Below are 112,068 nucleotides of genomic sequence, written 5' to 3'. Positions count from 1 at the left end.
GGCGTCCGATGCGGTGTTGCCGGCTTCCGACGTGGCGTCGGCGGCATCGGCACCCGGCTGCGGGATCACGGCCGATGTCGGCTTTGCCGCCTCGGCCGCGCTGGGCAGCGTGCCGCCCTTTGCGCGAATCCACGCGGCGAACTGTGCCGGCGGTACCGCTTCGACCGCGATCGGCATGTACGCATGACGCGCACCGCACAATTCGCTGCACTGACCGAAATACAGGCCGGGCTTTTCGATGGTGAAGCTGGTTTCGTTCAGCCGGCCGGGCACCGCGTCCAGCTTGATCCAGAAGGCCGGGATCGCCCAGCTGTGGATCACGTCGGTGGCGGTGGTGATGAGCCGGATCGGCACGCCCACCGGCAACACGATGCGATTGTCCACCGCCAGCAGGCGCGGACCGTCCGCGTCGGTGCGGAACCGCTGACCGGGACCGACCTCGTTCTTTTCCTTCAGCATGTTGGCGGTCACCGACACGCCGCCGAAATCGGGATATTCGTACGACCAGAACCACTGGTTCCCGATCGCCTTCAGCGTGACCGCATTGTCGGGCGCAGGCTTGAACTGCCGTGCGAGCAGCCCGATCGACGGCACCGCGATCGCGGCGAGGATCAGCACCGGCGCGGCGGTCCAGATCACCTCGATCACCGTGTTGTGCGACGTCCGCGACGGGGTCGGGTTCGCCTTTTCGCGAAAGCGCACGACGACGTACAGCAGCAGGAACAGGACCAGCAGCGAGATGACGACGATCACCGGCATCAGGATGTCGTTGTGGAACGCCCGGGCCTCACGGCCATTCGGCGTCACCTGTTCTTGCAGCGCGATGGCGCGGTCGACCGGTTGCCCGATCCCGTCGCGCGCGGTCAGGCGCGGCGATCCGTCCGCGTTCAGCGTCGGGTCCTGCACCGCGACGGGCGCGGGCGCATCGGCGGTCGACGCCGGCGCGGCCTGACCGGTCGGCGCGGCTTCCACCGAACCGGGCGGTGGTGCGCCTGCCTGCGGCGCTGTCGCCGGGCCATTTGCCGCACCGGGAGTCACCGCCTGCGGCTGGGCTGCATAGGCCCCGCCTGCAAGTGCGACCGCCGCTGCGACCACGAACATCCTCACCCCAAACCTTCGCATCGTGTCGTGTCACCCTGTTGTGTGGCACGCGGCACGCATTGTTCTTGCCGCGTGCGCGGGCGTATGGAACCCTACAATCGCATGGCTATACGCGGCATGTCGCTCGTCCTCAAGCATGCGACGTGCATGTTTTCGAATGGTTGCGGACCGGGCGGCGGCGGGCCTAAAGGCCGGGACGGTACGGACGATGGGCGAACGCATGACCGACGACGCTATTCTCGACGAATTCCGCAACGCCGACGCGCTGCTCGAAGGGCATTTCATCCTGTCGTCGGGGCGGCATGCATCGCGCTACCTGCAATGCGCGCGCGTGCTGATGGACCCGGCGCGCAGCAGCCGGCTGTGCGAGGAACTGGTCCGGCGTTTCCCCGCCGGGTTGCGTGAATCGATCGACGTCGTGATCTCGCCCGCCATGGGCGGCGTGATCGTCGGCTATGAAATGGGCCGCGCGCTGGGCGTGCCGGCGATGTTCGTCGAACGGCCGACCGGCGTGTTCGAACTGCGCCGTGGGTTTCGCATCGAACCAGGACAGCGGGTTCTCATGATGGAAGACGTCGTCACCACCGGCCTGTCGTCGCGTGAGGCGATCGCGGCGATCCGTGCCGCCGGCGGCGACGTGGTGGCGGCCGCGTCGCTGGTCGACCGGTCGAACGGCAGTGCCGATCTGGGCGTGCCGTTCCATCCGCTGATCCGGCTGGACGTGCCGAGCTATGATGCCGACGAACTGCCGCACGATCTGGCGGCGATCCCGGCGGTGAAGCCGGGAAGCCGGGCCGCATGACCGGGCCGCTGCGCCTGGGCGTCAACATCGACCATGTCGCCACGGTCCGCAACGCGCGCGGCGCGGGCTATCCCGATCCGGTGCGCGCCGCGTTGCTGGCGGCGGAGCATGGCGCGGACGGAATCACCGCGCATCTGCGCGAAGACCGGCGTCACATCACCGACGACGATATCGCGCGGCTGTCGGCGGAACTGACGGTGCCGCTGAACCTTGAGATGGCGGCGACCGACGAGATGCTGGGCATCGCGCTGCGCCACCGTCCGCATGCCGCGTGCATCGTCCCCGAAAAGCGCGAGGAGCGCACGACCGAAGGCGGACTCGACGCCGCCGGACAGCACAACATTCTGGCCCCGATGGTGGGCGAACTGGGCGCGGCGCGTATCCGCGTGTCGTTGTTCATCGAACCCGACGCGGCACAGGTCACTGCAGCGATCCGGCTGGGCGTGCCGGTGGTCGAGTTGCACACGGGGCGGTATGCCGAACTGGACGGTGAGGCACAGGTGGCCGAGTTGCGGCGGATCGCGGATGCCGCCGCGCTGGCGGCCAAGAACGGGATCGAGGTCCATGCCGGCCATGGGCTGACCTTCGACAATGTCGTGGCCGTAGCCGCGATTCCGCAGGTGCGTGAATTGAATATCGGGCATTTCCTGATCGGCGAGGCGATCTTCGGCGGGCTGGGACCGGTGGTGCGGCGGATGCGCGACCTGATGGACGCGGCGCGGTGAAGGGGAGGCGCGGATCGTGATCGTCGGTATGGGGTCCGACCTGTGCAATATCGAGCGGATACAGGCGTCGCTCGACCGGTTCGGCGACCGGTTCGTACAGCGCGTCTTCACCCCGGTCGAACAGGCGAAGGCAGAGCGACGGCCGTTCACGCGCGCAGGTACGTTCGCCAAGCGTTTCGCCGCCAAGGAAGCGTTTTCGAAGGCGGTCGGCACCGGGTTCGCGCAGGGCGTGTTCATGCGCGACATCGGGGTGGTCAACGCCGCGTCGGGTGCGCCGACGCTGGCGCTGACGGGTGGTGCCAAAGCACGGCTTGACGCGATGGTCCCGGACGGCCACGTCGCGCGGGTGCATCTGACGATGACCGACGACCATCCATGGGCGCAGGCGTTCGTCATCATCGAGGCGGTGCCGCACAATGCGACCGATGCGAGCAGGTAAGGACGTTTGATGGCCGAACATTGGGCGCTGGACAGCGGGCAGGACCGCCCGGACCCCGCGCCGCAGCCGACGCCCGGTCCCACCACTTCCAATGCGACGACCACGCGGCGACGCGGCGTCGATTGGTGGGGCGAGGTACGCGGGCTGTTCTGGCTGTTGCTCGTCGTGCTGGGCTTCCACAGCTTCATCGCCAAGCCGTTCTACATTCCGTCCGAATCGATGCTGCCGGGCCTGCGCGTCGGTGATCGGCTGGTCGTCAGCAAATACGCCTATGGCTGGTCGTTCGTATCGCCGACCATTCCCGATCCGCTGGCGATGTTCCGCGATATCGTGCTGCGTCAACCGCAGGAAACGTGGAGCGTGCAGTTGCCGGCGTGGCACGGGCGGATATGGGGATCGCTGCCCGAACGCGGCGACGTGGTGATCGTCAAGCCGCCGGGCAGCAATACCGACCTGATCAAGCGCGTCGTCGGTCTGCCCGGCGACCGGATCGAGGTGGCGGGGGGCGTCGTCTACATCAACGATATCGCGATCCCGCGCCGCGCGATGGGCGACACGATGATCCCGGTCGACGCCAACACGCGCTGCGACCCCGACCAGTATCCCGGCGCGCTGACGCGAACGGCGGAGGGCAGCTTCTGTCGCCTGCCGGTCTTCCGTGAAACGCTGCCGGGCGGACGCCAGTACGACACGATCGATTTCCGATATTCGCAGGGCGACAATTTCGCCGCGATCACGGTGCCCGAGCATCACGTGTTCCTGATGGGCGACAATCGCGACAATTCCGCCGACAGCCGCTTCTCGGAAGCCGAGCGCGGGCTGGGCGGGCCGGTGCCGTGGGAGAATATCGGCGGACGGGCCGAATTCATCACCTTCTCGCTCGACGGGTCCACCACGCTCGATCCGCGTACGTGGTTCAGCGCGTTCCGCGGCGGACGGGCCGGGACGTCGCTGGTGCCGGGGACGGCCGAGCCGACGGACGCGGCGCGGTGAGCGCGGTTACGCTGTACGACTATCACCGGTCGTCGGCGGGATACCGCGTTCGCATCGCGCTGAACCTGAAGCAGGTCGCGTATCGTCGGGTCGATATCGCGTTGCTGGCGGACGAACAGCGGTCGCCCGACCATCTGGCGCGCAATCCGCAGGGGCTGGTGCCCGCGATCGAGGTGGACGGCATGACGCTGACCCAGTCGCTGGCGATCCTCGACTGGCTGGACCATGCATGGCCCGAACCGGCGCTGTTCCCCGCCGACCCGGCGGACCGCGCACGGGTGATGGCGGCGGCGCTGGTGATCGTCGCGGATATTCATCCGATCGACAATCTACGCGTGCTCCGCCGTCTGGAGACCCAGTTCGGCGCGGATGCCGGGGCGAAGGCCGAATGGTATCGCCACTGGATCGCACAGGGGTTCGACGCACTGGAGGCGGTGGCCCCATCCGACGGTCTGTTCGGTGGCGGTTCGCCCGGTGTGGTCGAATGCTGCCTGATCCCGCAATGCTATAACGCACGCCGCTTCGACATGGATATGGCGCGCTGGCCCCGGTTGGCGGCGATCGATGCAGCGATGACGGTGCTGCCCGCCTTCGCTGCCGCGCACCCGGACGCGGTGGCCGCGTGACCCCGCGCGACCGGCAACGCGGTGCGGCTCCCGTCGATAGCGCGGGGGAGGCGGGGTCGCCCGATCTGGCAGGGCTGATCCCGCTGGAGCGCATCCGCCGCCGCTGGCCGCGGATGCTGGGGGCGCTGCTGTCGGGACTGATGGTTGTGGCGCTGGTGTGGGAATTGTTCGACCACGGCTTTGCCGGGTTCGAACTGGCCGCCCCCGATTCGCCATGGTTCTACCTGTTCTTCGCGCTCGCCTATCTGTCGCCGCCGCTGTTCGATTTCATCATTTTCCGCCGATTGTGGCAGTTGCCGTTCGACGGCTTCGGAGCGTTGGTGCGGAAGCGGATCGCGAACGATGTGGTGATCGGATATTCCGGTGACGTGTTCTTCTATGCATGGGCGCGGGCGCGGCTGAAGATGGTCGCGGCACCGTTCGGCGCGGTCAAGGACGTCACGATCCTGTCGGGGATCGCGGGGAATATCGTGACGGTGGCGATGCTTGCGACGGCATTGCCGTTCGCGTTCGGATTGTTCACCGGCGCTCAGCTGCGGATGCTGGCATGGTCGTCGGCGGTGGCGCTCGGCATCTCCGGCGTGCTGCTGCTGTTTTCCAGACGCGTGTTTTCGCTGACCGGACCGACGTTGCGCTGGATTTTCGGCGTCCATTGCGCGCGGCTGGTGCTCGGGTCGCTCGCCTTTGGAATCGCGTCCTATTTCGCGATGCCGGGGGTGTCGATCCGCTGGTGGCTGTTCCTTGCCGCCGGGCGGCTGGTGGTGGCCCGTCTGCCGCTGCTGCCGAACAAAGACCTTCTTTTTGCCAACTTCGCGATTATTTTTATAGGGCATGGCGAAGCCCTGTCCGACCTGGTCGCATTCATCGCGACTCTTACCCTCGTCACCCACGCGGTGTTGATGGCGGCGTTCGGCCTTCCCGCGCTTACGAGGAAAGAATCATGAAACTGTCCCCGATGCTGCTGGGCGCGGCGATGTTCGCGCTGATGACCAGCCCCGCCGCCGCACAGGCGATCGGCGACGACGCCGCCGCGTGCAATGGCAATGACGGCCCCGCGATCCGCGTCAACATCACCGGCCTGAAGGACCGTACCGGCCGGCTGAAGCTGGAGCTGTATCCCGCGAACGACGCGGATTTCCTGAAGGACGATCGCGACCTGCGCAAAGAGGGCAAGTTCTTTCGCCGGATCTGGGCGACGATGCCCGCGTCGGGCGCGGTGCAGCTTTGCATCCGCGCGCCGTCGGCCGGGCGCTATGCATTGCTGTTCACGCATGACCGCGACAACCGGAACAAGTTCAACTTCATGCGCGACGGCGCGGGCTTTCCGGGGCAGGCCAAGCTGGGCCGGGCGCGACCGACGCTGGCACAGGCGATCGTGACCGTGCCGGCGGGCGTGGTGACGACGACGATCCGCGCCCAGTATCTGCGCGGGCTGGGCGGTTTCGCCCCGCTCGGCTGATCCGGTCCGCCGCCGATGCGCGTCGTCGACGTCAACGAATTCTATTCGCCGACCGGCGGCGGGGTTCGCACCTATATCGACCACAAGATGACGATCATGGCCGAACTGGGCCATGAACTGATCATCATCGCGCCGGCGAAACACAATGCGGTCGAGGAACGTCCGGGCGGCGGGCGCATCCACTGGGTCAAGGCGCCGACGCTGATCCTCGATCCGAATTACGGCATCTTCCTGCGCGGCGGGGCGATCCACCAGCTGCTCGACGAACTGCATCCCGACGTGGTCGAGGCGTCCAGCCCGTGGCGACCCGCGACGATCGTCGGGGACTGGCACGGCGATGCGGTAAAGGTGTATTTCGCGCACAACGACAATGTCGGCGCCTATCCGCTACGCTGGTTCGAGGGGATCGCGAGCCGCGAGCGGATCGAGGAAGCGTTCATGTGGTGGACGCGCTACATGGCGCGGTATCTGGCCAATTTCGATGCATTCGTGACCAACGGCCCCGCATTGGAAAAACGCCACGCCGCGCGCGGATTGACGGTGCATGCGTCGATGCCGCTGGGCATTCAGCGCGGGTTCTTTTCGCCCGAGCATCGCGACGTTGCGTTGCGCGCGTCGCTGCTGGAGCAACTGGGCCTGCCCGAACATGGGCATCTGTTGCTGGGGCTGGGGCGGCATCACGCCGAGAAACGCTGGCCGATGGTGTTCGACGCGGTCGAGATGGCGGGCGACCGGATGCCGGTGGGCATGATCCAGATCGGCAGCGGGGTGCATACCGGACGGCTGGAGCGGCGGTTGAAGAACAGCCCGCACATCAAGCTGTTCCGCCCGGTGTACGACCGCGTCCGGCTGTCGCGGATCATGGCCAGTTGCGACGCGCTGATCCACGGATCGGACGCCGAACCATTCGGTCTGGTCGGGCTGGAGGGGCTCGCGTCGGGGCTGCCGCTGATCGTGCCGGACGAAGGCGGATGTGCCGAGATCGCCGAACCGGCCTTCGCCGAAACCTATGCCGCGCGCGATCCGCGATCGGCGGCGGACGCGATCGGGCGGATGTTCGCGCGCGACTATGACGTGGTCAAGGCGGCGGCGAACGCGGCGGCGGTGAACGTGCGGACCGACCGCGATCATGCGACCGACCTGATGCGCTATTACGAGGGGCTGGTGGCGGAGAAGGCGGCGCGGTTTCCGGCGTGGTTCTCGGCGTGAGGCGGTCGCGATAGGCGGTGATGCCCGGAAGAGAGTGCCACGAAGCAGGGTTTTCACGCGAAGGCGCGAAGGCGCGAAGGCGCGAAGACGCGAAGAGAGGGTAAGGTGTTTTCGCGCGGAGGCGCGGAGGCGCGGAGGCGCAGGGAGGGTGCGCGCTTGGTGAGGTTGTGCCCGTGGTAGCCATCCATACCGGGTCGCAGTTGAACGGAAGGCTGCTGACGCGGATGCCCCGTCTGCTAGCGCAATACCTTCGCGCCTCCGCGCCTTCGCGTGAAACCAGCTTCTTTTTTTACGCGAAGGCGCGAAGACGCGAAGAGAGGGGAAGGTATTTTCACGCGGAGGCGCGGAGGCGCGCACGGCAAGGTTGTGCCTGCGTCAGCGATCCGTACCGGGTTGCAGCGGAATGAAAGGCCGCTGACGCGGGTGCCGTTGCCGTTGCCGCCAGCACAACCCCTCCGCGCCTTCGCGCTTCCGGGTGAGAAACCTTCCTTCTACTACAGCCCCGTCTCGATCCCCGCGCCGGCGGGGATGCCGGCGAAGGGCAGGGCGGCTGCGCCGTCGCCGGTCATCGTCAGGCGCAGCGTGCCGGTGTCGAGCAGCCGTCCGTCGACCAGCGTGCGGCGGCGCTGGCCTTCGGGCACCAGACGGATGCGGGTCTCGCGGCCGACCGGTTCGGCGGTCAGCAGCATCGCGGGCGTCGCAGTGGCGGGGCCGGCGGGGCGGGGCGCGCAGTTGCCCGGATCGATCGCGACGCGTCCTTCGGCCATCGCCGCGCCGGGGATGGTCGACAGCCGGGGCAGATCGACCTGCAACACCGCATCGCAGGTGAAGGGCAGCGGCGGCTGCACCGCTTCGAGCAACGAGGCGTCGGCCGATCCGCTGACGCGATCGAGCCGTACGCCGCCGCCCGTTGCCAGCGCCTGTCCGCCCAGATCGGTGTTGTCCCCGGTCGCGGTCCAGTCGACCGCGAAGCCGAGGCTGGTCAGGCTGCGCAGCGGGGCGAACCGCCATGCGACGCGGCTGCCGCCTGCCACGCCGACTTCGCCGTTCCAGATCGTGCCGCCGACGCCGCTGCGCCAGTCGGCGTTGCGCACGATCAGGCTGGCGGGAAGCGTGGCGATCATCGCGACCGCGAACGAGGCTATGCCGAGCGCGGCGAAGCGGATACTACGCCGCCGTGCCTGAAGGATCGAAGGACTCGGCAATGCGATCGCGACGTTCGACGCTGGCGCTGCTGCGCGATGGGCTGGTCCTGTCGTCGGCGGCATGGACGGCCTCCCCCCTGTTGGCGGCGCGTGGGCCGAAGCGCACCACCGCATTGCTGGTTCCGATGACCGGCGACCGGTCGGCGCTGGGGCTTAGCATACGCCATGCGGCGATGCTTGCCGAAACCGATGCGGCGGCGATGGCGGTGCTGGACACGGGCGGGACGCCGGCGGGCGCGGCCAGCGCGGCACTGGCCGCCGTGAAGCGCGGTGCGACGATGCTGCTGGGGCCGCTGTCGGGCGCCGAAGCGCGGGCGGTGACGGCGGCGGTGCAGGGGCGTGTCCCCGTGCTGACGTTGACCAACGACGCCGCCGCGCGGGGGCCGGGTACGTTCGTTCTGGGCATCACGCCGGTACAGGCGACGACGGCGATGCTGGGCTATGCCCGGTCGCGCGGCGTGCGGCGCGTGCTGGCGATCGACGACGGCACGCCATGGTCGACGGCGTCGGTCGCGGCGGCAAAGGCGGCGGAGGGCGAATTGAGCCTGATCGTCGACACCGCCGTGCTGACGGGCGGAGCATTACCGCCGGGCGTCACGCCGCCCGATGCGGTGTTCGTACCGGGCGGAACGGCGGCGGTGCTGGCGGCGGCGCGGACGCTGAAGGACAGCGGGGCGCAGTTGCTGGCGACGGTGCAGGCGCTCGATTATCGGCCCGATGCCCTGGCGACGCTGGACGGCGCGTGGATCGCCAGCCCCGATCCCGACCGGTTCGCGACCTTTGCCGCCGCCTATACCGCGCGCAACGGCGGTCGGCCGGGCGCGATCGCGGCGTTGGGCTATGATGCCGCGACGATCGCGCACGGATTGCGGTTGAGCGACACGCTGACGCGCGAAGGGTTGCTGGGCGAAGCCGGGTTCGATTGCGTGACCGGGCCAGTTCGGTTCCGGTCGGACGGAAGCTGCGCGCGCGACTTCGCGATCCTGGTGCCGCGCGGCGGCGTGTACGAAAAGGTCGCCGAGAGTCGCGGGGCGTGACCCGGCGGGCGGGGGGGCAGGGCGGCTTCACCCTGCTCGAACTGATAATCTCGCTGGGGCTGTTCGCGCTGATCGCGGTGGCCGGAATGGCGCTGGTCGACGGGGTGATCGGCGTCGACGGGCGGACCGAGGCGCGGTTGGACCGCGTCGCCGACCTGCAACGCGCGATGGTGGTGATCGCCAGCGATTTCGATCAGATCGCGCCGGGGCCGATGGCGGGCGACGCCGCCGGTGTGCGGTTCGTCCGCGCTGCGCCGGGGTTCGGCGGAATCGGCATCGCGGTGGCGTATCGGGTCGAGGGTGGGCGGTTGTTGCGGATGGTCGACGGGCGCGCGCAGCTTGTGCTGGCGGATGTCGCGGGCGCGCGGTGGCGGTATTTCGACGGCGGCTGGACCGCGCGCTGGCCGGTGACGCCGGACCGGTCGGCGGAATGGCCGCGCGCGGTGGCGGTCGACGTACAGGTGGCGGGACCGGGTGGCGGCATGCTGCGGCGGATCGTAACGCTGCCCAGCCCGGCGCGGACGTCGTGATGCGCGACGTGCCCGATCGCGAACGCGGCATGATCCTGGTCAACGTGCTGATGTTCGTCGCGATCGCCAGCGGGCTGGTGCTGTTGATGATCAACCGCGAGGAACTGGCGCTCGACCGGTCGATCCGGTCGCGTGAGGCGTCGCGCGCTCTGGCGGTCGTGCGCGGTGGCGAATTGTCGGCGCTGGTCGCGTTGCAGCGCGATGCGACGGTCGCGCCGGAAACCGATTATCCGGGCGAGGCATGGGGCGCGCTGGCGGAGAACGGCATCGCGATCGAAGGCGGCCGGTTCGATCTGGTGGTCGCCGACGCAGAGGGGCGGTTCAACGTCAATTCGGTTCGCGCGGGGCAGGACCCGGTGCCGCAGTTGATCTTTCTGCGGATCGCGAATGCCGCCGGCCTGTCGGACGAACAGGCCGTGGCGGCGATCGCGTTGATCCGTGAACGCGGGCCAGTGCAGGATCTTCGCCCGCTGGCGGCGTTCCTGCCGACGGACAAGGCGCAGATGCTGGCGCGGATGGTGACCGCGCTGCCGGGAACGACGACGATCAACCTGAACGCGGCGACACCCGAATTGCTGGGGGTGCTGTTCGAACCCGCGAAGGTCCAGCGACTGCTGGCAACGCGCAACCGGCAGGGCTATCTTTCGCCCGACGATCTAGCGCGTGAGGACGTGTCGCCACCGGCGGGCACGGGGTTCCGATCGAGCCATTTCTGGGTACGGACCCGTGCGACGATCGGCGGGACGGTGCAGCAGGGGGCGACGTTGATCCAGCGCCGGCCGGTCGAAGGTGGCGATATCATCGCCGTGCCGGTGGAACGCTGGCGCAACGCCGCGATTCCGCCCGAAGTGCCGCGATTCGGATAAACGTCAGGCGGTAGCCGCGATGCCGCAGGCGACGTTATGCCTGCGGCCGTGCGTGCCGGTCAGTTCCAGCGGCTGCGATGGTCGTCGTCGTGACCGCCGCGCAGGAGCGATGCCTGTTCGCGCCACTGGTCGCGATCGATCGTGCCGGGGCGCAGGCGCAAGTCATCCTCCAGCGCGCGTTCGTCGGCTTCGGTCAGCTGCTCGATCGCACGATAGGTCTTGATCCCGCGCTGGCCGAGCGCGTGTTCTAGGTCGGAGTCGATCCCGCGAATCCGCGTCAGATGATCGCTGCCGCCGAACAGGCCGCTGCCGCTGCCGCTGCTCGCCGTCGCACTCGCCGCCGCCGTCGCTGGGATGGCGCGGTCGTGCGACAGGCGGTCGCGTTCGGATTCGAGTTCGGCGATGCGGCTGTCGCGGGTTGCGAGTTCCGCTTCCAGTTCGGTGACCCGACCGTCGCGCGTCTTCAGGTCGTTGCCGACTTCGGTGCGATACGCCTTGTGCGTCGCTTCCTCGTCCCGGAACCGCTGCTTCCATTTCTTGCCGCCCGACGACGAGGCGAGGCCGAACAGCCAGCCGGCGAACAGGAGCAGCGCGAGCACCGCGAATTGGGTCGGCGTCTGGAACAGCATGGCAAGCCCCTATGTGATTACGGGGCAAGAACGAGCGGCATCGGGCGGCGTTCCACCGTCCGGCGGGGTCAGGTGCCCAGCGCGTCGCCGATGCTGCACGCGGCCGGGCCGAGAATGACGACGAACAGCGTCGGCAGGATGAACAGGATCAGCGGGACCGACATGATCGCGGGCAGGCGCGCGGCCTTTTCCTCCGCGCGCATCATCCGTTCGTTGCGGAATTCGGCCGACAGCACGCGCAGCGCGCTGGCCAGCGGGGTGCCGTATTTCTCGGTCTGGATCATGGTGGTGACGACGCCGCGTACCGCGTCCAGCGCGATGCGCATCGCCAGGTTTTCGAATGCCTGCCGCCGTTCGGTCAGGAAGCCCAGTTCGATCGCGGTCAACGAAAACTCCTCGCCCAGTTCGGGATAGGCGCGGCTGAGTTCGCGGGCGACGCGCTGGAACGCGGCATCGACCGTCAGGCCGGCTTCGGCACAGATGACCAGCAGGTCGAGCGCGTCGGGCAGCCCCTTGCGGATCGCCGCCGACCGTTTGGTGATCCGGTTCTTCAGATACAGGTCGGGCGCCTTGTACAGCAGGATCAGCGAACCGGCGACGAGCATGTACTGCTTGAACGACGACCAGTCGGCGAAGGTGTCGGTGCCGTAGACGATGTACAGCATCGGAATCCCGAACAGGATCGGCAACGCCAGCCGGCCGAAAATCACCGCGACTGCCCAGTCCTTTGACCGGATGCCCGCCTGCGCCAGCTTGATCTGTGCGGCCTTGACCTGTTCGTCCTGCAACACTTTCAGCGACGACAGCAGCGCGCGGATGCGGTCGGTCGCCTCGTTCTTCTGCACCAGCTTCGCGCGACGCTTGCTGGTGGATGCGGTGATGCCGGCCTTCAGCTGTTCGCGACGGTCGTTCAGCGCCTTGACCCGCCGCGTCATCGGATCGTGGACCGACGTCGCGGCATAGATCGCGACCATCACCGCCATCGCCGCGACCCCCGACAGGATCGTGGCGATCGTCACCATGTCGAACCCCAAGACGGTCGGACCCTGTGCAGCGATCATCGCATCAAACCTCGAAATTGACCATCTTGGCCATGATGAATGCGCCGATGCTCATCCAGATCATGCCGCATGTCCCGGCGATCATCAGCCGCGGATCGATGAAGAAATTGCGTAGATAGGGTTCGTTGATCGCCCAGATCATGCCGAACACGATGAACGGCAGCGAACCGACGATATAGGCCGATGCCTTGGATTCGGACGACATCGCCTTGATCTTCAGCTTCATCTGCATCCGCTTGCGCAGGACGTCGGCAAGGTTGGCGAGCGTCTCGGCAAGGTTGCCGCCGGTTTCGCGCTGGATCGCGATCGTGATGATGAAGAACTGGAATTCAGGCGTGCCCAGCCGGTCGCCGGTTTCCTGAAGCGCGGCATCCAGCGTGCGGCCGATCCGCATCCGGTCGTTGACCGCGCGGAACTCCTCGCCCACCGGACCCGGCACCTCGGCCCCGACCACGCCCATCGTTTCGGTGATCGGCAGGCCCGATCGCAACCCGCGCACCAGCAATTCGATCGCGTCGGGAAACTTCGCGTTGAACCGCGCGACCCGGCGTTTCATGAAATACCCCACGACGAAATGCGGCAGCCCGGCCCCCGCCGACAACCCGACGAACAGCGCGATCAGGAACGGCACGCCCTTGAGCGCCAGATAGCCCAGGACGAGGATCGCCGTGCCCGCCGATGCCATGGCATATTGGCTGATCGTCCAGCCCATGCCGGTTTTCGACAAGCGGATCTTGAGCTGTTCGACGTTGGGCAGCAGCCGGGCGGCGGCGCGATCGGCGCGCGACGAGCCGCCAGTGCCGATGCGGCGCAACTGCGCCTCCATCGCGACCATCCCCGCCGCCGAACTGTGGCGTTCGCGCAGCGCGGTCAGCCGACGGTTGCGCGCGCGGCCGGTCGCCGGTCCCGAAAAGGCGAACGCCATCAGCATCAGGGTCGCGATCGACCCCATCAGCATCACCATGACCGGCATCATCTCCATCGCGTCGCTGCCCTATTTCCGCGTCTTCGCCGGCAGCCGTGCACGCAGCCCGGCCAGCTTGCCCATCAGCGACGGACTGCCCTGCGCGATCCGGCTTTTCCCGCTTTTGAGGGCGGGAACGTCGTCGCCGTCGGTGCCCGCCATCGCGCATAGCCGCGCGGCCAGATCGACCAGCGGGGCGACGGTCTTGCTGCCCTTGCCCGTCTCCGCCATCGGCTTGCCGAGCTTGGCCGACTGCGCCGCCAGCTTTCCGTCGAACGGGACCACATAATCGATGCGCCGTTCGATCGACCCTTCGAAGTCCTTGCGCGTGATCTCGCTGTTCGTGGCGGGTTGCACCCGGTTGGCGACGATCAGCAGCGTGACGCCGGCCGCGTTCGATTTGAACCACGACAGCAACCGGATCGTGTCGCGTGCGGCCGCCAGCGTCAGTTCGGTGACGAGCACCGCCGTGCGCACGTCGGATACCAGCGGCGGATGCTGGATCAGCATCGCCCGCGGCAGGTCGACGATGGTGCATTCGAACGCGGTGCGCATCTCCTCCTGCAACTGGTAGAAGGCGCTGCCGTCGGTGATGATCGGCGCGTGGATCGGCGCTTCCGCCGACAGCACCGACAGCCGTTCGCCCGCCCGCACCATCGCGCGTTCGATGAACAGCCCGTCGATCCGGCTGGGATTGTCGATCGCGTCGGTCAGCCCGCGTCCCGGTTCGAGGTCGAGCGCAAGCGCCCCCGTGCCGAAATGCACGTCGAGGTCGAGCAGCGCGGTGGTCCGCTTTTCCTTTTCGCTGATGAGCCATGCCAGCGATGCGGCGATGGTCGACGCACCCGCACCGCCGCGCGTGCCGACGATCGCGACCGAGCAATGCGGTTTTTCGACCACCGCGTCGATCGTACGCGGCGCGTTGATCAGCGCCTGCGCCTGCGCGAACGCATCGCGCAGCATGTCGGCGTTGAGCGGCTTGAGCAGGTAGTCGTGGATGCCGCTGGCCACCAGATCACGGTACAGTCGGACGTCGTTGACCTGTCCCGCCGCGATCACCACCGTGCCGGGTTCGCATACTTCGGCAAGCCCGTTGATGTCGTTCAGCGGATCGCCCGATTCGGACAGGTCGACGAACAGGATGTGCGGACTGGCCGATACCGACAGCGTCTGGATCGCGTTGCGCAGCCCGCCTTTCAGTATCTTTTCGGCCGGCCAACCCAGTTCGGTCAGTACCGGGCGCAGCGCATCGGCGGTGTTGTCGTCGCAGACGAAGCCGGCGAACGGATCGCGTTGCGCCGCGCGGGCGGGGTTGAACGGCGCGTTCATTACTTCGCGCTCCCCCCCGTGCCGGCAGCGACGCCACCGACGCCGCCGCCGATCTGTCCGCCGTTCCCGCTGGGTACGGCGCGGCGCATCGCGCCGATCGCCTTTCCGCCGACCATCGTGTCGGTGGTGTCGGGGTTGGACCGGCCGCGCACCAGATCGCCCGGCCGTGCGACCATCGCCGCAAGGTTCGTGTTGATCGCGCATCCATAATCGGACGACGTGTGGGCATCGAAATTCGGTTCGGTGGCGCGCGACGTGTCGAGACAGCCCGGCACCGACGCGGTCATGCGCGACACGACGACCCGGATCGTGCCGGGCGCGATCGCACCGGTGGTCGGCGGCACGGCATCGGCGAGCAGCAGGCCGTAGCGTGCCGCCTCCGCCGCGACGTCGCCGCGAATGTCCATGCCCGCGCCGGTCGGATCGTCGATCCCGACCTCGTCGCCATAACCGACGTTGAGCGTGTCGAGCCAGCCGGCGAGGCGGGAGCGTTCGCCGGGCGCGAGGCCGTCGCCGCCTGTCATCAGGTCGACCGCATAGGCGGATCGTGCGACGACCGGCTGATGCACCGATTCGACGCCGCGATTGCGCGTGCCGCCACAGGCGGAGAGCAGGACCATCGTGCCAAGGGCGAGGGTGCGGAACGGAATCATCGAAAACTCCCTCACTGGTTGCTGAAGCCGGGGGCGGCGGGCTTCGCGCGCGGCGTGGCGGGATCGGGGCGCGTGCCCGTCGGCGCGACCGGTGCGGACATGCCGATCGTCGGCCGGGCGGCGGGCGGGACCGCCATGGTCGGCACCGGGCGCGGCGCGGGCTTTTCGCGGCCCTGCAACTGGCCCAGCAGGACGCGTTCGACGTCGCCGGGGCTGGTATAGGCGTCGGTCGGCAACGCGATGCGCGACTGGCTGTCGACCGGCTTCACCAGATAGGGTGTGATGACGATGACGAGTTCGGTTTCGTTGCGGGTGAAGGCGTTGGAACGGAACAGCGCACCAAGGATGGGCAGGTCGCCGAGGCCCGGCGCCTTGTCGATCGAATTGTCCTGGCTGTTCGACATCAGCCCGCCGATCATCATGCTTTGCCCCGATCCCAGTTCGACCGTCGTTTCCGCGCGGCGGGTCGAGAAAGCGGGAATGGTGGTGCCGTTCAGCTGCACCGCGCCCGCCGCCGAAAGCTGCGACACTTCGGGCCGAACCCGCAACGAGATGCGGCCATCGGACAGGACGGTCGGCGTATAGGCGAGGCTGACGCCATATTGCTTGTATTCGATGGATATCGTGCCGAGCGCCTGGCTGATCGGGATCGGTATCTCCCCACCCGCGAGGAACGATCCGGTCTCGCCCGACAGCGCGGTCAGGTTCGGATTGGCGAGCGTGGTGACCTGTCCGATGCGTTCGCCAAGGTCGAGCGCGCCGAGCAGTTCGAGGCCGAGCAGCTTGCCGGCAAGGTTCAGCGTCGTACCGCTCGTCGCTTTTTGGGGAAAGTTGTACAGCGTGCCGCCGGGGCGACCGCCGTTGGCAAGGAAGTTTGGATCGCCGGGAACACCGGGAATGGTGGTGATAGTCCCTTGCCGTCCCTGTGCCACCCCGAACAGGATGCCGCCGCCCGACACGTCGCGCGAGGTCAGGTTGACGCCGATGTTCTTGACGAAGCTGCGGCTGACTTCCGCGATGCGGACCTGCAGGTTGACCTGTAGCGGGGTCGCCAGCTTCAGCCGGTTGATGACGCCGATCTTGAGCACCGCATCGGCCTGGTTGGCCGCGATCCCGGGGTTGAGCAGCGACAGGACCAGCCGTTCGGCCTGCGCGCTGTCGGACGGCGACAGGACGGTGCCGTTGATGACCGCGATCTGGCCGACCGAGGTGACGCGGATATCGGCGTCGGGGATCGCCGCCTTTAGCATGCGGTCGATCGAGGTCAGGTTCTGTCCGACGCGGACGTTGGTGGCATAGACCACGGCGCCGGCGGCGGTGGTGGCGAAGATCGTCGCTTCGCCGTCCGCCTTGCCGAACAGATGGATCTGGCGCGGATTGCCGACATAAACGTCGGCGACTCCGGGGTTCGACACCCACACGTCGGCGACGTTGGCGGGCAGGGTGATGAGTTCGCCCTGTCCGATCGACAGCAGCACCTCGCCTGACGGACGCAGCGTGCCCGGCGGCAGCGGCGCGACACGGGCGGGGCGCGCGGCGCGCGCATCGGGTGCGGCGGGGCGGGCCGGGGCGGCGGACGCCATCGGGGCGGCGACCAGCGCGACGGACATCGTCGCCGCCAGCGCGCGACGGAGGGGGACGAAGCCGGACATCAGTTGGTTCCTCCGACCGATACGTCGGTCACGGCGTTTCCGCGGGTAATCCGCACGACCGGTCCGCGCCGGTCCGGCGACGGTGCGGAGGGTGCCGGGGTCATGGCCGTCGGGGCGGGTCCACCGCCGCCGCCGTTCGATGCGGCCTTGCCCGGCACCGAGCTGCGCTGGAACCGCGACACGTCGGCACCGGTCGAGAAGGTCGGCGTTCCTTCGATCGGACGCGCGGCAAGGCGCGCCAGCGCGGCCTTTTCCGCTTTGGGATCATTCGAATCGGGCAGTTTCACGTCGCCGCTGGCGATCGCTTCTTCCAGTTCGGACGAATTGTCAGCGATCGAGCGCAGCGACAGCGACAATGCGCCGACGGTCTGCGCGACCGCGATCTTTTCCGCGATGCGCGGCGTCGCCTCGACCGTCACGGTCGAATAGGCCGACACCACGGTCTTGCCCTGATCGTCGGTGTTGTTGTCGGTCCGCTGATCGGTGGCGAGCACGCGCAGGTTGCGCAGCATCGTTTCGGACACGCGCAGCGGCGGGCCATCGCCGCCCCCTGCGACCGTCTGCGTCAGCACCAGGTCGACGCGGTCGCCCGGAAACACGAACCCGGCCACCGCGCTTTGCGCCGATACCGGCACCGTGATCGCACGCATGCCCGGCCCCAGCGCGGCGGCAAGGAAGCCGCGATCGCCTGGCTTCACCAGCGCACCCTGCGTGATCGGCTGTCCGGCGGGGATCGCGAAGCGGACCACCGTTCCGACCAGATTACGTGCTTCGGGCGCGCTTTCGAGGAAATAGGCGTTCTCGACCAGTTCCTTCGGCCATGGCTGGAACCGCAGGGCGGCGGCGTCGATGATCGTGCCGACCGGCAATGCGCGGGTCGCGACCATCACGCGGGGACCGTCCACCGGCGCTTCGACCGGGCCGGCCACGGCGACCGGCGCGGCGGCGCCCATCATCATGCTGCGCGCCATGAACGCGGTGATGCCGGCTACGAACAGCGCGCCGACCAGCAATATCAATTTGCGAGCATCCATGTCGTCGGTGGCCTTTCAATGCGCCGGCCGGTTGATCCGCCGTTAAGCATCGCCTTGAGTCGGTTAAGGTTTAGTTCGCGACCGCCAGCATTCCGGCGATGGCGATCGCCACGCCGTACGGCGTTTCCGGCAGTGCGGCGGTCCGGCGACGCCACCGGTCGATCAGCATGAGCAGCGTCAGCGCGCCGCCCAGCAGCGACATGGCGACCAGCATCGGCAACAGCGCGGCGGGCGGCACCCACAATGCCAGCGCGCCGATCAGCTTGACGTCGCCGCCGCCCATCTGGCCCATGCAATAGACGATCAGGAACAGGACGAAGACCAGCCCGGCGGCGATCAACTGCATCTGGATAGCGCCCCCGCCCAGATCGTTGGCCCACCACCATACCGGCGCGAGCAGCGCGATCGCGACGTTCTTGCCGTTGCCGATCTCGCGGGTGCGCGCGTCCTGAATGCCCGCCGCCAGCAGCAGCGCGAGCAGCGCGAACCCAAGCGCAGGGATCATCGAGGAAATTGCATCCGGCTCCATCGCGCTAACCCCTAGACTTTAAGCGTTGCGAAACCGTAACCGGGGGGATGGCTGCACACGCCCTGTATCGACGCGCAATCCCGTCCGCCGCCACCATCACGCGCTGGCTGGCGCCCGACGGCTGGGTGCATCGCCGGTTCGACTGGCCCGCGCCGACGCATGTCCGTCCACGGGGGACCATGTTGTTCCAGGGCGGACGTGGCGACGTGTTCGAAAAATATCTGGAAGCGTTCGCCCACTGGCACATGCGCGGCTGGACGATCGCATCGTTCGACTGGCGCGGACAGGGTGGATCGGGCCGGTGCACCCCAGCGGGCGATTGCGGACATATCGACCGGTTCGACCAGTATATCGACGATCTGGCGGCGTTCTGGGCCGGATGGGATGCCACCGCCGGGCCGCGCGTGATCGTCGGGCATTCGATGGGCGGGCATCTGGCGCTGCGCGCCGTCGTGGAGCGGCGGATCGATCCGGCGGCATGCATCCTGATCGCGCCGATGCTGGGGTTGCGTTCCCCGATCGGATCGCGTGTCGGGGAAGCGGCGGCGCGCATGATGGCGGCGATCGGCCGACCGACCCGCCCGGCATGGCGCGGCAACGAGCGCCCGTACACCGCCCGGTCGCGCGAATCGCTGCTGACGCACGATCCGGCGCGCTATGCCGACGAAGTGTGGTGGCAGGGTGCCAATCCCGCCAACCGTACCGGCCCGCCGAGCTGGCAATGGATGGTCGAGGCGTTCCGGTCGACGCGCGAACTGCGTACCGATCCCGCGCTGTCGACCACCAGCACGCCGGTGCAGATGCTGGTCGCGGACGCCGACGCGCTGGTCGATCCGCAGGCCGCGCTGACGGTCGCGGGTAAGCTGCCGCACGTCGAACTGCACCGCTACGGCCCCGAATCGGCGCACGAAATCCTGCGCGAGGCCGATCCGGTCCGTGCGCGCGCCATCGCCGCGATCGACGGGTTTCTGGAGGCGCAGGCACCGGCGCGACAGGCGGCACCGGCATGACCCGACGGCGGGTCGCGATCATCGGCGCCGGGATGGCCGGCGCCAGCCTTGCCGCCGAGATCGCCGCGCAGGACGAAGTCGTGCTGATCGAGGCCGAGTCGCAGCCCGGTTTCCATGCGACCGGGCGGTCCGCCGCCTTCTGGTCCGAAACCTATGGCGGGCCGCTGGTCCAGCCGCTGACCAGTGCGTCGGGTCCGTTCCTGCACGCACCGCCCGAATCGTTCGGGGGGCGTAGTTTCCTGCGCACGCGCGGCGAATTGCTGATGGCGCGCGACCCGGCCGTACTCGACGCGCTGGCGGCCGGATTCGCGGACAGCGGCGTGCCGATCGAACGCCGCGATGCGGCGGCGGTTGTCGCGGGGCTGCGCGGGACATGGCACGCACTGTGGTCGCCCGGTTGCGCCGATATCGATGTGGGGGCGCTGCATGCGGCCTATCTGGCGGCGGCGCGCCGGCAGGGTGTGGCGCTGCGCTGCGATTCGCGGCTTGCGGCGGCGACCCGCGTAAACAGCGAATGGCGCCTGACGTTCGACGATGGCACGACGCTGGCGACCGACATCGTCGTGAACGCCGCCGGGGCATGGGCCGACACGGTCGCACGCATTGCCGGCGCCGCGCCCCCGGGCATCCGCCCCTATCGCCGGACGATGGTGCAGTTGCGCGTCGATCCGCCCGCCCCCGCCGACCTGCCGCTGGTGATCGACGCTGCCGGCGGTTTCTATTTCAAGCCCGAGCCGGGCGGGCGGCTGTGGCTGTCGCCGCATGACGAGACGCCCGATCGTCCGCACGACGTCGCACCCGAGGAGATCGACGTAGCGCTGGCGATCCACCGGTTGCAGGCGGCGGTCGACTGGCGCGTGGAGGCGGTCGAGCGCCGCTGGGCAGGGCTGCGCAGCTTCGCGCCCGACCGGTTGCCGGTGTACGGCTATGATCGCGCGGTTCCGGAGTTCTTCTGGTGCGCCGGGCAAGGCGGCTTCGGCATCCAGACGGCACCCGCCGCCGCACGGATGTGCGCGGCGCTGCTGGGACAAGGATCGCCGCCGACAGGGGTCGACCCAGCGATCTATTCGCCGTATCGCTTGTCCGAGTAATCAAGCGACCCCCTTAACGGTAGCGCTAACAAACCCTATCTAACGGCGAACGCCACATCTTCGAGAGGACGCATATGACGATCACCGGCGAATTGTTCCTCGGTTCCAAGCGGGTCGCCCGCGACGAACTGTTCCAGGCCTTCGACCCCGCGACCGGCGAACTGTTCGGTGAATCCTTTTCCAAGGGGACGATCGAGGACGCGACCGAGGCGTGCGACCGCGCCGCCGCCGCGTTCCCCGCCTATGCCGCGCTGCCGCTGGAGAAGCGCGCCGGTTTTCTGGACGCCATCGCCGACGAGATCGAGTCGCTGGGCGACGCGCTGATCGAACGCGGATCGCGCGAAACCGGCCTGCCGGTCGCGCGCCTGACCGGCGAGCGTGGCCGCACCTGTGGCCAGCTTCGCCTGTTCGCCAAGGAAGTGCGCGACGGCGCGTGGCAGCAGTTGCGCATCGACCACGCCGACGCCGCCCGCGCGCCCGTGCCCAAGCCCGACCTGCGGCTGCGTACCATTCCGGTCGGTCCGGTGGTGGTGTTCGGCGCGTCGAACTTCCCGCTCGCTTTCTCGGTCGCCGGCGGCGACACCGCGTCGGCACTGGCTGCCGGTTGCACCGTGGTGGTGAAGGCGCATCAGGCGCATCCGGGCACGTCCGAACTGGTCGCATCGGCGATCATCAAGGCGGCGGAAAAGACCGGCATGCCCGATGGCGTATTCTCGATGGTGTCGGGTGCGGGCCAGACGATCGGCACCGCACTGGTCGCCGATCCCCGCATCCAGGCAGTCGGCTTCACCGGGTCGCGTAGCGGCGGCACCGCGCTGATGAAGGTCGCGCAGGAACGGCCGCAGCCGATCCCGGTCTATGCCGAAATGTCGTCGATCAACCCCGTCGTGCTGATGCCCGAAGCGCTCAAGGCACGCGGCGAGGCGCTGGCGAAACAGTATGTCGCATCGCTCAGCATGGGCGCGGGGCAGTTCTGTACCAATCCCGGCCTTGTGCTCGGCATCGCCGGTCCCGAACTCGACGCGTTTCTCGACATCGCAGGCGACGCGCTGCTCGGCACCCCGGCGCAGGTCATGCTGACCGCCGGCATCCACAAGGCGTTCGAGGAAGGTCGCGCCAAGCTGGCGTCGAGCCCCGCCGTCACGCTGGTCGGCGAAGGTGCCGAACCCGAAGGCCCGACGCGTGGCCGCGCCGCGATCTTCGCGGTATCGGGACAGGACTTCATCGCCGATCCCGCGCACGCCCATGAAGTGTTCGGCATGTCGTCGGTCGTGGTGAAATGCACCGACGCCGACGAACTGGTCGAGGTGCTCGCGAAGCTGGAAGGCCAGCTGACCGCGACGTTGCAGATCGACGAGGGCGATTACGAGGATGCGCGCAAGCTGATCCCGGTGCTGGAACGCACCGTCGGCCGCATCCTGTGCAACGGCTGGCCGACGGGGGTCGAGGTGGGTCATGCGATGGTGCATGGCGGGCCGTTCCCGGCCACGTCGGACGGCCGCACGACGTCGGTCGGCACGCTGGCGCTGCACCGTTTCGTACGGCCGGTGTCGTATCAGGACTTCCCCGAAGCGCTGCTGCCCGACGCGCTGCGCGAAGGAAACCAGAACGGTGTGCTGACCCGCATCGATGGCGCTTGGCACGTCGGCTGATCGTTCCGGTCAGCGGATAAAAGCGGGGCGTCGGGTCGTTGATCCGGCGCCCTTGCCATATGGAAGCATGATGGACGACGACACGATCATCGAAACGCCCGAAGGCCCGAAGCGCTGGGGCGACTGGAAAAAGAAGAATCCGGTGCAGCTTCCGTCGCGCCGGACGAAGGGCAAGAAGCTGCCGAACAAGGTGAAGATGCGGACCGACGAGTAGGGGCGTTTGTTCCGGGGCCAAGGTTACTGCGGGCAGGCGTTCTCGATACGCGCTCGACTTCGCTCGATCGCTACTCGAACCGAACGGAATGGGGGGGTGAGGGTAGGGGGTAGCGCGGAAAGAGGGGCTTACTCGCGCCCTGCCAGCCAGATCGTGTGCCTCGCGCCCTTCGTTCCGCGCGCGCGGACGATCTGTTCGTCCACGGCGAACCCGCACTCGCGCAGCCGCTTCGTGAAGACCGCATCGGCATAGGCGGACCAGATCGCCAGTACGCCGCCCGGCCGCATCCCCCGGCGTGCGGTGTCGAGTCCGCGCGACGAATATAGCCGGTCGTTGCCCGCATGGGTCAGGCCGTCGGGTCCGTTGTCGACGTCGAGCAGGATCGCGTCCCACCCGCCGTCGCGGATCGCCAGCGCGACGTCGCCGATCGCGACCGTCACGCGCGGATCGTCGAGACAGCCGTCGAACAGCCCGGCAAGCGGCCCGCGCGCCCATTCCACGATCTTTGGCACCAGTTCGGCGACCACGATTTCCGCATCGGCAGGCAGGATCTTCAACGCGCGCCGCAGCGTGAAGCCCATGCCCAGCCCGCCGATCAGCACGCGTGCGCGGCTGTGCCCCGTCAGATGCGCGCAGCCCAGATCGGCCAGCGCCTCCTCCGACGCCGACATGCGGCTGCTCATCAATTCGTTGCGGTCGAGCACGATCATGAAATCGTTGCCATGGCTGACCAGACGCAGCTCGACGTCGTCGCCCGGCACCTTTGCGGTATCGATCAGGATGCGGGGGATCATGACACAATCCTGTTGGAAGACTTGGCCACCGCCGCGTCGCTCGCCAGCCGGTCGGCGCGTTCGTTGTCGGGATGGCCGGCATGACCCTTCACCCACACCCATTCGATGCGGTGCGGCTTTGCGGCGGCCAGCAGCGCCTGCCACAATTCGGCGTTCTTGACCGGCTGGCGCGCGGCGGTCCTCCACCCGTTCTTCTGCCAGCCCTTGATCCACTTGGTCAGGCCGTCCATCACATACCGGCTGTCGGTCGACAGGATCACGCGGCACGGGCGCTTGAGCGCGTTCAGCCCCTCGATCGCCGCCATCAATTCCATCCGGTTGTTGGTCGTGGGCGATTCGGCCCCCGACAATTCGCGTTCGCGCCCGTCGGCGGCGCGCAGCACCGCGCCCCAGCCGCCCGGACCGGGATTGCCCTTGCACGCGCCATCGGTCGCGATTTCCACGCGGGGAAGTTCGGCCGGCTCGGTCATGTGAACGCCTGCGGATTCGCCGCATACCATTCGAGCCGGCGACAATAGGCCAACGGGTCCTTGCGCGTGACCAGCGCGTCGGCGGGCGTGTTGATCCAGTCCCATGCCCGGGTCAGCAGGAACCGGATGCACGCGCCCTGCGCCAGCACCGGCAACGCCGCGACCTCCGCCTCCGACAGGACGAATCGATCGCGATATCCCGCCAGCAGCGCCCGGCCGATCGCGGGGTCGAGCGGCATGCCCGCCGCATCGAAGCTCCACGCCGAATGCGTGATCGCGACATCATAGGCGATCAGATCGGTACAGGCGAAATAGAAGTCGATCAGCCCGGTGACGCGGTCGCCGAGCATCAGCACGTTGTCGGGAAACAGATCGGCATGGATCGCGCCGCGGCGAAGGTCGTGCGGCCAGCGGGCGACCACATCGGTCAGCGCGTCGTCGACCTGTTGCCGCAGCCCCGGCTGGATCGTGTCTAGTTCGGGCGCGCAGTCAGCGAACAGGCGCGGCCATGCCGCCACCCCCATCGAATTGTCGCGCACCGGCGCGAAGCCGGTCAGCGTGGCGTGCATCGCGCCCAGCGCCTGACCCGCCGCGCGTGCCTGTGCCGGGGTCGGATGACTGACCGACACGCCCGACAGAAATTCGATCAGACAGGCGGGGCGGCCCTCCAGCGTCTGAATCACGGTGCCCTGCGCATCGGGCAGCGCGCGCGGAACCGGATTGCCCGCGTCGGCCAGCGCGTCGATCATCGCGAAGAAGAACGGCAGATCCGCCAGTTCGACCCGCTTTTCGTACAGCGTCAGGATGAAGCGGCCACGGGTGGTGTCGACCAGATAGTTGGAGTTCTCCACCCCTTCGGCAATGCCCTTGGCCGACACGAGTTCGCCCACGTCATAGCGTTGCAGGAAGCGTGCGAGCGCCTCTGCCGAAACCTGCGTATAGACGGCCATGTCAGGCGGCTTCGAGACCGCGGGGCAGTTTGAACGCGATCGTCTCACGCGTGGTTTCGACCTCGCGCTCGGTCACGTCGAATCGTTCGGCGATGCGATCGACCAGTTCGCGCACCAGTATCTCGGGCGCGGACGCGCCGGCGGTGATGCCCAGCGTGCCGACTCCGTCGAGCCACGCGAAGTCCAGATCGGTCGCGCGCTGGATCAGCCGCGCGCTGGTCCCTTCACGCTCGGCAACCTCGACCAGCCGGACCGAATTGGACGAATTGGGCGCGCCGATGACCAGCATCAGGTCGCATTGCTGCGCGATCGCCTTCACCGCCGCCTGCCGGTTCGACGTGGCGTAGCAGATATCGTCGGCCTTGGGCGCGACGATGGTCGGGAAGCGGGCGATCGCCGCTTCCACGATGGCGCGCGTGTCATCGACCGACAGTGTCGTCTGGGTCAGGAACGCCAGATTGTCGGGGTCGGCCGGCGTCAGCGCCAGCACGTCCTCGACCGTTTCGATCAGGGTCATGCCGCCTTCGGGCACCTGTCCGAACGTGCCGATCACTTCGGGGTGGCCGGCATGGCCGACGAACAGGATGTGGTGGCCCGACGCGACCAGCCGTTCGGCCTGGCGATGCACCTTCGACACCAGTGGGCAGGTGGCGTCGAGATAGTCCAGCCCGCGCGACGTCGCGGCGGCGGGGACCGATTTGGGGACGCCGTGCGCGGAAAAGACGACGGGCACGCCGTCGGGCACCTGATCCAGTTCCTCGACGAACACCGCGCCCTTTGCCCGCAGCGAATCGACCACGAACTTGTTGTGGACGATCTCGTGCCGGACGAAGACGGGTGCGCCGTGTTTCTGGATCGCCAGCTCGACGATCTGGATCGCGCGATCGACGCCCGCGCAAAAGCCGCGCGGGGCGGCGATGAGCAGGTCGATCGCGCGGCGGGGGGCGGAGTCAGCGGACTGTGGCGTGCCGAAGGTCATGGCCGGCTGTTACGCGATTGCTTGCACGCGCGAAAGCCGGTTCCTATGAAGCGGCGACAGGAGGCGCGGCTTCGTCGCACCCGTGCATAAGGTATCGTGTTCCCGTGACCCTCCGCCAAAACGCCGCCATCGCCCTCGTCGCCATGCTCGCTTTGGGCGGTTGTCAGCGCACCGGCGAACTGGACGTGACGCAGGGCGTCGGCATTTCGGCGGTGCGATCCGCCTGCCCGGTGGCAGGCGTGCCGGCGGGGACCGGCGACATCACGCTGTTCGATCCGGCGGGCAGCCGCGAGGCCAGCGCGATCGACGTCACTGCCACGCTGACCAACGTCCGCGCGAACTGTGTCGAGGGCAGCGACGTGCTGACCAGCACGATCAGCTTCGACGTGCAGGCGCGGCGCGTGCGCACCGATGCGGCGCGGCAGGTGACGCTGCCCTATTTTATCACCGTCGTGCGCGGCGGGACGCAGATCGTATCGAAGCGCATCGGTCAGGTGACGCTGGACTTCCCGGCGGGGGCGGCGCGCGCGTCGGCACAGGGGCAGGGGACCGCGATCGTCGATCGTTCGGCCGCGACGCTGCCGCGCGAGACGCGCGAGCAGATCACGCGTCGGCGCAAGGCGGGCGATCAGGACGCCGCCGTCGATCCGCTGTCCGATCCGGCAGTGCGCCAGGCGGTGCTCGCCGCCACGTTCGAGGCGATGGTCGGGTTCCAGCTGACCGACGACCAGTTGAAGTACAACGTCACGCGATAAGGCCTGCGTTCGTCTTGCCAGCGCAGGCTGGCATCGCTTGAAGCGGGGTGGGCGTCCTGCTGCGCGGAATCGGACGGTGCCCCGCTTTGCCCGTTGACTAATCCATGACCCCGAGCCAGAGCTTGACGTGTCGAAGGCTTTGAGCCGACGCCATGCGCGGGAGAGCGCGGACCCGTCCGCCGCCGAAGGAGCAACCGCCCCGGAATCTCTCAGGCAACAGGGACCGCGCAAGGGCTGACCGACACTCTGGAAAGCGTCCGGGCCGAAAACGGCCGGACCACCGAAGGGGTAAGCGATGCCGGCCATCGGTCGGCACGTGAAAGCTCTCAGGTTCCGTGACAGAGGGGGCGACATACGGCCGGCACTTTTGCCGGACGGCGTCGTTTGACCCATCACGAAGGAGCCTCCCCGATGCGCGAGACCGCCCCCGACATTCTTGCCGATCCGGCCCACGAACTGCGCGCCGACGGCACCGATCCGGTCGAGGAACTGCCGCCGCAGGTGCTGCCGCTCGACGCGTGGCATCGCGCGCATGGCGGGCGGATGGTCCCGTTCGCGGGCTATACGATGCCGGTCCAGTATGAAGGCATCATGGCCGAACATCTGTGGACGCGCGAGAGCGCCGGGTTGTTCGACGTCAGCCATATGGGCCAGTTGCTGATCCACGGCACCGATGCGGTGGCCGCGCTGGAGGCGTTGCTGCCGGGCGACCTCGCGATCCTGAAGTCCGCGAAGATGCGCTATTCGCTGCTGCTGGACGACAATGGCGGCATCCTCGACGATCTGATGGTCACGCGGCTGGGCGACTCGCAGCCGTTCGGCGAGGCGGAGGGCGCGGCATTCTATATGGTCGTCAACGGCGCGACCAAATATGACGATATCGGGCATCTGCGCGAACATCTGCCCGATGCGATCACGCTCAACCATCTGGACGATCGGGCGTTGCTGGCGGTGCAGGGGCCGAAGGCGGTCGACGCGCTCGACCGGATCGTGCCCGGCGTCGCCGCGCTGACCTTCATGACCGCCGGTGCGTTCGCATGGCAGGGCCATGCGCTGTGGATCAGCCGTTCGGGCTATACCGGCGAGGACGGGTTCGAGATTTCGCTGCCCGAAGAGGCCGCCGCCGACTTCGCCGATGCGATCACCGCCGAACCTGAGGTAAAGCCGATCGGGCTGGGCGCACGCGATTCGCTGCGGCTGGAGGCGGGATTGCCGCTGTACGGCCATGACCTCAGCCCCGACATCACGCCGGTCGCCGCTGATCTGGGCTTCGCGCTGTCGAAGCGGCGTCGCGAGGAAGGCGGCTTTCCGGGTGCCGAGCGCATCCTTGCCGAACGTCGCGACGGTCCCGCGCTGAAGCGGGTCGGACTGATCGTCGAGGGTCGCCAGCCGGTGCGCGAGGGTGCCGAGGTAATCGACGATGCCGGTACGGTCGTCGGCCATGTCACGTCGGGCGGGTTCGGCCCGAGCGTACAACTGCCGATCGCCATGGCCTATCTTCCGCCCGCGCTGGCACAGGGCGGGGTCGTGACCCTGCTCCAGCGTGGCAAGCGGCATCCGGCGCGTGTGGTGCCGATGCCGTTCGTCCCCCACCGTTACGTCCGCTAAAAACAGGGAGCGTCCCCATGAGCCGCTATTTCACGCAAGAACATGAATGGATCGAGATCGACGGCGACGTCGCCACGGTCGGCATCACCGAATATGCGCAGAGCCAGCTGGGCGACATCGTATTCGTCGACGTGCCGATCGAAGGGCGTGATCTGACCAAGGGCGACGAGGCGGCCGTGGTCGAATCGGTCAAGGCGGCGTCGGACGTGTACACGCCCGCGTCGGGCACCGTGTTCGAGGGCAATGCCGCGCTGTCCGACAATCCCGGTCTGGTCAACGAAGACCCCGAGGGTGACGGATGGTTCTTCAAGCTGACGCTGCGCGACGAGAGCGAGCTGGAAGAGCTGATGGATGAGGACAAATACGCGGCCTACGTCGCCAAGCTTTGACCTTACCTTCAGACTCCGGCTGCCGCCGCCCCGGCGGAACCCGGAATACACGGTAGCGGGCCGGTCCGGCTCACCGATATCGACCGCGTCCATCGTTCCGGCCTTTGCCGGGTCGGTGACGCGGTCGCCATACCCGCCCGGCGACCAACAAGGATCACCATGCGCTATCTGCCTTTGACCCCGACCGACCGCAGCGCGATGCTGGCCACGATCGGTGCCGACACGATCGACGACCTGTTCGTGGACGTGCCCGAATCCGCGCGGCTCGACGGACCGGTCGCCGGGCTGCCGAATCACGCCAGCGAACTGAGCGTCGAGCGGCATCTGTCGGCGCTGGCGGCAAAGAACGTCGCGGCGGGGTCGGTGCCGTTCTTCCTCGGATGCGGTGCCTATCGCCATCACGTGCCCGCCAGCGTCGATCACCTGATCCAGCGCGGCGAGTATCTGACGGCCTATACGCCGTACCAGCCGGAGATCGCGCAGGGCACGTTGCAGATGCTGTTCGAATTCCAGAGCCAGGTCGCGCGGCTGCTGGGATGCGACGTCGCCAACGCATCGATGTACGACGGATCGACCGCGTGCTGGGAAGCGGTGACGATGGCGCGGCGGGTGACGCGCAAGGCGAAGGCGGTGTTTTCGGACGGCGTGCATCCCCATTACGTGTCGGTCGCGCAGACGATGGCGAAGTTCACCGGCGACGTGCTGGCGACATCGGTCCCGACGCTGGACGCGGCGACCGACGACGATGCGATCATCGCGGCGATCGACGGCGATACGTCGTGCGTCGTGGTGCAATATCCCGACATCCTCGGCCGCATCCCCGACCTGAAGCGCATCGCCGACGCGGCGCATGCCGCCAAGGCGCTGTTGATCGCGGTGGTGACCGAGCCGGTGGCGCTGGGCGCGATCGAGGCACCGGGCAATCTGGGCGCGGATATCGTGGTGGGCGAAGGACAGGCGCTGGGCGTCGGGTTGCAGTTCGGAGGGCCGTATGTCGGACTGTTCGCCTGTTCGGAAAAGCTGGTGCGCCAGATGCCGGGCCGGCTGTGCGGCGAGACGGTGGACGCGTCGGGCAAGCGCGGTTTCGTTCTGACGCTGTCGACCCGCGAACAGCATATCCGGCGCGAAAAGGCGACGTCGAACATCTGCACCAATTCGGGGCTGTGTGCGCTCGCCTTCTCGATCCACCTGACTCTGCTGGGGGAAAAGGGGCTGCGGCAACTGGCGGCGGTCAATCATGCCAAGGCATGCGCGGCGGCCGACCGGCTGGCGCAGGTGCCCGGCGTCACGCTGGTCAACGACGTGTTCTTCAACGAATTCACGCTGAAACTGCCGATCGAGGCGCGGCCGGTGGTGCGCGAACTGGCGGAGCGCGGCGTGCTGGCGGGCGTGTCGCTCGGGCGGTTGTATCCGACCGAAGCGGGGCTGGCGAACGGACTGGTCGTGGCGGTGACCGAAACGGTGACCGACGAGGATATCGAAGCGCTGGCGACGGCGCTGACGGAGGTATTGGCATGAGCGTGAACCAGAGCGGCTGGAAGCCCGAAATGGGCGATGCGACGACCAGCGGAGTGATGCCGACCTTCACCGGCAACCGCGCGCTGATGCTGGACGAGGCGCTGATCTTCGAGATCGGATCGGGCGAGACGACCGGCGTCGATATCGATGCCGGACCCGACCTGCCGTCGCGGCTGGGGCGGCATGCCCGCAGCGGCGCGATCGGCCTGCCCGGCCTGTCGGAGCCGGAAACGGTGCGCCACTATACCCGTCTGTCGCGGCAGAATTATGCGATCGACCTGGGGCTGTTCCCGCTGGGCAGTTGCACGATGAAGCATAATCCGCGGCTGAACGAGCGGATGGCGCGGCTTCCGGGGTTCGCCGACCTGCATCCGCTGGCCCCGGTCGACACGACGCAGGGCGCGCTGGAGCTGATCCATCAGCTGGCGCACTGGCTGGTCACGCTGACCAACATGGACTCGGTCGCCATGTCGCCCAAGGCCGGCGCGCACGGCGAATTGTGCGGCATCCTCGCGATCAAGGCGGCGCTGGAGAAGCGTGGCGAGGGGCATCGCAAGATCATCCTCGTCCCCGAAAGTGCGCACGGCACCAACCCCGCCACTGCCGCCTTCGCCGGATTCAAGGTCGAGGATATTCCGGCGACCGCCGAGGGCCGCGTCGATACGCAGGCGCTCAAGGACCGGCTGGGACCCGACGTTGCGGGCGTGATGATCACCAACCCGAATACGTGCGGCCTGTTCGAGCGCGACCTGAAGGAAATTTCCGACGCGGTCCATGCGGCGGGCGGCTATGTCTATTGCGACGGGGCCAATTTCAACGCGATCGTCGGTCGGGTGCGTCCCGGCGACCTTGGCATCGATGCGATGCACATCAACCTGCACAAGACCTTTTCCACCCCGCATGGCGGCGGCGGACCGGGGTCGGGACCGGTGGTGTTCAGCAAGGCGCTGACCCCGTTCGCGCCACTGCCGTTCGTCGAGCGGCAGGACGGAAAGTTCGTGCTGGTCGAGGAAGAGACGGCGGGCGACCATCATGCCGACAGCTTTGGCCGGATGGTGGCGTTCCACGGCCAGATGGGCATGTTCACGCGGGCGCTGTCGTACATCCTGAGCCACGGGGCGGACGGGTTGCGGCAGGTCGCCGAAGACGCGGTGTTGAACGCCAATTACGTGCTGCGCAGCCTCGACACCGTGCTGGATGCGCCGTTCGGCGCCAGCGGGCCGTGCATGCACGAGGCGCTGTTCAGCGACAGCAACCTTGCCGATGGTTTCTCGACGCTGGACATCGCCAAGGGACTGATCGACGAGGGATATCACCCGATGACGGTGTATTTCCCGCTGGTCGTGCACGGCGCGATGCTGGTCGAGCCGACCGAGACCGAGAGCAAGGCGGCGCTCGACCAGTTCATCGGCGCGTTCGCGGCGGTGGCGGAGCGGGCCAAGGCCGGCGATGCCGCGCTGAAGTCCGCGCCGCACTTCGCCCCGCGTCGTCGGCTGGACGAAACGCTGGCCGCGCGCCGGCCGGTGCTGGCGTGGAAGGAACCGGTTGCGCCAGTGGCCGAGGCGGCGGAATAAGGCGAACCCCGCCCGGCGTTCGTGCGCGGGGCGGGGGGTGGGTATGAGCGGATCGAACGGGCTGGTGCCGACGCTGATGCCGATCGGCATCGTGATGCTGGTCGTCGCACTGCGCTGGTGGCGCGGACAGAAGATGCGGCGGTTGCGGCTGGAGACGATGTGGATCCTGCCGCTGTTGTTCACCGCGCTGGCGGGTACGATGTACGTGACTATGCCGCCGGTCGGATGGGGCTGGCTGTTGTGCGTGGTCGCGTTGGGCGTCGGGTTGTTGCTGGGGTGGCAGCGCGGGCGGTTGATGCGGATCGAGGTCGATCCGGTAACGCACCGGCTGAACCATCGTCCGTCGCCCGCCGCATTGCTGTTCATCCTTGCCATCGTGGTGGTGCGGGTGGCCGTGAAACAGGCGATGGCGCATGGCGGCGCGAGCATGCTGCACCTGAACGCCGCGACGCTGACCGACGCGATGATCGCGCTGGCGTGGGGCGTGATCGTGGCGCAGCGGGTCGAGATGTTCGTCCGGGCGAAACGGTTGCTGGCGGCGGCGCGCGGCTGACCGAGGGAACACCCGCCGCGCCCGCCGGTTCGTGAACGGCATGACCGAACCCGACCGGCAGGACGCCGCCGCCATCGACGCCGAAGAGCGCAAGGTTCCGCTGGACGACGAGCAGGAAGCCGTCGTCAACGATCGCCGCGCCGCGTCGGCGCTGATCGTCCACGAAGTCGTGCGGCGACAGGGGATCGAGGAACTCGAACGTCCGGCGGCATCGCTGGTGTGGTCGGGCATCACCGCCGGGATCGTCATCGGCCTGTCGCTGCTGGGCAAGGCGGTGATGGAGACGTCGGTGCCGAGCGGCGCGTGGACGCCGCTGTTGCAGGCGCTGGGCTATTCGATCGGCTTCGTCGTCGTGATCCTTGGCCGGATGCAGTTGTTCACCGAAAGCACGCTGTCGGCGGTGCTGCCGCTGGCGACCGATCTGACCTGGTACAATCTGCGCCGGACGCTGCGGCTATGGGTGCTAGTGCTGGGGGCGAATCTGGTCGGGACGTTCGCCTTTGCCGGGTTCGCGATGCTGGGCGGGTTCGGCGGCGAAACGGCGGCCGAACTGGTCGAGGTCAGCGGGTCGATCCTGCATCACGTCGGGCGCGAAGGGTTTCTGGCGGGCATCCCGTCGGGCATCCTGCTGGCGAGCGTCGTGTGGACCTTGCCGAGTACCGAGGGGCAGAAGATCACGCTGATCGTATTGCTGACCGGGCTGATCGATCTGGGCGGTTTCGCGCATGTCGTGGCGGGCGCGGCGGAGATGTGGATCCTGTTGCTGCACGGGGACATCGGCGCGGGGCAGGCGCTTTCGTTCTTCTTTCCGGTGCTGGCGGGCAATATCGTCGGCGGCAGCGTGCTGTTCGCGCTGCTGGCGCATGCGCAGGTGCGGGGCGAGATCGAGCCGGACTGACCGGTCAAAGGTCACGAAAGTCACACTCGCGCGCAGTTGGTGCGAAATGTGGTGCTGACCGCCGGGGAGGGGGCAGCGAGCTGGACCGGCTGTCCAAAGGTCACGAAAGTCACACTCGCACAGGTTTTGCGCGAACGGCTTTTTTTGAAAGCACCGCGTGATGCAGGATCATCGGTTCGAGCGTCGCGAACGGCACGCGCGTCGATCGGTGGCGTGCGACGGCCATCGGTGGGTCGGCGATGCGAAAGAGCGGCGGGCGCGGTGGTCCCGGGACCGTGTAGGAAAGCTCAGTCTTCCTCGACCGCGCTTCGCACCCGCTGTCGCCCCAGCCGGTGTTCGCGCCACACGATGAACAGCCCACTGGCGATGATGATCGGTGCCCCGACCCACGTCATCGGCGTCGGCAGGACCCCGAACAGCAAGAAACCGTACAGCGTGGCCCAGACGAGGCCCGAATAGTCCATCGGGACCACTGCCGCGACCGGGGCGTGGCGCGATGCGGCGGTCAGCGCGATCTGGCCCATGCCGCCGACGACCCCGATCGCGATCAGGTTGACCCATGTCAGCCAGTCATGGCTGCGCAGATTGAACGCATAGCCGATGGCTATGAACGGCAGGGTCAGGACCGAGAACCAGAAGACGGTGGTCCCCGCCGGTTCGTCGCGCAACTGGCGCAGCGCGATGGCGACCAGCGCGACGAACAGCGCCGCCGTCAGTCCGACGAACGCCCCGAACAGCGGGATGTGGGCGCTGCCGGGCTGGACCACCACCAGCACGCCGACGAACCCGACCAGCACCGCGCCCCAGCGTTGCCATCCCGTCGCCTCGCGCAGCACCAGCGCGCCGAGGATGGTGGCGAAGATCGGCACGGTGAACTGGAACGTCGTCGCCTCCGCCAGCGGCAGCAGCAGCACTGCGCCGAAGGTGAAGACCATGCCGACCAGCCCGACCATCGATCGCGTCAGGTGGCGCGTGAACCGTGTGGTGCGAAGCGAGCGCAGCCCCGGCCCCGCCATGACGAACGCGAGCACGACCGGCAGCGCGCACAACTGTCGATAGAACATGGTTTCGGGCAGCAACGCGCCCCGCGTCTCCGCGAGTTTGACCAGCGCCGACATGGTGGACAGGAAGAATATCGCGAGCAGGCGCAGCGCCAGCCCCCTGAGGACGCGGTCTCCGGGCATGGCAAGGACTTAGGCCCGGATGCTGCGCTGCACAACCGGCTTGGTGACTGGAGACGGAGGCCGGGCGGCGGTGGTCCACCCGGTGTAAGGACCTCGCCCGGCCTGCGCATCGGCGGCGGGATGGTGCGTGGTGGATGACTATACTTGGCCCGCCGTTTCCGGCTATCGCCCGGCGCATGAAGCACGCTCTCAACGTCACGCGCGAACAGGATTTCGCGGCATGGTATCAAGCCGTCATCGCCGAGGCCGATCTGGCCGAGGAGTCCGGGGTGCGCGGGTGCATGGTCATCCGGCCATGGGGCTATGGCATCTGGGAACGTATCCAGCGGCTGCTGGACGACCGGATCAAGGCGACGGGGCACGAGAACTGCTATTTCCCGCTGTTCATCCCCTTGAGCTATTTCGAGAAAGAGGCGGAGCACGTCGACGGGTTCGCCAAGGAGATGGCGGTCGTCACGCATCACCGGCTGATCGCGGACGGCAAGGGCGGGCTGATGCCCGATCCCGAAGCGAAGCTGGAGGAGCCGCTGGTCGTACGGCCGACGAGCGAGACGGTGATCGGCACCGCCTTTGCCCGCTGGGTCCAGTCGTGGCGCGACCTGCCGGTGCTCATCAACCAGTGGGCCAATGTCGTGCGGTGGGAAATGCGGACGCGGATGTTCCTGCGCACCGCCGAATTCCTGTGGCAGGAGGGGCATACCGCCCATGCCACGGCGGGCGAGGCGCGCGAGGAAACGCTGCGCATGCTCGAAGTATATCGCGAATTTGCCGAAACCTGTCTGGGGCTGCACGTGATCGCGGGTGAAAAGCCCGAGAACGAACGGTTTCCGGGCGCGGTCGCGACCTACAGCATCGAAGCGATGATGCAGGACGGCAAGGCGTTGCAGGCGGGTACGTCGCATTTTCTGGGCACCAATTTCGCCAGCGCGCAGAATATCCGTTTCCAGAATTCGGAAGGGCAGTTCGAGTTGGCGAACACGACCAGCTGGGGTGTGTCGACGCGTATGATCGGCGGCGTCATCATGGTCCATGGCGACGATGACGGGCTGCGCGTGCCGCCCGCGATCGCGCCGTGGCAGGTGGTGATCGTGCCGATGCTGCGCGATGCGCCGGAAGACGAGCCGCTGATCGCCTATTGCCGCGAATTGCAGCGCGATCTGGCGAAACAGTCGGCGCTGGGCGAACCGGTGCGCGCGTTGCTCGACCTGAAACCCTCCAAGGCGGCGACCAAGCGCTGGGGATGGGTCAAGAAGGGCGCGCCGCTGATCGTCGAGGTCGGCGGGCGCGACATGGCGGGCGGCAACGTGTCGGTCGTGCGGCGCGACCGGCTGTACCGCGCCGACGGCAAGCTCGACAGCAATGTCGTGGCACGCGGCGACTTCGTCGCGGCGGTCGGAGCGACGCTGGAGGATGTGCAGGCGACGCTGCTGGCGCAATCGACCGAAAAGCTGCGCGCGAACATCGTGCCGGTGGACGACTGGGCAGGGGTTGAGGCGCGCTTCGCGGCGGGCGAGAAGAATCCGGGCTGGGTCGATGTGCGCTGGTCCAAGCCGACCGGCGCGGCGCTCGACAAGGTGGTCGAGCGGCTGAAGGCCCTAAAGCTGACGATCCGCAATGCGCCGAACGGGCAGACGGGGTGTGACGACGGGCCGTGCGTGTTTACCGGGGAACCGGCAGTGGAGCGGGTGTTGGTCGGGCGGGCGTATTGAGGATGTAGCGGCGGGCGCTGGATGCGTTCCGCCGCAAGTGTCACCCCGGCGAAGGCCGGGGTCTCCCGTGGTTGCGGGGGCGCTCTGGCCTTGGGCGATCCCAGCTTTCGCTGGGATGACGTTTGGGGCGGGTGACGTTCGGGCGCGGTGACGTTTCGGGGCGGGGTGACGGGCGCCGGATAGGTACGGGGAACGCATCCGTCCCCCGCCCGGGTCCGTCCCCCGTCCGCGTCAATCCTTCAGATTGCCGGGCACCTGTCCGCCGGACTTGCCGAGTTCGCGCATGACCGCGGCGTGCAGCCACAGGTTCATGTCCGCGCTGCCGTCCTTCGCGCCGGTATAGCCGAGTTCGGTCGCCAGTTCCTTGCGGTTGTCGAGGCTGGAATCGAGGTCGAGCAGCTTCATCAGGTCGACGATCGACGTCTGCCAGTTGAGCGCGGGATTGCCCTTCGACGCGGCGATGGCGGCAATGGCGGCGTTGGGATCGACCGGGCGCGGTGCGGCGGGAACGGGTGCGGCCGGTGCCGGAGCGGCGGGTGCCTGCTGGGTCGGGGCCGGGGCGGGCGCACGCTGCTGGGTCGGTGCCGGGGTCGGTGCGGGCGTGTCCTTCTTGCCCCCGAAATAGTTGTCGCCGAACGGGCCGCCGTCCTTGCCGAAGATCTGCGTCTTGATGCGTTCGAAAATGCCCATGGTTTTCCGTTCCCTGGTAATGGATCGAGGGCGTAACGGACGGCGACGCGTTCCGCTCCGTCGTGCGCGATCGGGCATTGGTCTGCGCGCCGGTCCATCCTATCTGAAGCAGGATGGCATTTCCCAAATCGCCCCCGGGCATTCCCACGCGCGAGCAGGTGCTCGATTTCATCCAGTCGTCCGACACGCCGGCGGGCAAGCGCGAGATCGCGCGTGCGTTCGGGCTGTCGGCGCAGCAGAAGATCGCGCTGAAGGCATTGTTGAAGGACATGGCCGACGAAGGGCTGATCGACAGCGCGCCGGGCCGGGCGTTCCACAAGATGGGCGGGCTGCCCAAGGTGACGGTGCTGCGCGTCGCCGACGTCGACGATGGCGGCAATGTGTGGGCGGTGCCCGAACGGTGGGAGGCGGAGACGCCGCCCCCGCAAGTGCGGGTGCGCGAACGCGGACGGCGCAGCGCGCTGGGCGTGGGCGACCGCATTCTCGCGCGGACCGAGGAGGCGGGCGCCGGCTGGGCCGCCTATCCGATGAAGAAGCTCGACCGCGCGTCGGAACAGATGCTGGGCGTGCTGCGACAGGATGGCGACCAGTTGTGGTTGCAGTCGGTCGACAAGAAGGAACGGCGCGAGATCATCGTGTCCGATGCGGGCGGGGCCGCGCCGGGCGATCTGGTGCTGGCGGAAAAGGCGGGGCGGCCGCCGCGCATTACCGCGCGGGTGACGCAACGGCTAGGCGATCCGTTCGAGGCACGCAGCTTCTCGCTGATCGCAATCCACAAACATGGCATTCCCGACATATTCGGCGACGATGTGATCGACGAGGCGGGCCGGGTCGCCGCGCTGCCGATCGGCGATGGGCGCGAAGACCTGCGCCACCTGCCGATCGTCGCGATCGATCCGATCGATGCGCGCGACCACGACGACGCGGTATGGGCGGCGGCGGACGACGATCCGGCGAATGCGGGCGGGTGGCGTGCGATCGTCGCGATCGCCGACGTGTCCTTCTATGTCCGGCCGGGATCGGCGCTCGACAAATCGGCGCGGCTGCGCGGCAACAGCGTGTATTTCCCCGACCGGGTCGTGCCGATGCTGCCCGAACTGCTGTCGGCGGACGTGTGTTCGCTGAAGGCCGGGCAGGATCGCGCGGCGCTGGCATGTCACCTGACGATCGCGAAGGACGGCAAGCTGAAGGCGTGGCGCTTCACGCGCGCGGTGATCCGGGTGGCGGCGAACATCGCGTACGAACATGCGCAGGCGGCGATCGACGGGACCGGCGAAGGGCAGGTCGCGCCCGAACTGGTCGAAACCGCGCTGAAGCCGCTCTGGGCGTGCTGGGGTGCGCTGGCGAAGGCGCGGGCGGCGCGCGAGCCGCTCGACCTCGACCTGCCCGAGCGGCGGATCGTGCTGGATGAAAAGGGGCGCATCCTGTCGGTCGCGCCGCGCGAACGGCTCGATTCGATGCGGTTGATCGAGGACTACATGATCGCCGCCAACGTCGCCGCCGCCAAGGCGCTGGAGGCGAAGAAGGCGCCGGTCATGTACCGCGTCCATGAACCCCCGACGCGCGAAAAGCTGGTCGCGCTCAAGGATTTCCTCGAAACCTTCGACGTGCCGTTCGCGCTGGGACAGGTGATCCGGCCCGCGACGTTCAACCATGTGCTGGAACGCATCGGCGAGGCGGATTTCAGGCCGCAAGTGATGGAACAGGTGCTGCGCACGCAGACCCAGGCGTTCTACGGCCCGCAGAACCATGGGCATTTCGGCCTGTCGCTGGGCAGTTACGCGCACTTCACCTCCCCGATCCGGCGCTATGCCGATCTGGTCGTCCATCGCTCGCTGGTCGGCAGCTATGGGCTGGGCGAGGGGGCGTTGCCCGCCGACGATGCCGCGAACATGGAACGAGTGGGCGAGGCGATCTCCGGCCTCGAACGCCGGGCGATGGAGGCGGAGCGCGAAACGGTCGATCGCTATGTCGCGGCGTATCTGTCCGAACATGTCGGCACCGTCATGGAAGCGCGGATCACCGGCGTGGCCAGTTTCGGCTTCTTCGCAACGGTCGAGGGTGTCGGCGGCGACGGGCTGGTCCCCGCGCGCGATCTGGGCAGCGAGTATTTCCGGTTCGACGAGGCATCGCAGACGCTGGTCGGCGAACGCAGCGGCGATACATTCGCGTCGGGGCAGCGTCTGCCGCTGCGGCTGGCGGAGGCGAACCCGGTGTCCGGCGCGCTGCGGTTCGAACTGCCCGACGGCAAGGGGTCCGGCGGCGGCAGCGTTCATGATCGCGGCGACCGGAGCAAGCCGGGGCGCGTGCTCAAACGGCGCGGACGGCCCGCCAATATCCGGCATCAGGGCCGCAAGCGCTGATCGGTCCGCGCGGCTGATCGCGGCGTAGTCGGGGGGCGCCCGGGCCGGGCTGGCCGGACGCCAAGGCCATCGACAGACGTCCGGCGTGTGACGTTACGCCGGCTCGTGAAACTGCAGGTTCGCCAGCCGCGCGTATAGACCGCCCTGCGAGATCAGATCGGCGTGGCGTCCGGTTTCGACGATCCGCCCCTGATCCATCACGATGATCCGACCCGCCGCACGGACCGTCGCCAGCCGGTGCGCGATGACCAGCGTCGTGCGGTCGGTCATCAGCCGGTCGAGCGCGTCCTGCACCAGCCGCTCGCTTTCGGCATCGAGCGCAGAGGTCGCTTCGTCCAACAACAGGATTGGCGCGTCGCGCAACAGCGCGCGGGCGATCGCGATCCGCTGACGCTGTCCGCCCGACAGGCGTGCGCCGCCTTCGCCCAGATAGGTGTCGAACCCGTCGGGCAGCGCGCGCAGGAAGCCGGCGGCATTGGCGGCTTCGGCGGCGCTCCACAATTCGTCGTCGGTCGCGTCCCACCGGCCATAGCGCAGATTGTCGCGGGCCGACGCGGCGAAGATCACCGTTTCCTGCGGCACCATCGCGATGCGCGCGCGCACTTCGGCCGGGTCAGCCTGTCGCACGTCGATGCCGTCGACCGCGACATGGCCGGCTTCGGGATCGTAGAAACGCTGGATGAGCTGGAACAGCGTGGATTTGCCCGCGCCCGACGGGCCGACCACCGCCACCGTCTCCCCCGGCGCGATGTCGAGCGAGAAGTCGCCCAGCGCCAGCAGTTCGGGGCGGGTGGGATAGCGGAACGACACGTCGGCGAACGACAGCGCGCCGCGCGGTGGCCGGGGGAGTGCGACGGGGTTCGCGGGGGCCGCGATCACCGGGCGCTGTTGCAGCAGTTCGGCCAGCCGGCCCGCCGCGCCTGTCGCGCGCAACAGGTCGCCATAGACTTCGAACAACGCGCCGAACGCGCCGGTCACCAGCGCGGACGTGAGCACGAACGCGGTGATCGCGCCGCCGGTCGTGCGCCCCGCCGCCACGTCGCTGACCGCATCCCACATGATGAGGGTGATCGCGGCGAACAACATGCCGATCACGAACGCGGTCATCACCGCGCGCGTGCCGAAGCGCAGCCGTGCGGTCTGGAACCCGCGTTCCACCGCGCCTTCGAACCGGTCGCCTTCGCGCGGTTCCTGCCCGAATGCCTGCACGATCTTCATCGCCCCCAGCGTTTCGGAAGCGACGGTGCCGATATCGGCGATCCGGTCCTGGCTGGACCGCGACAATTTGCGCACCCGCCCGCCAAGCCACAGGATCGGCAGCAGGATCAGCGGGATGCCGACCACCAGATACGCCGTCAGCTTTGGCGACAGGGTGAACAGATAGATGACCCCGCCGACCCCGACCAGCAGGTTGCGCAGCGCGACCGATACGGTGGTGCTGACGATCCCTTCGACGATCGCGGTATCGGCGGTCAGCCGCGACGCGATCTCGGACGGCCGGTTCTCCTCGAACCAGCCGGGCGACAGCGTCAGCAGGTTGCGATGCACCGCGACGCGCAGGTCGGCGACGGTGCGTTCGCCCAGCCACGACACGAAATAGAAGCGCCCGGCGGTGGCAAAGGCCAGCACGACGACGACGCCCAGCAGCCCTTGGAAATACCCGCCGATCCGGCTGACGTCCGCGCCGCTGGCAAAGCCGTGATCGACCACCTGCTGGAACGTGCGCGGGATCCACAGCGTCGCCAGCGCGGCGGTGACCAGCGACACAAGAGCGCCCAGCAACTGCGGCTTGTAGCGGAAGGTAAAACTCCAGACGAGCCGGAGCGCCGGCAGCATCTTCGAACGATCGGGCGCGGGAACCGGGTCAGCCATGCCGCCCGCCTAGCGCGAACCGTCGCGAAGGGGAACCACCGCACGGCGGGCGACGACATGTTCCGTACCCGAACATTTGGCAGGTTGCAGGCGGAAACTTAGACTATCGGATCGGTTGTAGCGGTTAGATATTCATTATAATTCGATAGCACCCGGGTCGTTCAGGCAGGGTGCGGGGAAAAATATGTTGTACGACGCATATGAGTGGCAGCGTTCGGTGCTGGCCGGTGCCAGCGCCATGGCCAATTTCGGGGCCGGACTGCTGCAGAATCCCAGCAATCCGTTCGCCTATTTCGGCGGTGGTCCCGTTCTGGGATCGGCGCTGGCGGTATTCGCCCACGCCGCCGCACCGCGCGGCAAGCCTGCATTCGGGTTGACCAGCACCGTGATCGACGGCGAAACCGTCGCAGTGCGTGAGGAGATCGTGCTGCGCCGTCCGTTCGGGCAGCTCAAGCGCTTCGTCCGCGACGGGGTGGAGGGCAGTCCCAAGCTGTTGATCGTCGCACCGATGAGCGGCCATTACGCCACGCTGCTGCGCGGCACCGTCGAGCGCATGCTGCCGTTCGCCGACGTCTACATCACCGACTGGCGCGATGCGAAGCTGGTGCCGTTGTCCGAAGGTCGTTTCGATCTGGACGACTATATCGACTATGTGGTCGCGTTCCTCGAACAGATCGGGGAGACGGGCGATGCGCGCGCGCATGTGCTGGCGGTCTGCCAACCATCGGTGCCGGCCTATGCCGCAACCGCGCTGATGGGCGCGGACCAGCATCCCAACCGTCCGCGCACGCTGACCATGATGGGCGGCCCGATCGATACGCGCGAAGCGCCGACGGCGGTCAACATTCTCGCCACCGAGCGTCCGCATGCATGGTTCGAACAGAATGTCATCGCGACCGTGCCGATGAGCTATCCGGGGGCGGGACGCCGCGTCTATCCGGGGTTCCTGCAACTCGCCGGGTTCATGAGCATGAACCTCGGCAGCCACATGATCTCGCACTACGAGATGTTCAAGCATCTTGTGCAGGGCGACGGCGAGGGTGCCGGGACCACGCAGCGTTTCTACGAGGAATATCGCGCGGTGTGCGACATGACCTCCGAATTCTATCTTCAGACGATCGACGTGGTGTTCCAGACGCATGCGCTGCCCGAAGGCACGCTGCTGCATCGTGGCCGTCCGGTCGTGGCGCATGCGATCACCGATACCGCGATCCTCGCGATCGAGGGCGAGCGCGACGATATTTCCGGGTTGGGGCAGACGCGCTCGGCGCTGACGCTGGCGACGGGACTGTCGGAAGACCGGAAGCGGTATCACATGGCACCCGAAGTCGGCCATTACGGCATCTTCAACGGTTCCAAATGGCGCACCCGCATCGCACCGGTGCTGGAGGAATGGATCAGCCAGCATAACGGCTGATGGCGTGTGGTAATTCGCCCCGGACCTGACTGTTCAGATCAAGGCGATGCAGCGATACCGGGCGGCGATCATGCCGCCCGGTCACACTGGTTCAGATGTCGACCTTCGCGTGGCTGCCTGATTCGCGCGCGTAAATCGTCTGGCCGGTCAGCATCTTCAGCTTGCCCGTCAGCGAATGATCGGTTTCCCAGATCTCGGCATCATCTAGGTCGAACCGCAGCATCAGCAGCGACGGATCGTTGCGGCCTTCGTCGTACCACGCCTCGACCTGGTTCGACCAATAGCGATCGATCACCGCCGGATCGCTCTCACGCGTCAGCGTGCCGCGGATCGACGCGTACAGGTCATGGCCCTTCGATATGAACTGGACGGTGGCGGGGCCGCCGGCAGCGGCGCGATTGTCGACCTTGGTATAGAACCAGAACTCGCTGTTCGCATCCTTGTCGAGCACCGCGTACATTGGTTCGAAATGACGATCGTCGGTGGTCGTGCCGAGCATCACATAGGGGCTGGCCGCCATGGCCTTCCACATTTCTTCGCGGATTTCGGCCGGGGTCTTGTCGGGCATCGTCGATCCTTCTTCATGGTATCGCGCCTGATAACGACCCACGGGGCGGAGGTTTCCGCCCATCGGCCGCCAACCCCATTGCGAAACACGAAAGACCGCCCTAGTGCGTCCCTCCTGCCGCGGTTCGCCGCGGATGCTGGGGCGTCGCCAAGCGGTAAGGCAGCGGCTTTTGGTGCCGCCATGCGCAGGTTCGAATCCTGCCGCCCCAGCCAGTAGTTCCTGAAATCTCTACTCGCAACGATGCGGCGTTCGTCGACAGACGATGTCGGGCGGCGTTGTAGCGCGGTTCGGCTGCGTTTTGGACCGGTGTCGCTGGCGGCATGCGGCGGACCGGGATCGTCGGGGCATGCGACGGATAAGCGCGTCTGATCCGAATCGTTTTGCGAGACAGCGGGGCGTGAACCTGGCGGTATCCGACTGGTCGGGTCTTCGTCATCTATTGGTCGGTGAAACGCACGCGCCTGTACCAAGCGACCCGATCCGCCATCTGCTATTGCAAGCCAGTCGCATTATCGCTACCCGGCCCAACAGTACGGCAGGTCCGGGGGAATGAAATGAAGACGTTGTGGCTTTCGGGATGTGCGTTGCTGGTGCTGGCGACCCCCGCGATCGGGCAGACCACCGCGCCAACGCCCGCCCCGGCGCCCGCCGAAGCGCCCGCCACGACCGAAGTCGGGACGGAAACACCCGCGAGCGACGAGATCATCGTTCGTGGGCAGTACACGTTGCCTGACCGCATCGACACCGCGACCGGGCTGGGGCTGACGGTGCGCGAGACGCCGCAGTCGGTCAGCATCGTCACCGCACAGCGTATCCTCGACCAGAATCTCATCAGCGTCCGCGACGTGATCGAGAACGGCGTCGGGGTGGCGGTCAACGAAAGCGACGATGTCCGCAACTCGTTCTTCGCGCGCGGCTTCGAGATACAGAACACGCAGATTGACGGCGTGCCGACGGCGTGGGCGTTGGGCGGCGACCGGGGCGAAACGATCGCCGATGTATCGATCTATGAACGGGTCGAGATCGTGCGTGGGGCGACCGGGCTGTTGAGCGGCGCCGGTGACCCGTCGGCATCGATCAACCTCGTGCGCAAACATGCCGATCGTACCGAATGGGGCGGCTATCTGAACGCGGCCTATGGCAGCTGGGATACGTGGCGCGTGTCGGGCGATGTGGGCGGGGCGGTGGTCCCCAACGGCACGCTGCGCGTCCGTGCGGTCGGGCGTTACGAGGAGGGCAATGCCTTCACCGATTTCTACAGCAACCGCAAACTCGTCCTGTACGGCACGCTGGAAGGCGACATCACCGACGATACGCTGTTGCGCGTCGGGTTCAGCCATCAGCGCAACGTACCGAAAGGAGCGTTCTGGGGCAGCCTGCCGACCTTCTACAGCGATGGGTCCATCGCCGAATGGGATCGGTCGAAGAGCACCGCCCAGCCTTGGACGACGTGGACGACGCAGAACCAGAACTTCTTTACCACGCTGCGCCACGATTTTGGGGGCGGCTGGAGCCTGACCGGCAACTACAACCGTCTGCGCAACACCCAATACACGCGTATCCTGTACCTGTTCGGCAATGTCGATCGCGCGACCGGACTGGGGCTTGGCAGCAATCCCTATTCTGCCGACGGCGAAAGCATCCAGGACAGTTACGACGCACAGTTGAAGGGCAAGCTGACGCTCTTCGGCCGCGATCACGAACTGGTGGTCGGCTATCTCAACAGCGTCATCAACCGCCACACCGATACCTATGCGGCGTTGAACGAGATTCCGCCGCTGGGATTCTTCCAGTTTCCGACGGCAGGCGACTTTTTGAACTGGAACGAAAATTCCTATCCCGATCCCGGCTTCTCCGACACGCCGACCGTGGGCGTCGAACAGGAACGCATTCGCCAGATCGGCTATTATGGTGCACTGCGCGTCAACGTCGCCGACTGGCTGAAAGTCATCGGCGGGGGTCGCATCGCGAACTGGCGGCAGACGGGTGTCGCCTACGGCACGGCGCGCGATTATGGCGATAGCGGCGTGTTCATCCCCTATGTCGGGGCCTTGGCCGATCTAACGCCCAACCACCGGCTCTATGCCAGCTATACGACGATCTTTCAGCCTCAGAGCGTGCAGGACCGTAACTTCGACCAACTCGATCCGGTGCAGGGCAAGGCATATGAGGTCGGACTGAAAAGCGCGTTCTTTGGAGAGGCGTTGCAGACATCCGTCGCGCTGTTTCGGATCGAACAGGACAATCTGGGCCAGATCGACGGCGCGCCGATCACGCGGCCGGGTACTGGGCTTCCGTTCCAGCCCTATCGCGCGGCGGACGGCGTCGTCAGCGAAGGGTTCGAGATCGAGGCGACCGGAAGCCCGCTGCCCAACTGGAACGTGAACGTCGGCTACAGCCAGTTCCGGGCGCGCGATGCGGGTGGTAACGATGCCAATACCGATCAGCCGCGTCGTCTTTTGAAGGCATTCACGACCTATACGCTGCCGACCGTCCTGAACGGCCTGACACTGGGCGGCGGCGCGAATTATCGCAGTTCCGCCTATTCCGACGGCACCATCCCCGGCACGACGCCTGCGGTCCCGTTCCGGTTCGAACAGGGCGGCTTCCTGCTGGTGAACCTGATGACGCGGCTGGCGGTGAACGACCGGGTCAGCGTGCAGGCGAACGTCGATAACCTTCTGGACAAGACCTATTTCAGTCAGGTCGGATCGTTCAGCCAGTATCGCTATGGCCGTCCGCGGAGTTTTACCGTCAGCGCGAATTACCGGTTTTGATGCGGGGCGCGTAACCCGATCGCTGTCGGTCGATGGCGGCACGTGCGCCGTTGGGCGTTTGGCGGGAGGCGGGTCGCATTCGAATTGCCGCCCGGATCAGGAGCAGAGGCACCCGTAACGATCGGAACGCCTTGTCAGGGTGGCGATGTTTCGCGCGACCCGACATCGCGCGCACCATGGCATCGACCGTGCCGCCCCGTCGTCGTACGCGCGGAACAGGTCGAGAGCGATGCGAAAGTCCTGCAGCGTGCCATTCTCGGACCGTACCCGGGCGGAGGCCGGGGTCCCGTCGGAAAAGTTTGTCGGTGTGTTTCCAGCGTCCGCCAACTGGGCCCCGGCCTTCGACGTTCGCCCGGGTGACTTTCGCAGAAGCCTCAAACAGGTCCGGGGCGACGACCGGAGGCCAATTTACTGCGGATGATCGATCCTGCCGACGGATGCGGTATCGGTTCCGCCGCGCTGCCGCTATGTCCAAAGCGATCGACCACCGCCACGCCGGGGGCGGGGGTGGCGGGCGCAAACGGCGCGTTCGCGCAGGCAGAAAGGTTCGCATTTGTCCGTCTTGCCCGATCCGGCCCCGCGCGACCCGATCGGACGGATGATGCGCATCGGCTGGCTCGCGCTGGGCGTGCTGTGCGTCGCGCTGGGCATCGTCGGTGCACTGCTGCCGCTGATGCCTACGACGATCTTCCTGATCGGGGCCGCCGCATGCTTCGCGCGGTCGTCGCCGCGTCTGGAGGCGTGGCTGCTCGACCACCCCCGTTTCGGCCCGACGCTGCGCGCGTGGCGCAACGATGGCGCGATTGGACCCGGCGCGAAGCGGATGGCGTGCGGCGGCATCGCGGCCGGTTACGGACTTTTCCTGTTCATGGCGCGACCGCCGATCGGCATTGCGCTGATCGTCGCGCTGCCGATGGCGTTAAGCGCGCTGTACATCGTCCGCCGGCCGACGATCCCGCGATAGGGCGCCCGTCGTTCCGGCCCGGCGTTCCGCGCGGAGCTGCGGGCTTGCATGCCCGCGCCGCCGCCGCCAATCAGCCGGGATGCGCATCGCCCTCTTCGAACCCGAAATTGCCGGAAATGTCGGCGCCGTCCTCCGCCTCGGCGCATGTCTGGGCGCGGCGGTCGACCTGATCGAACCGATGGGGTTCGAATGGGACGACCGGCGGGTGCGCCGCACGGCGATGGACTATATCGATCACGTGACGGTCACGCGCCACGCCGGGTTCGATGCGTTCCGGGCGACGATCGGCGCGTCACGCCTGCTGCTGTTCACTACGAAAGGCAGCCACTCGGCCTATGAATTCGCCTTCCGCGACGACGACATTCTGTTGTTCGGAAAGGAAAGCGCGGGTGTGCCGCCTGTCGTCGCGGACGGATGCGACGCACGGCTGCGTATCCCGATCCGGGCGCAGGTCCGGTCGATGAACCTCGCGACCTCGGCCGCCCTCGCGCTGGGCGAGGCGCTGCGCCAGACCGCGAGCCTGCCCGACTGAACCGGCGCTACGGAAGCAGCAGCGACGCGTCGCCGTAGGAATAGAAGCGATAGCCATGCCCGATGGCATGCGCATAGGCCGCCTGCATCCGCTCGCGCCCCATCAGGGCTGATACCAGCATGAACAGCGTCGATCGCGGCAGATGGAAGTTGGTCAGCAGCCCGTCGATCCCCTTGAAGCGATAGCCCGGCGTGATGAAGATCGCGGTGTCGCCTTCGAACGGGCGAACCCGGCCGTTATCGTCGCATGCGCTTTCGATGAGGCGCAGGCTGGTGGTGCCGACCGCGATCACGCGGTTGCCCGCCGCACGGACGGCGTTCAGTCGATCGGCGGTGGCAGCGTCGATCCGGCCCCATTCGGCGTGCATCCGGTGGTCGTCGGTATCGTCAGCCTTGACCGGCAGGAAGGTGCCGGCACCGACATGGAGCGTCAGCGTGGCGTGGCCGATTCCCGCTGCGTCGAGCGAAGCGATCAGTTCGGGGGTGAAGTGCAGCGCGGCGGTGGGGGCGGCGACGGCGCCGGCCTCCCGCGCGAACAGCGTCTGGTAATCCTGCGCGTCGCGGGCGTCGGCACCGCCGCGCTTCGCGGCGATGTAGGGCGGCAGCGGCATGCGCCCGGCGCGTTCGAGCAGCATCTCGACCGGTTCATCGCCGGCGAAGTCGAGTGCGAAGCTGCCGTCCTCGCCGCGATCGTCGGCGATGGCGGTGACGCCCGACCCGAAATCGATCGTGTCGCCGCCACGCAGTCGCCGTCCGTTGCGGACGAACGCGCGCCAGCGGCGCGGGCCTTCGCGCTTGTGTAGTGTCGCGCCGATGGCGGCATCGCCGCGTCGCCCCTCCAGCTGCGCCGGGATCACGCGCGTGTCGTTGAACACCAGCAGGTCGCCGGGGCGCAGACATGCGGGAAGATCAGCGATCCCGCGATCGTGCGTCGCACTACCGTCGAGCAGCAGCATCCGCGCGGCATCGCGCGGGACCGCCGGGCGTAGAGCGATACGCTCCGGCGGCAGGTCGAAATCGAACAGGTCGACGTTCACTGCGCGGACGGCGCTCCGGTCGGAGCCGTGGCGGTCGAAGGAGTAGCGGCGGGGGGCGTGGCGGTCGGCGCGCCGGCCGGGCGCGGGGCGGGGGTGCGCGGACGGGTCGGCGGCAGCGGCGCGACCGCTTCGGCGGGCGGCGCGACGACCGCTGCCTGATAGGGCGGCGGATTGTCGCTGGCGATATAGGCGTGGACGACGCGCGACGGGTTGGCCGGCGGCTCGCCGCGCTCGATCGTGTCGACATATTGCATGCCGTCGATCACTCGGCCGAACACCGTGTATTTCTTGTCTAGCGCCAGCCGCGGCGCGAGCATGATGTAGAACTGGCTGTTCGCGCTGTTCTCGTCCGCCGCGCGCGCCGCCGCCACCGCGCCGCGCACGTGGGGCAGGTAGTTGAATTCCTTGTCCACATTGGGCAGCTTCGATCCGCCGGTGCCGTCGCCGTCCGGATCGCCGCCCTGCGCCATGAAGCCTTCGATGACCCGATGGAAGACGAGGCCGTCATAGAATTTCTGGCGGGTCAGCGTCTTGATCCGCTGCACCATTTTCGGCGCGACGTCGGGACGCAGCCAGATGGTGACCCGCCCGCCGGTGGACAGGTCGAGCACCCACAGGTTGCGCAGGTCGGTGGTCGCGGGCGGCGGCGCGCGGCCGGGCACGTCGATGATCTGGGCGGCGGCCGGCAACGCGAACAGCGAAGTGACGAGCGCAAGGAGGATGGCGAACGGACGCATGGTTTCCCCGGATGGACGCGGATGGTCCGCTTGAACGAACCGACTGGCTGGCGCGCATAGACCATGTCGCCGCTTGCGCCAATCTGAACATCGCATGCCCCGCGATCCGGGCATCCGGCAAACGCGATCCGGGCATCGGGCAAAAGGGAGTTGGCAAAACGCCTTGTGGCCGTCTATCACCCGGCGGGACTGGTCGGAAAACCGATCGGTCCGGCGTTGCCCCGACGAGGGCGACCGGGAGGGGCAGGGCGCGGACATGCGCCCGACACAAGGGTTGTTGAATGGCGACTGGCGAAGATCAGCACGTAACCGGGGGCGGGACAGCGACACTGTCCGATGGCCCGGACAATCCCCGTCGGCGCGATTACCTGTCGATCGGTGCGGTCGCCTTTGCCGGCGTCGGCGCGGGCGTGATCGCGCTGCCGCTGATCGGTCAGATGTCGCCCGCCGCCGATACGCTCGCGCTGTCGACCACCGAACTCGATCTGGCCGCGATCGAACCGGGACAGGCAATCAAGGCGACGTTCCGCAAACAGCCGCTGTTCGTCCGCAACCTGACGCCGGCCGAAATCGCCGCCGCGAATGCCGTGGCGGTCAGCGACCTGCGCGATCCGCAGACGCTGGCGGAGCGGACCAAGGAGGGCAAGGCGAACTGGCTCATCACGCTGGGCGTGTGCACCCATCTGGGCTGCGTTCCGCTGGGCGCGGGCGAGGGCGAGAACAAGGGTCCGTTCGGCGGCTATTTCTGCCCGTGCCATGGATCGGCCTACGACACCGCCGGACGCATCCGGTCCGGTCCGGCACCGACCAACCTGCACGTACCGGAATATGCGTTCACGTCCGACACCACCGTGACGATCGGCTGAGGAGAGAGTCATGAGCTTCCCCTGGGCCAAGCATTATGCGCCGAAAAACCCGCTGACACAGTGGATCGACGCGCGGTTGCCCCTGCCGCGTCTGGTCTACAACGCGGTGGGTGCCGGATATCCGGTGCCGCGAAACCTCAACTATTTCTGGAACTTCGGCGTGCTCGCTGGCGCGGCGCTGGCGGTGCAGATCATCACCGGCATCGTGCTGGCGATGCATTATGCGGCCAATGCCGGCGTGGCATTCGACTCGGTCGAACGCATCATGCGCGACGTTCCGTCGGGTTGGTTTTTGCGGTATGCGCATGCCAATGGTGCGTCGATGTTCTTCATCGTGGTGTATACGCACATCGCGCGCGGCATTTATTACGGTTCGTACAAGGCCCCGCGCGAGATGGTGTGGCTGCTGGGCGTCGTCATCTTCCTGCTGATGATGGCGACCGCGTTCATGGGCTACGTCCTGCCATGGGGGCAGATGAGCTTCTGGGGCGCGCAGGTCATCACCGGCTTCTTCTCGGCATTGCCGGGCGTGGGCGAGACGATCCGCATCTGGCTGCTGGGCGGATATGCCCCCGACAATTCGGCGCTCAACCGGTTCTTCTCGCTCCACTATCTGCTGCCGTTCGTGACCGCGGGGGTCATCATCCTCCACATCTGGGCGCTGCATATCCCGGGATCGAACAACCCGACCGGCGTCGAGGTGAAGGGCGAACAGGATACCGTCCCGTTCCACCCATATTACACCGCGAAGGACGGGTTCGGGCTCGGCATCTTCCTGCTGGTGTTCGCGTCGCTGATCTTCTTCGCGCCGAACCTGCTGGGCCATCCCGACAACTACATCCCGGCCAACCCGCTCTCCACGCCCGCGCATATCGTGCCCGAATGGTATTTCCTGCCGTTCTACGCGATCCTCAAGGCGTTCACGGTCGATTTCATCTTCCCGGCGAAGCTGTGGGGGGTGCTGGCGATGTTCGGATCGATCCTGCTGCTGTTCTTCCTGCCGTGGCTCGACAAGTCGCCGGTCAAGTCGGCAAACTACCGCCCGACCTATCGCTGGTTCCTGATCGTGCTGCTGATCGACGTGCTGGTGCTCGGCTATCTGGGCGGGGCGGAAGCGACGCCGCTGACGGTGCTGCTCAGCCAGATCGCGGCGGGATATTATTTCGCCCACTTCCTGGTGGTCCTGCCGATCGTGTCGGCGATGGAGCGTCCGCGCCCGCTGCCCAATTCGATCACCGAAGCGGTGCTGAAGGGCGAGGGCGGCACGTCGCCCGCGCAGACCGCCGCACACGGCGCACCGGCCGCGGCCGAGTAAGGGAATAACGATGCTCTCTCTCGCGTCCCGCTTTCTCGCCCGCAACCTGAACCTCGTCATCGGCGCGGGTTTCCTGTTCGCGCTGCTGCTCGGCATCTTTTCGACCGTCAACGGCATGCTGACCGAAGCGCATGTCGAATCCGCCGAACATGAATTCCATCTGGCACCGCGCGATGCGGAGCTGCAATCGGCGGGGGTGTTCGGCACCTTCGACAAGCAGCAGCTTCAGCGCGGCTTCCAGGTGTACAAGGAAGTATGCTCGGCATGCCATTCGCTGCGGCTGCTGTCGTTCCGCGATCTGGGCCAGCTCGGCTATGACGAAGGTCAGGTAAAGACGATCGCCACCGACTGGGCGATCGAACAGCCGAGCGTGAACCCGGAGACGGGCGAGGCGGCGACGCGCAAGAACCTGCCGTCCGACCGGTTCCCGCTGGTGTTCGCCAACGACGTCGCGGCGCGCGCGGCGAACAACAACGCCGTTCCGCCCGACCTGTCGCTGATGACCAAGGCGCGCGACGACGGGTCCGACTATGTCTATTCGCTGCTGACCGGATACAGTGCGCAGCCCGCAGACCTGCTGCGCAAGTTCCCGCAGGCGAAGACCCCGCCGGGGCTGCACTTCAACCGCTATTTCGCGACGCTCAACCTCGCGATGGCACCGCCGCTGACCGGCACCGATCAGGTCCAGTATCAGGACGGCACCCGTGCGACGGTCGACCAGATGGCGAAGGACGTGGCGGCGTTCCTGACATGGACCGCCGAGCCGAATCTGGAGACCCGGCATGCGGCGGGTGCTGCGGCGGTGTTGTTCCTGCTGATCTTCACCGGTCTGGCGTGGGGCGCATACCGCAACATCTGGCGCGGCATGAAGCATTGAGCGGCGCGGACGCCGCCGCCGACGCGATCGCGCGGCGCATCCGCACCATTCCCGATTTCCCCCGCCCCGGTATCCAGTTCCGCGATATCACCACGCTGATCCTCGATCCCGAGGGGTTGCGGTTGTCGGTCGAAGGCATGGTCGCGGCGGTCGATGGCCCGATCGATCTGGTCGCCGGGATCGAGGCGCGCGGTTTCGTGTTCGCGCCCGCCGTCGCGCTGGCACTGGGCGCGGGGGTGATCCTGATCCGCAAGGATGGCAAACTGCCCGGCGCGACGATCGCCGAGGATTATGCGCTGGAATATGGCGCCGACCGGATCGCGATCCATGCCGATGCCTGCACGCCCGGCGCACGCGTCCTGTTGGTCGACGATCTGATCGCGACCGGCGGCACGGCGCGCGCGGCGGTGCGGTTGTTGCGCAAGGCCGGGGCGGTGGTCCGTCAGGCGAGCTTCGCGATCGACCTGCCCGATCTGGGCGGCGCGGACGCGTTGCGGGCCGACGACATCGCCGTGTCGGCGCTGGTCGCGTTCCCGGGACACTGATCGCCGTCCCCCAACGGTACGAAGTTGCTGAAACAGCAACCGGAACCGGCGACGACGGCGGCTCGTTTTGTTCCATCATCACATTGTCGCGGACGAATTGCGCCCGCGTTCGGGAGCAGGACGAAATGTTGCACCGGGTTCGCATGATCGCGCTCGCGCTTGCCGCCGGGGTCGGCCTGTCGGGCTGTACCTATGGCGATTACGGCTATGGCGGAATGTCGGTCGGATATGGCGGCGGCTATGGCGGTGGCGGCTATGGCGGCGGTTATTATGACGACTTCGGCGGCGGGTACGGCAATGCGTTCGGATCGCCCTATTGGGGCTGGTTCGGAGACTATTATTATCCCGGTTCGGGCTATTATGTGTACGACCGCTATCGCCGTCCGTTCCGCTGGAACGATCGCCAGCGCGGCTACTGGACGCAGCGGCGGCAACAATGGCGCGGCGACCGGGGTGGCGATCGTCCGCGCTGGGACGGATGGAACCAGCCGCGCCCGGGCGTCGACGGACGACCGGGACGCCCCGGTTTCGATGGGCGTCCGGGCTTTCAGAACGTACCGCGCGGCAGCAGCCAGTCCCCCTTCCGCGGACGGCGTGGTGCGCGCGGGACGGACGGCGTGACGCCCGGCGTGGGGACGACGCAACCCGATCTGCGTCGGCGCGATGGCGTGCCGGGCGCGACCCGACCGGATTTCCGCCGCCCCGACGGTGTGCCCGGGGCAGGACGGCCAAATTTTCGCCGTCCCGAAGGTGCGGCGCCGGGTGCGGAACGCGGCGGGTTCCGCCGTCCCGACGGCACGGGTGCCGGTCGTGGCGGGTTTCGCCGGCCCGATGGCGGCACTGGGGGCGGCACGGGCGGCGGACGTTCGCGCGGCCGCCGCGGCGGGTAGGGCGCTTACCGCGCCCGGGTGCTATCCGGCGTCGGTTCCGGTGGATGGAGTCGTTGCCGCACGCGGGCGCGTAGCGATCAGCAGGATCGCGACGAAGGTGAGCACGGCGACGCCGTCCTGATTGCGCACCGTCATCCGGCTGCGCGCCGTCCCCATTTCGGGCCGGCTGCGCGAGGCGCGGGTTTCGACGATTTCCGTCTCGCAGGTCAGCGTATCGCCGGGATAGACGGGTGTCCGCCAGCGAAGCTCGTCGATTCCGGCGGCACCGAGGCTGGCGACCTCGTCGGCCTCCATCCGTGCCGCCAGCATCGCCATCATCATCGCGCAGCTATGCCAGCCGCTTGCCGCCAGCCGACCGAAATGAGTCTGTGCTGCGGCTTCTTCGGACAGATGGAACGGCTGCGGATCATATCGCCGGGCGAAGTCGAGCACTTCGTCCCGGTCGACTTGGTACGATCCGAACCGGGCGGTTTCCCCGACCGTAAAATCCTCGAAATAGCGCATGGTCGGGATGGTCCGCCGGAAACGTCCGGCGCGCAACCGCTATTTCAGTGCGGGCGCGAACGGTTCGGCGGTGGCGTCGAGCGAAGGGTCGGCGGGCAGGCCGAGCAACCGCCGCAGCAACGGATGCACGGCGGTGTTGCGGAACGGGGGCAGGGTGACGCCCGACCGGAACGCCGGACCGCTGGCGACGAACAGTGCCTGCATCTCTGGCGCGGCATCGTCATACCCGTGCGCCCCGCCGGTATCGGCGCGCGTCGGCGCGGTGGCGAGGATCGACCAGCCCGTTTCGGCAAGGCACAGCCATGGCGGCACGCGCGGATGCGTGCCGTAGCGCAGGCGGGCGGGGATCGCGGCCTTGGGCCAGCATTGCATGTGCGGATGCGGGCGCGATAGCGCGGCGGCGACGGCGGCTTCCTGTCCGGCGGCCGGCGCGATCGACGCATAGGGGCCGGCTTCGATGATGCGATATCGATCCGGCGGGGCGATCGCATCGAGCGCAACGACCCGTTCGGACGAACTGGCCGCCATGCCGTGATCGGCGACCACGACCAGATTGGCCTGTTGTCCCATCGCGGCCAATTCGCGGAGCAGCCGGCCGATCGCGGCGTCGACATGGGTCATTGCCGCGCGGGTGGCGGGGGCATCGGGGCCGTCTTCATGCCCGGCGGTGTCGACATCGTCGAAATACAGCGTCACGAACCGTGGACGCGTCGCTGCCGGACGTCGCATCCAGTCGACCACCGTATCGACGCGCTGTTCGGCGGTGATCGCCTGTGCGAACGCCTGCCAGTCCGATGCATGGCGACCCCCGGCATAGACGCCGTGATGCGGCCTGCCGCTGCCGCCCCATGCGACCTCGCTGCCCGGCCAGAACATCGTCGCGCTGCGGATGCCCGCTTCCTCCGCCGCGACCCAGATCGGCTTGGCCGTGTTCCACCAGAACGGATCGTCGGTCGCCATCGTGAAGCGTTCGCCGGGCCGCGCCACGTCTTCCATCGCGTTGCCGACGATGCCGTTGCGATCGGGCCGGACGCCGGTGGCGAGCGTCCAGAAATTGGGGAAGGTCTTGGTCGGAAAGGACGGCTGCATCGCCGCCTTCGCCCCGTCGGCCGCAAGGCGCGACAGGATGGGGGCGACGGCCGGGGTCAGGATGTCCGGCCGCGCGCCGTCGACGCCGATCAGGATCGTGACCGGTGCCCGGACTTCCGCCACGGCGGCGGGTGCGGGCGGCGGGGTCGTCGCGCAACCGGCAAGGGCGGCGAGGGCGAGAAGAAGGGCGGGGATACGCATTGGGATACTCGGGCAGGGGAATCGATGGTTCGCTAATGGACCGGCGTGACAGTTTCGTTGCGGCAAGTCCCGTGCACAAGGCAGTTTCACCGTACGGCTTGGTCGAACGACGGCCACGGTACGATCGCGACGACCGACCCCTCGCCCTTGCCGGTTGCCGCTGCTATCTCCCGGTGCATGCCCCATCTCTATCTCGTCGACGGCTCCGGCTATATCTTTCGCGCCTATCACCGGCTGCCGCCGCTGACCAACAAGCATGGTGAGCCGGTCGGCGCGGTCTATGGCTATACCACCATGTTGTGGAAGCTGGCCGACGCGTTGCACAAGGCCGACGGCCCGACGCACATGGCGGTGATTCTGGACAAGTCGTCCAAGACGTTCCGCAACGACCTGTACGATCAGTACAAGGCGCATCGTCCGCCGCCGCCGCCCGATCTTGTCCCGCAGTTTCCGATGATCCGCGACGCCACGCGGGCGTTCAGCCTGCCATGCATCGAGGAAGAGGGGCTGGAGGCCGACGACATCATCGCATGCTATACGCAGGCGGCGCTGGCGCAGGGGTGGTCGGTGACGATCGTCAGTTCCGACAAGGATCTGATGCAGTTGATGACCGACCCGTCGGTCGACATGCTCGACACGATGAACAACCGCACGCTCGGCCCCGATCACGTGGTCGAAAAGTTCGGCGTGGGGCCGGACCGGCTGGGCGACGTGCTGGCGCTGATGGGCGACAGCGTCGACAACGTGCCGGGCGTGCCGGGCGTCGGACCGAAGACGGCGGCGAAGCTGATCGTCGAGCATGGCGACCTCGAAGCCGTGCTGGCCGCCGCGCCCGACATGAAGAAGGGCAAGCTGCGCGATAATCTGATCGAACATGCCGATGCGGCACGGTTGTCGAAGGTACTGGTGACGCTGAAATGCGACGGCGGCCTGCCCGAACCGCTCGACGCGCTGGAGATGCAGGGCATCCCGGAAGCGCCGCTGCGCGCGTTCCTAGAGCATCACGGGTTCCGCACGCTGCTGACCAAGCTGTCGAGCGTGGCAGACGATCCCGCGCCCAGCCCGACCGCGCCGGTCGCGCAGGACGACGAACCGTCGTGCGATCACGATGCGTACGAAACGGTGGTCGACGAAGCCGCGCTGGACCGGTGGGTACAGGTCGCGACGCATCAGGGCTGGGTCGCGATCGATACCGAGACGACCGGGCTGGACGCGACGCGCGCCGAACTGGTGGGGGTCAGTATGGCGCTGCACCCCAATCTGGCGTGCTATATTCCGATCGCGCATGGCGGGACCGACATGTTCGCCGAAAAGCCGGTGCAGTTGCCGCGCGAGGTCGTGCTGGCGAAGCTGAAACCGCTGTTCGAAAACCCGGCGGTGCTCAAGATCGGGCATAATCTGAAATACGACATGATCGTGCTGGGGCGGGCGGCGGTCGATGTCGCCCCCTATGACGACACGATCGTGATGAGCTTCGATCTGGATGCCGGGCGGCACGGGCACGGCATGGACGAGCTGGCGGCGACGCATCTCCAGCACAGTTGCATCGCGTACAAGGACGTGGTCGGCACCGGCAAGAAGCAGGTCGGGTTCGCCGAGATCGATCTGAAGGCGGCGACGCGCTATGCCGCCGAGGATGCCGACGTGACGCTGCGGCTGTGGCGGCGGTTCCGGCCGCGCCTGCCGTACGAACAGGCGACCAAGGTGTACGAGATGGTCGACCGGCCGCTGGTGCGGGTGATCGCCGACATGGAAATCGCGGGGATCAAGGTCGATGCCGCCGTGCTGGCGCGGCTGTCGGAGGATTTTTCGGCGCGGATCGCGACGCTGGAAACCGAGATCCACGGGCTGGCGGGCACGCCGTTCACGATCGGCAGTCCCAAGCAGCTGGGCGACGTGCTGTTCGTGACGATGGGGATCAAGGGCGGGCGCAAGGGCAAGTCCGGCGTCTATTCGACCGACGTCAACGAACTGGAACGCATCGCGGCGGACAAGGATTCGCCGGGCAGCGTGATCGCGGCGCGCGTGCTGGACTGGCGGCAATTGTCGAAGCTGAAAAGCACCTATACCGATGCGTTGCAGGCGCAGATCAATCCGGCGACCGGGCGGGTGCATACCAGCTACAGCCTGACCGGCGCGCAGACCGGGCGGCTGTCGTCGACCGATCCGAACCTTCAGAACATCCCGATCCGCACCGAAGTCGGCCGCCAGATCCGCGACGCGTTCGTCGCCGAACCCGGCAACGTTATCCTTGCGGCCGATTATTCGCAGATCGAACTGCGGCTGGCGGCGCATATCGCCGACGTGCCGCAACTGCGCGATGCGTTCGCGCGCGGCGACGACATCCATTCGATGACCGCGCAGGAACTGTTCGGCGAGGTCAATCGCGACACGCGCGGCCGGGCCAAAACGATCAACTTCGCGATCCTGTACGGCATCAGCCGCTGGGGATTGGCCGGGCGGCTGGACGTCAGCGCGGACGAGGCGCAGGCGATGATCGACCGCTATTTCGACCGGTTTCCCGGCATCAACCGCTACATCGCGGAAACGACGCAGGCGGTGCGCACCACCGGGTTCACCACCACATTGTTCGGGCGCAAGACGCATTTCCCGCGCATCGCATCGAAGGTGCAGCACGAGCGGCAGGGAGCGGAACGCGCCGCGATCAACGCCCCGATTCAAGGCACCAGCGCCGACATCATCAAGCGCGCGATGGTGCGGATGGGACCGGCGCTGGCGCAGGCCGGGCTGGACGACGTGCGGATGCTGTTGCAGGTCCACGACGAACTGGTGTTCGAACTGCCCGAGGATCGCGTGGCGGCGGCGACCCCGGTGATCCGCGCGGTGATGGAGGGCGCGGCGGAACCGCTGGTGACGCTGTCGGTGCCGCTTGGCGTCGAGATCGGGACGGGGCCAAGCTGGGGCGCGGCGCATTGAGCGGGCGGCGTCATGCTTTCTGACATCCATTCCGTTTTATAGAAGTGTCGGCGCAATATAGTTTCACGAAGTCGCGTAGGCTGAGGAGATTGCGGATGCCGAACACGGTTGACGACACGTAGATGCTGCATCTTGTCATCAAGTCGGTTTGATGCCAATCGGTATCCACCAACTATCGTTGATGACAGGATTCGTGCCAGCATGATCGTCAACCAATATGACGTATCCCAAGCCGTGCGGTACCATATGGGGGCGTTCCCACCCGCGTCGCTCGATTACGCGGCACTGTTGGGTCCACTGGAGGAAGCGGCGGCATCATTGGCCCGCTATGACGCAAAAATGGCCAGCATGGTGAATAGCGAGCTGTTCCTGGCACCGCTTCGACGGCAGGATGCGGTCAGTTCTTCGCGAATGGAAGGTACTATTTCGACGATCGAGGAACTGTATCGCATCGAAGCGGAAGAGGACGCCGCTGCGCCAGACCCCTATCGCGAAGCGCGCAGCGACGATATCGAGACGTTCCTGTACTCGCGCGCGCTGCGCAATGCGCAACAGGCGTTGGCGGATGGCATGCCGTTGGGCGAGCACCTGATCCGCACTGCGCATCAGCAACTGCTGCCGATAGGGCGGGGGGCCGCCAAGCGGCCGGGCTCGTACAAGATCGAGCAGAATTATATCGGCGACGACCGGCGTGGGACGATCCATTACGTTCCGATCGCGCCCGAGCATCTTGGCCCGGCGATGGACGCGCTGGTCCGTTTCATACGCGACGGCGGCATGCGTCCGCTTATCCGCACCGCACTGGTGCATGTCGAGTTCGAGGCGCTGCACCCGTTTCAGGACGGAAACGGGCGGATCGGCCGGATGCTGATTACGCTGATGCTGTGGAAGCTCGGGATCATCGGCCAGCCCAATTTTTTCGTCTCCGGCTATTTCGAGGCGCACAAGGGCGAATATATCGAGCGGATGCGAGCGGTGTCGGCGGATGGCGACTGGTCCGGCTGGACGGTATTCTTCCTGCAAGCGATGCACGCGCAGGCCAGTGTCAACATCCAGACCGCCGACCGGATATTCGCGCTGCATGGCGAAATGCGCGAACGGTTCCGGGAAGCGTTGAACTCGCAATTCCATGATCAGGCACTGGATTTCGTGTTCGCCAGTCCGATCTTTCGCAACGACCGGTTCGTCGATCGGTCGGGCATTCCGGCGTCGTCGGCCCGATTGCTGTCCCGGCGGCTGGTCGAGGCCGGTTTTCTGCGCACGATCGAGCCGTCAGCCGGGCGTCGCGCCGCGCTGTATGCGTTCGATCCGCTGCTAGACCTGCTGAAGGTATGACGCTGCGTTGCCCTGTTGTCGCACCCCCGGTGGAAAAGCTGGTAAGGGGCTATGGTGTATTCGCACCGTCGCGTATGACGCCGCGATGATCGATCCCCCGCGCGCGACATGACCGACGCGCCTTCCCCCGACGACGATATCGCCGCGCTCGCCAAGGGCGGGCGGACGAACATTTTCGGCTTCGTGCTGCGGCTGGTCGCGCGGCTGCCGTTCCTGTTCATTGCCGGGCGCGTGTACGGGCCGGAGATCGTCGGCCGGTTCGCGCTGGCGGTGCTGGTGGTCGAACTGGCGGCGCTGGTTGCGACGCTGGGCCTGAAGCGCGGGCTGGCGCAGGCGCTGTCGTCGACCGACCGGCCGCACGCGCATGTCGTGTGGGATGCGCTGGCGGTCGCGTTCTTCCTGTCGGTCGCGGCCAGCGCGGTATTGTTCGTGTTTCCGCAGATCATGTACCCGAACAGCGAGGTCATCGGGTTCGAACGGCTGTTGCCGCTGGTCGTGTTCGCGATCGCATGGTCGGACGTCAGCCTTGCCGCGCTCGCCTATCGCCTGAACGTCAAGGCGGCGGTGACCGCGCGAGCGGTGGTGGAGCCATGGACCATTTCTATCGCGGCATGGGGCCTTAGCTATTATTCGACGCGCGACGGCCTGATCCTCAGCTATGTTCTGGCGATGGCGGCGGCGCTGGTCGCGTCGATCGTGCCGTTCGTGCGCAGCTATGGCCTGCCGTTCGGATGGTCGCCGCATCTGCGACCGATGCTGGCGCTGGTGAAGCGCAACATGCCGCTGGCGGGTGCCGACGCGATCGAATGGGGCACGCGCAACGTCGACCGGTTCATCCTCGGCCTGTTGTTCGGGCCGGCGGTGGTCGGCGTCTATTACATGGCGCAACAGGTCGCATCGCTGCCGCAAAAGCTGAAGACCAGCTTCGATCCGGTGCTGGGGCCGGTCATCACCCACAGCCTCGCGCAGGGCGACAAGGCGGCGGTGGCGCGGCAGGTGCGGCAGGTCGGGTTCTGGATCATTACTGCACAGGCGGCGCTGGCGCTGGCCGGATCGATCCCCGCCGAAGGGGTGATGGGCGTGGTCGGGCGTGAGTTCGTCAGCGGCGCGGGCGCGCTGTCGTTCCTGTTGATCGCGGAAGTCTTCGCCGCCAAGGGCGCGGTATCGGAAGCGGCGCTGGTCTATATCGCGCGGCATCGCAACCTGATGATATCGATGGGGTTGCTGACGTTTCAGGTACTGCTCAGCTTCGCGCTGGTCGCCGGCATGCGCGCGCTACGCTGGCCCGAAGCATGGGCGGCGGTGGGACCGGCGGCGGCCTTGGCGACCTCGGTCGGTATCGGATCGCTGGTCAAATCGGCGCTGCTGTCGCGATTGCTGGGCGTATCGGTGCGCGATTTCCGCCCCGCGTTCCTCTGGGCGGTCCTTGCGGCCGGTCTGGTCGGGGCGGCGGTCATGGAACTGCCGAAGCGGTTCGAATGGGCCGAGATGATGTTCGGCATCCCGCTGATCCTCGCCACCTATTTCGCGATCCTGTGGCGCTGGGCATTCCGGCCGGAAGACCGCGCGCTGTTCCACAAGAGCGCGGCGGCGGCGGAGCCAACGGTGCCGGTAGAGCGGTTCAAGGTTTAGCGGGCGCGGTGGCCGGGGGGCGTGGGGCCGATCCCGCACCTTGTTTGGGGCTGGCGGGTGTTTCCCGTTTTGCCGTCAACATTGGCAGTTTGGGGATTCCTCGATCGGGAACAGGTTTGGGGAAAGCGAAACCCGCAGGTGGTCGTTTGACTGATCGACGGGTTGATTCCTTGCGCCACGTTACCCTTCGAGAATGGCGTTTCGGCTGCTACCGCCCAGTAGCGGACAATTCGAGGGGCCCAAGGGTGATCAATGGCTGTTTACCGGTTAGGTGAGACCGTTAATGGTGATCGGAAGTCGATCAGTCGTCAGGAGAGTATTTGTGCTTTTTCACACCATGGTCGGATCGAACGACATTGAACGGTCCAAGCGCTTCTACGACACGGTGCTCGGCACCTTGGGTGCAGGGGAAGGGACGCGGAACATGGCCGACAGCGGTCATACACGTCTGATCTACAATAACGGCAATGGGACCAACTTCATCGTCAGCCAGCCGATCAACGACGAACCGGCAAGCGTCGCCAACGGCAGCACCGTCGCCTTTTCCTGCGACTCGCCCGAGCAGGTGAAGCAGCTTCACGATACCGCCGTTGCCGCTGGCGGGACCTCAATCGAAGCTCCGCCCGGACCGCGCGACACTGCCTCCATGGGCACCATCGAACTGGCCTATTTTCGTGACCCCGACGGTAACAAACTGTGCGGAATTCATTTTCCTGCCTAATCCGTCCGGCACAGGGCCGCTTCTGACCCTAGCGGCCCTCGATCATGCGATCCCGCGAATGTCCGCTTTCCACCAATTGCGGACATTCCTGCCTTGTCGCAGAGTGGCAGCAATGAACGCGCTCACCACACTCGAACGAACGGCGCTGGACGCCATCTTCGCCGAACTCGTCACCACTCGAACTGGCATCGAACAGCAATTAGCTCATGCTGAAGTGCTATCGCGAGAAAACACCGGGGGCGGCTTTTTTACGGCGTTGGCGGTCCCTGACAGCCAAGAGCGTTTGGACAGGAAAGTCGAAACGCTTGGAGAGAACGTCTGGCTTGGCATCGAGGGTCTTGAATACGGCTTGGGGATGCTTCTTCATTTCAAAGATGGTCATGCCAATCTCTTAGAAGGGTACGCCGTTGGCGGCGAGGATACGTCAGCAACCGACTTCGCCAACGTTGGATTTGCGCTCATTAAGACGCCGGGGCGGCTTCCAGCGGACGGCAGCTAACCACCAAACCCGGTCACTCTTAGAATTCGATCGCAACCGAGAACCTGCCGGCCTTCCCGTCGGTCGTCCGTTTACCCGAAGTTGGCCCTCCCGATCACCGTCGCCAATGCTGGAAGGTCATCGCAGCACAGGTTCTGCATCGACCAACTGCACGTCGCGCATCTGGCGGAGATATGCCTCGTAATAGGGTTTGTGCGATGCGCCGACGATGGCGATCAATCTGGTACCCGGCGCGCGACCCAGAACTTCGCGGATGTTCGCCGCCATTCGCAGATTTCGCGTCTCCCAATATGCGACATAGCGACGTCCATATGCCTGTGGCGAAGGTTCGGTCAGCGCGGCGCCCCAATCGGACTGGTATGCCAGAGCAGCTTTGGCCGGGGCGTTGAGCGCCCTATACATATCGAGCAGGCCATCCGGTCGTCCGATACCGACGCCGAGCGTCTCGGCTTCTGCGATACGTGTCTTGGTTGCGGAATTGTCCCACGCGCGCGCTATGGCAGCGCCATACGCTTTTTCATCGATGGGTGCGCCCACGAAAGACTGGTCGTCGACGCTCCAGACCCGTTCCAGTCCCGATCGCGCGGCAAGCTGCGCCGCGACCAATTCCGTTTCGCCTTTCCTGATCGTTCGAGCGTCCAGATCGGCCGCCAACGCTGTGGTGAGACCGTCATCTACCCAGCGTTCTGCTTTGGGGAGGCGGAGCCATTGAACCAACGCCGATGCCGGCTCTCCGGCAGCCAGCAAAACAAGCGCCAGCCGACGGCGCTGCGCCGGAGACGGCGTAGCAGGCCAAGTCGAAAGCATCTTTTCGGCCTCCGCATTGGCGGCCGGAACGTCGTATCCGACAGCACGCCCGGCAGCGCCGGGATCGTAGCAGTAGGTTTCGACCGCCTCTGCCTGTCGTTCGCGCTGGCGGCGCATGGCATCGCATTGCAGGCCGGAAATATTCTCGCTGGCGACAGCAGTCGGGCGCCATGCCACTAGACGGCGAACGAGCGGTTCGACCATTTCCGTCCTGAAGCTGGCGGGGAGGGTCGAGAGGTGCGGAGAACCGACGACCAGCACTTCATTGGGGCGGCCGGCAGGGCGGTCCTTCAATGCATCCGGGCGGAAGGACGACTGATAGCTTTGGGCGTTACCCACTCCCGTCAAGCCTGCCGTCATTGATAGAAGCGCGATCCCGAACCGAATCTTCATGCGTTGGCCCCTTCCCGACGCTATTCCGCATCGATGAAAAACGTTCTGCCTTGCGATATCGCTGATATAATACAGCTACACTGTTTGATGTATTGCCGGACTGACGAAGCGTCGCAGTCGTTATTCCTGCATGCGATCCTTTTCGGACGTGGCGGTCACTTGGCCGGAAAGCGGTAAATCTCCTTACCGCGCTTCATCATCGAGATGGACGGCCCGTCCTTATCGATGGCGACGTCAACCCGATCCTTGGTGTCGGCGTTGAACAGGCGAAGCGTGGTCGCTCCGGTTGGTTCGGCGATGAACAACGCGTGTTGCCGGTGTTTATCGTCCAGCGTCAGCATCACGTTCGAATAGCCCTGATCGACCGTTGCATAGCCGCTGCGCTCGACACCTTCGGCGTCGAACAGCAGAATGCCCGAGATCGTATCCTGAGGGGGGCCACCTCTGGTTAGCGTTTTGCCGTCGATGACGGCATTGGGTAACGGTGCGCCGATCTTGACGCGGGTGACCCCATTCTTGTCCACGACGTTGAGTTCGCGGACGCGCAGCACGTCCGTTACCTTGTTGTCCGGCTGGGTAGTCGTCGCTGCCCCGGCCCGGCTGCCCACCGCGCCCGCGATCGCGAGGACGCCACAGACCGAGGCGACGGCTGCGGTGAGGAAGGCGATCCGGTACTTGCGTTCGAGGCGCGCGACGCGGTGGTCGAGTTCGGCATCGGCAACTGACATGGTGATGTGCCCTCCTGCTGTATTATGGTGATAATACACAGGTGGAAATGCGGCGCAATGTGGATGCCTTCATTCTTTCGGTTGCCGTGGATCGCGCTTTCCCGAAGCCTGATCCCTTTTTGCGGAGGCGGGTGCGGCTGTCATGACCGCTATCCCTTCCCGCCCGCAGCGGCGCTGGCCCCCTCAATGCCGGAAGTGGCGCATCCCCGTGAAGACCATCGCCAGGCCGGCCGCGTCGGCGGCGGCGATGACTTCGTCGTCGCGGATCGATCCGCCGGGCTGGATCACCGCCGTCGCACCCGCCTCGACCGCGGCGAGCAGGCCGTCGGCGAACGGGAAGAACGCGTCGGAGGCGACCGCCGAACCGATCGTGCGCGGGCTGGACCATCCGGCCTTTTCTGCGGCGTCCTTGGCCTTCCATGCCGCGATGCGCGCGGATTCGAGGCGGTTCATCTGGCCTGCGCCGATCCCCGCCGTGGTGCCGCCCTGAGCATAGACGATCGCGTTCGACTTGACGTGCTTCGCGACGGTCCATGCGAAGCGGCAGTCGGCTAGTTCCTGTGCGGTCGGCTGACGCTGCGTCACGACCTTCAGTTCGACGTCCGACAGGCTGCCGGCGTCGCGCGACTGGACGAGGAGACCGCCCGCGATCGACTTGATCGACAGGCCGGGGCGCGCCGGATCGGGCAGGGTGCCGGTCAGCAACAGGCGCAGGTTCTTCTTTGCGGCGAACACCGCCTTCGCCTCGTCGTCGGCGTCGGGCGCGGCGACGACTTCGGTGAAGATGCCGCTGATCGCGCGAGCGGTTTCGCCGTCGAGCGGACGGTTGACCGCGATGATCCCGCCGAATGCCGATACGCTGTCGCAGGCGAGCGCGGCCTTGTACGCGTCGATCAGCGTATCCGCGCTAGCGACGCCGCACGGGTTGGCGTGCTTGACGATGACGACGGTCGGCGGGCCGTCGCGAAACTCGCTGACCAGTTCCAGCGCGGCGTCGGCATCGTTATAGTTGTTGTAGCTGAGCGCCTTGCCCTGCAGCTGCGTCGCCTGCGCGATGCCGTGCGCGCCGGGGCCGCGCGGGATGTAGAGCGACGCCGACTGGTGCGGGTTCTCGCCATAGCGCAGTTCGCCGCCGCGCGTGAAGGCGAGGGGCAGGGTGTCGGGGAAACGCTGACCCTGATCGGCGAAGGCGAACCACTGCGCGATCGCCGAGTCATAGGCGGCGGTGGCGGCATAGGCCTTGGCGGCAAGGCGGCGGCGGGTGACGAGGGTGGTCGCGCCGCCGGTCGCCGCCAGTTCCTCGACCAGCGCGGCATAGTCGGCAGGGTCGGTGACGATCGCCACGGCATCATGGTTCTTCGCGGCGGACCGGACCATCGACGGGCCACCGATGTCGATATTCTCGATGATCGTGTCGCGGTCCGCGCCCTTCGCCACGGTCGCTTCGAACGGGTAGAGGTTCACGACGACGATATCGATCGCGCCGATCCCGTGCGCGTCCATCGCCGCAACGTGTTCGGGGTTGTCGCGCACGGCCAGCAGCCCGCCATGGACGGTCGGGTGCAGCGTCTTGACCCGCCCGTCCATCATTTCGGGAAAGCCGGTGAGTTCGGCGACGTCCTTCACCGTCAGGCCAGCATCGCGCAGCGCGGTGGCGGTGCCCCCGGTCGACACGAGTTCGACCCCATAAGCGGACAATGCCTGTCCGAGTTCGACGATGCCGCTCTTGTCCGAAACCGAAAGGAGCGCGCGGGTTGCCTTGACCTGATCCATGGCGCGGCCCTTTCGCGCGAATGGCGGGTCAGGGCAAGGGGGCGGTTACTTTGCCTGGATTACCCGGACGGGCGGGGCGCAACGATACGCGGCGCGGTAGGATTGTCCCCAGCACCGCCGGAACGCGTCGAGCACGTTCAGGTTCATCGGCCATTGGATCGTGGTCGGCTTGCCATCAGGGCCACGCGCGTCGGCCAGTTCGGGCGGCGGCGGCAGCACGGCCAATGCGGCGCGCGCACGCTCCAGTTCGGGCCGGTCGCCACGTAAAAAGGCGATGCTGCCATCGACATACAGGTTCCAGCCCCATCCCGCATCTTCGTCCGCCGGCTTGTAACTGCGACGGAACAACGCGATCGCCTGTGCATATTGGCCGGCTTCGGCGCGCAACTGCCCTTCGTGCCAGTACAGGATGGTGTCGGTCGCCTGATGCGCGGTTCGCCAGTCGCGGATCAGATCCGCCGCCGGTAGCGTGCAGTCCTTAAGGGAAAGCATGCGCCACCCGCCGGTCATGTCCTGATCGAATGCCTTCAAACTGAGCGCCAGCATGGCGGCGCGGTCGTACCGGCAGGGGTCGTCGAGGTACGCCGGGCCGGCGGATAGCAGCGCGAGGGCTAGAAGAAGGCTCATTGGCTGTTCCGATGCTGCTGTCGATCCGATGCCGGAGGATCGTGACTGAACCGAAACGAGTCAAGCCGCTCCGTTGCGCGACGGAACGACCGTTTTCGCGACCACCGCGTTCAGCCCGGTTGCGGGTTGCCAGCGCAGCGAGGGCCAAGGGGCGGCACTGCCGGGCTATACTGCGGCGATAGGCGATACTTGCAGCGCCCGGTCCTTGGCATCATGCGTATCCGCCAGCCTTCCTCCGGCCACCGTCGCAAGCCGTCACCGCGCGCGGTGGAACCGCCACGAGAAATCATGCCCGCCCGCCGGGGTCGTGCCCGACAGCACCAGCTGGAACGTCGCGACCGGACGGCCGTGCGGGTCGATCCACAGGCTTTCCTCGACGCCCAGCGTCGCGCCCTTGCAGCGGAATTGCCAGACCGGACCGCCGTCGGGCAGGCGCAGGAACGCCGCCTGTCCATCGGCGGTCGGTGCGATCTCGATACCGGGGGCGAGGTGGAAGCGTGCGACGAAGAGGGTGTCGCCGCGTCGTCCGCGCCGTCCGGCGGGGATCAGCATATCTTCGCCCTGCACGTCGCGGCCATCGGCGGATAGCGTCAGGACGCGGCGATGATGAAAGCCGACCCGGCGGGCATAGCCGTCATGCGCCACTTCAATCCGGCTGATCGCGTCGCTTTCCTGCCGCGCGAGGTCGACGGCGGTGACGCCCTTGCCCAGCGACCCGTCGGGCAGGATCGCGGTGGAGTTGGTGTCGGCCAGCACCAGCGTGGAATGCGCGGCGGTCGAGCGTAGCGCGCGGCGCAGTTCGGGCGACAGCGTCAGCAGTGCCGACCCGGCCCCGCCGCAATTGACCACGATGCGGTGCCCGTCGTCGGACAGTTCAAATGCCAGCGTCGATGCACAGCCGTCGCGCGCCGCACGCGCGACCGGGGGCGGCGCGGCGTCGACGATCAGGATCGTGCGGCCCGCCGCCAACCGCTGATAGCCCCAGTCGCCGGCATTGCGCAGCGGGCGGGTCCGCACGCCGGTCGCTGCGACGATGTCGGCGAGACGATCGCCGTCGGTCGGTCCCGATCCCTGCCAGCAGGACAGCCCGCCGGTGCCGTGACACACACCCAGCAGCGCGGCGACCATCCGCGTCAGGCTGTTGGGGACGATTTCGGGCGCGTCCAGCCGGCGCGCGGCATAGATTTCGCGCAGCGCGGTCAGCGTCATGATCGCGTCGAGTAGTGCGGCGGGCGAACGGCCCAAGAGACCGCCATCGTCGAACAGTCCCTGGGTCAGCGCACGGGTCAGCCCCGTTTCCCCAAAGCCACGCCGGGGATCGCCGCCCGGCACGACGAGGCCGGCGGCGACGACACCCGACCATGCGGTGATGGCAGGCAGACCGGGCGCGGTCTTGCCCGCTTCGCCGTCCAGATGCCGGGCGGCGCGGGCGATGGTGTTGAGGACCAGCGAGCGATAGACCAGATCGGTCGACGACAGGATCAGCGGCGCGTGCGCGATCCACGCCAACAGCCGCCGTCCGCACAGGTCGGCGCGCCACGCCGGGTCGGTCACCCGTTCGCCATGCGCCGCCAGCCATTGCAGCATGATCGTTTCGGCGATCGGCACCGCCGTCACGCGCGGCGCGACGCTCGACAGGTCGCGCAGCCAGCCGAAGCTGTGGACATGTTCGCCGAACGCGGCGGAAAAGCGCGGCTTGTCCAGCCCCAGCCGGTCGAGCGGCAGGCGTTCGCCGCGGAACATCAATTCCCCCGACAGCAACGCCGCACCGCGTTCGAAATCGCCGAGGAACGGATCGTCGGCCACCGCGATCAGCTTGAGCGGGTGGCGCCCTTTCAGCCGCAGCCCATGCAACGGGGTGCGCCATGCCAGACGCTGCAACCGTTCGGCGATGCGGTCGGACAGCGACAGTCCGGTGCCGCCGCCCTGCCGCACCAGCCGCTTGCCGACATCGATCCCGTCGCGCGGCCCGTCCGTCGGCGGCAGTGCCGTCATGCGCCCCGAAGTGCGGCGATATTGCCGGCATAGGCGTCCGGCCCGCCGGTAAAGGTCGCGGTGCCGGCGACCAGACAGTCGGCCCCCGCCGCGATCGCGCGCGGCGCGGTGACGCGGTCGATGCCGCCATCGACCTGCAGGTCGATCGCACGGCCGCTCGCGTCGATGCGTGTCCGCAACTGTTCGATCTTCGTCAGCTGGCTGTCGATGAACTTCTGTCCGCCGAAGCCGGGATTGACGCTCATCACCAGCAGCAGGTCGACCAGATCGAGTACGTGATCGACGACCTCGACCGGCGTAGCGGGGTTGAGCACGACGCCCGCGCGCTTGCCCAGCGCCTTGATCCGCTGAAGCGTGCGATGCAGATGCGGCCCCGATTCGGGGTGGACCGACAGGATGTCGGCACCGGCTTCGGCGAACGCTTCGATCAGCGGGTCGACGGGCGACACCATCAGGTGCACGTCGAACGGCTTGGCCGAATGCGGACGCAGCGCCTTCACCACCGCCGGCCCGATCGTCAGGTTGGGGACGAAATGATTGTCCATGACGTCGACATGAATCCAGTCCGCACCGGCGGCATCAATCGCGCGAACCTCCTCGCCCAGCTTGGCGAAATCGGCGGACAGGATGGACGGAGCGATGCGAACGGGCTGCATGCGCGCCGTCCTAGCAGGATGCCGCACCCCGGCAAGGGCGGGTTGACCGAATCGGGGTCACGCAAAGGTACGAAAACGCGGGTGCGATGGGATATGGGTGGCGACCACGATCCATCGCACTCGCGTTTGCGTTCAGCTTCGCCGCAGCCGCACGATGAAGAACCCGTCCAGTCCGCCCGCATCGGCCAGCATGCCCGGCAGCGTCCGCACATAGCCGCGATCATGCGCCGCGACCCCATCGGGCAATTCGGCCGCCGTCGCCGGTTCGATCGCGTAATCGGACCGTGCGGCAAGGAACCGGTCGAGCTGCGCCTCGCCCTCCGCCAGTTCGAGCGAGCAGGTGGCATAGACCAGCCGTCCGCCGGGCTTCACCCATTCGGCGGCGCGGTTCAGCAGTCGCGTCTGGAGCGCGACCGTTTCCGCGATGATCGACGGACGGACGCGGTGGAGCACGTCGGGATGGCGGCGGAAGATGCCGGTCGCGCTGCACGGCGCGTCCAGCAACACCGCATCGGCGGGTGCCGCCGGCTTCCACACCAGTGCGTCGCCGGTGATGACGTCGGCCGACAATTGCGTGCGCGCCAGATTTTCGGACAGCCGGGCCAGACGGCTTTCGGACGAATCGAGCGCGGTGACGGTCCAACCCGCCGCCGCCAGTTGCAGCGTCTTGCCGCCCGGTGCCGCGCACAGGTCGATCGCGTGACCGGGGCCGTTGCCCAGCAGCCGCGCCGGGATCGACGCCGCCAGATCCTGTACCCACCATTCGCCCGCGTCATATCCGGGCAGCGTGGCGATCGGCCCGGCATCGCGCAGCCGTCGATGTCGTTCGGCCAGCGCCACGCCGTCCGGTCCCGCATCGCCCCGCAGCGACAGGTCGAGCAGGGGTTGCTGCGCGATGGCAAGCGCGGCGGCGATCACCATTTCCTCGCCCCACGCCGCCGACCAGCGGGCATCGGTATCGGCGGGCAGCGTCGCGGCATCGGGCAGCCGCGCGTTGCCGCGCATCAGCGTGCCGAACACCCCATGGACCAGCTTGCGCGGTCCGCCGTCGACCAGCGGCAGCGCCGTCGCGATCGCGGCATGCGGCGGCGTGCCCAGCACCAGCGCCTGCGCCAGCGCGATCCGCAGCACGAACCGCGCCTTGGCATCGTCGGGCAAGGGACGCTGCGTCGCGCCGTCGATCAGCGCGTCCAGATCGGGCAGGCGACGCAGCACGGCAGCGGCGATGGCATGGGCCAGCCCGCGATCCTCGCGCCGTTCGAGATCGCCGGTGGCACCGGCCAGCGCGGCTTCCAGCGGCAGGCCACGGCGCAGCACCGCGTCGAGCAGGCGCAGCGCGGCACGTCGCGCGGGCAGGCCGGGCGCTTCGGGTGCGTCGGGCGAGAGCCGGGGGCGGGCCATCAGTACTTGGCCGATCGAAGGGAATTGAGAGGCGTCACTTGAATCCTGTCGTTGGTCCGCCGAGATCGAGGATCGATCGAACCGGAGAAACCCCTATGGGCAACCGCCCCGCACATGTGAAGCCACCGGCCTATCTGTCGAAGTCGCCGCCGGTCCCGGTTCCGCAGGCCGTTCCGGGCAAGTCGGACGCCGACGACCCGCTGGGCCGCAACCCGGTACGCTATGGCGACTGGGAATCGAAAGGCATTGCCATCGATTTCTGACGGGGTCGCGACCGGCGGCCCCGATCCCCTGCTATACAGGATTGTTATAGTCCGTTCCGGGGGGAATGCATCATGTCGACGATTGCCGGAGGTCCGTCGCACGCTTCGCATACGGCTGCGACCGCATCGTCGACGCCGCCCGTGCCGAAGGTGACTCCGCCCGACGACGCCGCGATGCCCGACCGGGGCGATCCGTTCGGGCCGGCGGTCATCATCGACATATCGCAAGAGGCAACCGAGACTGCCGACAAGATGGCGGCGGGCGACGACCGGGTGCGGAACGTCGCCGAACATTATACCGGCAAATTGCGTGAAATGGGGCGTCGCGAGGAAGACGACGCGGTCCGTTCCACGAAGGCCGACGATCTGCGCGCCGGCATGGTGCCAGCGGGCGGGGTGGTTCCGCTGGCGGATCAGCCACCCGCCATGCAGCAGGACGGCCTCGAATCCGCGCTTGGCCGCAATCTGCATGCGCCGCAGCCGTTGATCGACGCAGTGCGCAGCGTCGGCCGGGCGGCCAGCGACGTGCGCGCGGCCAATGGCGGGGCCTATTCGGACCCGGCGGTGTTGCAGCGTCTTCGCGATACGCATGGCGATCAGACGCTGCAGCGCGTGCTTGCCGACGCGCAGACCTATATGGCGCAGGCGCGCGCCAATGCCTTTGCCAGCGCGTCGGCGCTGACGCGCTATGGCATCGACGGTCCCGCGTTCGACGTCGGCACCGACGACCGGTTGAAACTGAACAGTTTTTCGCTGCGGACCATCCCGGGCGGATTCATACTGACCTTCGATGCGGCCACGTCCGAACTGCGGGTCTATAAAAGCGGGTTCGACATCACGTCGGCAATATTGGCGGGGTCGACCTTCGCCTGACGGACGGTGGAGCGGTTGGTGGCGCAAGGTATCAGCGCGGTTACCGGGCGGCTCGGGGCGGGTGAGTCACCGTCGAACGCGACGCCGACGCTTTCGATCGGCATACGGCATTCCGACCGGCTGCAATCACGCCCCGGCGTGACGGGAAGCGAAGGCTGTCGGGGAACATAGCTGACAACCGTTCCGTCGCACCAAGTGACGATCAATGTTCGGCGATGTTTCGCCGGACCGCCTTTCGACGCGGTCACGTCGGACCGGTTCCGAGGGCGGATCGAAATTGAGCGAACGATTTGCTGCCTGTCGTCACACCGACCTGTCCCGGTGTCCGCCCGAACGCAGGCGGACAACCGCTCGATCGCCAACGATGGCTGCACGGTGGACGCCGGATGGCGGGTGACCGTCCGGCCGGCCACGAGGCACCGTCGCGCTGCATGTCGATCCGGCCAAGGCTGTCCTGTCGTAATCGCAGCCGTCAGACCATCGCGCGATACGGTAGGTTGCCATGCCCGCGAACAGCGATGTCGTCCTATTTCGGACGCATACAGTCGCGGCAGGAGGTTGGATCGAGCGGCTCGGATTACCGGCGGACATCGCTGACCATGCCCGGCGGCCCTTCGGCATGCTCCGGCATGCCGTCGCGAACGGCCTGTCGGATGCAGCCGATACATTGCATACGATATTTCCGTCCGTTAATTGCGCGGGCGGAACGAAGCGCGCGATCCGGGCTTTCGTCGCAGGATGGCAACGCTTCCCCGCTTCTGGCGCATTCTCCTCGGCAGTCTGGTCGGACTGTTTCTGGTCGTCCTGCTGATATTGGCGGCGTTTCCGTGGGGCGTGTTGCGCGACCGGGTCAGCCGGTCGTTATCGCAGCGCTTCGGGTCGGACGTGTCGATCGGCACGATCGAACGGATCGAGCCGCTGTCCTTTTCCCCGACGCTGATCGTGCGCGACCTGACGATCGCGCAGCCGTCATGGGCGGGGACGGGCGATCTGGTCCGGCTCGACCGCGTCGACCTGCGCTTCAAGGTGCTGCCGTTGTTGCGCGGCAACTTCGATCTTCAGGCGCTGGCGGTAGAGGGCGGACGCGTGGCGATGGTGCGATCGCGCGACGGCCGCAAGAACTGGTCGCCGGACAAGCGCGGCGAAAGCGGGTCGGCGGCGGCGATCACCAGTCTGACGGTACGCGATCTCGTGATCGACTATCGCGACGCGGTGCAGAACCGGCGCTTCGCCGTCACGGTGACGTCGAACGCGAACGGTTTCCGCGCGGCGGGAACGGGGGCGATCGACGATCGACCAGTTCGTGTCGCACTGACCGGGCCGGTCATTCGCGGCGACGGGCCATGGCCGTTCGCGGTGCGCGTCGCAGGGCCGACGATCACGGTGGATGCCAACGGGGTGATGGCGACGCCGCTGGGCACCGACCGCATGACCGTAGACCTGACCGCGCGTGCGAACGACCTCAAGACGCTGGATGCGCTGATCGAGGCGGGGTTGTTCGGCACGCAACCGGTCGACCTGCGTGCGCGGGTGCGGCACGACGGCACGACATGGACGGTCGAACGGCTGGCCGGGACGATCGGACGGTCGCGACTGACGCGCGGCAGTGCAACGATTACCAGGGCGGATGGTCGCACCGGCGTCGATGGTCGCCTCCATTTCGCGACGCTGTCGTTCGACGATCTTGCCACCGACGAAGGCCGCGCCCGCGCCGCCGCGATCGAACGGCGGATCGGCCCGCGCGTGCTGCCGGGAACGCGGATCAACCTTGCCAAGCTGGACACGCTGGACGGACGGCTGGCGATCCGGGTCGACCGGATGCTCGACGGAGACGGGTTGCGCAGCCTCGACGCGACGCTGGCGATCGACCACAGTCGGCTGACGGTCCGGCCGTTGACGCTGGCGCTGGCACAGGGGCGGATCGCCGGCAGCGCGGTGATCGACCAGCGCGATCGCACGACGCCGCGCGTGACGTTCGATCTGGCGCTGTCCGATTCGCGAATCTCGACCTTTGCCGGAGGTGCGCCGGTCGATGCGCCGTTGACCGGGCGGATGCGGCTGGTCGGCAGCGGCGACACGATCCGCGCGGCGATCGGTCGGGCGGACGGCATGATCGGCCTTGCCGCGACGGGCGGGACGCTGCCCGCGAAGATGGCATCGTTGCTGGGAGCCGACGTCGCGCGGGGGGTGACCACCGACGAGGACGCGCGGGCGCGGCTGCGCTGCGTGGCGTTGCGGCTGGACGTCAGGAACGGGATCGGGCGGCTCGACCCGATGATCGTCGACACGTCGCGCGCACAGACGCGGGGGCAGGGGCGGGTAAACCTGGCCGACGAAACGCTGTCGATCGCACTGACGGGTGCGCCGAAACAGCGCAGCCTGTTGCGGCTGGACCAGCCGGTGCGCGTCACCGGGCGGCTCCAATCGCCGCAAATCGCGATTCCTCCCGGCGTGAAGAGCGCGGGCGGGATCCTGCGCATGCTGGGGAAGGCGATCGGCGGCGATCAGGCACCGTTGGCGGGGAATGCCGATTGCGGTGCGCTGGTGCGGCGGGTGTTGCGGTAGGGGGTGATGGGGTGCGGTAGCGACGTCGAGGGTAAGGCGGCCGGTCGCCTTACGCGTGGCAGCGATCCGGTCCGCCTACACTCCTTCGGCCCGCAGCGGGCGGCTGAGCAGCGCGTCGATGACCTGTGCCACTGGCGTGCCTGCCAGCAGTGCGCCGACCGCTGCCGTCACCGGCATGTCGACGCCGGCCTCCGCCGCCGCTTCGGCCAGTACAGGGGCGGTGAACGCGCCTTCCGCCACCGTGCGGCGATCGGCGAGCAGGGTCGTTGCCGCCTCGCCACGGCCCAGCCCAACGCCCAGCGAATAGTTGCGCGACGCGGTGGACGAACAGGTCAGCACCAGATCGCCCAGCCCCGAGAGGCCAGCCAGCGTCTCCGCGCGAGCGCCGCGCGCCAGTCCGAACCGCGTCATTTCGGCAAAGCCGCGCGCGACGACCGAGGCGCGGGCGTTCTGGCCCAGCCCCGCGCCGTCGACCACGCCGCACGCGATCGCCAGCACGTTCTTGACCGCGCCGCCGATCTCCGCGCCGGTGACGTCGTCGGACGCATAGGGGCGGAACGCGGGCGCGGCGATTCGTTCGGCCAGCCGGGCGCGCAGCACCGGATCGGCGCAGGCAAGCGTCACCGCTGTCGGCTTGCCGCCCGCGACCTCGTGCGCGAAGGTCGGACCGGACAGCACCGCCACCGGGGCCTGCGGATGCACCGCCTGCGCGACTTCGCCGACCAGCATCCGGCTGCCCGCCTCGATCCCCTTGGCGCACAGCACCAGCGCGCGGGTGCCGACGTCGATCGTCGAGAGGACCGCGCGGACATGCTGCGCCGGGACGACGACCAGCAGCGCGTCGGCCGAGGCCAGATCGCGCACGTCGCCTGTGGCAAGGATCGCGGGCGACAGCGCCACGCCCGGCAGGAACACCGGATTTTCATGTGCGCGATTGATCGATTCGACCACGTCGCCCTCACGCGCCCACAACGTCACCGGGCCGCCGCGCGCCGCCACCTGTGCCAGCGCGGTGCCCCATGCGCCGCCGCCGATCACCGCGATCCTCATGCCTTCACTCCTGCACCGCGTACCTTGTCCGCCTGTGGATCGAGCGGCCAGCGTGGGCGCGCCGCCACGTCCAGCGGGTCGGTATGCCCCGCCATGAACCGCTCCGCCCCGGCCCATGCGATCATTGCCGCGTTGTCGGTACACAGCCATAGCGGCGGCGCGACGAAGCGCAGGCCGCGCCCTTCCGCCAGTCGTTCCAGCGCGGTGCGGACCGCGCGGTTCGCGGCGACCCCGCCCGCCACGACCAGCGCGTCGACCGGACCCGCCATGTCGAGCGCGCGCAGGGTACGATCGATCAGGCAATCGACCACCGCCTGCTGGAATGAGGCGGCGATATCGGGGATGCTGTACTTGCCCGCCGCATGCGCGCGCAGCACCGCGCTTTTCAAGCCGGCGAACGAGAAATGCGGATCGGCCGATCCGATCAGCGGGCGCGGCAACGGGACGGACTTCGGATCGCCAGCGCGTGCCGATTCCTCGACACGCGGCCCGCCGGGATATCCCAGGCCGAGCAGCTTGGCGGTCTTGTCGAACGCTTCCCCCGCCGCGTCGTCGATCGTCGTGCCCAGCCGGCGATAGGCGCCCACGCCGTCGACCCGCAGCAACTGGCAATGACCACCCGATACCAGCAACAGCAGATACGGGAAGGTCAGGTCGGGATCGGTCAGGCGCGGCGACAGCGCGTGTCCTTCTAGATGATTGACCGCCACGAGCGGCTTTCCGGCGGCATGAGCCAGCGCCTTGCCCATCACCAGACCGACCATCACTCCGCCGATCAGGCCCGGTCCGGCGGTCGCGGCGACGGCATCGATATCCGCGAGCGCGACCTTCGCATCGGCCAGCGCACCTTCGACCAGTGCGGGCAGGATTTCGACATGCGCCCGCGCCGCGATTTCCGGCACCACCCCGCCATAGGGCGCGTGCGCCGCTTCCTGTCCCGCCAGCCGGTGCGACAGGATAGAGCGGTCGCCACGAACGACCGCGACGGCGGTTTCGTCACAACTGGATTCGATGCCGAGGACAAGGGGTGCGGACGCGGACATGGGCGCGCTGTAGCGCGGTTTGGCGCGCGGGGCGAATGGAGGATTTCAATTCGCAGGCGTGCGGAAAGCGATCGGTTCGTGCCGGCAGGTCGCCGGTGCGTTCGCACACAGACTGTGGCCCGGTGCCGGCCGGCCGTCCATCCGAACGGCGGATTGGCGCATGCCATGGTCGATCGTGGCGGTTCAGTCTGTGCCGCACGATACCGACCGGTCGCGACCCCGTCGTTTGGCCTCGTACAGATTGCCGTCCGCCCGTGCAAAGACCGTGCGGATATCGTCGCCGGGAAGGATTTCGGTCAGGCCGGCGGAGCAGGTGACGGCGATGTCGGGATGGGTCGTCGACGGCCGATACTTGCGTATCCGGCGAAGTACGTCGGCGATGACGCATTTACCTTCATCGAGAGTAAGGTCGGGCAGGACGAGCATGAACTCTTCGCCGCCGACCCGCCCGAACGCATCCTTGACCCGGACGGCGGAGCGAATGAACCGGCCGGTGGCGACTAATACCTCGTCACCGACCTGATGTCCGTAGACGTCGTTGATGCGTTTGAAATGATCGATGTCGATCACGCTTACGCAACCTTTGCCCGATTGCGAGATCGTCCGCCGCGCGATGACGGCTTCGAGTACCGACATGATGTGACGGCGGTTGGAAAGGCCGGTCAGTTCGTCGGTCTGCGCCGCGCGCAGTGCGATATCACGGGCCTGTCGAAGGCTTCGTTCGTCCGTGCGAAGATTCGTTATGTCGGTGCCGATGAACAGCCCCCAGCCGCTGGCGAGCGTCGTTTCGACAATCCACAGCCAGCGGCCGTCGACAAGATCGGATTCCAGCGCGCGTTGGGCGAGTTTCGCGCGACGCGACAGTGTCGAGACCAGCCACGCCTCGATATCCGTAGTTTCGATCCGTGATCCGCGACCCAGCGCATAATTGCGTCGCATCAGATCGATCCACAACGGGTGTTCGCCATCCGGGACAAAGAAGGCCGACCGGAACGCCGCGTTGGCATAGGCGACCCGGTCGTAAGGGTCGTACACGGCAACCAGGGCATTGCTCGCCGAATGCAGCGCGGTCAGATGTTCCAGAACTTGTAGCATTTGGAGGAAAATCCGAAAATCAGATCGATCGGATACGCAACATTCTATAATTTACCGATAATGGGGGCACGCCGGACAATGAGCGTCCGGCACGGTTTGTTGTTTCAGGTCAACGTTCTACCTCGCGGCAAAATAGCCGGCCGGGACCTGAATATTTTGCAATTCGCCCGTATGTATTGCTGCTGCGCGCCAGTCGATTGCGATGAGCCGGTGGCAAATAAACCGGCGCTGCGCCTGATGAAGCTGCTTGTCGGACCGGTTGCCGCGGCAGGTTTGCGGTGCGGTTGCGCGCGTGTCGCTTCGCCGCGGTGCGAACCGGGTCGTTCTCGCGCCTTGCCGAATGCGCGCGCGATGCGTAGCGGGTGCCGATGACGTTCAGACTGGGCACGCGCGGATCGCCGCTGGCGCTGGTACAGGCGCATGCCGTGCGTGCGGCGCTGGCGACGGCGCATGGGATCGATGCGGACGCTATCGCGATCGTGCCGATCCGTACCACCGGCGACCGGGTGCAGGATCGCGCGCTGGCGGAGATCGGTGGCAAGGCGCTGTGGACCAAGGAACTGGACCGCGCACTGCTGGCCGGCGAGATCGACGCGGCGGTCCATTCGATGAAGGATGTGGAGACGATCCGCCCGACCGAAATCCGCATCGGCGGCATGCTGCCCCGCGCCGACGTGCGCGACCGGCTGGTCGGGATCGCGACGCTGGACGAACTGCGGTCGGGCGGGGTGGTCGGCACCAGCAGTCCGCGCCGGGCGGCGCAGGTGCTGCGTCACCGGCCCGATGCGCGGATCGTGCTGTTTCGCGGCAATGTCGACACGCGGCTGGCCAAATTGGCGGCGGGAGAGGTCGATGCGACGTTGCTCGCGGCGGCGGGGCTGGAACGGCTCGGCAGGCATGATATCGGGAGCGCCGTACCGTTGACCATCCTGTTGCCCGCCCCGGCGCAGGGTGCCGTCGGCATCGAGGTGCGCGCCGACGATGATCGCGCGCGGAGTTACGTCGCGGCGATCGACCATGCGCCGACACATCAGGCGGTGCGCGCCGAACGCGGGTTCCTTGCCGCGCTGGGGGCGGATTGCCATTCGCCGGTCGCCGCGCTGGCGACGATCGCGGGCGACGTGCTGACGTTGTCGGCGGAATTGCTGGCGCAGGACGGCAGTGCGCATGTGGCCGGCATCACCAGCGGCGCGATCGACGATATCGACCTGCCGCGCGCGCTTGCCGAAACGCTGCTGGCGCGTGCACCCGAGATCGTGGCACGGCTGTTCGCACGGTGAGCCGTCCGCTGGCGGTGCTGCGGCCCGAACCGGGTAATGCCGCCACCGCCGCCGCGATCGAGGCGGCGGGGCGAATGGCGATCCGTCTGCCGTTGTTCGACATCGTCGCGCTGGCGTGGACCGCGCCGCCGGTCGAGGATCATGACGCGCTGATCCTGACCAGCGCCAATGCGGTCCGTCACGCCGGGACTGCATTGGCGCGCTATGCCGCGTTGCCGGTCCATGCGGTGGGTGCAGCGACGGCGGCGGCGGCCCGGGCGGCCGGGTTGCGCGTCGTCGCGACCGGCATCGCGGACGGTCGGGCGCTGCTGGATGCGGCGCAGGCAGGCGGCGTTACCCGGGGGCTGCTGCTGACCGGGCGCGAACGGGCGGTCGCGGGGCATCCCGCGCTCTCAGGCATCCGCGCCGTCTATGCCGCCGATCCGGTCGATCGCGTTGATGTGACAATGCTGGCGGGATCGGTCGCGCTGGTCCATTCGGTACGCGCCGCCGAGCGACTGGCCGCGCTGGTCGGCGCGCGGGGGGAGATCGCGGTCGCCGCACTGTCCGCAGCCATTGCCGCGGCGCTGGGAACGGGGTGGCGCGCGGTCGCGATCGCGGACGCCCCGATCGACGCGGCGACGATCGCCGCCGCCTGTACCCTCGCCGATTGACCGCATCGTCGCGGCGGCGGATAAGGCGGGCATGACAACCGAAGACGCGCCCTTCGTGGCGAACAGCGGCGCGCGCCCGCGTGCACGGGGACGGGGATGGATCGCCGTCGCGATCCTCGCCTTCGTGATCGGGATCGGTGCGACGCTGGCGCTGTTGCCCTATATCGGGCCGCGCCTTGGCTGGGGAACGACGCCTGCCGCCGTGCCGACATCCGCGCCGGCCCCGGTCGCGCAGCCGCAGCCATCGGCACAGATCGCTACGTTACAGGCGCTGACCGCGCGCGAGGCGACGCTGGGCGCGCAGATCGCGGTGCTGGAACAGCGGGTGGCCGCGATCGACGGCAGCGCGCGGGCGGCGGCCAGCTATGCCACGCGTGCCGAGAACATGATGGTGATCGTGGCGGTGAGCCGCGCGCTGGATCGTGGCCGTCCGCTCGAACATCTGGAGGGGCAGTTGCGCGACCGGTTCGCGCTGCAACGTCCCGACGCGGTCCGGCGCATCCTGTCGATCGCGCCACAGCCGGTGACGCTGGAGGATCTGCGCAGTTCGCTCGACGGGATCGCGCCGCAGCTGATCGGCGGGCCGGTGGGCGAGGACTGGTGGGGATCGCTGCGCCGCGAGGCGAGCCAGTTGATCGTGCTGCGGCAGGGTACGACCCCGACCAGCCGCCCGGCCGACCGACTGGAGCGCGCGCGGCGGCGGCTGGATACCGGGCAGGTCGAACTGGCGTTGGCGGAGGTCGAGCGCATGCCCGGTGCCGCCAATGCCGCTGGCTGGATGCGGTCGGCCCGCCGTTATCTCGACGCGCGAAATGCGCTGATCGATCTGGAAGTGGTCGCGCTGGACGCGCCGCTGCCGGCCCCGGCGGCGCAGGCGGTGCCGGTTCCTGCGGTCGCGCCCGCATCCGATCCGCTGGCGCCCTCGCTTTGATCGACCGACCGACCGACCGACCGACAGGTAGTGCAGGTCAGCCTTTGCCGATCCGCTCGATCAACGCCAGTGCGCCGGCGGGCGCACGCACCTTTGCGCCGTTGATGAAGAAGACGAAGGTGTCGCGTGGTTTGCCGGCCGGTGGTGCGGGATCGACATAGGGTAGCCCGCCCGGCGCCCCGCCGTCCGCCCATAACCGGGCGGCATCCGCCCAGCGGTCGAGCGCGGCATCATCATAGCCGGTGGTTACCTCCTCCGCCGCGTTTTCCAGGCGGGCGTAGATAAAATCGCCCGTCACATCGGCGATCGCCGGATATTTGGCCGAATCGGCATACACGATCGCGACCCCGGCCTTGCGCGCCATCGCGACGAATTCCGGGACCGCGAAACTTTCGTGGCGGACGTGGATCGCGTGGCGTAGTGCGATGCCGTCCTGCGTGGCAGGCAACAACGCGAGAAACGCATCGAAATCGTCGGCATCGAAGCGTTTGGTCGCCGCGAACTGCCACAGGATCGGGCCAAGCCGGTCGCCCAGTTCGGACAACCCGGACCCGAGGAACTTCGCGATCGATTCGCCCCCGTCGGCGAGCGCCTTGCGATTCGTGCAGAAGCGCGACGCCTTGACCGTGAAGACGAAGCCGTCGGGCACGGCGGCGGCCCAGTTGGCGAAACTCGCGGGCTTTTGCGTGCCGTGAAAGGTCGCGTTGATTTCCAGCGCGGTCAGCACGCGGCCGGCATGTTCCAGCTCGCGCTTCTGCGCCAGTCCTTCGGGATAGAAGACGCCGCCGCGCCATGGCGGAAAGGTCCAGCCGCCGATGCCGATACGGATGGTAGCCGGTGTGGTCATGGCGGCATCGTGCCGCGAAGCGACCGTCCGTGGCAAGTACCCCGTGTCCGACCGGCACGGCCCGTACCGGGGCTACGGCCTAGTTCAGCCGTCCGCTACCCTGAAGGAACGCCCGCGCCGCTTTCTGCGCTGCGGCGATTTCACGGGCGCTCATGTCGCCGGCGATTTCGGCACGACATTCCTGTGCGCGTTCCAGCCCCGACATGGCGGCGAGGTTGAACCATTTATGCGCTTCGACCAGATCGAGCACCGCGCCGCCGGTGCCGCTGGAATAACAGATACCCAGTTCGAACCACGCGGTTTCGTTGCCGCGTTTCGCATCGTTCAACCGGCTTTCCATCAGATAGCCGGCGCTTCCTTGACTCGTGCCCATGCCCCCAGAACCCCCTATGGTCTGGATGCAGAATGCCCGTGCTGCATTGCGATAGGGTTAACGCCGCAAACGATTTCGATAACGCTGTTCGATCAGCGTCGATGCAGTGCATCCAGCGTCGGCCGGATTCCCGACAGGTCGTATCCCGCCGCACCGGCGCGGGCGACCAGTTCGCCGGGATCGCTGCCTTCCCGCGCGCTGGCGAGCGCCCAGAGATTGCACGAACGGGTGCCCGACCGGCAATAGGCGAAGACCGGTCCGTCGGTCGCGGTCAGGACCGTGGCCATCGCGTCGAGTTGCGGATGGCCGAACCCCGCATGGGTGATCGGAATCGCGTGATAGCCGAGGCCGGCGGCGGTGGCAGCGCGTTCGATGGCATCGCCCGTCGGCTGGTCGTGTTCCTCGCCATCCGGGCGGTTGTTGACGATCGCGACGAAGCCCGCCGCCTTGATGGCGGGGATGTCGTCGACGGTGATTTGCGGGCTGACCGAGATACGGTCGTCGATACGGCGAATGTCCATCGTGCAACGATATCCCATCGCGACGCCGAACCCAAGTTCCGTGGTGCGGCGCATGTCGACCTCAGGCGGACTTGATGACGCTCAGAAAGGCGTCGCCATAGGCTTCCAGCTTCTTGTCGCCGACGCCGGTGATGCGCCGCATGCCGCCGATCGTCTGCGGACGGTCCGCCGCCATTTCGCGCAGCACCGAATCGTGGAAGATGACATAGGGCGGCACGCCCGCCGCCTGCGCCAGCTCGCGGCGCTTGGCGCGCAATGCCTCGAACAGCGGATCGCCCGACGGGTTCGGCGTCGCATCGCCGCCGCGCCGCGCCCGCCGTTCGCGTTTCGGCGGCACGATCAGCGCCAGTTCCGCCTCGCCCTTCAGGATCGCACGCGCGGCGGGACCAAATTCCAGCCCGCCATGATCGTTGGTGCGCAGGGCATCGCGCAATTGCAACGCGCGTCCGACCGGCTTGAGCAACGCCGTTTCGTCGCCCTCGACGATGTTCCACACCGACAATTGCTCATGCCCGTTCATCAGGCTCCGTTCGGTCGACTGGCCGGTCAGCACCGCCTCGATATAGCCCGCGCCGAACATCTGTCCGGTGCGGAACACGGCGGACAGATATTTGCGCGCCACTTCGGTCGCATCGACCGATTTGGGCGGGGTCAGACAATTGTCGCAATTGCCGCAGCGTTCGGGCGGGTGTTCGCCGAAATGCCGCAACAGGATCGCGCGACGGCAACCTGCCGTCTCGACCAGCGCGCCGAGCGCGTTCAGCCGCTGGCGCTCGCCCGGCTGGCGCGCGGCTTCGACTTCGCCGATGCGCTGGCGGGCGCGGGCGAAGTCGTCGGCCCCCCAGAACAGATGCGCCACCGCCGGATCGCCGTCGCGTCCGGCGCGTCCGGTTTCCTGATAATAGGCCTCGATCGATTTGGGCAGCCCGGCATGCGCGACGAAGCGGACGTCGGGCTTGTCGATGCCCATGCCGAACGCGATCGTCGCGACCATGACCATGTCTTCGGACGCGACGAAGTCGTGCTGGTTGCGCTGGCGCACCGCCGGGTCCAGGCCGGCATGGTAGACGCGCACCGGCCGCCCGGTCTTCGCCAGCGCTTCGGCCAGCCGTTCGGTCCCCGCGCGCGACTGGACATAGACGATGCCGGGGCCGGGGGTGGCGGCGATCAGGTCCGCGATCTGGCGCGTGCCATTGTCGCGCGGGGCGATGGTGTAGCGGATGTTGGGCCGGTCGAACCCGGCGACGATCAGCCCGTCCTGCGCGATGCCGAGCTGTTCGAGGATGTCGGCGCGGGTATGCGCGTCGGCGGTCGCGGTGAGCGCAAGGCGCGGCACATCGGGAAACTGGTCCAGCAACGGGCGCAGCAGGCGATAATCGGGGCGGAAGTCATGGCCCCATTCGCTGACGCAATGCGCTTCGTCGATCGCGAACAGCGACAGCGGCGCGGAGGCGAGCAGTTCGCGGAAGCTGCCGTTCGATGCCCGTTCGGGCGCGACGTAGAGCAGGTCGAGGTCGCCGCCGCGAAAGCGCGCGATCGTCTCCGCACGATTGTCGTCGGCGCTGGTCAACGTCGCGGCACGGATGCCGACGGCGGTCGCCGCGCGCAACTGGTCATGCATCAACGCGATGAGCGGCGACACCACCACGCAGGTGCCCGACAGCATCTGCGCCGGTAATTGGTAGGTCAGCGATTTGCCCGCACCGGTCGGCATCACCGCCAGCGTCCGCTGTCCCGCCAGCACCCGGTCGACCACCTGTCGCTGTACGCCACGGAAATCGGGAAAGCCGAACGTGGCCTGCAATACGGGAATAGGGTCGAGCACCATCGCGCTGCACCTAGGGATGCACAGGGGCGGCGTCGAGGGGCAGGGGCAAATCCGCCGCGCTTGCCGGCGTCAGCTTGTCCGTACCGCGCGCCATCCTTCGCCGGTGATGCCATCGTCGCCGATTGCGCCGGTAAGCACCCGTCCGCCCGCGACCAGCCGCAACGCGGTGCCGCGCAGCCCGCCGGTCACGGCAACGCCGTCCATCGTGCCCGTCACGTCCTGAAATCGCTGGTCCAGCGTCAGCATGGCGGTGCGGCCATCGGCCATCGTCACGCGCCATTCGCCGCCCGCCACGCCGGGTACGATCCATAGATAGATCCGCCGGTCGCCGACCAGCCGCTCGGCATCGGGACGCCAGTCGCCCATGTCGAACGCGTGCGCGACGATCCGCGTGCCGGGCTTCGCTTCCGTCAACAGCCGGGGGCGTAGCGCGAGGTTGATGCGGGGCAGCAGGTACAGCGTAACCACGCTCGCGTCGCGCAGCGGAATGTCGAACAGGTTCGCACGGGAAAAGCGCGCCTGTTCCTCCAGCCCGAGCAGCGCGGCGTTGCGGCGGGCGCGTTCGACCAGCGCCGGGTCGATCTCGACGCCACTGGCATTGGCTCCGCGACGGGCGGCGGCGATCGCGATGCGGCCGTCGCCCGATCCCAGATCGATCAGCATGTCGCCACGCCGGACATCGGCAATGTCGAGCATCGCATCGACCACCGGTTCGGGCGTGGGGACATAGGGCACGTCATAGTCGGCTTCGGGCGCGGCGATGCCCGTCCCGCGCAGGATGTTGCCCATGCCGTCGCCATAGGCGTTGCATCCGGTCAGCGCGGCCGCCGCCATTATCGTCAGCGCGACCCGCTTCATGCCACGATCGCTACGTCCCGCAGCCAGCGCGCGGTTTCACGCGGGCGGGTGATCGGGATCATATGGCCGCCGTCGATCAGGGTCAGCGTCGCGCCGGGGATCGCCTCCACCGTCCGCCTGCCTTGCACGTCCCGGTCGAGCAGCTTGTCGTCGCGACCGTACAGGATCGCGACCGGCGTGGCGAGGGAGGGATACCGCGCTACCATGGCTTCCGTCGCGCGGTTGGCGTCGTGAAGCTCGAACGTCGCGGCCTGATAGCTCGATGGACGCATCCCGATCGCGCCGCCGCCGCGCGTCCCGAAATCGCCGGGTACGGAGTCGGGTGCAAAGACGTGTTTCGCGATCGCCGGACCGGTCAGCATCAGCGTTGGGACGGCGACCGTCCAGCCGGTCACGGCGCGCACCGGGGCCGGCGGCGGGTTGCCGCGCAGCCATTTCGGCATCTTCGGCATCGGTCGCGTCAGCGGCGCGATCAGCGCGACCGCCCGCACCTTGCCCGGATGGTTGAGCGCCAGTGCGAGCGCGACCGCGCCACCCATCGAATGTCCCACCAGCAGCGGACGCGTCAGACCCATCACGTCGATCAGGTCGGCGATCATCCGCGCCTGTTCCTCGATCGGCGGCTGCGTACCATCGACGGTGGAATGGCCCCAGCCGGGACGATCGACGAGGATCAGCCGATAGCCCGCCAGTTCCTGGGTCAATGCGTAGGAGAAATTGCGAACCTGTCCGTACAGGCCGTGCAGCATCACGGCGACCGGCCCGTCGCCGCCGGTATCCACGACGTGCAGCCTTGCACCGGGCACGTCGACGAACTCGCCGTCGGGCGGCACGATCGCGCCGGCCGCACCCGCCGCCAGCGCTGTCCACAATATTAATCCGCCGCCGATCAGCGCGGTCGTGGTCACGGCGGTCTTCATCGATTTGTTCATAGCGATCTCCGTACCGCAGCGTACGCGCAACGGACGCAAGATATCCCGCGTACGGGATCGATGACGATTTTATGCGGTCGCCCGGCGACTAAGCCTCCGCAAGCGCTTCTTCCCGCTCGGCCGCCTGTCGTGCCCACATTTCGGTATATACCCCGCCCTTGCGCAACAACTCGCCATGCGATCCGCTTTCGGCGATGCGACCATGTTCGAGCACGATGATGCGATCGGCATGCACCACCGTCGACAGCCGGTGCGCGATCACGATCGTCGTCCGCCCGCGTTCGATCGCTTCCAGCGTGGCGAGGATGTCCGCCTCCGTCCGGCTGTCCAGCGCGCTGGTCGCTTCGTCGAGGATCAGGACCGGCGGGTTCTTCAGCAGCGTCCGCGCGATCGCCACGCGCTGTTTCTCGCCGCCCGACAGTTTCAGCCCGCGCTCGCCCACGCGAGTGTCGTACCCTTGCGGCAGGCTGGCGATGAAGCCCGCGATCGATGCGCCCTGTGCGGCGCGCGCCACGTCGTCGGGGCCGGAATCGGCACGGCCATAGGCGATGTTGTACCCGATCGTGTCGTTGAACAGCACGGTGTCCTGCGGCACGATGCCGATCGCGGCACGCAGCGACGATTGCGTCACGCCCGCGATATCCTGTCCATCGATCGTGATCCGTCCGCCGGTCGGGTCGTAGAAACGGAACAGCAGCCGGGCGAGCGTCGACTTGCCCGCGCCCGACGGCCCCACCACCGCCAGCGTCGTTCCCGCCGGCACGTCGATATCGATGTCGTCGAGAATCAGGCGACCATCGCCATAGCCGAACGAGACGCGTTCGAACCGCACATGCCCCTGTGTAACCTTCATGGCCTCCGCGCCCGGCGCATCGGTCACATCGGCGGGCGTGTCGATCAGGTCGAACATCGATCCCATGTCGACCACCCCCTGCCGAACGGTCCGGTACACCATGCCAAGCAGGTCGAGCGGCCGGAACAGCTGCGTGAGCAGCGTCGATACCAGCACCACATCGCCCGGCGAAAACTGCCCGCGCGCCCATCCGACGACGACCAGCGTCATGCCGCCCGCCAGCATCAGTCCGGTAATCAGCGCCTGTCCGATGTTGAGCATCGCCAGCGAGTTTTCGGACTTTACCGCCGCGTCGGCATAGTGCGCGACGGCGCGGTCGTAGCGCGCGGCTTCGCGCGCTTCGGCTCCGAAATATTTGACCGTTTCAAAATTCAGCAGCGAATCGACCGCATGCGCGACCGCGCCGGTATCGAGGTCGTTCATCCGTTCGCGCAGGCTGGCGCGCCAGTCGGTCACCCAGCGGGTGAAGGCGATATAGAGGACGACCATCGCCAACGTGCCGCCGACCAGCCACGACCCGAAGCGGGTGCCGAAGATCCACAGCACCAGCCCCAGTTCGAGGATGGTCGGCGCGATGTTGAACAGCAGGAAGTACAGCATCGTGTCGATGCTCTTCGTGCCGCGTTCGACCACCTTGGTCACCGCACCGGTGCGCCGGTTGAGATGGAAGGACAGCGACAGCGCATGAAGATGGCGGAACACCCCCGCCGCCAGCCGCCGGGTGGCGTCCTGTCCGACGCGTTCGAACACCACGTTGCGCAGGTTGTCGAACAGGGTGCCGGCGAAGCGCGCGGCGGCATATCCCGCGACCAGCGCAATCACCAGCCATAGCACGTCGTCGGACGGAAGCCCCGATCCCGCCGCCATCCGGTCGATCGCGCCCTGCAACGCGAACGGCGCTCCACGCACCTGCACGACCTTCGATGCGACGACCAGCATCAGTGCGGCGACGATGCGGACCTTCAGCCCCGTCGCCCCTTCCGGCCAGAGATAGGGCAGGAAACGGCGGAGCGTCGCCAGCATCGGCCGGGCGGGACCGGAGGCGGTTCGGGTATCGGGTGGCATTGCAGGTCCCATTTGGGGAACCGGTCGCGTCGGCGCAACGTGCCACCGGGAACGCATCGCCCGCTGATGGATTGGAAGGGGCAAGGAGACGGCGAATGGCACCTCTATTGTACGTCATGGCGATCCTCGGTTGCGGCGACGACGGCAGTGCGTGCAGCCGCGAACGGGTCGAACCGGCGACCTATAGCAGCGTCGCCGAATGCAATGCCGCGATGCCTGCCGCATTGGCGCGGCACACCGACCTGTCCTTTCCGGTCATCACCGCCGCCTGTCAAAGCGGCGGCGGGATGGTGGCGCAGGAACGCAAGCCGGACGCACGGCGCGACGGCTGACCGGTCCGCCGATGGCTCACGCCCGTCGGGGCGGGGCAGGGCGCTGTCTGAATGGCGAAACGGGACTGACGTGCGAAATGCTTACGGTCGACGGCGATCGTCGGGCAGCGGCAATGTTATGACCCAGGGCTGCGGTCGCGACGTGCGATCCGCGATTGCCAGCCCGTGGCACTGGTACTTCCGCCGTGCTTCCCCGAATGCGTCCGACACGCTATGCCGCAGTGCGACAGGGCAGCCTCCCCGGCTGCGGATCACCACGTGGGGGCTTCGGTGCTGCTGAAATACTATAAAGGCTCGTTCATCTTTACCGCCATCTGTCTCGCGCTGGCGGGATGGCTGGGGTGGGAACTGACCGGCAATGTCGCCGGCACGCTGGGGATCCTTTGGATCACCGCGGTGCTGGGCGTCCTGGAAGTGTCGCTGTCGTTCGACAATGCGGTCGTGAACGCGACCGTTCTTCGCGACATGGACGACAAATGGCGTCACCGGTTCCTGACATGGGGCGTGTTGATCGCGGTGTTCGGGATGCGGATCGTGTTTCCGCTGGCGATCGTCGCAATCGCGGCGGGGATCGGCCCGATCGCGGCGGTGAAGCTGGCGGCGGGCGATCCGCAGACCTATCAGCGGATCATCGAGGGCGCGCATATCGGCATCGCGGGCTTCGGCGGCGCGTTTCTGGGCATGGTCGGGCTGAACTTCTTCCTCGACCAGGAAAAGGACGTGCACTGGATCGGACCGGTCGAACGGCCGATCGCGGGACTGTCGCAGATCAGCGGACTGGCGATCGGTATCGTGCTGCTGACGCTGTACGGCGTGTCGAGTTTCCTCGGTTCCGAAGAGGCGTTGACCTATCTGGTATCGGGTATGCTCGGGCTGGTCGTGTTCATCATCGTCCATGGGCTGGGCACGGTGCTGGAAGGCGATGGCGATGCGGCGGTCGGCGCGGCGGGCCGTTCGGGGCTGGCGTCGTTCCTGTATCTCGAAGTGCTGGATGCCAGTTTCTCGTTCGACGGGGTGATCGGTGCGTTCGCTTTGTCGAACAACCTGTTCATCATCGCACTCGGCCTCGGTATCGGCGCGATGTTCGTGCGATCGATGACGATCATGCTGGTCGATCACGGGACGCTGACGCAATATCGCTATCTCGAACACGGTGCCTTCTATGCGATCATCGCGCTGGCCGCGATCATGCTGCTGTCGGCGCGGTTCCATATCCCGGAGACGATCACCGGACTGATCGGTGCCGGGCTGATCGGGCTGGCCTTCTGGTCGTCGGTACGCGCGAACCGCAAGGACCCGGCCGATCCGCTGGAAGCGGCCGACCCGGTCTCGCCGTCGGGTGCGCCGCTCGACAAGGCTTGAACGCGACCGCATCTGCCGCCATACTGACACCATTGTAAGTAATGGAGCCGGTTATGGCGACGCAGGCGATGAATGCGGACGGGATGGATGTGGTGCAGCCCATGCGGCGCGACTGGCGCACGGCATGGGCCGCGTTGCGGCGGCTGTTGGCCGATGGCAACGATACCGTGCAGGTGTTCCGCATCATGCGCGCGCTCAACGCCGATACCAGCCATCGCAACTATCGGCGGTTGCTGGACGAACCGGGTGGCGGGCGTCTGGCCTATCGCCGGATCGAACTGTCGCAGCGCTTCTCCGATCGCGTTTGGATCGACGCGCTACCCGATGGCAGCGTTGGCGCACAGTATCGCGCGTTCCTCGATCGCACCGGGTTTTCGGCACAGGGGCTGGCCGAGATCAGCTATGCCGATGGCGAGGGCTGGCGCGAGCTGGAGCATCCCGTCGCATGGTTCGGCCGGCGCGAGCGCGACGTGCACGACATCTGGCACATCCTGACCGGCTATACCGCCGAGGAGCATCTGGGCGAGGCATGCCTCGTCGCCTTTTCCTACGCGCAGACCGGTGGCCTGGGCTGGGCGGCGATCGCGCTGGGCGCGATGGTAAAATCGCTGCGCGTCACCGGTGAGCGACGCGTCGCGGCGGCGATCTGGGAAGGATATCGCCATGGTCGCCGCGCGCGGTGGTTGCATGCGGAGGATTACGAAGCCCTGCTGGCCGAACCGATCGACATGGCGCGAAAGCGGTTGGGCATCGCACCGCCCGTCCGGTATCTCGCCGCTCGCTATCGCCTTGCCGAGCAGGGGATCGACGCGATCTGATTATTTGGCGAGCGCGGCGCTGGCCTGTGCCTCGCCCGCGTCGCGCACCGCCTTCGCCCGCGCCTCGGCCTGCTGTTCGACCAGCTTCGCTTCCTCCCGGATCGCTTCGGCCCGCACCTTCAGCCGCTGCGCATCGTAATCGCCGTTCTGACCGGCCTGGTTGAGCAGCTGTTCCGATTCGACCTTCATCTGCGCCGTCTGGTTCTCCGCCGCAGCCTCGATCGCGTCGGCCTGTGCGTCCGCCTGATCGCGCAGCTGTTCGGCGTGCTGCTGCTGCGGCGTCTGCGAGCCACAGGCGGAAACGGCGAAGGCAGCAGCGGCAGCGAGGGCGAAACGGTTCATCTGAAAATCCTGTCGTAATGTCGCTGTGCCAATTCCCAGGCGCGCGGAAAGTTTCGTTGCGCTAACGGTCGCATCGCCATGCTGATACGCCTCACCCTGACCGATTTTCGCAACCACGCTGCCGTCACGCTGGAAGCAGGCAATGGTTTCAATGTGTTGAGCGGTCCCAACGGGGCCGGCAAAACGAATATCCTCGAAGCGATATCGTTACTGGCACCGGGACGAGGATTACGCCGCGCCGCATTGTCCGACATGGCGCGCGAGGGCGGGGCGGGCGGTTTCGGCGTGGCCGCCGAGCTGCCGAACGACGTCCGGTTGGGAACCGGCACCCAATCGGGCAGCCCGGAACGACGTATCGTGCGGGTGAACGGGGCGGGCGCGCCGGCGACCGCGCTGGCGGAATGGCTGTCGATCCTGTGGCTGACCCCGGCGATGGACCGGCTGTTCGTCGAACCAGCCGGCGAGCGGCGGCGCTTTCTCGACCGGCTGACCCTTGCGCTCGATCCGGGGCATGCCGCGCATGCCAGCCGCTATGACGCGGCGATGCGCGAACGCAACCGGTTGCTGGAAGACCCCGCGCCCGACCCCGACTGGCTGGCGGCGCTGGAGGCGCGGATGGTCGAACATGGTCTCGCGCTCGCAGAAGCACGGACGGCGTGCGTCGCGGCGCTCGACGGGCGGATCGCCGATGCGCCGTCCGTCGGGTTTCCACGTGCAGCGTTGCGGCTGGAAGGATGGGCGGGTGACGCCGCCCGGCTCGCCGCCGATCTTCGTGGCGGGCGGTCGCGCGACGCGGCGGCGGGTCGTGCGCTGGCCGGGCCGCACCGTGTCGACCTGATCGTCACTGATCGCGAGCGCGAGGTGCCCGCCGCACGCTGTTCGACCGGGGAGCAAAAGGCGCTGTTGCTTGGACTCGTGCTGGCGCACGCCGAACTGGTCGCGACACGCGCGGATCGTCCGCCGGCGCTGTTGCTGGACGAGGTGGCGGCGCATCTCGACCCGCAACGCCGCGCCGCGCTGTTCGCGCGCGCGGCCGGCATCGGTCAGGTATGGCTGACCGGGACCGAGCCGGGTCTGTTCGATGATATTCCGGGCGACGCGCGCCGGTTCGACATCACCGCCGGACAGGTCGCGGTCGGGCGAAGGCCCTAATAGAAGGTCAGTTCGGCGGGAACGCGCACCGGCACATCGCCCGTCGCCTTCGCATAGGCGGCGGCCACGGCCAGCCCGAGGCCGGCGGTGTGGAACGGTTTGGCGACGCAGCCGACGATCCGGGGATGCTCCGCCGTTTCCGGGCAATTGCCGCTGAGGAACAGGCACGGTACGCCCCGTTCGGCGAGTTGATACGCGACCGCAAGTCCGCTGTCGCCCAGCGCGAGCCGCACGTCGCACAGCGCCAGATCGGGAAGCTCCGCATCGGCCAGCGCCAGTGCCGCCGCCTGCGTATCGGCGATGCCCAGCACGACATGGCCGTGGAGCGTCAGCGCATCCTCGACCAGCATCGCGACCAGCGCCTCGTCCTCGACGATCAGTATCTTCAGGATCTTATCCACGACCGGACATCGGTATCGCGATAGTCAGCACGCCCGCGCCGTCGCGGACCATCGTCGCGCGCAACTGCCGCGACAGGCCCCGAACGATCCGGCTGTCGTCGAGCGCGTCGTGCGGCCGGCCCAGCGCGTCGCCCGCCAGCGCCAGGATCATGCTGTCGTCCTGCACCCCGATCGTCACCCGTTCGAGTAACGCCGCATCGGCGGGCGTCAGCAACGAATGGACCAGCAGCGCGGCGGCGGCGGCCTGTTCGACCGGCAGCGCGGGTGCCTCGGCCGCGTCGATCGCGACTTCGGCACCATCGGCGCGCTCGGCGACGGCGGTGATGAGGCCCGCCATATCGATCCGCGTCGGCGTGTCGGTCGCATAGAGTGGCCGGTGCGCCGCCGCGAGTACTTCCAGCCGGGCAGCGGCGGCGGCGAGCGCGCCGCGCGCCTCGTCACCGGTCACGTCCGCCGCACCCAGCCGCACCACCGCCACCGCCGTCTGCAGCGCGTTGCGCACACGGTGGTTGAGTTCCGCCAGCAACCGTTCGCGCACTGCGATACCGTCCCGCAACTCCGCCTCGATCTTCAGCCGGTATTTGGCGAGGGCTACATAGTGGCTGACGGTGTGCAGGAACGCGAGTTCGTCGGCATCGAACCGGTCGGCCCAGCGCCTTCCGAAGCCGAGCGTGCCGAGCAGGGTCGTGCCGTGGAGCAGCGGCGTGCAGGCATAGGCATCGATCCCCAGATCGCGGACGAATGCGACCATCGGATCGTCCGATGCTTGTATCGCGAACGCTTCCACCGCGCGTCGATCGCGCGCCGCGCACCCGCACACCGCCTGTCCTACCGCAAGCGTCGCTCCCGCCGCCGCTTCCGCCTCGGTCAGTCCGCCATGCGCCGCCAGCACCAGCATCTCGCCGTCCAGCCGGTAGTTGAAAAACACGTCCAGCCGCAGTTCCTGTGCGATCAGCGCGAACAGGCCGTCGACCATGGCGGCCGCATCCTCCGCCGCCAGCAGCCGGTCGGCCGCTTCACCCAGCAGGCGCAAGTGACGGCGCGGCAGACCATCGACGGCGATGTCGCCGGGAACGGGGCCAGCCGGAACGGTTTCGGTCATCTCCCGTGCGATACCGGGACAAGGTAAAGGATTCCATCATGAATTGGATGGAAACGGCCGATATTGACGAGTTTCCCGTTTTCTCCTATATGCCGCAGTGCAGCGACGCTTTTCAGGCAGCGTGATCGGACCATGATTGGTCTCGGCTCCGCGTCGCGGCTCCAACCGGCTTCCCTAGTCACGCGGGTCGCAATTTTTTTGCCCCGCTACCCGTACGCCCATGGCGCGCGGGTGCCGGACCCATTTCAGGAATTTTCATGTCCTTCCAGTCGCTCGGCCTGTCGAAGTCGATCCTCGATGCGCTTGCCGCCAAGAATTACGAAACCCCGACGCCGATTCAGCGCGACGCGATCCCGATCGTGCTCGAAGGTCGCGACCTTCTGGGCATCGCGCAGACCGGCACCGGCAAGACCGCCGCATTCGTGCTGCCGTCGATCGACCTTCTGACCAAGGCGAACGTCCATCGCCGTCCCATGCGTTGCCGCATGCTGGTGCTGGCCCCGACGCGCGAACTGGTCAGCCAGATCGCCGACAATGCCCGCGCCTATGCCAAGCACAGCAAGCTGACCGTCGCGACCGTGTTCGGTGGCGTGCCGGTGCCGCGCAATATCCGTGATGTCGCGCCGGGCGTCGATATCCTCGTTGCCACGCCGGGCCGTCTGCTCGACCTGATCGACCAGCGTTGCCTGGGGCTGGGCGAGCTTGAGATCCTCGTGCTCGACGAAGCCGACCAGATGCTCGACCTGGGCTTCATCCACGCGCTGCGCCGCATCGTGTCGATGGTGCCGAAGTCGCGCCAGACGCTGTTCTTTTCGGCGACGATGCCCAAGGACATTCGCGAGCTGGCCGACAAGTATCTGACCGATCCGGCGACCGTCGCGGTGACGCCGGTGTCGTCGACCGCCGAACGCGTCGAGCAATATGTCACGCACGTCCAGCAGGCTGAAAAGCAGACGCTGCTCACCATGTTCTTCCGCAATACGAAGATCGACCGCGCGCTGGTGTTCACCCGCACCAAGCACGGCGCTGACCGCGTCGTGAAGCTGCTGGCCGCCAACGGCATCCAGTCGAATGCGATCCACGGCAACAAGTCGCAGCCGCAGCGCGAAAAGGCGCTGGCCGCGTTCCGCAACGGCACCGTGCCGATCATGGTCGCGACCGACATCGCCGCACGCGGCATCGACGTGTCGGGCGTCAGCCATGTCGTGAACTTCGAACTGCCCAACGTGTCCGAACAATATGTCCATCGCATTGGCCGCACCGCGCGCGCCGGGGCGTCGGGCGTGGCGTTCAGCTTCTGCGCCGATGACGAGCGTCCGTTCCTGAAGGGGATCGAACGGCTGACCAAGCAGAAGATCGATGTCGTGCCGTTGCCGGAGGACTTCGTCGAACAGGGTGCCAAGATCAAGGCGAGCCGCGCGCCCTATGCCCCCGACCGGCCCGAGCGTGCTCCGGGCGAGCGTGGCCCGGCCCGTCCGCGCGCGACGCATGCCCATGGTGCGAAGCCTGCCGGTGGCGGTCGTGGCGGACCGGTCGGCAACCCGTCGCGCGGTGGCCAGCCGCAGCGCGCCGAGGGACAGGGTGGCGGTCGTCCGCCGCGCGAAGGCGGCGCCGGTCGTCCGGCGGGCGCAGGCGGCAACGGCGGTGGTCGCGGTCGTGGCGGTCGCGGCCGTGGCGGTGCGCCGCGCGCCTCGGCGTAACGGTCCGGTTCCTCCCCGGGGCAACCCCCGGGGAGGAACGCCTGCCTATAGTTCCCGCAGCGCCCGTGCGGGCCGCGCGCCCAGAATTGGCAGCGCGCCGAGCACGCCGATCCCGATCGTGATGCCTGCGCCTACCGCCAGCGTCGCCGCGACCGCACCATAGTCCGGCAACCAGTCGAACCCGAACATCCAGGTCACGACATACCATCCCCCGCCCAGTCCGATCGCCGCCGCCAGTCCGGCGAGGATCGTCGCCAGCACCAGATATTCGATCGTCTGCGTCGCAAGGATCTGCGCGCGCGTCGCGCCCAGCGTCTTCAGGATCACGCTGTCATAGGTCCGCGTTTCGCGCGCTGCGGTGATGGCACCGATCAGCACCGCGATGCCGGCAAGGATTGCGATCCCCGCCGCCGCCGCGATCGCCGTCGCCATCTGCGACACGACCGTGCGGACCTGTCCGATGACCTCGCGGACCTCCACGACCGACGTCGACGGGAATGCGGATGCCAGCGCTCGGGTCGTCGCGCGTTCGCGGCCCAGCGGCATCGTCACCGTCGCCGCCAGATTGTGCGGCACGTCCGACAGGGCGTTGGGCGAGAACACCATGACGAAATTGAACCCCAGCGTGTCCCATTCGATCTTGCGGAACGATGCGATGCGCGCGGTGCGTTCCTGTCCCGCGACGCTGATCGTCAGCGGATCGCCTAGCTTCAGCGCCAGCGCCTCCGCCATGCGTTCGTCGACCGACACCAGCGGCGGCCCGGCATAGTTCGCCGGCCACCATCGGCCCCGCGCGATCGCGCTGCCCGTCGGCAAGGTATCGGAAAAGGTCAGGCCGCGTTCGCCGCGCAACGCCCATGCGCCTTCGGGAATGGTCTTCAGATCGGCGACGCGCGTGGTGCCATAGGCGGTGATCGTCCCTCGCATCAACGGCGCGGTCGCAACCTCCGCATCGGCCTGTATCCCGCGCACGATCCGGCGGAAATCGCCGTCGCGTTCGGGGGGGACGTCGAGCGCGATCAGCGCGGGCGCGCGCGCGGGAACGGTGCGCGCGATATTCGCGTCGAGGCTGGTGCGGATCGCGGCCAGGAGCACGAACAGCGTCAGGCCGAGGCCGAGCGCCACGACCAGCGCCCCGGTACGCGCACCGGGTCGGTGAAGTCCGGCGATCGCCAGCCGCCACAACGGCGCACGCGGTCGGGGCAGGCGCGCCGCCGCCCAGCGGATCGCCTGTCCCAGCGCGGCGAGGATCAGCAACAACCCGGCGGCGGCGGCAAGGAACGCTGCGCCGAACCATGGCCGCTCGCTGGTCGTCAGCACCAGCAGGACGACACCGGCAAACGCCGCCCCCATCCATAGCGCCGATCGCCAGCGCGGCGCATGTCGTCCGTCGAGCGCACCGCGCAGCAACCCCGCCGCCGGCACCGCGCCCGCCGCCAGCAGCGGCGGCGCGGCAAAGGCCAGCGCGATCAGCAGGCCGTAAGCGGCGGCCTGGGCAAGCGGCAGAAGATGGATCGCGAACGCGGGGGCCACGGGCAGCACGTCCCCTGCCAGCGCGACCAGCAACGGCACGGCGGCGATACCGATAGCAAGCCCGATCGCGATACCGACCGCCGACACCGCCACGATCTGCAACAGATAGACGCGGGCGATCAGGCCCGATGTCGCGCCCAGCACTTTCAATGTGGCGATGCTGGAACGCCGGGTCGACAGATACGAGCTGACGCCGTTGCCGACGCCGATCCCGGCGATCACCAGCGCGGTCAGCCCGACGAGGATCAGGAATTCGCCCATCCGCGACAGGAACCGGTCGGCACCCGGCGACGCCCGGTCGCGCGTGCGTGTTTCCCAGCCCTGTGTCGGATACCGTTCGGTAAACGCCTTGATCGCGGCATCGGGGACATAGGCCGACGCGATGCGGTATTTGCTTTCGTACAGGCTACCCGGCGCGATCAGCCGGGTGCGGGCCAGTCCGTCGACCGACACCAGCGCGACCGCTCCAAGGGTGAAGCCTTCGCTGAGCCGGTCGGGTTCGTCGGCGATAATCCCGGCGACCGTGAACCGCGCGGTGCCGAAGCGGAGTTGTCCGCCCGGTGCGACCTTCAGCCGTTCGGCCAGCGCCGGTCCGATATAGGTCTGCGTCGGCGACAGCGGTCGGGCGGTGCCCGATCGCAGCGTCAGCGTGCCGTACAGCGGATAGACGGCATCCACCGCCTTCAGTTCGATCGGCGCGGTGTCGCCGCCGGGGGCGGCCGCCATCGACTGCATGCGCAGCGTTTCCGACACCGTGCCCAATCGGGCCATCGATCGCCGTTCGGTCGCATCGGCGGTGCGTTGCGACACCGACAGTTCGATGTCACCGCCCAGCAGCGACTGGCCGCGTGACGCAAGCTCGCCAGTGATCGCGCGGGTCAGGCTGCCGATCGCCGCCAGCGCCCCGACGCCGAGGATCAGACAGGCGAGCAACAGCCGCAGTCCGCGAAACCGCGCATCCAGTTCGCGCCGCGCGAAGCGCCATGCCAGCCGCCATTCGCTCACGATGCGGATGCGCCGGTATCGCGCGCGATCCGCCCGTCGGCCAGTTCGACCACCCGGTCGCAGCGTTCCGCCAGCACGGGATCATGCGTGATGACCAGCAGCGTCGCGTTGGTCGCGGCACGGCGTTCGAACAACAGGTCCATGATCTGTTGCCCCGTCGTGCGATCGAGGTTGCCGGTCGGTTCGTCGGCGAACACCAGCGCGGGACGACCGGCGAGCGCGCGGGCGATCGCCACACGCTGCTGCTCCCCACCCGACAATTGCGTCGGATAATGCGTCAGGCGATGGGCGAGGCCGACCGAGACCAGTTCGGCTTCCGCACGGGCAAAGGCATCGGCGACGCCGGCCAGTTCCATCGGCACGGCGACGTTCTCCAGCGCCGTCATCGTCGGCAGCAGATGGAATGCCTGTAACACGATGCCGATCCGTCCGCGCCGCGCGCGCGCCAGATCGTCCTCACCCAACTTGCCGAAATCGAGGCCGTCGATCCGGACCTGTCCGCCGCTCGCGCGCTCCAGCCCCGACAGGACGGCCATCAGCGACGACTTGCCCGACCCCGACGCACCGAGCAGCGCGACGCTGCTTCCCGCCGCGACCGACAGGTCGATGCCGTGCAGGATCGGCGTCGCGGCGTCGCCTTCGCCCAGCGTCAGGGTGACACCGCGCGCGTCGATGACCATATCGTCGGAATTGGATTGCATGGGAAAGACGCCGGTGAAGAAGCAGGGATCAGTCACATATGCGGGCGCGCTCGCCATTCTCCAAGGCGGGATGCTGCTCGGCGGGTGCGGCGGACCCGATCTGTCCGAAGGCGAAACGCGGCCGGCGGTGAATGCGACCGAATCGGCAACCCCGGCGGCGGCCGCTACCCGGACGGCGACGGTCGCCGGACCGGAACGGCTGGTGCTGGCGTTCGGTGACAGCCTGTACGCCGGATACGGCCTCGCGCGTGGCGACAGCCTGCCCGACGATCTGCAGGACGGGTTGCGTGCCGCAGGAATCAACGCCCGCGTCGTCAATGCGGGTATTTCGGGCGATACCAGCGCGGCGGGACGGCAACGGCTGGCCTATACGCTCGACCGGCTGGATCGGAAGCCCGACCTCGTCCTGCTTGGGCTGGGCGGCAACGACCTGTTGCGGCAACTACCCACCAGCGAGACACGGGCGAATTTTACGGCGATGCTCGACGAGCTCGAACGGCGCGACATTCCGGTGATCCTGACCGGCATGATGGCCCCGCCGAATCTCGGTCCCGATTATGCGGGCCAGTTCAACCGTATCTGGCCGGACATGGCCAAGCGATACGACGCGGTGCTCGATCCGTTCATTCTGGCGGGCGTGATCGGCAACCGTCAGTTGATGCTGCCCGACGGCGTCCATCCCAATGCGCAGGGCGTCGACCGCATCGCTGCACGGCTCACCCCCGTCGTCGCGGCGCGGCTGTCGAAACTATAGGAAGGGAAGTGGTGCCCGGAGACGGATTCGAACCGCCGACACTGCGATTTTCAGTCGCATGCTCTACCAACTGAGCTATCCGGGCCTTCCGGCGGACCGGAGAGAGGGCGCTGTTAGCCGCGCGGATCGCGGCTGTCCAGCCCGGTTTCGTCGTTTTCGTGTGGCGATGCCGCCGGGCCGGGAATCCGGTAGCCTTCGCCCAGCCAGTTGAGCAGGTCGCGGTCGCGACAACCACGGCTGCAAAACGGGGCGTGGTCCACATGGGCCGGGGCGGCGCACAGCGGACAGGGTTTACGGGAAGCGGGCCTGGACATGTCCGGCCGATATGGCGAGCAGCGGTTCGGCCCGCAAGATAAGCGGCGCGCCCGTGGTGCGTTCCACGGTGCCGATCCAGTCTGGACGCGCCGCGATTGCCGCGATGACCGCCGGATGCGCGGTGAGCGTTCGTTCGCCGGCGCCGCCGGTCCGTTCCGCCTGTCGCAGCAGCGCACGAGCATGCGCGGGCACTTGCACGAACAGTTCGGGGAGCGAGGCGCGGGTCCGCCGTCGCACGATCTGAAGGAAGCCGAAGCCGTTGACGGCGGTACGTTCGAACGGTTGCGGAAGGACGGCGTCGATCGCCTCCGCCGCTGCGATCCGCACCGCCTTGTCCCCAACGGTGGGCAGGTCGATGCCGATCGATCCGGCAAGGTCGAGCCGCGCGATCGCCGCGCCCGCCGCGCGCGCACCGGCGATGCACAGATCGGCGGGGGCCAGTTCGCCGTCGATGTCGATCAGCGTCATGGCCGGGGTCAGCGCGATGCTGAGCGCGCCGCCCGGAAAAGCGACCTGTCGCGTCGACGCTTCCTCGATCAGCATCGCCCAGCCCGCATCGCCCAGCACATCGCGGTCGAACGGCCCCATGATCCGCGCGCCGGGCAGGTCGGCGATCGACGGCGCATCGCCCGGCGCCGCGTCGGGGGCGGCGGGACGGGCACGGGCGCGCTTGGGCTTGCCGGGTTCGTCGAGGGCGGGGCGGGTGATCTCGATCCGCAACAGGCCGCCTTCGGTCACGGCGCGGGGCAGGGGGGCGAGCAGCGCCTCGCCATCGTCCCATGCGACGATGCCTTCGTTCCGTACCGTCATGCGGCGGACCAGACGCGCCGTCAGGATCGTGCCGGCGCGCAGCGCGTCGTCGGGTTCGATCCGTGCCTCGACGATCGCGCCATCGACAATCCGCGTGGCGCGGACCTCACCGATGCCGCGCTCGACGCACCAGTCAGCCAAGCGGTACGCCCGCCGTTTCCAGCAGCGCGCGCGTGTCGTACAGCGGCAGGCCGATCACGCCCGAATGGCTGCCGGCCAGCGTGCGGACGAACGCCTCCGCCCGGCCCTGGATCGCATAGCCACCCGCTTTCCCCAGTCCTTCGCCACAGGCGAGGTACGCATCGATTTCGCGTGTTTCCAGCCGCTTGAACGTGACGACGGTATCGCACACCCGGATGCGCGCCTGTCCGTCGGGCATCAGCAGGCAGACCGCCGTGATGCAATGATGGCGGCGACCCGACAACAGCGACAGCAGGTCGCGCTGCACGTCGGGCGTCATCGCGGGGGGAAGAATACGGCGGCCGACCGCGATGGTGGTATCGGCGGCCAGCACCGCCGTGCCGTCGACCGGACCGATCGCGCGCGCCTTCGCCTCGGCAAGGCGCAGCGCATAGGGGCGCGGAAGTTCGCCCTTCAACGGCGTCTCGTCGATGTCGGGTGCCACGACCCGATCGGGCACGGCACCGATCCGCGCGAGAAGATCGCGCCGACGCGGCGAGGTGGAGGCGAGGATCAGACGCATGGCCGCTGCCACTTCCGGCCGCGTACCGCTTACTTGAAGCGGTAGGTGATGCGACCCTTGGTCAGGTCATAGGGGGTCAGTTCGACGAGCACCTCGTCGCCCACCAGCACGCGGATGCGGTTCTTGCGCATCTTGCCGGCGGTATGCCCCAGAATCTCGTGATCGTTCTCGAGCCGGACGCGGAACATCGCGTTGGGCAACAGCTCGACCACCTGGCCGCGCATTTCGAGAAGTTCTTCCTTCGCCAAACAAATACCTCGTATGAAAACGTCCGCGCGGGGTTCCCGGGCGGCACCCCATACGCGCGAACGGCAAAAAAGGAAAGCATCATGCACCCGCCGCGCGCATTGCACGGCCGGTCGTGGGCTAAACCCGATATGGGCGGGCGGCCGTACGTTGGCAAGCATGCCGATCCGCCGTCAGGCCGGATTATGCACCTTCAGGAAATCGGCCATCGCCTTCAGGAATTGCAGCCGGTCTTCGCCACGGCTGAAGAAATGGTCGCCCAGCGGCTGTTCGATATATTGATGCGGCTTGCCCGCGCGGCGCAGTTCGGACGCCAGCATGCGCGACTGGTTCACCGGCACGCGCTTGTCGAGTTTGCCGTGCAACAGCAGGATCGGTGTCGAAAAGCTTGCCGCGCCGAAGCGGGGCGAGATCGCCTTGAAATCGGGAGCCTGTTGCCGCAGCCAGTCGCCGATCGCGCGGCCGTTGAGGAACTGGCCGTCATATTTGCGCAGCGTTTCGAGGTCGGAGACGCCGGCATAGGACACGGCACATCGATACAGCGCGCCGTCACGCTGCGCCGCGCGCATCGCGGCATAGCCGCCATAGGACGCGCCGACCATGCAGACGCGTTTGGGATCGGCAATGCCTTCCTTCGCCAGATGCGTGACGGCATCGTTCAGATCGTCCTGCATCTTGAGGCCCCATTCGCCGGCCCCCTTGCGTGAAAAGACCTCGCCATAGCCCGACGACCCGCGATAATTGGGCTGGATCACGACATAGCCCAGCTCCGCCAGATATTGCGACCACCAGTCCCAGCCTTCGCTGTCGCGCGCCGCCGGGCCGCCGTGCGGCATGACGATCAGCGGCAGGTTCTTCTGACCCACACGGTGGCGCGGCATGGTCAGCACCGATTCGATCGACGTGCCGTCGCGCGCGGCATAGCGGATCGTGGTCACCGGGGAGAGGACGCGCGCCTGCAGGCTGCTGCTGTTCCACGCGATGCGTTGCATGCGATCGCCCGCGCTGTCCCAGTAATAGAGCGCGCCAGCCTGCGACGGCGATCCGACCTCGATCAGGAAGCGGGTGCGCGCCTGGTTCCACGACACGATCCGCGCCCGGCGGCTGCCGACCGCCTTGTCGACATGGCCCTGCAAGGTCTTGAGCGTTTCATCGAACCAGACGGCACGGCTGTAGCGATCGGTGACCGCGACGCCGGCGATGTCGTTTTCCGCCGCATTGTCGAAGATCGAATCAACGTCATATCCATCGAGCGAATACAGCTTCTTGACCGGCGCGAGATCGGGCAGCGACACCTGATAGACGGCGGTGTAGCCGTCGGCATCGTCGAAAGCGATCGCGGTGCCATCGGTGCGGAAGGTGAGCGGGATGGTCAACCCGTCGCTGTCCTTGCGCGTCTTGCGGGCGATGACGCGAAACGATTCGGCATTGTTCGCGCGGTAGAGCAGCGCCGATTTGCGCACGGCATCGTCATATCGATACGCCGCGCGCACCTGTCCGTTGCCGTCGGCATACCAGTCGCGGACATTGGGAATGCCGGATGCGACCCGGCGCGACTTGCCGGTCGATACATCGACCTCGAATACCGAAGGGTTCCAGTCGTCTTCCGCATCGATCCCGGTCTGACGCGACAGGAGGATGCGCGGCGTTCCGTCCTTCGCGGTCCACAGCACGTCGTCGGCGCGCAGCCCGGATTTGTCCCAGGCGATGCGGTTCACCGTCTTCATGTCCGCGCTCAACCCGATCACGCGGGTGACGTACACATCGATGCCGTACAGCTTCATCTGCGTGCCGACACCGATGACCAGCCAGCCGTCATTGACCCACCGCCACCAGTTGATGTCCAGATCGTCGCCCGCGCCCAGCGAGCGCGGTGCGCCGCCGCCGAACAGCGGCGTCACGACCAGCGTCTGTTTTCCGCCGATCACATGTTTCGACACCACCAGCGTACCGTCGGGCGACAGCTTCGGCGTTTCGATCGCGGGGGGTGCGGCGAATACCTCCACTGGGATCGGCGCGCTTGCGGCGGGCGGAGTCGGGGTCGCCTGCGGCGGCATTCCGGCGAATGCGGTTCCGGCGACGGCCAGCCCCAACAGCAATCCATAACGCATCGACGTCGATCTCCCCCCGTACGGCCGGGAGCGGTCCGATGCCCCGGCGACGTCGCAGCCCCCCGCGCGTCGCGGCGGTTGTGAAACGGCTTGGGACGGAGTGCAATCGTCTTACGGTATGTGGCGCTCGGGTTGAGCGGGTCGGGCAGATCGGCTGGCAGTGCGGCGGGTCAACAGGCCGTTCGTACCGTTTGAGGGCCGATGCGCCAAAAAGGACCGTGCGGGTTCCACGAACCGATCGAAGCACGGCATGTCGGCCGGCCGCCGCCCATCGCGACCGGCCATCGATCCTATCCCGCGCCGCCGCCCGCCAGCGCGGTCAGCAACAGCAACGCCACGATATTGGTGATCTTGATCATCGGATTGACCGCCGGGCCGGCGGTGTCCTTGTACGGATCGCCGACGGTATCGCCGGTGATCGCCGCCTTGTGTGCTTCCGATCCCTTGCCGCCGTGATTGCCGTCCTCGATATATTTCTTGGCATTGTCCCATGCGCCGCCGCCGCTGGTCATCGAAATCGCGACGAACAGCCCCGACACGATCACGCCCAGCAGCATCGCGCCCAGCGTCGCGAAGCCCTGCGCCTGTCCGGCGACCCACGTCATGACGTAATAGACCGCGATCGGCGACAAGACCGGCAGCAGCGAGGGGACGATCATCTCACGGATCGCGGCGCGGGTGACGATATCGACGGTGCGGCCGTAATCGGGGCGGCTGGTGCCCGCCATGATGCCGGGATCGTCGCGGAACTGTGCGCGGACATCCTCCACCACCGATCCCGCCGCACGACCGACCGCCGTCATGCCGAACGCCCCGAACAGGTACGGCAGCAGCGCGCCCAGCAGCAGCCCGACGATGACGTACGGGTTGGACAGCGAAAAATCGACGGTCAGGTCGGGAAAGAACAGTTTCAGATCGGTGGTGTACGCCCCGAACAGCACCAGCGCCGCCAGTGCCGCCGACCCGATCGCATAGCCCTTCGTCACCGCCTTCGTCGTGTTGCCGACCGCGTCCAGCGCGTCGGTGCGGTGGCGCACCTCGTCCGGAAGGTTCGCCATTTCGGCGATGCCGCCGGCATTGTCGGTGACCGGGCCGTACGCGTCGAGCGCGACGACCATGCCGGCCAGCGCCAGCAGCGCGGTGGCGGCGAACGCGACGCCGATGATCCCCGCCAGCTGGTACGACGCGATCACCGCGATCACGATCACCAGCGTCGGCAGCGCAGTCGATTCAAGGCTGATCGCAAGCCCCTGGATCACGTTGGTGCCGTGGCCGGTGACGCTGGCCTTCGCGATCGATTTGACCGGGCGATAGGCGGTGCCGGTGTAATATTCGGTGATCCACACCAGCGCCCCGGTGACGCCTAGCCCGATCATCATGCACCAGAACAGGTCCATCCCGGTGAACGCCTGTCCGCTGACCGCTGCCGCCTGCGAACCCGCCGCGCCCTCCACGGTCAGCGTATCGCCTGCGGGGTCGAGGAACCCGGCACCGCCGATGACCGCGTTCAGGTCGCCCAGCGTTTGTTGGCTGACCAGATAGATCGCCGGGATGGCGAGGATGACGGTGGTCCAGAAACCCTTGTACAGCGCCCCCATGATCGATCCACGCCCCAGCCGGACCATATAGGTCCCGACGATCGAGGTCAGGATACACACACCGCCGACGATCAGCGGCAGCGCCATCAGCCGCAGCAATTGTTCGGGCGGTGCCTGTACCAGCAGCGCGATCGACACCATGGTCAGGCCGATGGTGACGACATAGGTTTCGAACAGATCAGCAGCCATGCCTGCGCAATCGCCGACATTGTCGCCGACATTGTCGGCGATGACGGCGGGGTTGCGCGGATCGTCCTCCGGGATGCCCGCTTCCACCTTGCCCACCAGATCGGCACCGACGTCCGCCGCCTTGGTAAAGATGCCGCCGCCCAGCCGCGCGAAGATCGAGATGAGCGATGCGCCGAACGCCAGCGCGGTCAACGCCTCGACGATCTCGCGGTCGCCCGGACCGTGACCGGCGATGGCGACCAGATACCAGAACACACCCGCGATCGACAGTAGCCCCAGCCCGGCGACCAGCATGCCGGTGATCGCGCCGGATCGGAACGCCAGCGTCAGCCCGCCCTGAAGACTGCCGCGCGCTGCTTCTGCCGTGCGGACGTTCGCCCGCACCGATATCTCCATGCCGACATAGCCGGCCACGCCCGACAGGATCGCGCCGATCAGGAAGGCGACGGTCGACAACGGGCCGAGGGTCGGGAACAACAGGATGGCGACGATGACGCCGACGATCGCGATGGTGCGATATTGCCGGCCCAGATAGGCCTTGGCCCCTTCCTGGATCGCGGCGGCAATATCCTGCATCCGGGCGTCGCCGGGCGATGCGCGCAGCACCTGGATGCTGGTGACAATGCCGTACAGCACCGCGACCACGCCGCAAAGCATGGCAAGATAGACGAACGTCATGCGCCAAATCCCCTCCTGTGGAGGATCGCCCGGCTGTGTCGTCGGGTCGAACCCAGTGCGCGGCAGCTTATGCGGATGGGGAAACGGCGCAAGGGGCAAGATCGCCTTCGACGTAGCGAAGACCGGTCAGCCATGGGTATAACCGAGCCGATCAGGCAGGGGCACCGGGGTGCCATCCTGTACCAGCGTCAATCCGCTGCCCGCCGCGAACGTGCCGACGCGCGTCGCGCCGACCGGCGGCACCGTATCGACGGGACAGGCGAACAACAGTTCGTAATCGTCGCCGGCCGTCGCCGCCGCCAGCGCGTCGTGGCCGAACGCGACCAGCTCCGGCGATAGCGGCACGGCGGCCATATCGACTCTCACGGCCAGCCCGCTCGCCGCCGCCATACGCGCCGCATCGATCAGCAGGCCGTCCGACACGTCCATCATCGCGTGCACCACGGGTGCCAGCGCGCATCCTTCGGCGAGACGGGGTTCGGGGCGGCGATACCGCGCCAGCAACCGCGACGGACCCGCCGCACCTTGCGCGATCGCCAGCCCTGCGCCGGCATCGCCGATCGTCCCCGTCACCCACAACGCGTCGCCCGCGCATGCGCCGTCGCGGCGAGGCGCGTTCTGCGCGCGCCCGATCGCGGTCAGCGACAACATGCGCGGCGCACCGACGGGCAACCGCACCGTATCGCCCCCCAGCAACGGGCAGTCGAACCGCCGCAACACGACATCAAGTCCGCTCAGGAACGCACGGTCCCACGCATCCTCGCCGACCGGATAGCCGAGCATCGCTCCCACCGGCGTCGCGCCCTTTGCCGCCAGATCGGACAGGTTGGTCGCTACCAGCTTCCACGCGACGTCCTTCGCCGGATCGGTATCGAGGAAATGAACGCCCTGCACGATCATGTCCTTGGTCAGGATCAGGTCGCCCAAATGCGCGGTATCGTCGCGCAGGTCGTGCGCGGCGGCGTGAAGGGGCAGGGTACGCAGCGCGGCGACGAAGTCGGCTTCGGTCATCCCCGCGTGTTGCGCCACGCCCCCGCCCCAAGTAAAGCGCGCGCTTCCATGACAGATCCGATCATCATCGCCGTGCCCAAAGGGCGTATCCTCGACGAGGCGATGCCGTTGCTGGCGCGCGCCGGAATCGTGCCCGAAGCCGCCTTTTCCGATCCCGACAGCCGGGCGCTGCGGTTCCGCACCGACCATGCCGACATCGACCTGATCCGCGTGCGCGCGTTCGACGTGGCGACGTTCGTGGCGCATGGGGCGGCGCAACTGGGCATCGTCGGGTCGGACGTACTGGCGGAGTTCGATTATTCCGAACTCTACGCGCCGGTCGACCTGAAGATCGGGCATTGCCGCATCTCCGTCGCGGAACCGGCCGATCTGGCGGCGGGCGACGATCCGCGCGGATGGAGCCATGTGCGGATCGCCACCAAATACCCCTACACCACCCGCCGCCATTTCGCGGCGCGCGGCGTTCAGGCCGAATGCGTCAAGTTGAACGGCGCGATGGAACTGGCCCCGGTACTGGGCCTTGCGCCGCGTATCGTCGATCTGGTGTCGTCGGGCCGGACGCTAAAGGAGAACGGGCTGGTGGAAGTCGAAACGATCGCGGAGGTCACCTCGCGCCTCGTCGTCAATCGCGCGGCGTTCAAGACGCGTGCGCAGGTGGTGCCGCTGGTCGATGCGTTCCGCCGGGCGGTGGCGGCATGATCCGGCTCGACGCAGCCGCAGCCGGCTTCGCGCAGGACTTTACCGCGCTGGTCGATGCCCGGCGCGAGGCGGACGGCGACGTTGCGCGCGACGTGGCGGCGATCCTGCGCGCGGTGAAGGACGATGGCGACGCGGCGGTGCGCGCGTTCACGCAGCGGTTCGATCGGCACGACCCGGAAGAGAGCGGCTGGCAAATCGATCGCGCGACGTGCGACGCGGCGCTGGCCGGGCTGGACCCGACCCTGCGCGCTGCGCTCGAACTCGCGCATGGGCGGATCGTCACCTATCACGCCAAACAGCGTCCGGCGGACAGCGACGGTGTCGACGATGCCGGGGTCCGGCTGGGCGCGCGGTGGCGGGCAGTCGCGGCGGCGGGGGTCTATGTTCCCGGTGGTCGCGCGGCCTATCCGTCGTCGGTGCTGATGAACGTCGTGCCGGCAAAGGTCGCGGGCGTGGAGCGGATCGTGATGGTCACGCCGACGCCCGACGGACACGTCAATCCGCTGGTCCTCGCCGCCGCCGCGCTGGCGGGCGTGGACGAGGTGTGGCGGATCGGCGGGGCGCAGGCGATCGCCGCGCTAGCCTATGGCACCGGGCGCATCGCCCCGGTCGACGTCGTCACCGGCCCCGGCAATGCGTGGGTCGCGGAGGCCAAGCGGCAGCTATACGGCGTGGTCGGGATCGACATGGTCGCGGGACCGTCCGAGATCGTCGTGGTGGCGGACGGCGCGAACGATCCCGAATGGATCGCCGCCGACCTGTTGAGCCAGGCCGAACACGACCCGACCAGCCAGTCGATCCTGTTCACCGACGATGCCGCGTTCGGCGACGCGGTGGCGGCGGCGGTCGATCGGCAGATCGCGGAGCTGGCGACCGGCGCGGTGGCGCGCGCCAGCTGGGACGCCAATGGCGCGATCGTCGTGGTCGACACGCTGGCCGCCGCGATGCCGCTGGTCGACCGGCTGGCGCCCGAACATCTCGAACTGGCGGTCGGCGATCCCGAACCGTTGTTCGACATGGTCCGCAACGCCGGATCGGTGTTCCTCGGCCGGCATACGCCCGAAGCGGTCGGCGACTATGTCGCCGGGCCGAACCACGTGCTGCCGACCGGCCGGCGTGCGCGCTTCGCATCGGGGCTGTCGGTGCTGGACTATATGAAGCGCACCAGCTTTCTCGGTCTCGATGCCGCCGCACTGGCGCGGATCGGGCCGGCGGCGGTGACGCTGGCCGGGGCCGAAGGGCTGCCGGCGCACGCGCGGTCGGTGGCGATCCGGCTGTAATCGATTCGACCCGGGGCGTCGTCGCCCTTATTGGACAGGCTTATGAACACGAAGAATACCCGTCCGCGCGGTGCCCGACAGGCCCGCGCCGCCGCCCGGCTCGCCGCCGTTCAGGCGCTGTACCAGCACGAGATGGAAGCGACGCCGATCCCGTCGCTGCTGCACGAATTCCACCAGCACCGGCTGGGCGCTACCATCGAGGAAGTGGAATATGCGGAAGCCGACGTCCAGTTCTTCGACGACATCGTCCGCGGCGTCGACGCCCGGCGCGAGGAAATCGACGGGCTGATCGCATCGAAACTGTCGACCGGCTGGACGCTCGACCGGCTGGACAAGCCGATGCGGCAGATCCTGCGCGCAGGGACGTACGAGCTGCTCGCCCGGCTGGACGTGCCGGTAGCGGCGGTCATCAGCGAGTATCTCGACGTGGCCGATGCGTTCTACGACCGGCGCGAAAAGGGGTTCGTCAATGGGCTGCTGGATTCGGTCGCGAAGACGGTTCGCAACTGAAGGGGGCGGGGGCGACCGGTACGGGTCAGCCCTCTTCCTCGCACGAATTACCGGTTTTCTGCTCTTACGTAGCTCGCCGAAGCTACAGGATCGCAGCGCTATTTCGGCTTCAACCGCGTAGCCGATCTGGCAAGTCTCAAAAAATGTGCATTTCAGGGTGATCGGTAAAGGCGGTCGTGCAGAAAGCGATCAGGTAGCCGAAGAGCCGTCTATCCGACGGCGGCGTCCAGCTGATCTCCTATCGAGAACGGTCGGCGAACATAATGGTGCTGCCATGCAGGTGCCAGCCGATCCAGCATTTCGGCTTCGACGGCGCCCAGAACGTAGAAGGAGCCACGTTTCCAGACGCTAAGTCCTTGATCGTTCATTGCTCGCAGGCTGGTAGATAACGCAGCCCAGCGATCTGCTGCGACCGCCGCAACGCCTTTGTCGGTACGGCCAGCAATTTGCGCAAGCTTCAGCTCCGACCAGCGAGCGACACCTTCCTGGCCGACTTGAAATTCGTAATAACTCCACGCTGCCTCTCCCGCCGCCGTTTGCGCGGATCGACGTGCTGCCAGATACGCCACGGCGAGTTCACGATTCTGATCGGGACGCTGGTTGGCAAGGAAGGCCAGCGCACGACCGTTCATATCCGCGAACGCAGCCGCCACTTTCGGGTCTGCATAGGGGAATGGGTAGCTGAGTATCCATTGTGTCCCTTGCTGGCCCAGAGACCGGCCGGCTGCCGACACAGCATTCAGGTAACCGGGCAGGGACGCTTGGTACTGATGGAACGTTTCATGAAGTAATGTGACGATCCACTCCGACCGCGAAGATTCCAGTGCGTCGGGCAGCCCGATCTGAATGACAGGTTGTCCGTCCAGATCGGTGGCAGCCGCAAGGTCGACCGGCAATTGCCGATTTCGGACCTGCATATTGCATCCTGTCATTTTATCGATCGGCAGACGCCGAAAGCCTTTTGCCGGCCGGCCGCAGAATAGCACTTCGCGAGTCGGTTCGATTAGTTGCACCGGTATGGAAATTCGCGAATAATCCGGCCAGATTCCATCTCCCGAATGGCTGACGATTTCCCGCGTGTCCCGGATCATTGTCCGGACGGGAGCAGAAGGTGTCACGGATGTGGCGGATGCGCCTAGCATGGCGAGGGTCATGAACATTACGAAGTTAGATCGTATAATATTTGTATTTGCAACCTGTTCGGGGTTCGGAAAGCTTCGCCACCGGAATTAGTAGCATAGAAATAGCCCTGTCGAGCAGGCGGACCATCATTTCGCAGCCCGCCATACTCAACGGTCGCCGGCTACCCCCCATCAACCCGTCACGGATAGCTGACGGTCTTCGGCACTTCCGGGATCGGAATGAACTCGACCGAATCGTCGGGCACCTTGGGGAAACGGCCGGCTTTCCAGTCCTGTTTGGCCTGTTCGATCCGGTCGCGGCGCGACGATACGAAATTCCACCAGACCAGTCGGGGTGTGGCGAACGCTTCCCCGCCGCACAGCATGACGCGAGCGCCGCCGCGCGACCGCAGCGTCGCCGCGATGCCGGGACGCAGGACGTACAGCGTCATCGGTTCCAGCGTCGCGCCGTCCAGTTCGGCATCGCCATGCGTCAGGTACAGCGCGCGTTCGTCGGCACCTGCATCGATCGGGATCGCACCGCCCGTGTCCAGCACGATATCGGCATAGATCGTCGCGGCATATTGCGTGGTGGGTGCGCTGGCACCCCACAAATCGCCCATCACGACGCGCGCGGTCGCGCCCGATCCGGTGACGACCGGCAGGTCGGCGGCGGCGACATGCTCGAATGCCGGGTCCATTTCCTCGCGATCCTCGGGCATGGCCAGCCATGTCTGGATGCCCGACAGCACGGGGCCGCCCGCACGTTCGTCGGACGGGCTGCGTTCGGAATGAACGATGCCATGCCCGGCGGTCATCAGGTTGACGGCACCCGGTTCGATCCGCGCGAACGTGCCCAGCGAATCGCGATGGTCGATCGCGCCGCCGAACAGATAGGTCACGGTCGACAGGTTGATATGGGGATGCGGACGCACGTCGATCCCTTGTCCCGGATCGAGTTCGGCCGGTCCCATCTGGTCGAAGAAGATGAACGGGCCGACCATCGTCCGTGTTTTGGTGGGCAGCGTGCGGTGGACCTTGAACCCGCCAAGGTCGTGGGTGATCGGCTGGATCGTCTGAAGAAAGAAGCGGTCGTTTTCCATCAGCGGGCTTTCGGTTCGGTCGGGAAGGAATGGGTCATGCGGCATCGCCGGGCGCGCGCGCGCGGATCGCCAGCGCGTGGATTCGCGTCGCCAGCAGATCGGCCAGCGCATGGTTGACCAGCCGCTGGCGCGCAACCCGCGACTGGCCGGCAAAGCGGGGTGATTCGATCGTGACGGAGAAATGCGTTTCCCCCGTACCGTCGTCGCCCATATGGCCGGCATGCTGGTGGCTGTCGTTGGTGACGGTCAGGTGCGACGGATCGAGTGCGGCGGTGAGCCGGGCGGCGATCAGATCAGCGAGCGGAGCGGTGGTCGTGTCGGTCATCATGCCTATATAACCCGTTTTGCCAAAGGGAGTCGCGTGGCGCGCGAGAAGATCAGCAAGGACCGCCCCACCGCCCGGTTTCACGGGCGCGTCGATGCGAACGGACGACCATGCGAGGTGCCCGGCTGCCCCGAATCGGGCGAGTTCCGTGCGCCTCCGCTGGAAGGTGCGCCGCAGGGCAGCGAGCGGCCGTCGGGCT

General features: G+C 67.4%; 108 protein-coding genes, 2 tRNA genes and 2 riboswitches (2 of these 112 cut by a window edge). Of the genes, 55 read left to right on the top strand and 55 right to left on the bottom strand.

Going from position 1 to position 112,068, the window contains the following annotated elements:
* Nucleotides 1-1,101, bottom strand: partial view of a cytochrome c oxidase subunit II gene (gene coxB / locus IFT55_RS06730; protein ID WP_249403637.1) — the 5' portion only. 93 nt of this gene lie to the left of the window's left edge; only the first 1,101 of its 1,194 coding nucleotides appear in the window; it begins with the start codon at nt 1,099-1,101; the stop codon falls past the left edge of the window.
* A 220-nt stretch (nt 1,102-1,321) separates the two neighbouring features.
* On the opposite strand from coxB, the gene pyrE reads away from it, so the two are divergent.
* The 8 genes from pyrE to IFT55_RS06690 are packed head-to-tail and all read left to right on the top strand — an operon-like array spanning nt 1,322 to nt 7,354.
* Nucleotides 1,322-1,903 (top strand): orotate phosphoribosyltransferase, encoded by a 582-nt coding sequence (gene pyrE / locus IFT55_RS06725; RefSeq protein WP_192090307.1) that lies wholly within the window; start codon nt 1,322-1,324, stop codon nt 1,901-1,903.
* Nucleotides 1,900-2,628 (top strand): pyridoxine 5'-phosphate synthase, encoded by a 729-nt coding sequence (locus IFT55_RS06720; protein WP_192090305.1) that lies wholly within the window; start codon nt 1,900-1,902, stop codon nt 2,626-2,628. Before pyrE ends, IFT55_RS06720 begins: the two co-directional genes overlap by 4 nt.
* Nucleotides 2,629-2,644: 16 nt before the next feature.
* A complete protein-coding gene (gene acpS / locus IFT55_RS06715) occupies nt 2,645-3,067 on the top strand; it encodes a holo-ACP synthase (protein ID WP_192090303.1) in 423 nt (140 codons plus the stop codon).
* Between the two features lie 9 nt (nt 3,068-3,076).
* Entirely contained in the window at nt 3,077-4,060 is a 984-nt protein-coding gene (lepB, locus tag IFT55_RS06710; protein ID WP_192090301.1) for a signal peptidase I, read from the top strand.
* On the top strand, nt 4,057-4,686 hold the full coding sequence (maiA, locus tag IFT55_RS06705) for a maleylacetoacetate isomerase (protein WP_192090299.1): 630 nt from the start codon (nt 4,057-4,059) through the stop codon (nt 4,684-4,686). The genes lepB and maiA overlap by 4 nt, the downstream gene beginning before the upstream one ends.
* A complete protein-coding gene (locus tag IFT55_RS06700; protein WP_192090297.1) occupies nt 4,683-5,630 on the top strand; it encodes a hypothetical protein in 948 nt (315 codons plus the stop codon). The genes maiA and IFT55_RS06700 overlap by 4 nt, the downstream gene beginning before the upstream one ends.
* Nucleotides 5,627-6,145 (top strand): DUF2141 domain-containing protein, encoded by a 519-nt coding sequence (locus IFT55_RS06695; RefSeq protein ID WP_192090295.1) that lies wholly within the window; start codon nt 5,627-5,629, stop codon nt 6,143-6,145. The genes IFT55_RS06700 and IFT55_RS06695 overlap by 4 nt, the downstream gene beginning before the upstream one ends.
* Before the next feature lie 15 nt (nt 6,146-6,160).
* Complete coding sequence (locus IFT55_RS06690) at nt 6,161-7,354, top strand: glycosyltransferase (protein ID WP_192090293.1); 1,194 nt, start codon at nt 6,161-6,163, stop codon at nt 7,352-7,354.
* 494 nt (nt 7,355-7,848) lie between these two features.
* Here IFT55_RS06690 and gspN read toward each other — a convergent pair whose 3' ends face one another.
* A complete protein-coding gene (gene gspN / locus IFT55_RS06685; protein WP_249403636.1) occupies nt 7,849-8,559 on the bottom strand; it encodes a type II secretion system protein N in 711 nt (236 codons plus the stop codon).
* On the opposite strand from gspN, the gene IFT55_RS06680 reads away from it, so the two are divergent.
* The 3 genes from IFT55_RS06680 to IFT55_RS06670 are packed head-to-tail and all read left to right on the top strand — an operon-like array spanning nt 8,559 to nt 10,992.
* On the top strand, nt 8,559-9,596 hold the full coding sequence (locus IFT55_RS06680; RefSeq protein ID WP_192090291.1) for a hypothetical protein: 1,038 nt from the start codon (nt 8,559-8,561) through the stop codon (nt 9,594-9,596). The genes gspN and IFT55_RS06680 overlap by 1 nt on opposite strands.
* Nucleotides 9,593-10,126 (top strand): type II secretion system protein GspJ, encoded by a 534-nt coding sequence (locus tag IFT55_RS06675; RefSeq protein WP_192090290.1) that lies wholly within the window; start codon nt 9,593-9,595, stop codon nt 10,124-10,126. Before IFT55_RS06680 ends, IFT55_RS06675 begins: the two co-directional genes overlap by 4 nt.
* On the top strand, nt 10,126-10,992 hold the full coding sequence (locus IFT55_RS06670; RefSeq protein ID WP_192090288.1) for a general secretion pathway protein GspK: 867 nt from the start codon (nt 10,126-10,128) through the stop codon (nt 10,990-10,992). The genes IFT55_RS06675 and IFT55_RS06670 overlap by 1 nt, the downstream gene beginning before the upstream one ends.
* A gap of 59 nt (nt 10,993-11,051) precedes the next feature.
* On the opposite strand, the gene IFT55_RS06665 is transcribed toward IFT55_RS06670, so the two are convergent.
* The 8 genes from IFT55_RS06665 to IFT55_RS06630 all read right to left on the bottom strand — a co-directional run bounded on the left by IFT55_RS06665 (nt 11,052) and on the right by IFT55_RS06630 (nt 18,819).
* Nucleotides 11,052-11,621, bottom strand: coding sequence for a hypothetical protein (locus IFT55_RS06665; protein ID WP_192090284.1), 570 nt, complete (start codon nt 11,619-11,621; stop codon nt 11,052-11,054).
* Between the two features lie 68 nt (nt 11,622-11,689).
* A complete protein-coding gene (locus IFT55_RS06660; protein ID WP_192090282.1) occupies nt 11,690-12,682 on the bottom strand; it encodes a type II secretion system F family protein in 993 nt (330 codons plus the stop codon).
* A gap of 4 nt (nt 12,683-12,686) precedes the next feature.
* The gene (locus IFT55_RS06655) at nt 12,687-13,664 is read right to left on the bottom strand and encodes a type II secretion system F family protein (RefSeq protein ID WP_192090280.1); all 978 of its coding nucleotides are present in this window, start codon (nt 13,662-13,664) and stop codon (nt 12,687-12,689) included.
* Between the two features lie 12 nt (nt 13,665-13,676).
* Nucleotides 13,677-14,975: a pilus assembly protein CpaE gene (locus IFT55_RS06650; protein ID WP_192090278.1), complete on the bottom strand. Its 1,299-nt coding sequence runs from the start codon at nt 14,973-14,975 to the stop codon at nt 13,677-13,679.
* Complete coding sequence (locus tag IFT55_RS06645; RefSeq protein ID WP_192090276.1) at nt 14,975-15,628, bottom strand: CpaD family pilus assembly lipoprotein; 654 nt, start codon at nt 15,626-15,628, stop codon at nt 14,975-14,977. Before IFT55_RS06645 ends, IFT55_RS06650 begins: the two co-directional genes overlap by 1 nt.
* Before the next feature lie 11 nt (nt 15,629-15,639).
* The gene (locus IFT55_RS06640) at nt 15,640-17,280 is read right to left on the bottom strand and encodes a type II and III secretion system protein family protein (RefSeq protein ID WP_249403635.1); all 1,641 of its coding nucleotides are present in this window, start codon (nt 17,278-17,280) and stop codon (nt 15,640-15,642) included.
* On the bottom strand, nt 17,280-18,314 hold the full coding sequence (gene cpaB / locus IFT55_RS06635; RefSeq protein WP_192090275.1) for a Flp pilus assembly protein CpaB: 1,035 nt from the start codon (nt 18,312-18,314) through the stop codon (nt 17,280-17,282). The genes IFT55_RS06640 and cpaB overlap by 1 nt, the downstream gene beginning before the upstream one ends.
* Nucleotides 18,315-18,384: 70 nt before the next feature.
* Nucleotides 18,385-18,819 (bottom strand): A24 family peptidase, encoded by a 435-nt coding sequence (locus IFT55_RS06630; RefSeq protein WP_249403634.1) that lies wholly within the window; start codon nt 18,817-18,819, stop codon nt 18,385-18,387.
* A 71-nt stretch (nt 18,820-18,890) separates the two neighbouring features.
* Here IFT55_RS06630 and IFT55_RS06625 point away from each other — a divergent pair, with 71 nt between their 5' ends.
* The 4 genes from IFT55_RS06625 to IFT55_RS06610 all read left to right on the top strand — a co-directional run bounded on the left by IFT55_RS06625 (nt 18,891) and on the right by IFT55_RS06610 (nt 22,810).
* Entirely contained in the window at nt 18,891-19,853 is a 963-nt protein-coding gene (locus IFT55_RS06625; protein WP_192090273.1) for an alpha/beta fold hydrolase, read from the top strand.
* The gene (locus IFT55_RS06620; RefSeq protein ID WP_192090271.1) at nt 19,850-20,944 is read left to right on the top strand and encodes an NAD(P)/FAD-dependent oxidoreductase; all 1,095 of its coding nucleotides are present in this window, start codon (nt 19,850-19,852) and stop codon (nt 20,942-20,944) included. The genes IFT55_RS06625 and IFT55_RS06620 overlap by 4 nt, the downstream gene beginning before the upstream one ends.
* Nucleotides 20,945-21,018: 74 nt before the next feature.
* Nucleotides 21,019-22,596, top strand: coding sequence for an aldehyde dehydrogenase (NADP(+)) (locus IFT55_RS06615; protein WP_192090269.1), 1,578 nt, complete (start codon nt 21,019-21,021; stop codon nt 22,594-22,596).
* A 70-nt stretch (nt 22,597-22,666) separates the two neighbouring features.
* Entirely contained in the window at nt 22,667-22,810 is a 144-nt protein-coding gene (locus tag IFT55_RS06610) for a hypothetical protein (RefSeq protein ID WP_192090786.1), read from the top strand.
* A gap of 128 nt (nt 22,811-22,938) precedes the next feature.
* Here IFT55_RS06610 and IFT55_RS06605 read toward each other — a convergent pair whose 3' ends face one another.
* From IFT55_RS06605 to ispH, 4 genes are read right to left on the bottom strand one after another with little or no spacing between them, the layout of a single operon-like run.
* Nucleotides 22,939-23,604, bottom strand: coding sequence for a spermidine synthase (locus IFT55_RS06605; RefSeq protein WP_192090267.1), 666 nt, complete (start codon nt 23,602-23,604; stop codon nt 22,939-22,941).
* Nucleotides 23,601-24,074 carry a ribonuclease HI gene (rnhA, locus tag IFT55_RS06600; protein ID WP_192090265.1) on the bottom strand — a complete coding sequence of 158 codons (474 nt, stop codon included), beginning with the start codon at nt 24,072-24,074 and terminating at the stop codon, nt 23,601-23,603. Before rnhA ends, IFT55_RS06605 begins: the two co-directional genes overlap by 4 nt.
* Entirely contained in the window at nt 24,071-25,024 is a 954-nt protein-coding gene (thrB, locus tag IFT55_RS06595) for a homoserine kinase (RefSeq protein ID WP_192090263.1), read from the bottom strand. The genes rnhA and thrB overlap by 4 nt, the downstream gene beginning before the upstream one ends.
* Nucleotide 25,025: 1 nt before the next feature.
* Nucleotides 25,026-26,003 (bottom strand): 4-hydroxy-3-methylbut-2-enyl diphosphate reductase, encoded by a 978-nt coding sequence (gene ispH / locus IFT55_RS06590; RefSeq protein ID WP_192090261.1) that lies wholly within the window; start codon nt 26,001-26,003, stop codon nt 25,026-25,028.
* 143 nt (nt 26,004-26,146) lie between these two features.
* Between ispH and IFT55_RS06585 the strand changes: the two genes are divergently transcribed.
* The 7 genes from IFT55_RS06585 to IFT55_RS06555 all read left to right on the top strand — a co-directional run bounded on the left by IFT55_RS06585 (nt 26,147) and on the right by IFT55_RS06555 (nt 33,298).
* The gene (locus IFT55_RS06585; RefSeq protein ID WP_192090727.1) at nt 26,147-26,758 is read left to right on the top strand and encodes a hypothetical protein; all 612 of its coding nucleotides are present in this window, start codon (nt 26,147-26,149) and stop codon (nt 26,756-26,758) included.
* Nucleotides 26,759-26,905: 147 nt separating this feature from the next.
* Nucleotides 26,906-26,994, top strand: a riboswitch (glycine riboswitch).
* A riboswitch (glycine riboswitch) is annotated at nt 26,995-27,110 on the top strand. It begins immediately after the preceding riboswitch.
* Between the two features lie 59 nt (nt 27,111-27,169).
* Nucleotides 27,170-28,366 carry a glycine cleavage system aminomethyltransferase GcvT gene (gene gcvT / locus IFT55_RS06580; protein WP_192090259.1) on the top strand — a complete coding sequence of 399 codons (1,197 nt, stop codon included), beginning with the start codon at nt 27,170-27,172 and terminating at the stop codon, nt 28,364-28,366.
* A gap of 17 nt (nt 28,367-28,383) precedes the next feature.
* A complete protein-coding gene (gcvH, locus tag IFT55_RS06575; protein WP_192090257.1) occupies nt 28,384-28,755 on the top strand; it encodes a glycine cleavage system protein GcvH in 372 nt (123 codons plus the stop codon).
* A gap of 159 nt (nt 28,756-28,914) precedes the next feature.
* Complete coding sequence (gcvPA, locus tag IFT55_RS06570) at nt 28,915-30,273, top strand: aminomethyl-transferring glycine dehydrogenase subunit GcvPA (RefSeq protein ID WP_192090255.1); 1,359 nt, start codon at nt 28,915-28,917, stop codon at nt 30,271-30,273.
* On the top strand, nt 30,270-31,847 hold the full coding sequence (gene gcvPB, locus IFT55_RS06565; protein WP_192090253.1) for an aminomethyl-transferring glycine dehydrogenase subunit GcvPB: 1,578 nt from the start codon (nt 30,270-30,272) through the stop codon (nt 31,845-31,847). The genes gcvPA and gcvPB overlap by 4 nt, the downstream gene beginning before the upstream one ends.
* A gap of 43 nt (nt 31,848-31,890) precedes the next feature.
* Complete coding sequence (locus IFT55_RS06560; RefSeq protein WP_192090251.1) at nt 31,891-32,400, top strand: CcdC protein domain-containing protein; 510 nt, start codon at nt 31,891-31,893, stop codon at nt 32,398-32,400.
* Nucleotides 32,401-32,440: 40 nt separating this feature from the next.
* Entirely contained in the window at nt 32,441-33,298 is an 858-nt protein-coding gene (locus tag IFT55_RS06555; RefSeq protein ID WP_192090249.1) for a formate/nitrite transporter family protein, read from the top strand.
* Between the two features lie 287 nt (nt 33,299-33,585).
* Here the strand turns inward: IFT55_RS06555 and IFT55_RS06550 are convergent, their stop codons facing one another.
* Entirely contained in the window at nt 33,586-34,482 is an 897-nt protein-coding gene (locus tag IFT55_RS06550) for a DMT family transporter (RefSeq protein WP_192090247.1), read from the bottom strand.
* A gap of 176 nt (nt 34,483-34,658) precedes the next feature.
* Here IFT55_RS06550 and IFT55_RS06545 point away from each other — a divergent pair, with 176 nt between their 5' ends.
* The gene (locus tag IFT55_RS06545) at nt 34,659-36,191 is read left to right on the top strand and encodes an aminoacyl--tRNA ligase-related protein (protein WP_192090246.1); all 1,533 of its coding nucleotides are present in this window, start codon (nt 34,659-34,661) and stop codon (nt 36,189-36,191) included.
* A 231-nt stretch (nt 36,192-36,422) separates the two neighbouring features.
* Here IFT55_RS06545 and IFT55_RS06540 read toward each other — a convergent pair whose 3' ends face one another.
* Nucleotides 36,423-36,881 carry a DUF3597 domain-containing protein gene (locus IFT55_RS06540; protein ID WP_192090244.1) on the bottom strand — a complete coding sequence of 153 codons (459 nt, stop codon included), beginning with the start codon at nt 36,879-36,881 and terminating at the stop codon, nt 36,423-36,425.
* A 113-nt stretch (nt 36,882-36,994) separates the two neighbouring features.
* Between IFT55_RS06540 and IFT55_RS06535 the strand changes: the two genes are divergently transcribed.
* Nucleotides 36,995-39,244 (top strand): ribonuclease R family protein, encoded by a 2,250-nt coding sequence (locus IFT55_RS06535; RefSeq protein WP_192090242.1) that lies wholly within the window; start codon nt 36,995-36,997, stop codon nt 39,242-39,244.
* Nucleotides 39,245-39,337: 93 nt separating this feature from the next.
* Here the strand turns inward: IFT55_RS06535 and IFT55_RS06530 are convergent, their stop codons facing one another.
* On the bottom strand, nt 39,338-41,116 hold the full coding sequence (locus IFT55_RS06530) for an ABC transporter transmembrane domain-containing protein (RefSeq protein ID WP_192090240.1): 1,779 nt from the start codon (nt 41,114-41,116) through the stop codon (nt 39,338-39,340).
* Nucleotides 41,117-41,300: 184 nt separating this feature from the next.
* Between IFT55_RS06530 and IFT55_RS06525 the strand changes: the two genes are divergently transcribed.
* A complete protein-coding gene (locus IFT55_RS06525) occupies nt 41,301-42,533 on the top strand; it encodes a polyhydroxyalkanoate depolymerase (protein WP_192090238.1) in 1,233 nt (410 codons plus the stop codon).
* 91 nt (nt 42,534-42,624) lie between these two features.
* On the opposite strand, the gene IFT55_RS06520 is transcribed toward IFT55_RS06525, so the two are convergent.
* Nucleotides 42,625-43,101 carry a pyridoxamine 5'-phosphate oxidase family protein gene (locus tag IFT55_RS06520; RefSeq protein ID WP_192090236.1) on the bottom strand — a complete coding sequence of 159 codons (477 nt, stop codon included), beginning with the start codon at nt 43,099-43,101 and terminating at the stop codon, nt 42,625-42,627.
* A 137-nt stretch (nt 43,102-43,238) separates the two neighbouring features.
* Here IFT55_RS06520 and IFT55_RS06515 point away from each other — a divergent pair.
* The 4 genes from IFT55_RS06515 (at nt 43,239) to IFT55_RS06500 (ending at nt 47,374) form a co-directional block, all read left to right on the top strand.
* A tRNA-Gln gene (locus IFT55_RS06515) sits at nt 43,239-43,313 on the top strand.
* A gap of 342 nt (nt 43,314-43,655) precedes the next feature.
* On the top strand, nt 43,656-45,878 hold the full coding sequence (locus tag IFT55_RS06510; RefSeq protein WP_192090234.1) for a TonB-dependent siderophore receptor: 2,223 nt from the start codon (nt 43,656-43,658) through the stop codon (nt 45,876-45,878).
* A gap of 598 nt (nt 45,879-46,476) precedes the next feature.
* Nucleotides 46,477-46,842: a YbaN family protein gene (locus tag IFT55_RS06505; protein WP_192090725.1), complete on the top strand. Its 366-nt coding sequence runs from the start codon at nt 46,477-46,479 to the stop codon at nt 46,840-46,842.
* 79 nt (nt 46,843-46,921) lie between these two features.
* Nucleotides 46,922-47,374 (top strand): tRNA (cytidine(34)-2'-O)-methyltransferase, encoded by a 453-nt coding sequence (locus tag IFT55_RS06500; protein WP_192090232.1) that lies wholly within the window; start codon nt 46,922-46,924, stop codon nt 47,372-47,374.
* A 7-nt stretch (nt 47,375-47,381) separates the two neighbouring features.
* Here the strand turns inward: IFT55_RS06500 and queA are convergent, their stop codons facing one another.
* Nucleotides 47,382-48,410 (bottom strand): tRNA preQ1(34) S-adenosylmethionine ribosyltransferase-isomerase QueA, encoded by a 1,029-nt coding sequence (gene queA, locus IFT55_RS06495; RefSeq protein ID WP_192090230.1) that lies wholly within the window; start codon nt 48,408-48,410, stop codon nt 47,382-47,384.
* Nucleotides 48,407-49,147, bottom strand: a complete 741-nt coding sequence (locus IFT55_RS06490; RefSeq protein ID WP_192090229.1) for a peptidylprolyl isomerase — start codon at nt 49,145-49,147, stop codon at nt 48,407-48,409. The genes queA and IFT55_RS06490 overlap by 4 nt, the downstream gene beginning before the upstream one ends.
* Before the next feature lie 281 nt (nt 49,148-49,428).
* On the opposite strand from IFT55_RS06490, the gene petA reads away from it, so the two are divergent.
* From petA to IFT55_RS06465, 5 genes are all read left to right on the top strand, one after another.
* Nucleotides 49,429-50,013: a ubiquinol-cytochrome c reductase iron-sulfur subunit gene (gene petA / locus IFT55_RS06485; protein WP_192090227.1), complete on the top strand. Its 585-nt coding sequence runs from the start codon at nt 49,429-49,431 to the stop codon at nt 50,011-50,013.
* 10 nt (nt 50,014-50,023) lie between these two features.
* Nucleotides 50,024-51,328 carry a cytochrome b gene (locus tag IFT55_RS06480; protein ID WP_192090225.1) on the top strand — a complete coding sequence of 435 codons (1,305 nt, stop codon included), beginning with the start codon at nt 50,024-50,026 and terminating at the stop codon, nt 51,326-51,328.
* 10 nt (nt 51,329-51,338) lie between these two features.
* Nucleotides 51,339-52,205, top strand: a complete 867-nt coding sequence (locus IFT55_RS06475) for a cytochrome c1 (protein WP_249403633.1) — start codon at nt 51,339-51,341, stop codon at nt 52,203-52,205.
* Complete coding sequence (locus IFT55_RS06470) at nt 52,202-52,750, top strand: adenine phosphoribosyltransferase (protein WP_249403632.1); 549 nt, start codon at nt 52,202-52,204, stop codon at nt 52,748-52,750. Before IFT55_RS06475 ends, IFT55_RS06470 begins: the two co-directional genes overlap by 4 nt.
* A 143-nt stretch (nt 52,751-52,893) precedes the next feature.
* Nucleotides 52,894-53,640 (top strand): peptidase, encoded by a 747-nt coding sequence (locus IFT55_RS06465; RefSeq protein WP_192090221.1) that lies wholly within the window; start codon nt 52,894-52,896, stop codon nt 53,638-53,640.
* A 21-nt stretch (nt 53,641-53,661) separates the two neighbouring features.
* Here IFT55_RS06465 and IFT55_RS06460 read toward each other — a convergent pair whose 3' ends face one another.
* Nucleotides 53,662-54,144, bottom strand: a complete 483-nt coding sequence (locus tag IFT55_RS06460) for a MaoC family dehydratase (protein ID WP_192090723.1) — start codon at nt 54,142-54,144, stop codon at nt 53,662-53,664.
* 39 nt (nt 54,145-54,183) lie between these two features.
* Nucleotides 54,184-55,434, bottom strand: a complete 1,251-nt coding sequence (locus IFT55_RS06455; RefSeq protein WP_192090219.1) for an alkaline phosphatase family protein — start codon at nt 55,432-55,434, stop codon at nt 54,184-54,186.
* Nucleotides 55,435-55,611: 177 nt separating this feature from the next.
* On the opposite strand from IFT55_RS06455, the gene polA reads away from it, so the two are divergent.
* The 5 genes from polA to IFT55_RS06430 all read left to right on the top strand — a co-directional run bounded on the left by polA (nt 55,612) and on the right by IFT55_RS06430 (nt 62,558).
* Nucleotides 55,612-58,371 (top strand): DNA polymerase I, encoded by a 2,760-nt coding sequence (gene polA / locus IFT55_RS06450; RefSeq protein WP_192090217.1) that lies wholly within the window; start codon nt 55,612-55,614, stop codon nt 58,369-58,371.
* A 201-nt stretch (nt 58,372-58,572) separates the two neighbouring features.
* The gene (locus IFT55_RS06445; protein ID WP_192090215.1) at nt 58,573-59,706 is read left to right on the top strand and encodes a Fic family protein; all 1,134 of its coding nucleotides are present in this window, start codon (nt 58,573-58,575) and stop codon (nt 59,704-59,706) included.
* 108 nt (nt 59,707-59,814) lie between these two features.
* Entirely contained in the window at nt 59,815-61,338 is a 1,524-nt protein-coding gene (locus IFT55_RS06440) for a lipopolysaccharide biosynthesis protein (RefSeq protein WP_192090213.1), read from the top strand.
* A 322-nt stretch (nt 61,339-61,660) separates the two neighbouring features.
* A complete protein-coding gene (locus tag IFT55_RS06435; RefSeq protein ID WP_342029245.1) occupies nt 61,661-62,059 on the top strand; it encodes a VOC family protein in 399 nt (132 codons plus the stop codon).
* A 112-nt stretch (nt 62,060-62,171) separates the two neighbouring features.
* A complete protein-coding gene (locus tag IFT55_RS06430; RefSeq protein ID WP_192090211.1) occupies nt 62,172-62,558 on the top strand; it encodes a hypothetical protein in 387 nt (128 codons plus the stop codon).
* Nucleotides 62,559-62,675: 117 nt separating this feature from the next.
* On the opposite strand, the gene IFT55_RS06425 is transcribed toward IFT55_RS06430, so the two are convergent.
* The 7 genes from IFT55_RS06425 to IFT55_RS06395 form a co-directional block, all read right to left on the bottom strand.
* Nucleotides 62,676-63,758: a DUF5694 domain-containing protein gene (locus tag IFT55_RS06425; protein ID WP_192090209.1), complete on the bottom strand. Its 1,083-nt coding sequence runs from the start codon at nt 63,756-63,758 to the stop codon at nt 62,676-62,678.
* A gap of 155 nt (nt 63,759-63,913) precedes the next feature.
* On the bottom strand, nt 63,914-64,486 hold the full coding sequence (locus tag IFT55_RS06420) for a hypothetical protein (RefSeq protein ID WP_192090207.1): 573 nt from the start codon (nt 64,484-64,486) through the stop codon (nt 63,914-63,916).
* Nucleotides 64,487-64,669: 183 nt separating this feature from the next.
* Nucleotides 64,670-66,259, bottom strand: a complete 1,590-nt coding sequence (gene purH / locus IFT55_RS06415; protein WP_192090205.1) for a bifunctional phosphoribosylaminoimidazolecarboxamide formyltransferase/IMP cyclohydrolase — start codon at nt 66,257-66,259, stop codon at nt 64,670-64,672.
* A 45-nt stretch (nt 66,260-66,304) separates the two neighbouring features.
* On the bottom strand, nt 66,305-66,886 hold the full coding sequence (locus tag IFT55_RS06410; RefSeq protein WP_192090203.1) for a hypothetical protein: 582 nt from the start codon (nt 66,884-66,886) through the stop codon (nt 66,305-66,307).
* A gap of 255 nt (nt 66,887-67,141) precedes the next feature.
* Complete coding sequence (locus IFT55_RS06405) at nt 67,142-68,881, bottom strand: heparinase II/III family protein (RefSeq protein ID WP_192090201.1); 1,740 nt, start codon at nt 68,879-68,881, stop codon at nt 67,142-67,144.
* The gene (gene rpe, locus IFT55_RS06400; protein ID WP_192090199.1) at nt 68,878-69,537 is read right to left on the bottom strand and encodes a ribulose-phosphate 3-epimerase; all 660 of its coding nucleotides are present in this window, start codon (nt 69,535-69,537) and stop codon (nt 68,878-68,880) included. Before rpe ends, IFT55_RS06405 begins: the two co-directional genes overlap by 4 nt.
* A 132-nt stretch (nt 69,538-69,669) precedes the next feature.
* On the bottom strand, nt 69,670-70,938 hold the full coding sequence (locus IFT55_RS06395; RefSeq protein ID WP_192090197.1) for an RsmB/NOP family class I SAM-dependent RNA methyltransferase: 1,269 nt from the start codon (nt 70,936-70,938) through the stop codon (nt 69,670-69,672).
* Between the two features lie 95 nt (nt 70,939-71,033).
* Here IFT55_RS06395 and IFT55_RS06390 point away from each other — a divergent pair, with 95 nt between their 5' ends.
* From IFT55_RS06390 to IFT55_RS06380, 3 genes are all read left to right on the top strand, one after another.
* Nucleotides 71,034-71,201, top strand: a complete 168-nt coding sequence (locus IFT55_RS06390; protein WP_192090195.1) for a DUF1674 domain-containing protein — start codon at nt 71,034-71,036, stop codon at nt 71,199-71,201.
* Between the two features lie 141 nt (nt 71,202-71,342).
* Nucleotides 71,343-72,074, top strand: a complete 732-nt coding sequence (locus tag IFT55_RS06385) for a hypothetical protein (RefSeq protein ID WP_192090193.1) — start codon at nt 71,343-71,345, stop codon at nt 72,072-72,074.
* Nucleotides 72,075-72,812: 738 nt separating this feature from the next.
* On the top strand, nt 72,813-74,639 hold the full coding sequence (locus IFT55_RS06380) for an AsmA family protein (protein ID WP_192090191.1): 1,827 nt from the start codon (nt 72,813-72,815) through the stop codon (nt 74,637-74,639).
* A gap of 75 nt (nt 74,640-74,714) precedes the next feature.
* Here IFT55_RS06380 and IFT55_RS06375 read toward each other — a convergent pair whose 3' ends face one another.
* The 3 genes from IFT55_RS06375 to IFT55_RS06365 all read right to left on the bottom strand — a co-directional run bounded on the left by IFT55_RS06375 (nt 74,715) and on the right by IFT55_RS06365 (nt 77,827).
* Complete coding sequence (locus IFT55_RS06375; protein ID WP_192090189.1) at nt 74,715-75,689, bottom strand: NAD(P)H-dependent glycerol-3-phosphate dehydrogenase; 975 nt, start codon at nt 75,687-75,689, stop codon at nt 74,715-74,717.
* A complete protein-coding gene (tsaD, locus tag IFT55_RS06370; protein ID WP_192090187.1) occupies nt 75,686-76,732 on the bottom strand; it encodes a tRNA (adenosine(37)-N6)-threonylcarbamoyltransferase complex transferase subunit TsaD in 1,047 nt (348 codons plus the stop codon). Before tsaD ends, IFT55_RS06375 begins: the two co-directional genes overlap by 4 nt.
* 183 nt (nt 76,733-76,915) lie before the next feature.
* Complete coding sequence (locus IFT55_RS06365) at nt 76,916-77,827, bottom strand: GGDEF domain-containing protein (RefSeq protein WP_192090185.1); 912 nt, start codon at nt 77,825-77,827, stop codon at nt 76,916-76,918.
* Between the two features lie 368 nt (nt 77,828-78,195).
* Between IFT55_RS06365 and hemC the strand changes: the two genes are divergently transcribed.
* From hemC to IFT55_RS06350, 3 genes are read left to right on the top strand one after another with little or no spacing between them, the layout of a single operon-like run.
* Nucleotides 78,196-79,107, top strand: coding sequence for a hydroxymethylbilane synthase (gene hemC / locus IFT55_RS06360; RefSeq protein ID WP_192090183.1), 912 nt, complete (start codon nt 78,196-78,198; stop codon nt 79,105-79,107).
* A complete protein-coding gene (locus IFT55_RS06355) occupies nt 79,104-79,760 on the top strand; it encodes a uroporphyrinogen-III synthase (protein ID WP_192090181.1) in 657 nt (218 codons plus the stop codon). The genes hemC and IFT55_RS06355 overlap by 4 nt, the downstream gene beginning before the upstream one ends.
* Nucleotides 79,761-79,791: 31 nt before the next feature.
* Nucleotides 79,792-80,691: a hypothetical protein gene (locus tag IFT55_RS06350; RefSeq protein WP_192090179.1), complete on the top strand. Its 900-nt coding sequence runs from the start codon at nt 79,792-79,794 to the stop codon at nt 80,689-80,691.
* Between the two features lie 37 nt (nt 80,692-80,728).
* Here IFT55_RS06350 and IFT55_RS06345 read toward each other — a convergent pair whose 3' ends face one another.
* The 7 genes from IFT55_RS06345 to IFT55_RS06315 all read right to left on the bottom strand — a co-directional run bounded on the left by IFT55_RS06345 (nt 80,729) and on the right by IFT55_RS06315 (nt 87,968).
* A complete protein-coding gene (locus IFT55_RS06345) occupies nt 80,729-81,538 on the bottom strand; it encodes a DUF72 domain-containing protein (RefSeq protein ID WP_192090177.1) in 810 nt (269 codons plus the stop codon).
* A 79-nt stretch (nt 81,539-81,617) separates the two neighbouring features.
* Nucleotides 81,618-81,911: an SEL1-like repeat protein gene (locus IFT55_RS06340; protein ID WP_192090175.1), complete on the bottom strand. Its 294-nt coding sequence runs from the start codon at nt 81,909-81,911 to the stop codon at nt 81,618-81,620.
* A gap of 92 nt (nt 81,912-82,003) precedes the next feature.
* Nucleotides 82,004-82,486: a TIGR01244 family sulfur transferase gene (locus IFT55_RS06335; RefSeq protein WP_249403631.1), complete on the bottom strand. Its 483-nt coding sequence runs from the start codon at nt 82,484-82,486 to the stop codon at nt 82,004-82,006.
* A 7-nt stretch (nt 82,487-82,493) separates the two neighbouring features.
* Nucleotides 82,494-84,260 carry a DNA helicase RecQ gene (gene recQ / locus IFT55_RS06330; protein ID WP_192090173.1) on the bottom strand — a complete coding sequence of 589 codons (1,767 nt, stop codon included), beginning with the start codon at nt 84,258-84,260 and terminating at the stop codon, nt 82,494-82,496.
* Between the two features lie 69 nt (nt 84,261-84,329).
* Nucleotides 84,330-85,118, bottom strand: coding sequence for a class I SAM-dependent methyltransferase (locus IFT55_RS06325; RefSeq protein WP_192090172.1), 789 nt, complete (start codon nt 85,116-85,118; stop codon nt 84,330-84,332).
* Nucleotides 85,115-86,050 (bottom strand): alpha/beta hydrolase, encoded by a 936-nt coding sequence (locus IFT55_RS06320; RefSeq protein WP_192090171.1) that lies wholly within the window; start codon nt 86,048-86,050, stop codon nt 85,115-85,117. Before IFT55_RS06320 ends, IFT55_RS06325 begins: the two co-directional genes overlap by 4 nt.
* A gap of 88 nt (nt 86,051-86,138) precedes the next feature.
* Nucleotides 86,139-87,968, bottom strand: a complete 1,830-nt coding sequence (locus IFT55_RS06315; protein ID WP_192090170.1) for an ABCB family ABC transporter ATP-binding protein/permease — start codon at nt 87,966-87,968, stop codon at nt 86,139-86,141.
* 95 nt (nt 87,969-88,063) lie between these two features.
* On the opposite strand from IFT55_RS06315, the gene IFT55_RS06310 reads away from it, so the two are divergent.
* The 3 genes from IFT55_RS06310 (at nt 88,064) to IFT55_RS06300 (ending at nt 90,480) form a co-directional block, all read left to right on the top strand.
* On the top strand, nt 88,064-88,300 hold the full coding sequence (locus tag IFT55_RS06310) for a hypothetical protein (RefSeq protein ID WP_192090169.1): 237 nt from the start codon (nt 88,064-88,066) through the stop codon (nt 88,298-88,300).
* A gap of 258 nt (nt 88,301-88,558) precedes the next feature.
* Nucleotides 88,559-89,662, top strand: a complete 1,104-nt coding sequence (locus IFT55_RS06305; RefSeq protein WP_342029244.1) for a DUF475 domain-containing protein — start codon at nt 88,559-88,561, stop codon at nt 89,660-89,662.
* 53 nt (nt 89,663-89,715) lie between these two features.
* Entirely contained in the window at nt 89,716-90,480 is a 765-nt protein-coding gene (locus tag IFT55_RS06300; RefSeq protein ID WP_249403630.1) for a ubiquinone biosynthesis protein COQ4, read from the top strand.
* Here the strand turns inward: IFT55_RS06300 and IFT55_RS06295 are convergent, their stop codons facing one another.
* Nucleotides 90,481-90,822: a hypothetical protein gene (locus IFT55_RS06295; protein WP_192090167.1), complete on the bottom strand. Its 342-nt coding sequence runs from the start codon at nt 90,820-90,822 to the stop codon at nt 90,481-90,483.
* Between the two features lie 78 nt (nt 90,823-90,900).
* Between IFT55_RS06295 and recF the strand changes: the two genes are divergently transcribed.
* Nucleotides 90,901-91,974 (top strand): DNA replication/repair protein RecF, encoded by a 1,074-nt coding sequence (gene recF, locus IFT55_RS06290; RefSeq protein WP_192090166.1) that lies wholly within the window; start codon nt 90,901-90,903, stop codon nt 91,972-91,974.
* On the opposite strand, the gene IFT55_RS06285 is transcribed toward recF, so the two are convergent.
* Nucleotides 91,971-92,375, bottom strand: a complete 405-nt coding sequence (locus tag IFT55_RS06285; protein WP_192090165.1) for a response regulator — start codon at nt 92,373-92,375, stop codon at nt 91,971-91,973. The two genes, recF and IFT55_RS06285, sit on opposite strands and share 4 nt — an antisense overlap.
* Entirely contained in the window at nt 92,368-93,477 is a 1,110-nt protein-coding gene (locus IFT55_RS06280) for a histidine kinase dimerization/phosphoacceptor domain -containing protein (RefSeq protein ID WP_192090164.1), read from the bottom strand. Before IFT55_RS06280 ends, IFT55_RS06285 begins: the two co-directional genes overlap by 8 nt.
* A 257-nt stretch (nt 93,478-93,734) precedes the next feature.
* Between IFT55_RS06280 and IFT55_RS06275 the strand changes: the two genes are divergently transcribed.
* Nucleotides 93,735-95,177 carry a DEAD/DEAH box helicase gene (locus IFT55_RS06275; RefSeq protein WP_192090163.1) on the top strand — a complete coding sequence of 481 codons (1,443 nt, stop codon included), beginning with the start codon at nt 93,735-93,737 and terminating at the stop codon, nt 95,175-95,177.
* 45 nt (nt 95,178-95,222) lie between these two features.
* Here IFT55_RS06275 and IFT55_RS06270 read toward each other — a convergent pair whose 3' ends face one another.
* Entirely contained in the window at nt 95,223-97,715 is a 2,493-nt protein-coding gene (locus IFT55_RS06270; RefSeq protein ID WP_342029243.1) for an ABC transporter permease, read from the bottom strand.
* Complete coding sequence (locus tag IFT55_RS06265; protein WP_249403629.1) at nt 97,712-98,416, bottom strand: ABC transporter ATP-binding protein; 705 nt, start codon at nt 98,414-98,416, stop codon at nt 97,712-97,714. Before IFT55_RS06265 ends, IFT55_RS06270 begins: the two co-directional genes overlap by 4 nt.
* Between IFT55_RS06265 and IFT55_RS06260 the strand changes: the two genes are divergently transcribed.
* Nucleotides 98,415-99,170 (top strand): arylesterase, encoded by a 756-nt coding sequence (locus IFT55_RS06260; RefSeq protein ID WP_249403628.1) that lies wholly within the window; start codon nt 98,415-98,417, stop codon nt 99,168-99,170. The genes IFT55_RS06265 and IFT55_RS06260 overlap by 2 nt on opposite strands.
* A 9-nt stretch (nt 99,171-99,179) precedes the next feature.
* Here IFT55_RS06260 and IFT55_RS06255 read toward each other — a convergent pair.
* From IFT55_RS06255 to thiL, 8 genes are all read right to left on the bottom strand, one after another.
* Nucleotides 99,180-99,255: transfer RNA gene (locus tag IFT55_RS06255), tRNA-Phe, on the bottom strand.
* 28 nt (nt 99,256-99,283) lie between these two features.
* Nucleotides 99,284-99,484: a DNA gyrase inhibitor YacG gene (locus tag IFT55_RS06250; protein WP_192090162.1), complete on the bottom strand. Its 201-nt coding sequence runs from the start codon at nt 99,482-99,484 to the stop codon at nt 99,284-99,286.
* Entirely contained in the window at nt 99,462-100,436 is a 975-nt protein-coding gene (locus IFT55_RS06245; protein WP_192090160.1) for a ribonuclease, read from the bottom strand. The genes IFT55_RS06250 and IFT55_RS06245 overlap by 23 nt, the downstream gene beginning before the upstream one ends.
* Nucleotides 100,429-100,998 carry a Maf family protein gene (locus IFT55_RS06240; RefSeq protein WP_192090159.1) on the bottom strand — a complete coding sequence of 190 codons (570 nt, stop codon included), beginning with the start codon at nt 100,996-100,998 and terminating at the stop codon, nt 100,429-100,431. Before IFT55_RS06240 ends, IFT55_RS06245 begins: the two co-directional genes overlap by 8 nt.
* A gap of 29 nt (nt 100,999-101,027) precedes the next feature.
* Nucleotides 101,028-101,246 carry a translation initiation factor IF-1 gene (infA, locus tag IFT55_RS06235; protein WP_003049127.1) on the bottom strand — a complete coding sequence of 73 codons (219 nt, stop codon included), beginning with the start codon at nt 101,244-101,246 and terminating at the stop codon, nt 101,028-101,030.
* 171 nt (nt 101,247-101,417) lie between these two features.
* Nucleotides 101,418-103,355: an alpha/beta hydrolase family protein gene (locus IFT55_RS06230; RefSeq protein WP_192090158.1), complete on the bottom strand. Its 1,938-nt coding sequence runs from the start codon at nt 103,353-103,355 to the stop codon at nt 101,418-101,420.
* Nucleotides 103,356-103,645: 290 nt separating this feature from the next.
* Complete coding sequence (locus IFT55_RS06225) at nt 103,646-105,820, bottom strand: sodium-translocating pyrophosphatase (protein WP_192090156.1); 2,175 nt, start codon at nt 105,818-105,820, stop codon at nt 103,646-103,648.
* Nucleotides 105,821-105,946: 126 nt separating this feature from the next.
* Complete coding sequence (gene thiL, locus IFT55_RS06220) at nt 105,947-106,831, bottom strand: thiamine-phosphate kinase (RefSeq protein ID WP_192090155.1); 885 nt, start codon at nt 106,829-106,831, stop codon at nt 105,947-105,949.
* A gap of 48 nt (nt 106,832-106,879) precedes the next feature.
* Between thiL and hisG the strand changes: the two genes are divergently transcribed.
* The 3 genes from hisG to nusB are packed head-to-tail and all read left to right on the top strand — an operon-like array spanning nt 106,880 to nt 109,320.
* Nucleotides 106,880-107,530, top strand: a complete 651-nt coding sequence (gene hisG / locus IFT55_RS06215; protein WP_192090154.1) for an ATP phosphoribosyltransferase — start codon at nt 106,880-106,882, stop codon at nt 107,528-107,530.
* Nucleotides 107,527-108,810, top strand: coding sequence for a histidinol dehydrogenase (hisD, locus tag IFT55_RS06210; RefSeq protein WP_192090152.1), 1,284 nt, complete (start codon nt 107,527-107,529; stop codon nt 108,808-108,810). Before hisG ends, hisD begins: the two co-directional genes overlap by 4 nt.
* Before the next feature lie 42 nt (nt 108,811-108,852).
* The gene (nusB, locus tag IFT55_RS06205) at nt 108,853-109,320 is read left to right on the top strand and encodes a transcription antitermination factor NusB (RefSeq protein WP_192090150.1); all 468 of its coding nucleotides are present in this window, start codon (nt 108,853-108,855) and stop codon (nt 109,318-109,320) included.
* A 209-nt stretch (nt 109,321-109,529) separates the two neighbouring features.
* On the opposite strand, the gene IFT55_RS06200 is transcribed toward nusB, so the two are convergent.
* From IFT55_RS06200 to IFT55_RS06190, 3 genes are all read right to left on the bottom strand, one after another.
* Complete coding sequence (locus IFT55_RS06200; RefSeq protein WP_192090149.1) at nt 109,530-110,474, bottom strand: hypothetical protein; 945 nt, start codon at nt 110,472-110,474, stop codon at nt 109,530-109,532.
* Between the two features lie 167 nt (nt 110,475-110,641).
* Nucleotides 110,642-111,544 carry a pirin family protein gene (locus IFT55_RS06195; protein WP_192090147.1) on the bottom strand — a complete coding sequence of 301 codons (903 nt, stop codon included), beginning with the start codon at nt 111,542-111,544 and terminating at the stop codon, nt 110,642-110,644.
* A 34-nt stretch (nt 111,545-111,578) separates the two neighbouring features.
* On the bottom strand, nt 111,579-111,869 hold the full coding sequence (locus IFT55_RS06190; protein WP_192090709.1) for a BolA family protein: 291 nt from the start codon (nt 111,867-111,869) through the stop codon (nt 111,579-111,581).
* Nucleotides 111,870-111,905: 36 nt separating this feature from the next.
* On the opposite strand from IFT55_RS06190, the gene IFT55_RS06185 reads away from it, so the two are divergent.
* Nucleotides 111,906-112,068: the start of a DnaJ domain-containing protein gene (locus IFT55_RS06185; protein WP_192090145.1), read on the top strand. 458 nt of this gene lie beyond the right edge of the window; only the first 163 of its 621 coding nucleotides appear in the window; the start codon lies at nt 111,906-111,908; its stop codon lies off the right edge, out of view.

Source organism: Sphingomonas sp. CFBP 13720 (assembly GCF_014842075.1).
Classification (GTDB): domain Bacteria; phylum Pseudomonadota; class Alphaproteobacteria; order Sphingomonadales; family Sphingomonadaceae; genus Sphingomonas.
This window is presented reverse-complemented; position numbering and strand designations above follow the sequence as displayed.

Coding starts and splice junctions, on each gene's coding strand:
- IFT55_RS06315 (WP_192090170.1), bottom strand. CDS start 87,968: ATGCCACCCGATACCCGAACCGCCTCCGGTCCCGCCCGGCCGATGCTG.
- IFT55_RS06240 (WP_192090159.1), bottom strand. CDS start 100,998: ATGCGTCTGATCCTCGCCTCCACCTCGCCGCGTCGGCGCGATCTTCTC.
- rpe (WP_192090199.1), bottom strand. CDS start 69,537: ATGCAGCCCGTTCGCATCGCTCCGTCCATCCTGTCCGCCGATTTCGCC.
- IFT55_RS06480 (WP_192090225.1), top strand. CDS start 50,024: ATGAGCTTCCCCTGGGCCAAGCATTATGCGCCGAAAAACCCGCTGACA.
- IFT55_RS06585 (WP_192090727.1), top strand. CDS start 26,147: ATGCTCGCTTTGGGCGGTTGTCAGCGCACCGGCGAACTGGACGTGACG.
- IFT55_RS06430 (WP_192090211.1), top strand. CDS start 62,172: ATGAACGCGCTCACCACACTCGAACGAACGGCGCTGGACGCCATCTTC.
- thrB (WP_192090263.1), bottom strand. CDS start 25,024: ATGGCCGTCTATACGCAGGTTTCGGCAGAGGCGCTCGCACGCTTCCTG.
- IFT55_RS06455 (WP_192090219.1), bottom strand. CDS start 55,434: ATGCGTATCCCCGCCCTTCTTCTCGCCCTCGCCGCCCTTGCCGGTTGC.
- IFT55_RS06410 (WP_192090203.1), bottom strand. CDS start 66,886: ATGAGCCTTCTTCTAGCCCTCGCGCTGCTATCCGCCGGCCCGGCGTAC.
- IFT55_RS06475 (WP_249403633.1), top strand. CDS start 51,339: ATGCTCTCTCTCGCGTCCCGCTTTCTCGCCCGCAACCTGAACCTCGTC.
- nusB (WP_192090150.1), top strand. CDS start 108,853: ATGAACACGAAGAATACCCGTCCGCGCGGTGCCCGACAGGCCCGCGCC.
- IFT55_RS06390 (WP_192090195.1), top strand. CDS start 71,034: ATGGGCAACCGCCCCGCACATGTGAAGCCACCGGCCTATCTGTCGAAG.
- IFT55_RS06260 (WP_249403628.1), top strand. CDS start 98,415: ATGGGAAAGACGCCGGTGAAGAAGCAGGGATCAGTCACATATGCGGGC.
- gcvPB (WP_192090253.1), top strand. CDS start 30,270: ATGAGCGTGAACCAGAGCGGCTGGAAGCCCGAAATGGGCGATGCGACG.
- IFT55_RS06295 (WP_192090167.1), bottom strand. CDS start 90,822: ATGAACCGTTTCGCCCTCGCTGCCGCTGCTGCCTTCGCCGTTTCCGCC.
- IFT55_RS06275 (WP_192090163.1), top strand. CDS start 93,735: ATGTCCTTCCAGTCGCTCGGCCTGTCGAAGTCGATCCTCGATGCGCTT.
- IFT55_RS06380 (WP_192090191.1), top strand. CDS start 72,813: ATGGCAACGCTTCCCCGCTTCTGGCGCATTCTCCTCGGCAGTCTGGTC.
- rnhA (WP_192090265.1), bottom strand. CDS start 24,074: ATGACCGAGCCGGCCGAACTTCCCCGCGTGGAAATCGCGACCGATGGC.
- IFT55_RS06375 (WP_192090189.1), bottom strand. CDS start 75,689: ATGAGGATCGCGGTGATCGGCGGCGGCGCATGGGGCACCGCGCTGGCA.
- IFT55_RS06720 (WP_192090305.1), top strand. CDS start 1,900: ATGACCGGGCCGCTGCGCCTGGGCGTCAACATCGACCATGTCGCCACG.
- tsaD (WP_192090187.1), bottom strand. CDS start 76,732: ATGTCCGCGTCCGCACCCCTTGTCCTCGGCATCGAATCCAGTTGTGAC.
- IFT55_RS06345 (WP_192090177.1), bottom strand. CDS start 81,538: ATGACCACACCGGCTACCATCCGTATCGGCATCGGCGGCTGGACCTTT.
- IFT55_RS06505 (WP_192090725.1), top strand. CDS start 46,477: ATGATGCGCATCGGCTGGCTCGCGCTGGGCGTGCTGTGCGTCGCGCTG.
- IFT55_RS06420 (WP_192090207.1), bottom strand. CDS start 64,486: ATGTCAGTTGCCGATGCCGAACTCGACCACCGCGTCGCGCGCCTCGAA.
- IFT55_RS06665 (WP_192090284.1), bottom strand. CDS start 11,621: ATGCTGTTCCAGACGCCGACCCAATTCGCGGTGCTCGCGCTGCTCCTG.
- recQ (WP_192090173.1), bottom strand. CDS start 84,260: ATGGTGCTCGACCCTATTCCCGTATTGCAGGCCACGTTCGGCTTTCCC.
- hisD (WP_192090152.1), top strand. CDS start 107,527: ATGATCCGGCTCGACGCAGCCGCAGCCGGCTTCGCGCAGGACTTTACC.
- gcvT (WP_192090259.1), top strand. CDS start 27,170: ATGCGCGAGACCGCCCCCGACATTCTTGCCGATCCGGCCCACGAACTG.
- IFT55_RS06190 (WP_192090709.1), bottom strand. CDS start 111,869: ATGACCGACACGACCACCGCTCCGCTCGCTGATCTGATCGCCGCCCGG.
- IFT55_RS06195 (WP_192090147.1), bottom strand. CDS start 111,544: ATGGAAAACGACCGCTTCTTTCTTCAGACGATCCAGCCGATCACCCAC.
- IFT55_RS06365 (WP_192090185.1), bottom strand. CDS start 77,827: ATGCTACAAGTTCTGGAACATCTGACCGCGCTGCATTCGGCGAGCAAT.
- petA (WP_192090227.1), top strand. CDS start 49,429: ATGGCGACTGGCGAAGATCAGCACGTAACCGGGGGCGGGACAGCGACA.
- IFT55_RS06525 (WP_192090238.1), top strand. CDS start 41,301: ATGTTGTACGACGCATATGAGTGGCAGCGTTCGGTGCTGGCCGGTGCC.
- polA (WP_192090217.1), top strand. CDS start 55,612: ATGCCCCATCTCTATCTCGTCGACGGCTCCGGCTATATCTTTCGCGCC.
- IFT55_RS06230 (WP_192090158.1), bottom strand. CDS start 103,355: ATGCGTTATGGATTGCTGTTGGGGCTGGCCGTCGCCGGAACCGCATTC.
- IFT55_RS06350 (WP_192090179.1), top strand. CDS start 79,792: ATGACAACCGAAGACGCGCCCTTCGTGGCGAACAGCGGCGCGCGCCCG.
- cpaB (WP_192090275.1), bottom strand. CDS start 18,314: ATGGATGCTCGCAAATTGATATTGCTGGTCGGCGCGCTGTTCGTAGCC.
- IFT55_RS06605 (WP_192090267.1), bottom strand. CDS start 23,604: ATGATCCCCCGCATCCTGATCGATACCGCAAAGGTGCCGGGCGACGAC.
- IFT55_RS06265 (WP_249403629.1), bottom strand. CDS start 98,416: ATGCAATCCAATTCCGACGATATGGTCATCGACGCGCGCGGTGTCACC.
- gcvPA (WP_192090255.1), top strand. CDS start 28,915: ATGCGCTATCTGCCTTTGACCCCGACCGACCGCAGCGCGATGCTGGCC.
- IFT55_RS06695 (WP_192090295.1), top strand. CDS start 5,627: ATGAAACTGTCCCCGATGCTGCTGGGCGCGGCGATGTTCGCGCTGATG.
- IFT55_RS06690 (WP_192090293.1), top strand. CDS start 6,161: ATGCGCGTCGTCGACGTCAACGAATTCTATTCGCCGACCGGCGGCGGG.
- IFT55_RS06545 (WP_192090246.1), top strand. CDS start 34,659: ATGAAGCACGCTCTCAACGTCACGCGCGAACAGGATTTCGCGGCATGG.
- IFT55_RS06310 (WP_192090169.1), top strand. CDS start 88,064: ATGGCACCTCTATTGTACGTCATGGCGATCCTCGGTTGCGGCGACGAC.
- IFT55_RS06465 (WP_192090221.1), top strand. CDS start 52,894: ATGATCGCGCTCGCGCTTGCCGCCGGGGTCGGCCTGTCGGGCTGTACC.
- pyrE (WP_192090307.1), top strand. CDS start 1,322: ATGACCGACGACGCTATTCTCGACGAATTCCGCAACGCCGACGCGCTG.
- IFT55_RS06535 (WP_192090242.1), top strand. CDS start 36,995: ATGGCATTTCCCAAATCGCCCCCGGGCATTCCCACGCGCGAGCAGGTG.
- thiL (WP_192090155.1), bottom strand. CDS start 106,831: ATGACCGAAGCCGACTTCGTCGCCGCGCTGCGTACCCTGCCCCTTCAC.
- IFT55_RS06550 (WP_192090247.1), bottom strand. CDS start 34,482: ATGCCCGGAGACCGCGTCCTCAGGGGGCTGGCGCTGCGCCTGCTCGCG.
- IFT55_RS06510 (WP_192090234.1), top strand. CDS start 43,656: ATGAAGACGTTGTGGCTTTCGGGATGTGCGTTGCTGGTGCTGGCGACC.
- IFT55_RS06300 (WP_249403630.1), top strand. CDS start 89,716: ATGGCGACGCAGGCGATGAATGCGGACGGGATGGATGTGGTGCAGCCC.
- hemC (WP_192090183.1), top strand. CDS start 78,196: ATGACGTTCAGACTGGGCACGCGCGGATCGCCGCTGGCGCTGGTACAG.
- IFT55_RS06335 (WP_249403631.1), bottom strand. CDS start 82,486: ATGCGCCGCACCACGGAACTTGGGTTCGGCGTCGCGATGGGATATCGT.
- IFT55_RS06560 (WP_192090251.1), top strand. CDS start 31,891: ATGAGCGGATCGAACGGGCTGGTGCCGACGCTGATGCCGATCGGCATC.
- IFT55_RS06500 (WP_192090232.1), top strand. CDS start 46,922: ATGCGCATCGCCCTCTTCGAACCCGAAATTGCCGGAAATGTCGGCGCC.
- IFT55_RS06280 (WP_192090164.1), bottom strand. CDS start 93,477: ATGACCGAAACCGTTCCGGCTGGCCCCGTTCCCGGCGACATCGCCGTC.
- IFT55_RS06655 (WP_192090280.1), bottom strand. CDS start 13,664: ATGGAGATGATGCCGGTCATGGTGATGCTGATGGGGTCGATCGCGACC.
- IFT55_RS06610 (WP_192090786.1), top strand. CDS start 22,667: ATGGACGACGACACGATCATCGAAACGCCCGAAGGCCCGAAGCGCTGG.
- IFT55_RS06445 (WP_192090215.1), top strand. CDS start 58,573: ATGATCGTCAACCAATATGACGTATCCCAAGCCGTGCGGTACCATATG.
- IFT55_RS06490 (WP_192090229.1), bottom strand. CDS start 49,147: ATGCGTCCGTTCGCCATCCTCCTTGCGCTCGTCACTTCGCTGTTCGCG.
- IFT55_RS06250 (WP_192090162.1), bottom strand. CDS start 99,484: ATGTCCAGGCCCGCTTCCCGTAAACCCTGTCCGCTGTGCGCCGCCCCG.
- IFT55_RS06440 (WP_192090213.1), top strand. CDS start 59,815: ATGACCGACGCGCCTTCCCCCGACGACGATATCGCCGCGCTCGCCAAG.
- hisG (WP_192090154.1), top strand. CDS start 106,880: ATGACAGATCCGATCATCATCGCCGTGCCCAAAGGGCGTATCCTCGAC.
- recF (WP_192090166.1), top strand. CDS start 90,901: ATGCTGATACGCCTCACCCTGACCGATTTTCGCAACCACGCTGCCGTC.
- IFT55_RS06340 (WP_192090175.1), bottom strand. CDS start 81,911: ATGGGCACGAGTCAAGGAAGCGCCGGCTATCTGATGGAAAGCCGGTTG.
- IFT55_RS06540 (WP_192090244.1), bottom strand. CDS start 36,881: ATGGGCATTTTCGAACGCATCAAGACGCAGATCTTCGGCAAGGACGGC.
- IFT55_RS06680 (WP_192090291.1), top strand. CDS start 8,559: ATGCGATCGCGACGTTCGACGCTGGCGCTGCTGCGCGATGGGCTGGTC.
- gcvH (WP_192090257.1), top strand. CDS start 28,384: ATGAGCCGCTATTTCACGCAAGAACATGAATGGATCGAGATCGACGGC.
- IFT55_RS06615 (WP_192090269.1), top strand. CDS start 21,019: ATGACGATCACCGGCGAATTGTTCCTCGGTTCCAAGCGGGTCGCCCGC.
- IFT55_RS06660 (WP_192090282.1), bottom strand. CDS start 12,682: ATGATCGCTGCACAGGGTCCGACCGTCTTGGGGTTCGACATGGTGACG.
- IFT55_RS06395 (WP_192090197.1), bottom strand. CDS start 70,938: ATGGCCCGCCCCCGGCTCTCGCCCGACGCACCCGAAGCGCCCGGCCTG.
- IFT55_RS06670 (WP_192090288.1), top strand. CDS start 10,126: ATGCGCGACGTGCCCGATCGCGAACGCGGCATGATCCTGGTCAACGTG.
- IFT55_RS06460 (WP_192090723.1), bottom strand. CDS start 54,144: ATGCGCTATTTCGAGGATTTTACGGTCGGGGAAACCGCCCGGTTCGGA.
- IFT55_RS06555 (WP_192090249.1), top strand. CDS start 32,441: ATGACCGAACCCGACCGGCAGGACGCCGCCGCCATCGACGCCGAAGAG.
- IFT55_RS06325 (WP_192090172.1), bottom strand. CDS start 85,118: ATGAAGCGGGTCGCGCTGACGATAATGGCGGCGGCCGCGCTGACCGGA.
- IFT55_RS06640 (WP_249403635.1), bottom strand. CDS start 17,280: ATGTCCGGCTTCGTCCCCCTCCGTCGCGCGCTGGCGGCGACGATGTCC.
- ispH (WP_192090261.1), bottom strand. CDS start 26,003: ATGACCTTCGGCACGCCACAGTCCGCTGACTCCGCCCCCCGCCGCGCG.
- IFT55_RS06530 (WP_192090240.1), bottom strand. CDS start 41,116: ATGGCTGACCCGGTTCCCGCGCCCGATCGTTCGAAGATGCTGCCGGCG.
- IFT55_RS06200 (WP_192090149.1), bottom strand. CDS start 110,474: ATGACCCTCGCCATGCTAGGCGCATCCGCCACATCCGTGACACCTTCT.
- IFT55_RS06625 (WP_192090273.1), top strand. CDS start 18,891: ATGGCTGCACACGCCCTGTATCGACGCGCAATCCCGTCCGCCGCCACC.
- purH (WP_192090205.1), bottom strand. CDS start 66,259: ATGGATCAGGTCAAGGCAACCCGCGCGCTCCTTTCGGTTTCGGACAAG.
- IFT55_RS06630 (WP_249403634.1), bottom strand. CDS start 18,819: ATGATCCCTGCGCTTGGGTTCGCGCTGCTCGCGCTGCTGCTGGCGGCG.
- IFT55_RS06425 (WP_192090209.1), bottom strand. CDS start 63,758: ATGAAGATTCGGTTCGGGATCGCGCTTCTATCAATGACGGCAGGCTTG.
- IFT55_RS06620 (WP_192090271.1), top strand. CDS start 19,850: ATGACCCGACGGCGGGTCGCGATCATCGGCGCCGGGATGGCCGGCGCC.
- IFT55_RS06520 (WP_192090236.1), bottom strand. CDS start 43,101: ATGCCCGACAAGACCCCGGCCGAAATCCGCGAAGAAATGTGGAAGGCC.
- IFT55_RS06225 (WP_192090156.1), bottom strand. CDS start 105,820: ATGACGTTCGTCTATCTTGCCATGCTTTGCGGCGTGGTCGCGGTGCTG.
- IFT55_RS06645 (WP_192090276.1), bottom strand. CDS start 15,628: ATGATTCCGTTCCGCACCCTCGCCCTTGGCACGATGGTCCTGCTCTCC.
- lepB (WP_192090301.1), top strand. CDS start 3,077: ATGGCCGAACATTGGGCGCTGGACAGCGGGCAGGACCGCCCGGACCCC.
- IFT55_RS06650 (WP_192090278.1), bottom strand. CDS start 14,975: ATGAACGCGCCGTTCAACCCCGCCCGCGCGGCGCAACGCGATCCGTTC.
- IFT55_RS06320 (WP_192090171.1), bottom strand. CDS start 86,050: ATGAACAAATCGATGAAGACCGCCGTGACCACGACCGCGCTGATCGGC.
- IFT55_RS06405 (WP_192090201.1), bottom strand. CDS start 68,881: ATGACGGCACTGCCGCCGACGGACGGGCCGCGCGACGGGATCGATGTC.